This window comes from Pseudomonas sp. PDM22 (assembly GCF_014851965.1).
Taxonomy (GTDB): Bacteria; Pseudomonadota; Gammaproteobacteria; order Pseudomonadales; family Pseudomonadaceae; genus Pseudomonas.
On record NZ_JACVAR010000008.1, the window covers coordinates 166,920 to 277,800 of the forward strand.

General features: G+C 66.4%; 105 protein-coding genes and 2 pseudogenes (2 of these 107 only partly in view). 47 read left to right on the plus strand and 60 right to left on the minus strand.

The window, feature by feature from the left end; genetic code table 11:
• A protein-coding gene (locus IB255_RS25685) for an SDR family NAD(P)-dependent oxidoreductase (protein ID WP_192211028.1) crosses the window boundary here: on the minus strand, window positions 1-762 show its 5' portion. It extends 129 nt beyond the left edge of the window; only the first 762 of its 891 coding nucleotides appear in the window; it begins with the start codon at window positions 760-762; the stop codon falls past the left edge of the window.
• Window positions 759-2,350: pseudogene (locus tag IB255_RS25690) on the minus strand (flavin-containing monooxygenase). Before IB255_RS25690 ends, IB255_RS25685 begins: the two are co-directional and overlap by 4 nt.
• A gap of 76 nt (window positions 2,351-2,426) precedes the next feature.
• Between IB255_RS25690 and IB255_RS25695 the strand changes: the two are divergent.
• Window positions 2,427-3,122: a TetR family transcriptional regulator gene (locus IB255_RS25695; protein WP_151187652.1), complete on the plus strand. Its 696-nt coding sequence runs from the start codon at window positions 2,427-2,429 to the stop codon at window positions 3,120-3,122.
• 30 nt (window positions 3,123-3,152) lie between these two features.
• Window positions 3,153-3,548 (plus strand): GFA family protein, encoded by a 396-nt coding sequence (locus IB255_RS25700; RefSeq protein WP_081518557.1) that lies wholly within the window; start codon window positions 3,153-3,155, stop codon window positions 3,546-3,548.
• Between the two features lie 280 nt (window positions 3,549-3,828).
• Here the strand turns inward: IB255_RS25700 and IB255_RS25705 are convergent, their stop codons facing one another.
• From IB255_RS25705 to ccoN (IB255_RS25785), 17 genes are all read right to left on the minus strand, one after another.
• A complete protein-coding gene (locus IB255_RS25705; RefSeq protein WP_081518556.1) occupies window positions 3,829-4,659 on the minus strand; it encodes a metal-dependent hydrolase in 831 nt (276 codons plus the stop codon).
• A 275-nt stretch (window positions 4,660-4,934) separates the two neighbouring features.
• Window positions 4,935-5,483 carry an adenine phosphoribosyltransferase gene (locus IB255_RS25710; protein ID WP_045209111.1) on the minus strand — a complete coding sequence of 183 codons (549 nt, stop codon included), beginning with the start codon at window positions 5,481-5,483 and terminating at the stop codon, window positions 4,935-4,937.
• 115 nt (window positions 5,484-5,598) lie between these two features.
• A complete protein-coding gene (gene anr, locus IB255_RS25715; RefSeq protein ID WP_024763934.1) occupies window positions 5,599-6,333 on the minus strand; it encodes a transcriptional regulator Anr in 735 nt (244 codons plus the stop codon).
• A 258-nt stretch (window positions 6,334-6,591) separates the two neighbouring features.
• Window positions 6,592-7,974, minus strand: a complete 1,383-nt coding sequence (gene hemN, locus IB255_RS25720; protein WP_081518555.1) for an oxygen-independent coproporphyrinogen III oxidase — start codon at window positions 7,972-7,974, stop codon at window positions 6,592-6,594.
• 72 nt (window positions 7,975-8,046) lie between these two features.
• Window positions 8,047-8,772, minus strand: a complete 726-nt coding sequence (locus IB255_RS25725) for a sulfite exporter TauE/SafE family protein (protein WP_081518554.1) — start codon at window positions 8,770-8,772, stop codon at window positions 8,047-8,049.
• Window positions 8,765-8,986 carry a cbb3-type cytochrome oxidase assembly protein CcoS gene (gene ccoS / locus IB255_RS25730; RefSeq protein WP_081518553.1) on the minus strand — a complete coding sequence of 74 codons (222 nt, stop codon included), beginning with the start codon at window positions 8,984-8,986 and terminating at the stop codon, window positions 8,765-8,767. Before ccoS ends, IB255_RS25725 begins: the two co-directional genes overlap by 8 nt.
• Before the next feature lies 1 nt (window position 8,987).
• Window positions 8,988-11,465: a heavy metal translocating P-type ATPase gene (locus IB255_RS25735; protein WP_192211030.1), complete on the minus strand. Its 2,478-nt coding sequence runs from the start codon at window positions 11,463-11,465 to the stop codon at window positions 8,988-8,990.
• Window positions 11,462-12,007 (minus strand): FixH family protein, encoded by a 546-nt coding sequence (locus tag IB255_RS25740; protein ID WP_081518551.1) that lies wholly within the window; start codon window positions 12,005-12,007, stop codon window positions 11,462-11,464. Before IB255_RS25740 ends, IB255_RS25735 begins: the two co-directional genes overlap by 4 nt.
• Before the next feature lie 129 nt (window positions 12,008-12,136).
• On the minus strand, window positions 12,137-13,552 hold the full coding sequence (gene ccoG / locus IB255_RS25745; RefSeq protein WP_081518550.1) for a cytochrome c oxidase accessory protein CcoG: 1,416 nt from the start codon (window positions 13,550-13,552) through the stop codon (window positions 12,137-12,139).
• Between the two features lie 210 nt (window positions 13,553-13,762).
• Window positions 13,763-14,728 (minus strand): cytochrome-c oxidase, cbb3-type subunit III, encoded by a 966-nt coding sequence (gene ccoP, locus IB255_RS25750; protein WP_081518549.1) that lies wholly within the window; start codon window positions 14,726-14,728, stop codon window positions 13,763-13,765.
• Window positions 14,725-14,916 carry a cbb3-type cytochrome oxidase subunit 3 gene (locus IB255_RS25755; RefSeq protein WP_024763940.1) on the minus strand — a complete coding sequence of 64 codons (192 nt, stop codon included), beginning with the start codon at window positions 14,914-14,916 and terminating at the stop codon, window positions 14,725-14,727. Before IB255_RS25755 ends, ccoP (IB255_RS25750) begins: the two co-directional genes overlap by 4 nt.
• Before the next feature lie 5 nt (window positions 14,917-14,921).
• Window positions 14,922-15,530, minus strand: a complete 609-nt coding sequence (gene ccoO, locus IB255_RS25760; protein WP_017516817.1) for a cytochrome-c oxidase, cbb3-type subunit II — start codon at window positions 15,528-15,530, stop codon at window positions 14,922-14,924.
• Window positions 15,530-16,972 (minus strand): cytochrome-c oxidase, cbb3-type subunit I, encoded by a 1,443-nt coding sequence (ccoN, locus tag IB255_RS25765; RefSeq protein WP_081518548.1) that lies wholly within the window; start codon window positions 16,970-16,972, stop codon window positions 15,530-15,532. The genes ccoO (IB255_RS25760) and ccoN (IB255_RS25765) overlap by 1 nt, the downstream gene beginning before the upstream one ends.
• A gap of 341 nt (window positions 16,973-17,313) precedes the next feature.
• On the minus strand, window positions 17,314-18,237 hold the full coding sequence (ccoP, locus tag IB255_RS25770) for a cytochrome-c oxidase, cbb3-type subunit III (protein ID WP_138214736.1): 924 nt from the start codon (window positions 18,235-18,237) through the stop codon (window positions 17,314-17,316).
• Window positions 18,234-18,425, minus strand: coding sequence for a CcoQ/FixQ family Cbb3-type cytochrome c oxidase assembly chaperone (locus IB255_RS25775; RefSeq protein ID WP_017516305.1), 192 nt, complete (start codon window positions 18,423-18,425; stop codon window positions 18,234-18,236). The genes ccoP (IB255_RS25770) and IB255_RS25775 overlap by 4 nt, the downstream gene beginning before the upstream one ends.
• 4 nt (window positions 18,426-18,429) lie before the next feature.
• Window positions 18,430-19,038 (minus strand): cytochrome-c oxidase, cbb3-type subunit II, encoded by a 609-nt coding sequence (ccoO, locus tag IB255_RS25780; protein WP_017516306.1) that lies wholly within the window; start codon window positions 19,036-19,038, stop codon window positions 18,430-18,432.
• 10 nt (window positions 19,039-19,048) lie between these two features.
• Window positions 19,049-20,473, minus strand: a complete 1,425-nt coding sequence (gene ccoN, locus IB255_RS25785; protein WP_081518546.1) for a cytochrome-c oxidase, cbb3-type subunit I — start codon at window positions 20,471-20,473, stop codon at window positions 19,049-19,051.
• A 121-nt stretch (window positions 20,474-20,594) separates the two neighbouring features.
• Here ccoN (IB255_RS25785) and IB255_RS25790 point away from each other — a divergent pair, with 121 nt between their 5' ends.
• The gene (locus tag IB255_RS25790; RefSeq protein ID WP_225595022.1) at window positions 20,595-21,293 is read left to right on the plus strand and encodes an alpha/beta family hydrolase; all 699 of its coding nucleotides are present in this window, start codon (window positions 20,595-20,597) and stop codon (window positions 21,291-21,293) included.
• A gap of 89 nt (window positions 21,294-21,382) precedes the next feature.
• The gene (gene cprA, locus IB255_RS25795) at window positions 21,383-22,555 is read left to right on the plus strand and encodes a cationic peptide resistance protein CprA (RefSeq protein ID WP_225595023.1); all 1,173 of its coding nucleotides are present in this window, start codon (window positions 21,383-21,385) and stop codon (window positions 22,553-22,555) included.
• An 85-nt stretch (window positions 22,556-22,640) separates the two neighbouring features.
• Here cprA and IB255_RS25800 read toward each other — a convergent pair whose 3' ends face one another.
• Window positions 22,641-24,206, minus strand: a complete 1,566-nt coding sequence (locus IB255_RS25800) for a methyl-accepting chemotaxis protein (protein ID WP_081518545.1) — start codon at window positions 24,204-24,206, stop codon at window positions 22,641-22,643.
• Between the two features lie 195 nt (window positions 24,207-24,401).
• Window positions 24,402-27,134 (minus strand): aconitate hydratase AcnA, encoded by a 2,733-nt coding sequence (gene acnA, locus IB255_RS25805; protein WP_081518544.1) that lies wholly within the window; start codon window positions 27,132-27,134, stop codon window positions 24,402-24,404.
• Between the two features lie 359 nt (window positions 27,135-27,493).
• Between acnA and rlmM the strand changes: the two genes are divergently transcribed.
• Window positions 27,494-28,561: a 23S rRNA (cytidine(2498)-2'-O)-methyltransferase RlmM gene (gene rlmM, locus IB255_RS25810; RefSeq protein ID WP_192211031.1), complete on the plus strand. Its 1,068-nt coding sequence runs from the start codon at window positions 27,494-27,496 to the stop codon at window positions 28,559-28,561.
• Window positions 28,562-28,661: 100 nt separating this feature from the next.
• Complete coding sequence (locus IB255_RS25815; protein WP_081518542.1) at window positions 28,662-29,540, plus strand: MaoC family dehydratase; 879 nt, start codon at window positions 28,662-28,664, stop codon at window positions 29,538-29,540.
• Between the two features lie 56 nt (window positions 29,541-29,596).
• Here IB255_RS25815 and IB255_RS25820 read toward each other — a convergent pair whose 3' ends face one another.
• On the minus strand, window positions 29,597-31,153 hold the full coding sequence (locus IB255_RS25820; protein WP_081518541.1) for an alpha/beta hydrolase: 1,557 nt from the start codon (window positions 31,151-31,153) through the stop codon (window positions 29,597-29,599).
• A 159-nt stretch (window positions 31,154-31,312) separates the two neighbouring features.
• Between IB255_RS25820 and tusA the strand changes: the two genes are divergently transcribed.
• Complete coding sequence (gene tusA, locus IB255_RS25825; protein ID WP_015477744.1) at window positions 31,313-31,552, plus strand: sulfurtransferase TusA; 240 nt, start codon at window positions 31,313-31,315, stop codon at window positions 31,550-31,552.
• Window positions 31,553-31,849: 297 nt separating this feature from the next.
• Here the strand turns inward: tusA and IB255_RS25830 are convergent, their stop codons facing one another.
• The 8 genes from IB255_RS25830 to IB255_RS25865 form a co-directional block, all read right to left on the minus strand.
• Complete coding sequence (locus IB255_RS25830; RefSeq protein WP_081518540.1) at window positions 31,850-32,665, minus strand: ABC transporter permease; 816 nt, start codon at window positions 32,663-32,665, stop codon at window positions 31,850-31,852.
• A gap of 10 nt (window positions 32,666-32,675) precedes the next feature.
• Window positions 32,676-33,512, minus strand: coding sequence for an ABC transporter permease (locus tag IB255_RS25835; protein WP_081518539.1), 837 nt, complete (start codon window positions 33,510-33,512; stop codon window positions 32,676-32,678).
• A gap of 15 nt (window positions 33,513-33,527) precedes the next feature.
• On the minus strand, window positions 33,528-34,643 hold the full coding sequence (locus IB255_RS25840; protein WP_081518538.1) for an ABC transporter substrate-binding protein: 1,116 nt from the start codon (window positions 34,641-34,643) through the stop codon (window positions 33,528-33,530).
• Window positions 34,644-34,699: 56 nt separating this feature from the next.
• Window positions 34,700-35,785: an ABC transporter ATP-binding protein gene (locus tag IB255_RS25845; RefSeq protein ID WP_081518537.1), complete on the minus strand. Its 1,086-nt coding sequence runs from the start codon at window positions 35,783-35,785 to the stop codon at window positions 34,700-34,702.
• A gap of 140 nt (window positions 35,786-35,925) precedes the next feature.
• Window positions 35,926-36,849, minus strand: a complete 924-nt coding sequence (locus IB255_RS25850; protein WP_081518536.1) for a LysR substrate-binding domain-containing protein — start codon at window positions 36,847-36,849, stop codon at window positions 35,926-35,928.
• Between the two features lie 370 nt (window positions 36,850-37,219).
• Window positions 37,220-38,533 carry an NAD(P)/FAD-dependent oxidoreductase gene (locus IB255_RS25855; RefSeq protein WP_081518535.1) on the minus strand — a complete coding sequence of 438 codons (1,314 nt, stop codon included), beginning with the start codon at window positions 38,531-38,533 and terminating at the stop codon, window positions 37,220-37,222.
• Between the two features lie 76 nt (window positions 38,534-38,609).
• A complete protein-coding gene (locus tag IB255_RS25860) occupies window positions 38,610-39,974 on the minus strand; it encodes a glutamine synthetase family protein (protein ID WP_081518534.1) in 1,365 nt (454 codons plus the stop codon).
• Between the two features lie 190 nt (window positions 39,975-40,164).
• On the minus strand, window positions 40,165-40,353 hold the full coding sequence (locus tag IB255_RS25865; RefSeq protein ID WP_081518533.1) for a hypothetical protein: 189 nt from the start codon (window positions 40,351-40,353) through the stop codon (window positions 40,165-40,167).
• 232 nt (window positions 40,354-40,585) lie between these two features.
• On the opposite strand from IB255_RS25865, the gene IB255_RS25870 reads away from it, so the two are divergent.
• On the plus strand, window positions 40,586-40,855 hold the full coding sequence (locus IB255_RS25870; protein WP_081518532.1) for a MoaD/ThiS family protein: 270 nt from the start codon (window positions 40,586-40,588) through the stop codon (window positions 40,853-40,855).
• A 28-nt stretch (window positions 40,856-40,883) separates the two neighbouring features.
• A complete protein-coding gene (locus IB255_RS25875; RefSeq protein ID WP_081518531.1) occupies window positions 40,884-41,987 on the plus strand; it encodes a WD40/YVTN/BNR-like repeat-containing protein in 1,104 nt (367 codons plus the stop codon).
• Here IB255_RS25875 and IB255_RS25880 read toward each other — a convergent pair.
• Together IB255_RS25880 and IB255_RS25885 are read right to left on the minus strand one after the other, a co-directional pair.
• Window positions 41,966-42,109, minus strand: a complete 144-nt coding sequence (locus IB255_RS25880) for a hypothetical protein (RefSeq protein ID WP_167523213.1) — start codon at window positions 42,107-42,109, stop codon at window positions 41,966-41,968. The genes IB255_RS25875 and IB255_RS25880 overlap by 22 nt on opposite strands.
• Window positions 42,110-42,129: 20 nt before the next feature.
• Window positions 42,130-43,623 (minus strand): annotated as a pseudogene (locus IB255_RS25885) (RimK family protein); the annotation flags it as partial.
• Between the two features lie 180 nt (window positions 43,624-43,803).
• Here IB255_RS25885 and IB255_RS25890 point away from each other — a divergent pair.
• The 5 genes from IB255_RS25890 to IB255_RS25910 all read left to right on the plus strand — a co-directional run bounded on the left by IB255_RS25890 (window position 43,804) and on the right by IB255_RS25910 (window position 46,371).
• On the plus strand, window positions 43,804-44,253 hold the full coding sequence (locus IB255_RS25890; RefSeq protein ID WP_081518529.1) for a GNAT family N-acetyltransferase: 450 nt from the start codon (window positions 43,804-43,806) through the stop codon (window positions 44,251-44,253).
• 75 nt (window positions 44,254-44,328) lie between these two features.
• Window positions 44,329-44,658, plus strand: a complete 330-nt coding sequence (locus IB255_RS25895; protein WP_081518528.1) for an ArsR/SmtB family transcription factor — start codon at window positions 44,329-44,331, stop codon at window positions 44,656-44,658.
• A complete protein-coding gene (locus tag IB255_RS25900) occupies window positions 44,655-45,089 on the plus strand; it encodes a YeeE/YedE family protein (protein WP_192211032.1) in 435 nt (144 codons plus the stop codon). Before IB255_RS25895 ends, IB255_RS25900 begins: the two co-directional genes overlap by 4 nt.
• Entirely contained in the window at window positions 45,086-45,511 is a 426-nt protein-coding gene (locus IB255_RS25905; RefSeq protein WP_081518526.1) for a DUF6691 family protein, read from the plus strand. Before IB255_RS25900 ends, IB255_RS25905 begins: the two co-directional genes overlap by 4 nt.
• On the plus strand, window positions 45,508-46,371 hold the full coding sequence (locus IB255_RS25910) for an MBL fold metallo-hydrolase (RefSeq protein WP_192211033.1): 864 nt from the start codon (window positions 45,508-45,510) through the stop codon (window positions 46,369-46,371). Before IB255_RS25905 ends, IB255_RS25910 begins: the two co-directional genes overlap by 4 nt.
• 70 nt (window positions 46,372-46,441) lie before the next feature.
• On the opposite strand, the gene IB255_RS25915 is transcribed toward IB255_RS25910, so the two are convergent.
• The 4 genes from IB255_RS25915 to IB255_RS25930 all read right to left on the minus strand — a co-directional run bounded on the left by IB255_RS25915 (window position 46,442) and on the right by IB255_RS25930 (window position 56,047).
• Window positions 46,442-49,612, minus strand: coding sequence for an autotransporter domain-containing protein (locus IB255_RS25915; RefSeq protein ID WP_225595041.1), 3,171 nt, complete (start codon window positions 49,610-49,612; stop codon window positions 46,442-46,444).
• Window positions 49,613-50,290: 678 nt separating this feature from the next.
• A complete protein-coding gene (gene aceF, locus IB255_RS25920; protein ID WP_081518523.1) occupies window positions 50,291-52,219 on the minus strand; it encodes a dihydrolipoyllysine-residue acetyltransferase in 1,929 nt (642 codons plus the stop codon).
• 11 nt (window positions 52,220-52,230) lie between these two features.
• A complete protein-coding gene (gene aceE, locus IB255_RS25925; RefSeq protein WP_151187635.1) occupies window positions 52,231-54,879 on the minus strand; it encodes a pyruvate dehydrogenase (acetyl-transferring), homodimeric type in 2,649 nt (882 codons plus the stop codon).
• Between the two features lie 196 nt (window positions 54,880-55,075).
• Window positions 55,076-56,047 carry a sensor domain-containing diguanylate cyclase gene (locus IB255_RS25930; protein WP_081518521.1) on the minus strand — a complete coding sequence of 324 codons (972 nt, stop codon included), beginning with the start codon at window positions 56,045-56,047 and terminating at the stop codon, window positions 55,076-55,078.
• A 292-nt stretch (window positions 56,048-56,339) separates the two neighbouring features.
• On the opposite strand from IB255_RS25930, the gene IB255_RS25935 reads away from it, so the two are divergent.
• The gene (locus IB255_RS25935) at window positions 56,340-56,984 is read left to right on the plus strand and encodes a histidine phosphatase family protein (RefSeq protein ID WP_139791582.1); all 645 of its coding nucleotides are present in this window, start codon (window positions 56,340-56,342) and stop codon (window positions 56,982-56,984) included.
• On the opposite strand, the gene IB255_RS25940 is transcribed toward IB255_RS25935, so the two are convergent.
• The 3 genes from IB255_RS25940 to IB255_RS25950 form a co-directional block, all read right to left on the minus strand.
• Window positions 56,971-57,543, minus strand: coding sequence for a hypothetical protein (locus IB255_RS25940; RefSeq protein ID WP_081518520.1), 573 nt, complete (start codon window positions 57,541-57,543; stop codon window positions 56,971-56,973). The two genes, IB255_RS25935 and IB255_RS25940, sit on opposite strands and share 14 nt — an antisense overlap.
• A 73-nt stretch (window positions 57,544-57,616) precedes the next feature.
• Window positions 57,617-57,991, minus strand: a complete 375-nt coding sequence (locus IB255_RS25945; protein ID WP_081518519.1) for an NUDIX hydrolase — start codon at window positions 57,989-57,991, stop codon at window positions 57,617-57,619.
• A gap of 239 nt (window positions 57,992-58,230) precedes the next feature.
• Window positions 58,231-59,136, minus strand: coding sequence for a LysR family transcriptional regulator (locus tag IB255_RS25950; protein ID WP_081518518.1), 906 nt, complete (start codon window positions 59,134-59,136; stop codon window positions 58,231-58,233).
• Window positions 59,137-59,236: 100 nt separating this feature from the next.
• Between IB255_RS25950 and IB255_RS25955 the strand changes: the two genes are divergently transcribed.
• The 3 genes from IB255_RS25955 to ycaC all read left to right on the plus strand — a co-directional run bounded on the left by IB255_RS25955 (window position 59,237) and on the right by ycaC (window position 61,565).
• Window positions 59,237-60,103 carry a pirin family protein gene (locus IB255_RS25955; RefSeq protein ID WP_081518517.1) on the plus strand — a complete coding sequence of 289 codons (867 nt, stop codon included), beginning with the start codon at window positions 59,237-59,239 and terminating at the stop codon, window positions 60,101-60,103.
• Window positions 60,104-60,200: 97 nt separating this feature from the next.
• Window positions 60,201-60,887 (plus strand): hydrolase, encoded by a 687-nt coding sequence (locus IB255_RS25960; RefSeq protein ID WP_081518516.1) that lies wholly within the window; start codon window positions 60,201-60,203, stop codon window positions 60,885-60,887.
• Window positions 60,888-60,938: 51 nt separating this feature from the next.
• Window positions 60,939-61,565, plus strand: coding sequence for an isochorismate family cysteine hydrolase YcaC (gene ycaC, locus IB255_RS25965; RefSeq protein ID WP_081518515.1), 627 nt, complete (start codon window positions 60,939-60,941; stop codon window positions 61,563-61,565).
• Between the two features lie 47 nt (window positions 61,566-61,612).
• On the opposite strand, the gene IB255_RS25970 is transcribed toward ycaC, so the two are convergent.
• Window positions 61,613-61,894, minus strand: a complete 282-nt coding sequence (locus IB255_RS25970; protein ID WP_081518514.1) for a hypothetical protein — start codon at window positions 61,892-61,894, stop codon at window positions 61,613-61,615.
• A 667-nt stretch (window positions 61,895-62,561) separates the two neighbouring features.
• On the opposite strand from IB255_RS25970, the gene IB255_RS25975 reads away from it, so the two are divergent.
• A complete protein-coding gene (locus tag IB255_RS25975) occupies window positions 62,562-63,143 on the plus strand; it encodes a hypothetical protein (RefSeq protein ID WP_081518513.1) in 582 nt (193 codons plus the stop codon).
• A gap of 38 nt (window positions 63,144-63,181) precedes the next feature.
• Here IB255_RS25975 and IB255_RS25980 read toward each other — a convergent pair whose 3' ends face one another.
• Window positions 63,182-64,468, minus strand: a complete 1,287-nt coding sequence (locus IB255_RS25980) for an OprD family porin (protein ID WP_081518512.1) — start codon at window positions 64,466-64,468, stop codon at window positions 63,182-63,184.
• A 194-nt stretch (window positions 64,469-64,662) separates the two neighbouring features.
• Here IB255_RS25980 and IB255_RS25985 point away from each other — a divergent pair, with 194 nt between their 5' ends.
• Window positions 64,663-64,953, plus strand: coding sequence for a DUF6021 family protein (locus IB255_RS25985; protein ID WP_139791581.1), 291 nt, complete (start codon window positions 64,663-64,665; stop codon window positions 64,951-64,953).
• A gap of 155 nt (window positions 64,954-65,108) precedes the next feature.
• Here the strand turns inward: IB255_RS25985 and phnX are convergent, their stop codons facing one another.
• The 7 genes from phnX to phnD form a co-directional block, all read right to left on the minus strand.
• A complete protein-coding gene (gene phnX / locus IB255_RS25990) occupies window positions 65,109-65,936 on the minus strand; it encodes a phosphonoacetaldehyde hydrolase (protein WP_192211034.1) in 828 nt (275 codons plus the stop codon).
• 102 nt (window positions 65,937-66,038) lie between these two features.
• Complete coding sequence (locus tag IB255_RS25995; RefSeq protein ID WP_081518510.1) at window positions 66,039-66,899, minus strand: LysR substrate-binding domain-containing protein; 861 nt, start codon at window positions 66,897-66,899, stop codon at window positions 66,039-66,041.
• A gap of 56 nt (window positions 66,900-66,955) precedes the next feature.
• On the minus strand, window positions 66,956-68,251 hold the full coding sequence (locus IB255_RS26000; RefSeq protein ID WP_081518509.1) for an MFS transporter: 1,296 nt from the start codon (window positions 68,249-68,251) through the stop codon (window positions 66,956-66,958).
• Window positions 68,252-68,361: 110 nt separating this feature from the next.
• Entirely contained in the window at window positions 68,362-69,450 is a 1,089-nt protein-coding gene (gene psrA / locus IB255_RS26005) for an iron-containing alcohol dehydrogenase PsrA (RefSeq protein ID WP_081518709.1), read from the minus strand.
• A 225-nt stretch (window positions 69,451-69,675) separates the two neighbouring features.
• Entirely contained in the window at window positions 69,676-70,494 is an 819-nt protein-coding gene (gene phnE / locus IB255_RS26010; RefSeq protein ID WP_081518508.1) for a phosphonate ABC transporter, permease protein PhnE, read from the minus strand.
• Window positions 70,491-71,291, minus strand: a complete 801-nt coding sequence (phnC, locus tag IB255_RS26015; RefSeq protein ID WP_081518507.1) for a phosphonate ABC transporter ATP-binding protein — start codon at window positions 71,289-71,291, stop codon at window positions 70,491-70,493. Before phnC ends, phnE begins: the two co-directional genes overlap by 4 nt.
• On the minus strand, window positions 71,288-72,160 hold the full coding sequence (phnD, locus tag IB255_RS26020; protein ID WP_081518506.1) for a phosphonate ABC transporter substrate-binding protein: 873 nt from the start codon (window positions 72,158-72,160) through the stop codon (window positions 71,288-71,290). The genes phnC and phnD overlap by 4 nt, the downstream gene beginning before the upstream one ends.
• Window positions 72,161-72,271: 111 nt before the next feature.
• Between phnD and IB255_RS26025 the strand changes: the two genes are divergently transcribed.
• From IB255_RS26025 to IB255_RS26040, 4 genes are all read left to right on the plus strand, one after another.
• The gene (locus IB255_RS26025; protein WP_081518505.1) at window positions 72,272-73,129 is read left to right on the plus strand and encodes a LysR substrate-binding domain-containing protein; all 858 of its coding nucleotides are present in this window, start codon (window positions 72,272-72,274) and stop codon (window positions 73,127-73,129) included.
• An 86-nt stretch (window positions 73,130-73,215) separates the two neighbouring features.
• Entirely contained in the window at window positions 73,216-74,343 is a 1,128-nt protein-coding gene (locus IB255_RS26030; RefSeq protein WP_192211035.1) for an MFS transporter, read from the plus strand.
• A gap of 39 nt (window positions 74,344-74,382) precedes the next feature.
• Window positions 74,383-74,760 (plus strand): c-type cytochrome, encoded by a 378-nt coding sequence (locus IB255_RS26035; RefSeq protein ID WP_192211036.1) that lies wholly within the window; start codon window positions 74,383-74,385, stop codon window positions 74,758-74,760.
• A 119-nt stretch (window positions 74,761-74,879) separates the two neighbouring features.
• Complete coding sequence (locus tag IB255_RS26040; protein WP_192211037.1) at window positions 74,880-75,767, plus strand: sterol desaturase family protein; 888 nt, start codon at window positions 74,880-74,882, stop codon at window positions 75,765-75,767.
• Here the strand turns inward: IB255_RS26040 and IB255_RS26045 are convergent.
• Together IB255_RS26045 and IB255_RS26050 are read right to left on the minus strand one after the other, a co-directional pair.
• The gene (locus IB255_RS26045) at window positions 75,756-76,439 is read right to left on the minus strand and encodes a helix-turn-helix transcriptional regulator (protein WP_151187618.1); all 684 of its coding nucleotides are present in this window, start codon (window positions 76,437-76,439) and stop codon (window positions 75,756-75,758) included. The genes IB255_RS26040 and IB255_RS26045 overlap by 12 nt on opposite strands.
• Window positions 76,436-77,326 (minus strand): LysR family transcriptional regulator, encoded by an 891-nt coding sequence (locus IB255_RS26050; protein WP_192211038.1) that lies wholly within the window; start codon window positions 77,324-77,326, stop codon window positions 76,436-76,438. Before IB255_RS26050 ends, IB255_RS26045 begins: the two co-directional genes overlap by 4 nt.
• 169 nt (window positions 77,327-77,495) lie before the next feature.
• Between IB255_RS26050 and IB255_RS26055 the strand changes: the two genes are divergently transcribed.
• Window positions 77,496-78,485: a zinc-dependent alcohol dehydrogenase family protein gene (locus IB255_RS26055; RefSeq protein ID WP_151187617.1), complete on the plus strand. Its 990-nt coding sequence runs from the start codon at window positions 77,496-77,498 to the stop codon at window positions 78,483-78,485.
• A gap of 66 nt (window positions 78,486-78,551) precedes the next feature.
• Here IB255_RS26055 and IB255_RS26060 read toward each other — a convergent pair whose 3' ends face one another.
• The 5 genes from IB255_RS26060 to IB255_RS26080 form a co-directional block, all read right to left on the minus strand.
• Window positions 78,552-79,481: a LysR family transcriptional regulator gene (locus tag IB255_RS26060; protein ID WP_192211039.1), complete on the minus strand. Its 930-nt coding sequence runs from the start codon at window positions 79,479-79,481 to the stop codon at window positions 78,552-78,554.
• 48 nt (window positions 79,482-79,529) lie between these two features.
• Entirely contained in the window at window positions 79,530-80,504 is a 975-nt protein-coding gene (locus IB255_RS26065; RefSeq protein ID WP_192211040.1) for a quinone oxidoreductase family protein, read from the minus strand.
• 114 nt (window positions 80,505-80,618) lie between these two features.
• Window positions 80,619-80,963, minus strand: coding sequence for a bleomycin resistance family protein (locus IB255_RS26070; RefSeq protein WP_192211041.1), 345 nt, complete (start codon window positions 80,961-80,963; stop codon window positions 80,619-80,621).
• A gap of 45 nt (window positions 80,964-81,008) precedes the next feature.
• Window positions 81,009-81,419, minus strand: coding sequence for a hypothetical protein (locus IB255_RS26075; protein ID WP_192211042.1), 411 nt, complete (start codon window positions 81,417-81,419; stop codon window positions 81,009-81,011).
• A gap of 94 nt (window positions 81,420-81,513) precedes the next feature.
• On the minus strand, window positions 81,514-82,173 hold the full coding sequence (locus IB255_RS26080; protein ID WP_192211043.1) for a hypothetical protein: 660 nt from the start codon (window positions 82,171-82,173) through the stop codon (window positions 81,514-81,516).
• 276 nt (window positions 82,174-82,449) lie between these two features.
• Between IB255_RS26080 and IB255_RS26085 the strand changes: the two genes are divergently transcribed.
• Window positions 82,450-84,378, plus strand: coding sequence for an LTA synthase family protein (locus IB255_RS26085; RefSeq protein ID WP_192211044.1), 1,929 nt, complete (start codon window positions 82,450-82,452; stop codon window positions 84,376-84,378).
• Window positions 84,379-84,466: 88 nt separating this feature from the next.
• Window positions 84,467-85,393 carry a LysR family transcriptional regulator gene (locus IB255_RS26090; protein WP_192211045.1) on the plus strand — a complete coding sequence of 309 codons (927 nt, stop codon included), beginning with the start codon at window positions 84,467-84,469 and terminating at the stop codon, window positions 85,391-85,393.
• Here the strand turns inward: IB255_RS26090 and IB255_RS26095 are convergent.
• Both IB255_RS26095 and IB255_RS26100 read right to left on the minus strand, forming a co-directional pair.
• Entirely contained in the window at window positions 85,384-85,827 is a 444-nt protein-coding gene (locus IB255_RS26095) for a GlcG/HbpS family heme-binding protein (protein ID WP_081518491.1), read from the minus strand. The two genes, IB255_RS26090 and IB255_RS26095, sit on opposite strands and share 10 nt — an antisense overlap.
• A gap of 2 nt (window positions 85,828-85,829) precedes the next feature.
• Window positions 85,830-87,173, minus strand: a complete 1,344-nt coding sequence (locus IB255_RS26100; protein WP_192211046.1) for a metal-dependent hydrolase family protein — start codon at window positions 87,171-87,173, stop codon at window positions 85,830-85,832.
• A 262-nt stretch (window positions 87,174-87,435) separates the two neighbouring features.
• Here IB255_RS26100 and IB255_RS26105 point away from each other — a divergent pair, with 262 nt between their 5' ends.
• Window positions 87,436-87,816 carry a nuclear transport factor 2 family protein gene (locus IB255_RS26105; RefSeq protein WP_081518489.1) on the plus strand — a complete coding sequence of 127 codons (381 nt, stop codon included), beginning with the start codon at window positions 87,436-87,438 and terminating at the stop codon, window positions 87,814-87,816.
• 155 nt (window positions 87,817-87,971) lie between these two features.
• Here the strand turns inward: IB255_RS26105 and IB255_RS26110 are convergent, their stop codons facing one another.
• Window positions 87,972-89,129 carry an alpha/beta hydrolase family protein gene (locus IB255_RS26110; protein ID WP_192211047.1) on the minus strand — a complete coding sequence of 386 codons (1,158 nt, stop codon included), beginning with the start codon at window positions 89,127-89,129 and terminating at the stop codon, window positions 87,972-87,974.
• Between the two features lie 181 nt (window positions 89,130-89,310).
• Window positions 89,311-90,249 (minus strand): LysR family transcriptional regulator, encoded by a 939-nt coding sequence (locus IB255_RS26115; protein ID WP_081518487.1) that lies wholly within the window; start codon window positions 90,247-90,249, stop codon window positions 89,311-89,313.
• 281 nt (window positions 90,250-90,530) lie between these two features.
• Here IB255_RS26115 and IB255_RS26120 point away from each other — a divergent pair, with 281 nt between their 5' ends.
• The 18 genes from IB255_RS26120 to IB255_RS26205 all read left to right on the plus strand — a co-directional run bounded on the left by IB255_RS26120 (window position 90,531) and on the right by IB255_RS26205 (window position 109,687).
• Window positions 90,531-91,472 carry a VOC family protein gene (locus IB255_RS26120; protein ID WP_081518486.1) on the plus strand — a complete coding sequence of 314 codons (942 nt, stop codon included), beginning with the start codon at window positions 90,531-90,533 and terminating at the stop codon, window positions 91,470-91,472.
• A 3-nt stretch (window positions 91,473-91,475) separates the two neighbouring features.
• On the plus strand, window positions 91,476-91,823 hold the full coding sequence (locus IB255_RS26125) for a Rieske (2Fe-2S) protein (RefSeq protein WP_081518485.1): 348 nt from the start codon (window positions 91,476-91,478) through the stop codon (window positions 91,821-91,823).
• Window positions 91,824-91,963: 140 nt separating this feature from the next.
• Window positions 91,964-93,088 (plus strand): FAD-dependent oxidoreductase, encoded by a 1,125-nt coding sequence (locus IB255_RS26130; protein ID WP_192211048.1) that lies wholly within the window; start codon window positions 91,964-91,966, stop codon window positions 93,086-93,088.
• Window positions 93,089-93,187: 99 nt separating this feature from the next.
• Window positions 93,188-94,858, plus strand: a complete 1,671-nt coding sequence (locus tag IB255_RS26135; protein ID WP_081518483.1) for a DUF1302 domain-containing protein — start codon at window positions 93,188-93,190, stop codon at window positions 94,856-94,858.
• Between the two features lie 14 nt (window positions 94,859-94,872).
• Window positions 94,873-96,240, plus strand: coding sequence for a DUF1329 domain-containing protein (locus tag IB255_RS26140; protein ID WP_192211049.1), 1,368 nt, complete (start codon window positions 94,873-94,875; stop codon window positions 96,238-96,240).
• A 171-nt stretch (window positions 96,241-96,411) separates the two neighbouring features.
• Window positions 96,412-97,473 (plus strand): WD40/YVTN/BNR-like repeat-containing protein, encoded by a 1,062-nt coding sequence (locus tag IB255_RS26145; protein WP_192211050.1) that lies wholly within the window; start codon window positions 96,412-96,414, stop codon window positions 97,471-97,473.
• Window positions 97,474-97,476: 3 nt separating this feature from the next.
• A complete protein-coding gene (locus tag IB255_RS26150; RefSeq protein WP_192211051.1) occupies window positions 97,477-99,963 on the plus strand; it encodes an efflux RND transporter permease subunit in 2,487 nt (828 codons plus the stop codon).
• Window positions 99,964-100,082: 119 nt separating this feature from the next.
• Complete coding sequence (locus IB255_RS26155) at window positions 100,083-101,267, plus strand: MFS transporter (RefSeq protein ID WP_192211052.1); 1,185 nt, start codon at window positions 100,083-100,085, stop codon at window positions 101,265-101,267.
• 22 nt (window positions 101,268-101,289) lie between these two features.
• The gene (locus IB255_RS26160; protein WP_225595025.1) at window positions 101,290-102,360 is read left to right on the plus strand and encodes an aromatic ring-hydroxylating dioxygenase subunit alpha; all 1,071 of its coding nucleotides are present in this window, start codon (window positions 101,290-101,292) and stop codon (window positions 102,358-102,360) included.
• Window positions 102,353-103,306, plus strand: coding sequence for a PDR/VanB family oxidoreductase (locus IB255_RS26165; RefSeq protein WP_151187595.1), 954 nt, complete (start codon window positions 102,353-102,355; stop codon window positions 103,304-103,306). The genes IB255_RS26160 and IB255_RS26165 overlap by 8 nt, the downstream gene beginning before the upstream one ends.
• A gap of 10 nt (window positions 103,307-103,316) precedes the next feature.
• On the plus strand, window positions 103,317-104,381 hold the full coding sequence (locus tag IB255_RS26170; RefSeq protein ID WP_192211053.1) for an aromatic ring-hydroxylating dioxygenase subunit alpha: 1,065 nt from the start codon (window positions 103,317-103,319) through the stop codon (window positions 104,379-104,381).
• The gene (locus IB255_RS26175; protein WP_192211054.1) at window positions 104,378-105,151 is read left to right on the plus strand and encodes an SDR family NAD(P)-dependent oxidoreductase; all 774 of its coding nucleotides are present in this window, start codon (window positions 104,378-104,380) and stop codon (window positions 105,149-105,151) included. The genes IB255_RS26170 and IB255_RS26175 overlap by 4 nt, the downstream gene beginning before the upstream one ends.
• An 11-nt stretch (window positions 105,152-105,162) precedes the next feature.
• Complete coding sequence (locus IB255_RS26180) at window positions 105,163-105,735, plus strand: cupin domain-containing protein (RefSeq protein WP_192211055.1); 573 nt, start codon at window positions 105,163-105,165, stop codon at window positions 105,733-105,735.
• Entirely contained in the window at window positions 105,732-106,724 is a 993-nt protein-coding gene (locus IB255_RS26185) for a fumarylacetoacetate hydrolase family protein (RefSeq protein WP_192211056.1), read from the plus strand. Before IB255_RS26180 ends, IB255_RS26185 begins: the two co-directional genes overlap by 4 nt.
• On the plus strand, window positions 106,715-107,698 hold the full coding sequence (locus IB255_RS26190) for an NAD-dependent epimerase/dehydratase family protein (RefSeq protein WP_081518473.1): 984 nt from the start codon (window positions 106,715-106,717) through the stop codon (window positions 107,696-107,698). Before IB255_RS26185 ends, IB255_RS26190 begins: the two co-directional genes overlap by 10 nt.
• Complete coding sequence (locus IB255_RS26195; protein ID WP_081518472.1) at window positions 107,695-108,495, plus strand: cyclase family protein; 801 nt, start codon at window positions 107,695-107,697, stop codon at window positions 108,493-108,495. Before IB255_RS26190 ends, IB255_RS26195 begins: the two co-directional genes overlap by 4 nt.
• Window positions 108,496-108,580: 85 nt before the next feature.
• A complete protein-coding gene (locus IB255_RS26200; RefSeq protein WP_192211057.1) occupies window positions 108,581-108,925 on the plus strand; it encodes a cupin domain-containing protein in 345 nt (114 codons plus the stop codon).
• Between the two features lie 99 nt (window positions 108,926-109,024).
• Window positions 109,025-109,687: a VIT1/CCC1 transporter family protein gene (locus tag IB255_RS26205; RefSeq protein ID WP_192211058.1), complete on the plus strand. Its 663-nt coding sequence runs from the start codon at window positions 109,025-109,027 to the stop codon at window positions 109,685-109,687.
• Window positions 109,688-109,706: 19 nt separating this feature from the next.
• On the opposite strand, the gene IB255_RS26210 is transcribed toward IB255_RS26205, so the two are convergent.
• Window positions 109,707-110,606, minus strand: coding sequence for a LysR family transcriptional regulator (locus IB255_RS26210; protein ID WP_192211059.1), 900 nt, complete (start codon window positions 110,604-110,606; stop codon window positions 109,707-109,709).
• Between the two features lie 139 nt (window positions 110,607-110,745).
• Here IB255_RS26210 and IB255_RS26215 point away from each other — a divergent pair, with 139 nt between their 5' ends.
• A protein-coding gene (locus IB255_RS26215; protein WP_192211060.1) for an NADPH-dependent F420 reductase crosses the window boundary here: on the plus strand, window positions 110,746-110,881 show its 5' end (the start). It continues 518 nt past the right edge of the window; the window shows 136 of its 654 coding nt (coding positions 1-136); the start codon lies at window positions 110,746-110,748; its stop codon lies off the right edge, out of view.

Genomic DNA, 110,881 nt, shown 5'->3' on the forward strand with positions numbered 1-110,881 from the left:
GGCGTGGGCGTCCGAGCCAATCAGGATGCGCCGCGAATCGCGCTCCACGCCGCGGATGATCACCTGCGCCGCTTTCTGCGGGGTGGTGCGCAGCAACTGGTCGTTGAACTGGGTGCGCGCCGCTTCCGCGTTCTGCCCGGTGACCTTGACCATGCTGTCGTTCATGCGCGCGGTCTTGGCGATGTTGGTCTTGATCCCGCCGGGGTGCACGCAACTGGCGGAGACACCGCCGCGCTCCATGTCCAGCTCCTGGCGCAGCGATTCGGTGAAGCCGCGCACGGCGAACTTGGTGGCGTTATAGGCGCTCATGCCCGGCTGGGAGAACAGGCCGAACACGCTGGAGACGTTGACGATGTGGCCGTCACCGGAAGCCTTCAGGTGCGGCAGGAAGGCCTTGGTGCCGTAGACCACGCCCCAGAAGTTGATGTTGGTGATCCACTCGTACTCTTCGTAGTCGCTGGCTTCCACGGTACCGGCATGGGCGACGCCGGCGTTGTTGAACACCAGGTTGACCTTGCCGTGCTCGCGGGCGGCCTTGTCGGCCCAGGCGTGCACCTGCTCGCGGTCGGCGACATTCACCGTGTCGATGGACACCCGCACGCCGGAGGAGGAGAGCAGTTGGCGGGTTTCCTCCAGGCCTGCGGCATTCACGTCCGCCAGGGCCAGGTGGCAACCACGGGAGGCCAGTTCCACGGCCAGGGCGCGGCCGATGCCGGAGCCTGCGCCGGTGATGGCGGCGACCTTGTTCTCGAAGTTCTTCATGCCGGCACCTCCTCGGCGTGGCGTTGCGGTTGGACGACAGGGCTGCTCAGGGGTTTGGCCTTCAGATGATAGGCGCCGGGATCGAACTGGCTGGTCAGGGCGCGGAAGCGCCAGGTGAAGCCCGGCCACAGGGTGCAGTTGCGCCCGCTCACCGGGTGCAGGTACCAGCTCTTGCAGCCGCCGGTGTTCCATACGCTGTGGTTGAGGCCACGCTGCAGCTTCTCGTTCCAGCGCTCCTGCACCTCCTGCTTCACTTCGACGCTCTGCAGCTCGCGGCGATCCATCAGTTTGATGGCGCCCAGCACGTAGGCGATCTGCGACTCGATCATGTAGACCATCGAGTTGTGGCCCAGGCCAGTGTTCGGGCCCATGAGGAAGAACAGGTTGGGGAAGCCGCGGGTCATGGTGCCCTTGTAGGCTTCCGGGCCGTTCTTCCAGGTGTCGAGCAGGTCCACGCCGTCCCGGCCGAACACCACGCCGCGCGGGATCGGGTCGTTAGCGGTGAAGCCGGTGCCGAAGATGATCGCGTCCACCTGACGCTCGCGGCCATCGCTGGTGATGATGCTGCCGGCCTTGATCTCGCGGATGCCGTCGACGATCACCGAGGAGTTGGAGGCCGCCAGCGCCGGGTAGTAGTTGTGCGACATGAGCACGCGCTTGCAGCCGATGGTGTAGTCCGGGGTCAGCTTGCGGCGCAGGTCCGGGTCCTTGACCTGCTGGCGGATGAAGCGCTCGGCCAGTTTGCCCACCAGCTTCATTGCCCAGGGTGCAAAGGTGAAGCCCAGTACACGGCCTTCGAGCATGCTGTAGAGCGCGCCGCGCCAGAGTTTCTGCACGGCGGGGAAATGGCGGAAGCGCGCGCGCTCCTTGTCGCTGATGGCGCGGTCCGGCTTGGGCAGGATCCACGGCGCGGTGCGCTGGTAGAGGTCGAGCTTGGCCACCAGCGGCTGGATTTCCGGGACGAACTGGATCGCCGAAGCGCCGGTGCCGATCACCGCGACGCGCTTGCCCTTGAGGTCGTAGTCATGCTCCCACTGCTGGGAATGGAAGGCCTTGCCCTGGAAGTTCTCCAGGCCCTTGAGCGCGGGGATCGAGGGGATCGACAGTGCGCCCATGCCGGAGACTACCGCCTTGGCGGTGTAGTGGTTGCCGGCGGCGTCGAACAGGTGCCAGAGCTGCTGTTCCTCGTTCCACTCGAAGCGCGCCATCTCGGTGTTGAGCAGCGTCTTGTCTTCCAGGCGGTACTTCGCCCAGCACTTCTCCAGGTACGCGCGGATTTCCGGCTGGCGGGCGAACATGCGCGTCCAGTCCGGGTTCGGCTCGAAGGAGAAGGAGTAGACGTGGGATTGCACGTCGCAGGCGCAGCCCGGGTAGTTGTTGACCCGCCAGGTGCCACCGACGCCGGCATCCTTTTCGAACAGCAGGAAGTCATTCTCGCCTTCCTGCTTCAGGCGTATCGCCATGCCCAGCCCGGAGAACCCGGTGCCGATGATGGCGACCTTGCAGTGTCTGGGGGCAGTCTTTGGTTGGGTACTCACAACCGTACTCATGGCCACGCTCCTGTTATGATTATTGCTGGCGTATACAACTGTCTACGTGATGAAATGTAGACATCTGTATACCGCAGGAACAACCAACCTTAGGTGGGGTCGGGCGCCAGACACATGGAAATCGGACAGGAAGAACGGCCAGCGGAGGCCGCCGGCAAGCGCGCGCTGATCGACGCGGCGCTGCGCCTGGCGGCCAGCCGGCGCAGCCTGAGCAGCCTCGGGCTGCGCGAGCTGGCGCGTGAAGCGGGGCTGAACCCGAATACCTTCTACCGGCACTTCGGTGACGTGGATGATCTGGGCCTGGCGATCATTCGCGACATCGCCACTCAACTGCGCCAGCCATTGCGCGACCTGCGCCGCGAGGCCGCCGAGCGCGCGCAGCCGGGGGAGGGCGCGGCCAGCGTGCCTTTCGGCCTGGACCTGGAGCGTGGCCAGCGGGTGACGCGGGAGACCGTGCGGTTGTTCTTCGACTTCGTGGAAGGCAACCCGCAGGCCTTCATCATTGGTGTGCGCGAGCTGCATGGGCCGTCGCCGGTGCTGCGCGAGGCGTTGGCGCGAGTGATGGACGAGTTCGGTGAGGACATGGCCGAGGACATCCGCCAGTTCCACCTGCTGCCGGACATCGACGAGAACGAGTTGAACCAGCTGTCGCGGCTGATCAGCCGGCAATTGTTCCAGCAGTCGCTGGACTATCTCGAGTGCCCGCCGGAGCAGCGCGGGGAAGTCTGCGCCCTGGCCGAACGACAAATCCTGTTGCTCTTCACCGGTGTCGCGGTGCTGCAGACTTTCGGCATGCTCGCTAGGCTGTAAGTCTTCTTGGTTCATAGCGGGAGCGTCAGCATGTTGCCTTTGCCCCTGTTCGGTGGCTGCGCCTGCGGCGCGGTGCGCTACCGGGTGGATGCCCAGCCGGAAGAGACCGGTTACTGCCACTGCCGCATCTGCCAGAAATCCAATGCTGCGCCGGCAGTGCCCTGGGCGGTGATTCCGCTGACGGGCTTCGCGTATACCGCCGGCGAACTGGGGATGTGGCGCTCAAGCCCGGACGGCGAGCGGCGCTTCTGCGTGAAGTGCGGCACGCCGATGGAATTCCGCGTGCGCGACGGCGAGACCGTGGGGCTCAATACCGTGACCCTGGATGAACCGGAGCTGATCGAGCCGCAATGTCATGTCTGGTGTTCGTCGCAGCTGTCGTGGTTCGACACGGTGGATGATCTGCCGCGGAGGCAGGAGGGTTGAGTGTAGGAGCGCGCGCGATCGCGGGCATGGCACGCTCCTACGAGATAGCTCTGTGCTCGGGCCAGCCCTCACCCTAACCCTCTCCCAGGGGGAGAGGGGACCGTTCGGTGCAGGATGAAACCTTGGCGTCAGTCGGCTCGGACTGCCCCCTCTCCCTGAGGGAGAGGGATGGGGTGAGGGGGAAGCGCAGGCGCGGAGTTCCAGAAAAAGACAGTTGCTCCCACAGAGTGTGAAATGAAAACGCCAGGCAATGCCTGGCGTTTTCGTTCGTGCATGACGATCAGCCGGCGAAATCCAGCGTTTCCTTCCAGCGGGTTTCCAGCGCCTTGGTGTCATGGTCGAAGGGGTGGAAGCCGGGGCGGAAATAGTCCAGCCACGGGCGGATCAGGTTGACGAAGTAGCCGCGGCGCGGGTGCAGCAGCACGCCCAGACCGTGTTTCCAGCTGCGCCAGTTGAACAGCTGGCCGTCGCGGCGCAGCAGGTTGATCTGGAAGCCGGCGATGACGCCGAGGAAGATCCCGGTGGTGAGCAGCATCACCGCGGTACGGGTGAAGTAGCCGCCATAGACCTGCTGGTAGACGTCGTAGGCCACCGCCTTGTGCTCGTTCTCCTCGACGGCGTGCCACATCCACAGCTTGTACATCTTGTCCGACTTCATCTGGCTGCTCAGGTCTTCACGCTTGAGCAACTGCTCGGCCATGGTCGCGGTGAAGTGTTCCAGGGCGCAGGTGATCGCCAGCTGGTGCTTCTTGGTGGTGACCTTGCTGATGGATTCGAGCAGCACCTTGATGCGCAGCTCCAGGGTTTCCAGGTCGATGCCGTGCTCGTCGGCGTACTCGTTGTAGGCCGCGTGCTCCTTGGAGTGCATGGCTTCCTGGCCGATGAAGGCGCTGACGTCCTTCTGCAGTTGCGGGTCCTGGATGCGCTCGCGCACGGCGCGCACGCTGTCGACGAAGAACTTTTCGCCATAGGGGAACAGTGAGGACAGGTTGTTCATGAAGTGGGTCATGAAGGGTTGCCCGTCCCACCAGTATTTCGGCGTTTCGCTGAAGCTGAAATCCATGCGGCGGACCGGGAAATTGGCGCGGATCGGCGTGGTGCTGGCGTTCATGACTAACTCCTTCTTGTTGTGCGGGAGGGCGCGCGCGGCAGGGGCGGCGACCCAGGCAAGCCCTGTCGTTAGTTCGCTATGCCACCTCGTAATGTGTCATTAGCTGATGTCATGTTCGGAGTCTTGTCGGACAATCGAAAGGTCATATGTGGCCGTGGCGGGGTCGAATCAGGCCAAGCGGGTCACGACCAGCCATTGGATGGGGCGTCTGAGCGGTGGGGAGGGCGGAAACGAAAACGGGCGCCGAAGCGCCCGTGTTTACCGACAGCGGTCTGTCACTGCTCGTCGAGGGCGAAGGCAGTCAGGCTGTAGGTGGGGATCTGTGCGTCATTGAGCTTGGTCGAACCGCCCAGCTCCGGCAGATCGATGATCGCGGCGGCCTCGAACACGCTGGCGCCCATCCGGCGTACCAGTTGGGCTGCGGCCAGCAGGGTGCCGCCGGTGGCGATCAGGTCATCGAAGATCAGCACGCTGTCGCCTTCGCACAGGCTGTCGGCGTGGACTTCCAGCAGGGCTTCGCCGTACTCGGTCTCGTAGGCCTGGGCCAGCACGTCAGCCGGCAGCTTGCCACGCTTGCGGAACAGCACCAGGGGCTTGTTCAGCTCGTAGGCGATGATCGAACCGATCAGGAAGCCGCGCGCATCCATGGCGCCGATGTGGGTGAAGTCGGCCTCGACATAACGCTGGATGAAGCTGTCGGCGACGAAGCGCAGGGCTCGCGGCGACTGGAACAGCGGGGTGATGTCGCGGAACATGACGCCGGGCTTGGGAAAGTCGGGAACGGCACGGATCACGGACTTCAGGTCGAGTTGGTTGAGGATCATGCTGGATGTGCACCTGATGCGGTTTTTGCAGAGGCCAAAGTATAACGGGCCCGCCAGTCGGCGAGCCCGTTTTCGATGACCGGAAAGTCAACCAATGGGTCAGCTTTCGTGTCTGTCAGCTTTCCAGCTGGCCGCCGGCCAGTGCGCACAGCTCGATGGAGTCGAGGATGTGCACTTCCTTGCCTTCGGCGGCGATCAGGCCGTTCTGCTGGAAGCGGGTGAACACGCGGGAGACGGTTTCCACCGCCAGGCCCAGGTAGTTGCCGATCTCGTTGCGCGACATGGCCAGGCGGAACTGCTGGGCCGAGAAGCCACGGGCGCGGAAGCGCGCGGAGAGATTCACCAGGAAGGTGGCGATGCGCTCGTCGGCGGTCTTCTTCGACAGCAGCATCATCATCTGCTGGTCGTCGCGGATTTCGCGGCTCATCACGCGCAGCAGCTGGCGGCGCAGTTGCGGCAGTTGCTCGGACAGCTCGTCCAGGCGTTCGAAGGGAATCTCGCAGACCGAAGTGGTTTCCAGGGCCTGGGCCGATACCGGGTAGCTTTCGGTGTCCATGCCGGACAGGCCGACCAGTTCGCTGGGCAGGTGGAAGCCGGTGATCTGCTCCTCGCCGCCGTCGGTGATGCTGAAGGTCTTCAGCGCGCCGGAGCGCACGGCGAAGACGGAGCCGAAGGCATCGCCCTGGCGGAACAGGAACTCGCCCTTTTTCAACGGGCGGCCGCGTTTGACGATTTCATCGAGAGCGTCCATGTCGCTGTGGTTGAGCGACAGGGGCAGGCAGAGGGGAGCCAGGCTGCAATCCTTGCAGTGCGCCTGGGGCAGGGCGCGCACTTTGATGGTTTCGGCCATGAGTGTTCCTTGAATGGGATGGCACACAAAAACCAAGGGTACCGCAGACCGCAAGTCGCGCGCCAGTTGGCGACCTGTCTGAATCGCTGGTTCCAGCGACGGGGATGAGGGTTTCGTAGGGGTTGGAGCGGTCTCGAATCCTTTCGAAAAGTGCCGGTTCAGGGCTGTTCCTACACCCTGGGGTGAAGGACATATCCTGTAGCAAAGGGTGCGACAGTTGGCCCCGTACCGTCGGTCGTGCGGAAGGGAACCCGCGGGTCAGATGACCCGCGAGAAGCGTTGCAGGTTCTGCATCGGCAGGTAGCGGTCGAACAGCATGCACAGCGAGCGCACCAGCAGCCGGCCGGAAGCACTGACATCGATACCGCGTGGGCCGAGGCTGATCAGTCCGTCGCGGGCGAAGCGTTCGAGGTCGTCCCAGATTTCGGCGAAGTAGCCACGGAAATCGATGTTGTAGAGGTCCTCGATGTCCTCGAAGTCCAGCTGGAAATGGCAGATCAGCTGCTGGATCACCGCGCGGCGGATCAGGTCGTCCTTGTTGCAGTGCAGGCCCCGGCGAGTGGCGAGCTGGCCCTGGTCGAGCGTGTTCTGGTAGTCGGCGATGTCATTGCTGTTCTGGCAGTAGAGGTCGCCGATCTGGCTGATCGAGGAAACCCCGAGGCCCACCAGGTCGCAGTGACCGTGGGTGGTGTAGCCCTGGAAGTTGCGCTGCAGAGTGCCGTCTTCCTGGGCCATGGCCAGCTCGTCGTCCGGCAGGGCGAAGTGGTCCATGCCGATGTAGCGGTAGCCGGCGGCTTCCAGTTGCTCGGTGGTGCGTTGCAGCATCTCCAGTTTCTGCCCGGGGGAGGGCAGGTCCTCGGCCTTGATCCGCCGCTGCGGCGGGAAGCGCTCGGGGAGGTGCGCGTAGTTGAATACGGACAATCGGTTGGGCTGCAGGGCGATGACCTGCTCGACGGTGTGGGCGAAGGTGTCCGGGGTCTGCCGGGGCAGGCCGTAGATCAGGTCGATGTTGATCGAGCGGAATTGCAGCGTGCGCGCCGCATCGATGATGGCGCGGGTCTCGTCGAGGCTCTGCAGGCGGTTGATCGCCTGCTGCACTTCCAGGTTGAAGTCCTGCACGCCGATGCTGGCGCGGTTGAAGCCCAGCTCGCGGAGCAGGCCCATGGTCGACCAGTCGGCCTCGCGCGGGTCGATCTCGATGCCGTAGTCGCCGAAGTCGCCCTCGACGAAGTGGAAATGGGTGCGCAGTTGCGCCATCAGCTCGCGCAGCTGGCCGGGGCTCAGGAAGGTCGGGGTACCTCCACCGAAATGCAGCTGCTCGACTTGCTGCTGGCGACCCAGGTGACGGCTGACGATCTCGATTTCATGGATGAGACGGGCGAGGTAGGGGGCGCTGCGGCCACGATCCTTGGTGATGATCTTGTTGCAGGCGCAGTAGTAGCAGATGTTCGCGCAGAACGGGACGTGCACGTAGAGCGAGAGCGGGCGCTGCGCCTTCTGGCTATCGCGCAGCGCGTGCAGCAGGTCGAAGGGTCCGACTCCTTCGTGGAACTGCACGGCTGTGGGATAGGAGGTGTAGCGCGGGCCGGCCAGATCGTATCGGCGTATCAGATCTGCGTCCCAGCGAATATTGTCGAGCATGCCGATGTTCCCCGGTGGCGAGCTTTTCCTGCGCAGTCTAGGGAGAGTCCGACAGAGGCCTGTTGACCTGTATCAAGCGGCTTTATGGTGGGGAGTGGCGGCGCTGGCGTGCATGTCGTGGCCCATGATCCAGGCCTGGTGCGGGCCGGGGAGGGTCCACAGGCCAAAGAGGATCACCAGGATACCGCCGGCCATGCGTACGCTGCGTTTGCGCAACAGGGCGGTGATGCGCTCGGCGGCGAGCCCGGTGGCGAGCAGTACCGGCCAGGTGCCCAGGCCGAAGGCGAGCATCAGCAGGGCGCTGTCCACCGCCGAGCCCTGGCTGGTGGCCCAGAGCAGGGTGCTGTAGACCAGGCCGCAGGGAAGCCAGCCCCAGAGCGCGCCAAGCAGCAGCGCGCGCGGCAGCGTAGCCACCGGCAGCAGACGGCTGGCAAAGGGCTGTATGTGCTTCCACAGGCCGCGGCCCAGGGCTTCGATGCGGGTCAGGCCGCTCCACCAGCCGGCCAGGTACAGGCCCATGGCGATCAGCAGCAGGCCGGCGATCACCCGCAGCGCCGAGGCGAACGGCGTACGCGCGACGGCCCAGCCGGCGAGGCCGAGCAGAAGGCCGGCACAGGCGTAGCTGAGGATGCGGCCGAGGTTGTAGGCCAGCAGCAGGCGCAGGCGGCGCCCACGCTGCTCTGGCGGAATGGCCATGGTCAGCGCACCCATCAGGCCGCCGCACATGCCCAGGCAGTGACCGCCGCCGAGCAGGCCGAGGATCAGCGCAGACGCCAGCAGCGGCGCCAGGTCAGGCATCGCGCTTGTCCTGCTTCTGGCTGGCGTGCGCGTCGTCACCCTCGGCTTCGTCGATGCCGGCCTGGTGCCTGGGATCTTCGTCGTCGAACAGGATGCTGTGGGCCGGCCCGTCCAGGTCGTCGTACTGGCCGCTGTTCACCGCCCAGAAGAAGATCGCGATGCAGATGCCGACGATTACCACCGCGACCGGGATCATGATGTAGAGAGCGGGCATTTCAACTCCGTGGCAGCGCCTGCGCCGCTCGCGGGGCGACGGGCAGGGCAGTGGTCGCTGGCGGGGCGCCGGCGCCCTTGGGCAGCCGTGTCAGGCGCAGGGCGTTGAGCACCACGGTCAGCGAACTGATCGACATGCCCACCGCGGCCCACACGGGCGTGATCCAGCCGAGGGCGGCGAAGGGCAGCATGAGCCCATTGTACAGCCCCGCCCAGATCAGGTTCTCGATGATTACCCGGCGAGTGCGACGGGCCAGGCCGAAGGCCTGTACCACGCTGTCCAGACGATTGGAAAGCAGCACCGCGTCGGCGCTGGTCTTGGCGAGATCCGTGGCCGAGCCCATGGCGACGCTGATGTCGGCGGCGGCCAGTACCGGCACGTCGTTCACGCCGTCGCCCAGCATCAGCACGCGGCGGCCTTCCTGATGCAGCTGGCGCAGCACTTCGAGCTTGTCGTCCGGGCGCAGGCCGCCGCGGCAGTCGTCGATGCCCAATTCGGCGGCAACGCGGCCGACCATGGGCGAACTGTCGCCGGACAGCAGCAGGGTGCGCCAGCCGCGGGCACGACAGGCGTCGAGCAGGTCGGCGGCGTCATCGCGGATGCGGTCGTCCAGCACCAGCCACGCGAGGGCACCGCTTTCATCGCCCAGCAGCAACCACTGGCCGGGTTCCTGCGGGTGTTCGGGCGCGACGCTGCCGCTGAGGGCACAGACGAAGGACGGTTCGCCAATGCGCAGGCGACGCTCGCTGACCACGCCTTCCAGGCCCAGGCCGGGATGGCTCTCGACACTCTCGGCGGGCTGTGGCGCACGGCCGAAGGCGCGGGCGATGGGGTGTTCGGAACGGTTCTCCAGCGCGGCGGCCAGGGCCAGGCAGGCATCGCTGTCCAGCGCGCCCATCGGCCTTACTGCACGCAGCGTCAGGCGGCCTTCGGTAAGGGTGCCGGTCTTGTCGAAGATGACCGTGTCGATGTGGTTCAGGCCCTCCAGCACGTGCCCGCGGGTCACCAGCAGGCCGAGCTTGTGCAGGCTGCCGGTAGCGGCGGTCAGCGCGGTGGGCGTGGCCAGGGACAGCGCGCAGGGGCAGGTCGCCACCAGCATCGCCAGGACCACCCAGAAGGCGCGGGAAGCGTCGTGCTGCCACCAGAACAGGCCGACCACGGCGGCGAGCACCAGCAGGGCGACGAGGAACCATTGCGCGGCCTTGTCGGCCAGTTCGGCCAGGCGTGGCTTGTCCGACTGGGCGCGTTCGAGCAGGCGGACGATGGCGGACAGCCGGCTGTCGCCGCCCAGGGCCTTGACCTGCACGGTCAGCGGGCCTTCGACGTTGAGGGTGCCGCCGGTGACGCTGTCGCCGCTCTGGCGCGCCTGCGGCAGGTATTCGCCGGTGAGCAGGGATTCATCGACGCTGGACTGGCCCGCGAGGATCAGGCCGTCGGCCGGGATCACCGCGCCGGGCTGCACTAGCACGCGGTCGCCGACGTTCAGTTCACTTAGCAGCACGCGGCTGCTCTGGCCACTCTCATCCAGGCGCAGGCAGGACGCGGGCAACAGGTTGACCAGCTGCGCGGTAGCGGCAGCAGTGCGTTCGCGGGCGCGGCGTTCGAGGTAGCGGCCGGCGAGCAGGAACAGGGCGAACATGCCCACGGCGTCGAAGTACAGGTCGCCATGGCCGGTGACAGCGGTCCAGATGCCGGCCAGGTAGGCGCCGCCGATGGCCAGGGACACCGAGACGTCCATGGTCAGGTGGCGGGTGCGCAGGTCGCGCACGGCGCCGCGGAAGAACGGCTGGCAGGAGTAGAAGACGATGGGCGTGGTGAGGAACATCGCCACCCAGCGCAGGATCTCGTGCAGCTCGGGGCTCAGGTCAATGTTGAATTCCGGCCAGGTGGCCATGGTCGCCATCATTGCCTGGAACCACAGGAGGCCGGCGACGCCCAGCTGGCGCAGGGACTTGCGGTTTTCCTGGTGCAACTGCTCGGCGGCGCGGTCCGGTTGGAACGGGTGGGCGGCGTAGCCGATCTTGCGCAGTTCGGCGAGCAGTTTGCTCAGCGGCAGCTCGCTGTCGGACCAGCGCACATGCAGGCGGTGGTTGGACAGGTTGAGGCCGGCCTCGGCGACGGCGGGCAGGCCCTTGAGGTGCTTCTCGATCAGCCAGCCGCAGGCGGCGCAGCTGATGCCTTCCATGATCAGCGTGGTCTCGGCCAGTTCGCCCTGGTGCTGGACGAAGGGCTGCTGCACGTCGGGGCGGTCGAACAGCCTCAGCTCGTCGGCGAGCTGTTCGGGGAGGGCGTCAGGGTTGGGCGCGGCTTCGGTGCGGTGGCGGTAGTAGCCTTCCAGGCCACCGGCCACAATGGTCTCGGCCACGGCCTGGCAGCCGGGGCAGCAGAATTCGCGGGGCTCGCCCAGGACGGGCGCAACGAAGCGGCTGCCGGGGGGGACCGGCAGCGCGCAGTGGTAACAGAGCAGCGCGGCGCTCATGGGCGCTCGGCTTCATCTCCGCTGAGGGGCTCGTCGCCGAGGTCGAAGGAGCCGCCGGGTGCGACTTTCTCTTCCTCGAACAGACGCCAGGTCTTGCCGTTCTCCTCGCCGAGCAGCTCGACGAAGCGACGACCCTTCACGGCGGCATCCAGGCTGGCGGTGTAGCGGCCCGGCTCGGCGGGGCTGGCGCGCAGCTCCAGGTGCTTGTCCTGCGACTCCAGGGTGGGGGAGAGCAGGTTCAGGGTGAGCGTGGCCGGGCGGCTGTTGCCGGTGAGGCGCAGGTCTACTTCGCCGGTCAGTTCGTCGAAGCTGAGCCTGGCGCGCAGCTTGAGTTCCTGGGCCAGGTGCTCGCGGTCGAGGGAGCGGTTGATGCCCTTGCCGGCCTCGTAATAGTTGTCGCTGACCAGGGAGTCCTGGTTGTTCACGGCGATGTTGACCATCGTCAGGCTGAGGGCGATCGAGGTGGCCAGCATGGCGATGATGATCCACGGCCAGAGGTGCTTGTACCAGGGTTCCACGGGCGTTTTCATGGCCGATTGCATGGTCTTTTTTCTCTCGCTGGCAGTGCCGCAGGGGCGCTGCCCGGTGAAGGGGCGGGCGAAATTCTACGTGCTTCGTTCGGTACTGGCACCCCATGCGCAACATGGGGTGCCAATTCGTTCAGCGTTGGTTCAACGAACGCGCGGGCCGATGAAGCGGCTGGTGGATTCCTTGCTGATGGACGGGTCGTCCACCGACTGGATGGTGAAGCTGATCTCGTTGGTGGTGGAGGGCAGCTTCTCCGGATCGATGGACAGTTCCACCGGCATGGTGAAGATGTCCCCGGCGGCAACCGAGATTTCCTTCTTGCCTTCCAGGATCAGGCCATCCATGCCCTTGGCGCTGAGCACGTAGGTGTGGTCTTTCTGGTCCTTGTTCATGACCTTCAGGCTGTACACGTTCTCGATGCGGCCTTCGGCGTTCTCGCGGTAGAGCACGCGGTCCTTGCTGACGTCGAAGCCCACCAGCGGGCGGATGACGACGGCGGTGATCAGCAGGCCGATCATGAGGCACAGGGCGATGGCGTAGCCGATCAGGCGCGGGCGCACCAGATGGGTCTTCTGGCCCGACAGGTTGTGCTCGGTGGTGTAGCTGATCAGGCCGCGCGGGTAGTTCATCTTGTCCATGATGCTGTCGCAGGCGTCGATGCACGCGGCGCAGCCGATGCACTCGATCTGCAGGCCGTCGCGGATGTCGATGCCGGTCGGGCAGACCTGCACGCACATGGTGCAGTCGATGCAGTCGCCCAGGCCCTGGGCCTGGTAGTCGACGGTCTTCTTGCGCGGGCCGCGCTTCTCGCCACGACGCGGGTCGTAGGAGACGATCAGGGTGTCCTTGTCGAACATCACGCTCTGGAAGCGCGCGTAGGGGCACATGTAGATGCACACCTGCTCGCGCAGCCAGCCGGCGTTGCCGTAGGTGGCGAGGGTGAAGAAGCCGACCCAGAAGTAGGCCCAGCCGTCTGCCTGGCCGGTGACCAGATCGCTCAGCAGTTCGCGCATGGGGGCGAAGTAGCCGACGAAGGTCAGGCCGGTCACCAGGCCGATCAGCAGCCAGAGACTGTGCTTGGCGATCTTGCGCAGCAGCTTGTTGCCGCTCATGGGGGCCTTGTCGAGCTTCATGCGCTGGTTGCGGTCACCCTCGGTGACTTTCTCGCACCACATGAAGATCCAGGTCCATACGCTCTGCGGGCAGGTGTAGCCGCACCAGACGCGGCCGGCGAACACGGTGATGAAGAACAGGCCGAACGCGCTGATGATCAGCAGGCCGGAGAGGAGGATGAAGTCCTGCGGCCAGAAGGTCGCGCCAAAGATGTAGAACTTGCGCTCGGGCAAGTCCCAGAGAACCGCCTGGCGACCGTTCCAGGTCAGCCATACGGTACCGAAGTAGAGCAGGAAGAGGAGGGCGCCCCCGGCCATGCGGAGGTTGCGGAAGAACCCGGTAAAGGCTCGGGTGTAGATCTTTTCCCGGGAGGCATAAAGGTCGACGCTTTCACCCTTGCCCTTGGTGGGCGGAGTGACGTCCTGGACCGGAATTTGTTTGCTCATCAGTGCATTCCACGGCAGCGGGAGGGCGCCCTGTCGATACATGCCGAGAGGGTCAGAAATATGCTTGCACGCCTAACAATGATACGGCGTGGTGGGTGTTGCAACCGTGCGACAGTTGGTCGCGCAAGGAATTATGGACCCAGAAATAGAGCGGCGCCGGTGTAGAAACCGGCGCCGCTGGGTGTCGCTATGGGTGTAGGAAAGAGAGGCTTATTCGGCGCTCTTCTCACCTTCGCCATGGGACAGGCTGTACACGTAGGCAGCGAGCAGGTGAACCTGGTCTTTGCCCAGACGCTCCAGCTGAGCCGGCATCTGGCCCTGACGGCCGTAGCGGATGGTCTGCTGCAGCTGAGCGAAGCTCGAGCCGTAGATGAACGCAGCCGGGTGGGTCAGGTTCGGCGCGCCCATGGCGGCGGTGCCTTTGCCTTCAGCGCCGTGGCAAGCCACGCAGTTGGTGGAGAAGATCTTCTGGCCGTTGGCGACCTGCTCGTCAGTCACGCCTTCGGGCAGCTTGCGGCCGTCCAGCTTGGTGGTGACGAAGGCAGCTACGTCATGAACGCCCTGGTCGCCGATGACTTCGCCCCAGGCCGGCATGGCCGCGTGGCGACCGCCTTCGATGGTGGCGATGATGTCCTTCGGCTCGCCGCCCCAGCGCCAGTCGGCGTCGGTGAGGTTCGGGAAGCCGTGGGCACCCTTGGCGTCGGAACCGTGGCAGACGGAGCAGTTGGAAGCGAACAGGCGGTTACCCATTTTCAGGGCCTGCTCGTCCTTGGCCACTTCCTCGATCGGCATGGCGCCGAACTTGGCGTACAGCGGGCCGTACTTCTCATCGGCCTTGGCCATTTCCTTTTCCCACTGGTGCACACCGGTCCAGCCTTGTTCGCCGTTGGCGAATTCGGCCTTGTCCTGGTAGCCCGGCAGCAGGCCCTTCCAGTTGCCCAGGCCCGGGTACAGGACCAGGTAACCGAGGGCGAAGATGAAGGTGGCCACGAACAGCATGAACCACCACTTCGGCAGCGGGTTGTCGTACTCCTCGATGCCATCGAAGGCATGGCCGACGGTTTCATCGGTGGCTTCGTTGCGCTGACCGCGACGGGTGGCGAACAGCAGCCACGCCAGGGCGAAGATGGTGCCCAGGGTAAGTACGGTGACGTACAGACTCCAGAAGGTTGTCATTCTTTGTTGCTCCTAGAAGCTTGCTCTTGCTCGACGTGCTTTTTGGCGACCGGGTCATCCGCGAAGGGCAGCAGGGCGTCTTCGTCGAAGCGCTCCTTGCGTTTGCCGCCATAGGCCCAGAGCAGGACGCCGACGAAGGCGACCATGACTACGACGGTGCCGATACCGCGAATGGTCCCGATATCCATCACTGTCACCGTTTGCTCTTGATGATGGTGCCGAGGCCTTGCAGGTAGGCGACGACAGCGTCCATCTCGGTCTTGCCTTTGACGGCATCACGGGCACCGGCGATGTCTTCGTCGGTGTAAGGCACGCCCAGCGTACGCAGGGCTTCCATTTTCTTCGCCGTGTCCTTGCCGTCGAGCTTGTTCTCCACCAGCCAGGGGTAGGAGGGCATCTTCGATTCCGGCACTACGTTGCGCGGGTTGTACAGGTGAGCGCGGTGCCAGTCGTCCGAGTAGCGGCCGCCGACGCGGGCCAGGTCCGGACCGGTACGCTTGGAACCCCACAGGAACGGGTGATCCCAGACGCTTTCACCGGCGACGGAGTAGTGGCCATAGCGCTCGGTCTCGGCGCGGAACGGACGGACCATCTGCGAGTGGCAGCCAACGCAGCCTTCGCGGATGTAGATGTCACGGCCTTCCAGTTCCAGCGCGGTGCGCGGCTTCATGCCCTCGACCGGCTTGTTGGTCACATCCTGGAAGAACAGCGGGACGATCTGGGTCAGACCGCCGATGCTCACCGCAATGACCATGAAGAAGGCCAGAAGGCCGATGTTCTTCTCGACTACTTCGTGCTTCATCAGTGAGCTCCTACAGCGGGGATCTGGGCAGCGGCATCGGCGTCAGCCAGTTTGAAACCGCGCACAGTACGGAAGGTGTTGTAGGCCATCAGCAGCATGCCGGAGGCGAAGAAGGCGCCGCCCAGAGCACGGACGATGAAGCCCGGGTGGCTGGCCTGCAGGGCTTCCACGAAGGAGTAGGTGAGGGTGCCGTCGGCGTTGATCGCGCGCCACATCAGGCCCTGGGTGATGCCGTTGACCCACATCGAGGCGATGTACAGCACGGTGCCGATGGTAGCCAGCCAGAAGTGGGCGTTGATCAGGCCGATGCTGTGCATCTGCTCGCGACCGAAGACCTTCGGGATCAGGTGGTACAGGGAGCCGATGGAGATCATCGCAACCCAGCCCAGAGCGCCGGCGTGTACGTGGCCGATGGTCCAGTCGGTGTAGTGCGACAGGGAGTTGACGGTCTTGATGGCCATCATCGGGCCTTCGAAGGTGGACATGCCGTAGAAGGCCAGGGAAACCACCAGGAAGCGCAGGATCGGGTCGGTGCGCAGCTTATGCCAGGCGCCCGACAGGGTCATCATGCCGTTGATCATGCCGCCCCAGCTCGGAGCCAGCAGGATCAGGGACATCACCATGCCCAGGGACTGGGCCCAGTCCGGCAGTGCGGTGTAGTGCAGGTGGTGCGGACCGGCCCAGATGTACAGGGTGATCAGCGCCCAGAAGTGCACGATGGACAGGCGATAGGAGTAGATCGGACGCTCGGCCTGCTTCGGAACGAAGTAGTACATCATCCCCAGGAAGCCGGTGGTCAGGAAGAAGCCCACGGCGTTGTGGCCGTACCACCACTGGATCATGGCGTCGGTGGCGCCGGCGTAGACCGAGTAGGACTTGAACCAGGTCACCGGCAGTTCCGCGCTGTTGACGATGTGCAGCATGGCGGTGACGAGGATGAAACCGCCGTAGAACCAGTTGCCCACGTAGATGTGCTTGGTCTGGCGCTTGACGATGGTGCCGAAGAACACCACGGCGTAGGTGACCCAGACGATGGCCAGCAGGATGTCGATCGGCCATTCCAGCTCGGCGTACTCCTTGGAGGAGGTGTAGCCCAGCGGCAGGGTGATGCCGGCCAGCACGATCACCGCTTGCCAACCCCAGAAGGTGAAGGCCGCGAGGCTGTCAGAAATCAGGCGGGTCTGACAGGTGCGCTGTACGACGTAGTAGGAAGTTGCGAAGAGAGCACAGCCGCCGAAGGCGAAGATCACCAGGTTGGTGTGCAGCGGACGCAGGCGCCCGAAACTGGTCCAGGGAAGGTCCAGGTTCAACTGGGGCCAAACCAACTGTGAGGCGATGTAAACACCCACCCCCATTCCAAGTATCCCCCAGACCACCGTCATGATGGCGAACTGGCGGACGACCTTATAGTTATAAGCAGTCGGACTGATTGCTGTGCTCATTCTAAGGTTCCACGGTTTTTGGATTTTATGGACAAAAAAACGGCGGCAAGTATGGAGAAAGCAGGTGGCCATTGCAACGCGCCGGGCCTTGGCACGGTGCCGGTTCGACGCCTGCTCCGAAGCGCTTTGCGCCGCTGTTTGCGCCTGTTTCGAGTCGCCCGTACCAACCTGGGAAGTGGGTCAGGTTAGTCGTATTGCAGGTTTGCGAATGGAATCCAGCTTAGACGTGAACCGGAAGGGTGTGAAGAAAGGAGATAGAGAGGGTGCGACACTTCGTCGCGATATTGCGGGGGTAAGAAACTCGCGCCCGTTTTAGTGGGCGCGAGTTGGGGGCGGGGAGTTTACTTCGCCTGGCCGGAAATGTTGTAGATGTAACCGGCGAGAATGTGCACTTTGTCTTTGCCCAGGTATTGCTCCTGCGCTGGCATCTGGCCCTGGCGGCCGTGGCGGATGGTCTGCTGCAGTTGTGCGTAGCTGGAACCGTAGATGAAGGCGCCCGGGTGGGTCAGGTCAGGCGCACCCATGATCGGGTTGCCCTTGCCTTCCGGACCATGGCAGGCGACACAGGTGGTAGCGAACAGCTTGCCGCCGTTGTCGACGTTGTCCGCAGTCACACCTTCGGGCAGCTTGCGGCCGTCGAGGTTGGCGGTGACGAACGCGGCGACGTCCTGAACGCCTTTCTCGCCCAGTACTTCGCCCCAGGCCGGCATGGCAGCGTGACGGCCACCGAGGATGGTGGTCTCGATGTCCTGGGCGGTACCGCCCCAGCGCCAGTCGCTGTCGGTCAGGTTCGGGAAGCCCTGGGCGCCCTTGGCGTCCGAGCCGTGGCAGATGGAGCAGTAGGTGGCGAAGAGACGCTCGCCCATTTTCATGGCTTGCGGGTCTTTTGCCACTTCTTCCACGGGCATGGCGGCGTATTTGGCGAATATCGGGCCATATTTTTCCTTGGCCAGGGCTTCTTCGCGCTCCCATTGCTTGTCCTGGGTCCAGCCGCCGTCGTAGCCCGGCAGGATGCCTTTCCAGGTGCCCAGGCCCGGGTAGAGGACCAGGTAGCCGGCGGCGAACACGATGGTGCCGACGAACAGCAGGAACCACCACTTGGGCAGCGGGTTGTCGTATTCCTCGATGCCGTCGAAGGCATGGCCCATGGTCTGGTCGGTGGTGTTCGAGGACTGCCCGCTGCGGGTGGCGAATACCAGCCACAGCAGGGCGATCAGCGAGCCGACTGTTAGAACGGTGATGTACAGACTCCAGAAGGTAGTCATGCGTTGTTGCTCCTAGAAGCTTGCTCTTGCTCAGCGTGACGCTTGGCTGCCGGGTCATCCGCGAAGGGCAGTAGCGCGTCTTCGTCGAAGCGCTCCTTGCGTTTGCCGCCGTAAGCCCAGAGCAGTACGCCGACGAAGGCCACCATCACGATGACGGTGCCGAGGCCGCGAATGGTCCCGATATCCATGCTGTCACCGCTTGTTCTTGATGGAGGTGCCGAGGACCTGCAGGTACGCGACCACCGCGTCCATTTCGGTCTTGCCTTTGACGGAATCGCTGGCGCCAGCGATGTCGTCGTCCGTGTAGGGCACGCCCATGACACGCATCACTTCCAGTTTCTTCGCCGTGTCCTTGCCGTCGAGCTTGTTCTCGACCAGCCAGGGGTAGGCGGGCATCTTCGATTCCGGCACCACGTTGCGCGGGTTGTACAGGTGCGCGCGATGCCAGTCGTCCGAGTAGCGCCCGCCGACGCGGGCCAGGTCCGGACCGGTACGCTTGGAGCCCCAGAGGAACGGGTGGTCCCAGACGCTTTCGCCGGCGACGGAGTAGTGGCCGTAGCGCTCGGTCTCGGCGCGGAACGGACGGATCATCTGCGAGTGGCAACCTACGCAGCCCTCGCGGATGTACACGTCACGGCCTTCCAGTTGCAGTGCGGTGTAGGGCTTCATGCCTTCCACCGGGGTGTTGGTGACGTCCTGGAAGAACAGCGGAACGATCTGGGTCAGGCCGCCGATGCTGACGGCGACGGCCATGCACAGGGCCAGCAGGCCGACGTTTTTCTCGAGTACTTCGTGTTTCATGTCGGTCTCCTCAGGCCATCTGCGCCGCGGCTTGCATTTCAGCCGGCTTGGCGGCAGCGACGGTGCGCCAGACGTTGTAGGCCATGACCAGCATGCCCAGCAGGAAGATGGCACCACCGATCATCCGCACGATGAAGCCGGGGTGGCCAGCGGCCAGGGCTTCGACGAAGGAGTAGGTGAGGGTGCCGTCGGAGTTCACTGCGCGCCACATCAGGCCCTGGGTGATGCCGTTGACCCACATCGAGGCGATGTACAGAACGGTGCCAATGGTGGCCAGCCAGAAGTGGGTGTTGATCAGGCCCACGCTGTGCATCTGCTCGCGACCGAAGACCTTCGGGATCATGTGGTAGAGCGAGCCGATGGAGACCATGGCTACCCAGCCCAGAGCGCCGGCGTGTACGTGGCCGATGGTCCAGTCGGTGTAGTGGGAGAGGGCGTTGACGGTCTTGATGGCCATCATCGGGCCTTCGAAGGTGGACATGCCGTAGAAGGCCAGGGAGACCACCAGGAAGCGCAGGATCGGGTCGGTGCGCAGCTTATGCCAGGCGCCCGAGAGGGTCATCATGCCGTTGATCATGCCGCCCCAGCTCGGAGCCAGCAGGATCAGGGACATCACCATGCCCAGGGACTGAGCCCAGTCCGGCAGGGCGGTGTAGTGCAGGTGGTGCGGGCCGGCCCAGATGTAGACGGCGATCAGTGCCCAGAAGTGCACGATGGACAGGCGGTAGGAGTAGACCGGACGCTCGGCCTGCTTGGGAACGAAGTAGTACATCATCCCCAGGAAGCCGGCAGTCAGGAAGAAGCCCACGGCGTTATGCCCGTACCACCACTGGATCATGGCGTCTGTGGCGCCCGAGTAGAGCGAGTAGGACTTGGTCAGGCTGACCGGGATTTCCAGGTTGTTGACCACGTGCAGGATGGCCACGGTCAGGATGAAGCCGCCGAAGAACCAGTTGCCCACATAGATGTGCTTGGTCTTGCGCTTCATCAGCGTGCCGAAGAAGACGATGGCGTAGGAAACCCACACAATGGTGATCAGGATGTCGATCGGCCACTCCAGCTCGGCGTACTCCTTGGAGGAGGTCATGCCCAGCGGCAGGGTGATGGCGGCACACAGGATCACCAGCTGCCAACCCCAGAAGGTGAAGGCCGCGAGGGTGTCGGAAATCAGGCGGGTCTGGCAGGTACGCTGCACCGAATAGTAGCTGGTGGCGAACAGTGCGCAGCCGCCGAAGGCGAAGATCACCGCGTTGGTATGCAGCGGACGCAGGCGGCCGAAGCTCGTCCACGGTAAGCCGAGGTTAAGGTCCGGCCACACCAGTTGCGCGGCGATCAGGACACCGACGGCCATGCCGACGATCCCCCACACCACTGTCATAATGGCGAACTGGCGGACCACCTTATAGTTATAAGCGGTCTGATTGGTTGTGCTCATTTATGGGCTTCCATCCACGGTTATGGGCTATGCCCATCCCGGCAAGGTTTTTTACGGCTTACGGCGTATGCCGCCCCTCCCCCTTGGGATAGGTACTAATTCGGAATTAGCGGAGTGAAGGATGGATAAAGGCACTTCCCGGAATATTGATTCGGATCAATTGGCACCTGAGACCCCTGTCGCGGGCGCCTGCGGTCCTTTGTCGCTGCTGCGGAACCCGGCACGGCGCGAACTGTCAGCGACGCTGGTTCTGGCGCACGGAGCGGGTGCGCCGATGGACAGTCCGTTCATGGACGACATTGCCGCGCGCCTGGCCGAAAGGGGTATCTCCGTGGTGCGCTTCGAGTTCCCCTATATGGCTATGCGCCGGGAGGATGGAAAGCGCCGTCCGCCAAACCCCCAGAAGCAGTTGCTCGATTGCTGGCGGCAGGTTTACGCGCAGGTCCGCGCCGAGGTGCAGGGCAAGCTGGCCATTGGCGGCAAGTCCATGGGCGGGCGGATGGCCAGCCTGCTGGCGGACGAGCTTGGCGCTGATGCGCTGGTCTGTCTCGGCTACCCGTTCTACGCCGCCGGCAAGCCGGAGAAGCCTCGGGTTGCCCATCTCGCCGAACTGCAGACGCCGACCCTGATCGTGCAGGGCGAACGTGATGCGCTGGGCGATCGGGCCACGGTCGAGGGCTACTCGCTGTCGCCGGCAATCCAGCTGCAGTGGCTGGCGGCTGCCGACCACGACCTCAAACCGCTCAAGGCTTCCGGGTTGACCCACGAGCAGCATCTGGAAAGCACCGCCGCGAGGATCGAAGCTTTTCTATTGCGCTAATCGGTCCTTAATGCAGGCGTTCCTATCCTCGCCGGCGTCGGCTCTCCGCAGTCGACGCCCCGCTTCCAGAGGACAGGCCGAACGCTGCCATGAACCCCGATTACGCCGAACGCATTGCCACCCAACCCTTCCGATACGCCCCCGGCGCCGCGCACAGCCTGCTGCTGACTGGCGCTACCGGCTTTCTTGGCGGCGCCGTCGCCGCTCACCTGATCGCCGACGGTCACAGCCTGGCGTTGCTGTTCCTCGTCCGGGCAGAAACCCCGGAGCAGGGCCTGGAGCGGCTGCGCGACAACCTGCGCCTGCACTGCGTGCCGGAGACTGCGCTGGAGGGCCTTCAAGAGAACCAGATTCTCTGCGGCGACCTGCTGGACACCGCTTGGATGCAGGGCGAGCGCGCCCGCCTCATGCGTGTGGAGCAGGTGATCAACTGCGCGGCGGTGGCCTCGTTCTCGAAGAACCCGAGCATCTGGCCGGTAAACGTCGAGGGCACCTTTGCGTTTGCCCGCCTGCTCAGCCAGTCGCGCAACCTCAAGCGCTTCCTCCATGTAGGGACCGCCATGTGCTGCGGCCCGCAGCGCGAGTCGCCAGTGTGCGAGTCGTGGGATTTCCCCGACAGCGAAGAGCAACTGGTGGACTACACCGCCTCCAAGGCCGAGATCGAGCGGCGCATGCGCGAGGAACTGCCGTCGTTGCCGCTGGTGGTGGCGCGCCCGTCCATCGTGGTTGGGCACCGCGAACTGGGTTGTCGTGCGTCGGGGAGCATTTTCTGGGTGTTCCGCATGGGCTTCGCCCTGGAGAGCTTCACCTGCGGCCTGGACGAGCAGATTGATGTGATCCCGGTGGACTACTGCGCCGAAGCGCTAGTAGCCCTGGCGCTGAAGCCAACACTGAGCCACAGCCTCTACCACATCTCTGCCGGCCACGGTTCGGCGTGCACCTTCGGCGAGATCGATCGCGCCTATGCCGACGCTCGTGGCGAGGAGCCTGTGGGCGCGCGTTATCGCAAGGTCAGCAGCGAGAACCTGCGCGAGTTGGCCGGCAGCTTCGAGAGCCGCATCGGCAAGGCCAACCCACGCCTGGTGCTGCGGGCGTTACGCCTGTACAGCGGCTTCGCGGACCTCAACTACCTGTTCGACAACCAGCGTCTGCTGGATGAGGGCATCGCCGCGCCGCCGCGCTTTACCGACTACCTCGACGTGTGCGTGCACTCCTCGCGGGATGTCAGCATCCCGGCTCAGATGCAGTGGGACTTCAAGTAGCTAAATAGGCATCCGCTGCAGGAGCGCGCCATGCCCGCGATCGCGCGCATGGCGCGCTCCTGCAAGTCGTCCAGCAGGCCCGTACTCAGCGGTTGAACCGCTCCACCAGCGAGTACTGGCGGTGCGCAGTCTGCGTCAGCTCCTCGCTGAGCAGCGCGGTGCGCTGGGCCTCGCCGGAGGTCTGGTCGGCCAGGTTGGCGATGGTGCTGATGTTGCGGTTGATCTCTTCCGCCACGGCGCTCTGTTCCTCGGCAGCGGCGGCGATCTGGGTGGCCATCTCGGTGATGTTGGCCACCGCGTCGCTGATCCCCACCAGCGCGTTGTCCGCCTGCAGCACGCGCTCCACGCCTTCATCGGCCTGGCGGCGGCCGGAGTCCATGGCGCGCACCGCCTCGGTGGCGGTGTTCTGCAGGTTGGCGATGAGCTGGTGAATCTGCCCGGTGGACTCGGCAGTGCGCTGGGCCAGGGAGCGGACTTCATCGGCGACCACGGCGAAACCGCGGCCCATCTCGCCGGCGCGGGCAGCTTCGATGGCGGCGTTGAGCGCCAGCAGGTTGGTCTGGTCGGCGATGCCCTTGATCACGTCCACCACGCCACCGATCTGCTCGCTGTCGCGGGCCAGTTGGCTGACTGCTTCACCGGTTTCGCCCACGGAGCTGGAAAGACGCTGCATGGCCTCGCGCGTCTCGGCGGCGATCTGCCGGCCTTCGGTGGTCAGGTTGTTGGCCTGGCGAGTGGCGTCGGCGGTGCGCTGCACGTTGTCGGCCACTTCCTGGGTGGTGGCGGCCATCTGGTTGACGGCGGTGGCAACCTGCTCGGTTTCCTGGCGCTGGCGGTCCAGCCCGGCGGAGCTGTGGTGGGCCAGGGAGTCGGCTTCACGGGCCTGCTCGGTGAGCGTTTCGGCGGTGTCCTGCAAACGGGTCAGGCAGGTCTTCAGCCGCGCTTCCTGGCTGAGGATCGACATTTCCAGGCGTGCCTGGGCACCACGGCTGTCGGTGTACATCTGCGCGATCAGCGGGTCGGATGTAGTCTGCTCGGCCAGGCGCAGCAGGCGTTTGAGCCCGCGTTGCTGCCAGCCCAGGCCTGCCAGGCCCAGCGGGATCGAGAGCAGTGCGGCGAGCAGGAAGCCCCAGTGGGAGTTCAGCCAGACGCCGATGAGGAAGCCGATCTGGCCGATCAGGATGAACGGCAGCCAGTCCAGCAGCACCGGCAACCAGCGGTCGCGGGCGGGGATGGCCGACTTGCCGGCATTGATCCGCGCGTACAGCGCTTCGGCGCGGCGTACCTGTTCGGCGGTGGGCTTCACTCGCACCGATTCGTAGCCGACGATCTCGTTGTGCTCGTACATCGGCGTGACGTAGGCGCTGACCCAGTAATGGTCGCCGTTCTTGCAGCGGTTCTTGACGATGCCCATCCAGGGGCGGCCTTTCTTCAGGGTCGTCCACATGTGTGCGAACACCGCCGGCGGCACGTCCGGATGGCGCACCAGGTTGTGCGCGGCACCCACCAGCTCCTCGCGGGAGAAGCCGCTGATGGCGCTGAAGGCATCGTTGACGTAGCTGATGACACCGCGGGCGTTGGTCGTGGAGATCAGCCGCTGTTCGGCGGGGAAGGTGCGTTCACGCTGGGTGATCGGCTGGTTGTTGCGCATCAGGCTGGGATCTCGGAGAAAGGCGAATTGGCACGTCTGTCCAGCTTATCGGCCGCTGGATCGAAAATTTGATGGCGATCACAGAAAAATGTCAGAAGAGTGACGCCGAGAGAATGACGATAGCGTATCGCCATCGGTCACGGAAATGAAACGAAAGAAGGAGGGCGGCGGCCCGTTGCAGGCCGCCGCACCGCTTTAGATCAGGCTGCGCAGCACGTAGTGGAGGATGCCGCCGGCCTTGAAGTACTCGACTTCGTTCTGGGTATCGATGCGGCAGAGCACCTCGAAACTGTCCTGGCTGCCGTCCTCGCGCTTCACCGTGACCTTGAGGTTCATGTGCGGCTTCAGCTCACCCGACAGGCCGCTGATGCTCAGCACTTCCTTGCCGGTCAGCTTCAGCGCCTTGCGGTCCTGGCCGTCCTGGAACTGCAGCGGCAGCACGCCCATGCCCACCAGGTTGGAGCGGTGGATACGTTCGAAGCTTTCGGCGATCACGGCTTTCACGCCCAGCAGGTTGGTGCCCTTGGCCGCCCAGTCGCGGGACGAACCGGTGCCGTATTCCTTGCCGGCGACGATCACCAGCGGCGTGCCGTCCTGCTGGTAACGCATGGCGGCGTCGTAGATCGCCAGCTTGTCGCCGGTGGGAACGTAGAGCGTGTTGCCGCCTTCCTCGCCGCCGAGCATCTCGTTCTTGATGCGGATGTTGGCGAAGGTGCCGCGCATCATCACCTCATGGTTCCCACGGCGCGAGCCGTAGGAGTTGAAGTCGGCATAGGCCACGCCGTGCTCGCTGAGGTAGCGGCCGGCGGGGCTGTCCTTCTTGATGTTGCCGGCGGGGGAGATGTGGTCAGTGGTCACCGAGTCGCCCAGTACCGCGAGGATGTTGGCGCCCTGGATATCCGCGACTTTCGGTGGCGCCTCGGCGATGTGCTCGAAGAACGGCGGATGCTGGATGTAGGTGGAATCGTCCTGCCAGGTGTAGGTCTGGGCGTCCGGCACCTGGATCGCACGCCATTTCTCATCGCCCTGAAAGACTTCGGCGTACTCCTTGTGGAACATCGCCGTGTCGACCTTCTGTACGGCGTCGGCAATTTCCTGCTGGGTCGGCCAGATGTCCTTCAGATAGACCGGTTGGCCATCCTTGCCGGTGCCCAGGGGGTCTTTCGTCAGGTCGGTGCGTACGCTGCCGGCCAGTGCATAGGCGACCACCAGCGGCGGCGAGGCCAGCCAGTTGGTCTTCACCAGCGGGTGAACGCGGCCTTCGAAGTTGCGGTTGCCGGAGAGCACCGAGGCGACGGTCAGGTCCGCCTGCTGCACGGCCTTCTCGATGGGGTCGAGCAGCGGGCCGGAGTTGCCGATGCAGGTGGTGCAGCCGTAGCCGACCAGATCGAAGCCCAGCTCGTCGAGATAACGGGTCAGGCCGGCGGCGTGGAAGTACTCGGTGACCACCTTGGAGCCGGGAGCCAGCGAGCTCTTCACCCAGGGCTTGCGCTGCAGGCCTTTCTCCAGCGCCTTCTTCGCCAGCAGGCCGGCGGCCATCATCACGCTGGGGTTGGAAGTGTTGGTGCAGGAGGTGATGGCGGCAATCACCACGGCGCCGTTCTTCAGCCGATAGGTGTGGCCGTCGTGCTGGTAGTCAGCCTCGCCGGTCTGGGCTGCCGCGCCCACGGCGGCGCCACCACCACCCTCGCTGAGCAGGCGGCCTTCCTCGGTGGAGGCGGGTTTGATCTGCAGGCCGAGGAAATCATCGAAGGCCTGGCTGACATGGCCGAGGGCAACGCGGTCCTGCGGGCGCTTGGGCCCGGCGAGGCTGGCCTCGACGTCGCCCATGTCCAGTTGCAGGGAGTCGGTGAATACCGGTTCGTGGCCTGTCTCGCGCCACAGGCCCTGGGCCTTGCTGTAGGCCTCCACCAGTTTGACCGCGTCGTCCGGGCGGCCGGACAGGCGCAGGTAGCCCAGGGTGATCTCGTCCACCGGGAAGAAGCCGCAGGTGGCGCCGTACTCCGGGGCCATGTTGGCGATGGTGGCGCGGTCGGCCAGCGGCAGGTCGGCGAGGCCGTCGCCATAGAACTCGACGAATTTTCCGACGACACCTTTCTTGCGCAGCATCTGGGTGACGGTCAGCACCAGGTCGGTGGCGGTGATGCCTTCCTTCAGCTTGCCGGTCAGCTTGAAGCCGATCACCTCGGGAATCAGCATCGACACCGGCTGGCCGAGCATGGCCGCCTCCGCCTCGATGCCGCCCACGCCCCAGCCGAGTACGCCGAGACCGTTGATCATGGTGGTGTGCGAGTCGGTGCCGACCAGGGTGTCGGGGAAGGCGTAGGTACGGCCGTCCTCGTCCTTGGTCCAGACGGTGCGCCCCAGGTACTCCAGGTTGACCTGGTGGCAGATGCCGGTGCCCGGCGGCACCACGCGGAAGTTGTCGAAGGCGTTCTGCCCCCAGCGCAGGAAGGCGTAGCGCTCGCCGTTGCGCTCCATCTCGATCTCGACGTTCTGGGCGAAGGCGGACTGGCTGGCGAACTTGTCCACCATCACCGAGTGGTCGATGACCAGGTCGACGGGGGACAGCGGGTTGATCTTCTGCGGGTCGCCGCCGGCCTTGGCCATGGCGTCGCGCATGGCGGCGAGGTCGACCACCGCCGGTACGCCGGTGAAGTCCTGCATCAGCACGCGGGCGGGGCGGTACTGGATCTCTCGCTCGGAGCTGCGGGTCTTCAGCCAGCCGGCCAGGGCTTTGAGGTCGTCGCCGGTGACGGTGTTGTCGTCCTCCCAGCGCAACAGGTTTTCCAGCAGGACTTTCAGGGACATGGGCAGCTTGCCCAGGTCTCCCAGACTCTTCGCCGCTTCAGGCAGGCTGTAGTAGTGATAGGTCTTGCCGGCGACCTCAAGGGTGCGCAGGCTGTTCAGGCTATCCACTGCGGGCATGACATTCTCCTCAGGCTTGGATTCTGCTCGTGATCGGCGGCGCGGCCGAATCAACGGCGCACTGGCGATACTTGGCGAAGGAGGGCGCTAACGTCCTGATCCATCGCAGCCTGCTCCTTTTGAGCAGGCTGCGATGGATGGCAATCTTCGCCAGGCAGGGCAATCATCGGGCAGTCTTCTGGCGGGCTGGGCCAGACCACTCAAGCTAGACCGCCCGAAGGGGTATTGCCATCTGTTCTGGACCCCAGGTTCCTGAGTGGGGTTCAGAACAAGTGGCTCAGGTCGTGGGATATTTCCGGCGAATCTGCATGAAACCTTCGTGGCCAGCCTCTATAGTGCGCGGCCAAGGAGACACCCCGATGAATACCCTCTTACTGCATTGCCGTCCGGGCTTCGAGAACGAGGTCTGTGCCGAGCTGTCCGAGCACGCCGCGCGCCTGGACATCCCCGGCTACGCCCGAGCCAAGCCGGCCTCCGCCTACGCCGAGTTCATCTGCATGGACGCCGATGGCGCTGACCGCCTGATGCGCCAGCTGCGTTTCCCTGAGCTGATCTTCCCGCGTCAGTGGGCGCGTGGTAACGGCTTCACTGCGCTGCCGGAAACCGACCGTATCGGCGCGATCCTCGAAGCCCTCGCCGGCTTTGCGCAATGCGGCAGCCTCTGGCTGGAGGTGTTCGACACCAACGATGGCAAGGAACTTTCGACTTTCTGCCGCAAGTTCGAGAAGCCCCTGCGCGCCGCCCTGGTGAAAGCCGGCAAGCTGGTGGAAGACCCCAGCCTGCCGCGCCTGCTGCTGACCTTCCGTTCCGGCCGCGAGGCCTTCATCGGCATTGCCGAGGCGCGCAACTGCGCCATGTGGCCCATGGGCATCCCGCGGCTGAAGTTCCCCCGCGAGGCGCCCAGCCGTTCGACGCTGAAACTGGAAGAGGCCTGGCACCATTTCATTCCCCGCGCCGACTGGGACCGCCGCCTGGCGCCGGACATGCTTGCCGTGGACCTGGGCGCATCGCCCGGCGGCTGGACCTGGCAGTTGGTGAATCGGGAGATGCGCGTCGTCGCCGTGGACAACGGGCCGATGGCGGAGAATCTGATGTATTCCGGGCTGGTCGAGCACCAGCGCGTTGACGGTTATGCCTTCCGTCCGCGCCAGCGCATGGACTGGATGGTCTGCGACATCGTCGAGAAGCCCGCGCGAACCGGCGCGATGATAGAAACCTGGATCGGCGAGGGGCTGTGCCGCGAGGCCATCGTCAACCTCAAGTTGCCGATGAAGCAGCGCTACGCCGAGGTGCGGCGCATCCTCGACCGCCTGGGGGAGTCCTTCCGCGAGCGCGGGCTCAAGGTGCAGATCGGCTGCAAGCAGCTCTACCACGACCGTGAGGAAGTGACCTGCCACCTGCGCCGCATTGAGAAGGGCGAGCGCTAGCGACGCGCAACTGCCCGGTCACGCCACCCGACCTTCGGTGACTTGCCGCGCCGCCCGGCATTGCCCATGCTGTGCGGCGCGAGATCTTCCGGAGACCTTCGTGAAGCGAAAGTTGCCCTCCCTCCTGGGCAGTTACAGCCGCATGCTGCTGCCACGCCGTGGCCTCGGCCAGGGCGAGCGCGTGCCCTACCTGGCGATGGATAGTCGCACCCTGAAATTCGACCTGCGCCACCTGCGCGCGTACCGCCAGCATTTCGGCCTCGACCCGACGCTGGGCGTGCCGCTGCTCTATCCGCAGGTCATCAGCCTGCCGCTGCACCTGCGCCTGCTCAGCCGCTCGCGCATGCCGCTGTCGGTGGTCGGGCTGATCCACCTGCGCAGCCATATCCAGCGCTACCGTCTGCTCGACGAGAACGAGCCGCTGCAGTTCGACTGCCGCATCCTCACCAGCCGCCGCAGCGAACTGGGCCTGGAGGTGGACGTGGTCACCGAGGCCTGGCACCACGACATGCTCTACTGGCAGTCGATCACCACCTACCTGCGCCGGGGCGACTTCCTCGATGGCGGGAGCGAGCCTGATCCGCTGCCCGAGCGCGCCCAGTGGCACACCCTGGAAGCACCGGTGCATTCCGGCGTGCAGTGGCGCGTGCCGAAGATCGTCGGCTGGCGCTACGCCGGGCTCAGCGGCGACTTCAACCCGCTGCACCTGTCGCGGCTGATGGCCTCGCACTACGGCTTCGGCAAGCCCTTCGCCCACGGCATGTGGGGCCTGGCGCGCAGCCTCACTGGCCGCCGCCTGGCCGAGAACGTGCGCCTGGACGCGCACTTCAAGGCGCCTTTGCCGCTGGGTAGCCAGGTGAAACAGGTATACCGCCGCTTGGGCAAGAAGGAGCAGTGGGCGCTGCTGCCTGCCGAGGGTGATGGCCAGCCGATGTTGCTGGCACAGCTGGACGAGGCACCGGACGGGCCTTTGCGCTGAGGGTCCGCCCCTTTGTAGGAGCGGGCCATGCCCGCGATCGCGTCCATGGGACGCTCCTACAGGGAGCCCGCGACTCGTGGTTGCAGCGGGATGAGGTTGGGCAGTTGTACTTCGCCCTGCAGCTCTACCGGCGCAATCCGCCAGGAACTGTTGAACAGGTACTGGTCGCTGAACCCGCTCACCAGCAATCCGATTTCATCCCCCGGCGCGAGGCTGGCGCTGACGGCGTTCAGCCGCGTGCTGCCCTGGTTTGCCAGCGGTTTCACCTGTTCGTCTAGGCGTCGGGTGCTGCCATCGGCGCTGCGAATCGCCAGGGCGGCGAACAACTGCGCGTCGGGGCGCTCCGTCAGCGGCTGGTTCAGGCGTACTTCGGCGCTGCCGAGCAGGGCGCTGTGTTCGCTGACGCGCTGCAAGGGGATGAACCTTGAAGGCTGCAGCAGACCGCTCACTGCCGGGCGAATGGCGGTGCCCGGCAATGTCACGGTGGGGCCGGGAGCCGGCAGATCATCCAGCGCCACGCCCTGGTCAAGATCGAGGCTGATGCACAGGTCCGGCACGCCGTCGGCGGCGCCGGGGCGCTTGCGCAGCTTTTCCTCGTACCAGGCGACGATGCCGGTGTAGAGGTTGATCGCCCGCGAGCCGCAGTGGATCACCGGCTCGTTGTTGAACGGTGGCAGTCCGCTCCAGGCCTGCAACGGCGGCGGCAGGATGTGCCCGCCCTGCATGCCCAGCAGGCGCACGTCCGCCGGGCCCTGTTTCAGGCACTGGCGGATCTGCAGGCCCTGGTCCAGCGGGAACAGCGTATCGCGCAGGCCCTGGATCAACAGGGCGTCAGCGTGGGGCAGGCGACCGGCCGCGCAATAGCTGGCAAGGCTGTTGGCATGCAGTTCCGCCTGCACCGGTGCAGCCATGCGCCCACCGGTGGTATGCAGGTAATCGGCCTGGACGAACTTGCCCAGGTCGTAGCCGGTGGCCAGCCCCAGGCTCACCAGCACGCCGCCCCAGCCGATCTTCAGCTGGCCATCCGGTGCCAGGGCATCGGCCAGGTCGTACCAGGTGGCGATGGGGACGATGGCATCGATGCGCGAGTCTTCTGCGGAGGCCAGCAGTTGCACGGCGCCGCCGTAGCTTTCGCCGAGCATGCCGACGCGCGGATCGTTCGGGCCGTCCATTGTCAGCCGCGCCAGGTGCGTGGCAGCCCAGTCGATCACCGCGCTGGCGTCCTGCACCTCGAACTGCGGGTTCATCATCTCGATGCGCCCGTCGCTGCCGCCCCAGCCGCGCTGGTCGTAGCTGACCACCCAGAAACCGGCCTTCCAGGCGCGCAGCGCGGCGCGGCCGGACATCATGTTCTTGCCGTAGTAACCATCCGGACCGGTCACCCGCCAACCGCCCCAGCCGTGGGTGTGGACGATCAGCGGGGCGTTTTCGCCGGCCTTGAGCGCCGGTTGGAACACGGTGGCGGAGAGCCTGGTGCCGTCGCGGGCGGTGATGACGGCCTCGAACCAGGTGGCCGGCAGGTCTTTGCCTTCGCTGGCGTTGAAGTCGGGGACCTGGTCGCGGGCGGCGCAGCCGGCGAGCAGCGCAAGGCACAGGCAGAGGAGGGCGCGCATCGTCATTCCTGTCGATATGGGAGCTGGGCGAATGCGCCAGCATGCCCGGCGCCCGCAGCGCCCACCCCCAACCAAGGTTCGGTGACCCGGACGGACGCGGGGTGACCGCACGGTGCGCTTTGCGCGACAATGCGCCATTGGTTTTTCTGGAGTTACGCGATGTCCCAGCCTGTCGATGCGATTCTCGACGCCACCGGCCTGAACTGCCCCGAGCCGGTCATGATGCTGCACAACAAGGTGCGCGACCTGCCGGCCGGCGGCCTGCTCAAGGTGATCGCCACCGACCCTTCCACCCGCCGCGACATCCCCAAGTTCTGCGTCTTCCTCGGCCATGAGCTGGTGGAACAGCAGGAAGAGGCGGGGACCTACCTGTACTGGATTCGCAAGAAGGCGGAGTGATCATTCCGCCGATGTCGGACGGCGCGTAGGAGGGGACTCTGTCCGCGATGTCCTGGCGCCGCTCCGTTCATGCCGGGAGTGGCCGGTGCGCGATCGCGGACGGAGTCCGCTCCTACCGAACGGGATACTCCTCTGCGGTGCAACCCCCTCACCCTAACCCTCTCCCGGAGGGAGAGGGGACCGGTCGGTGCAGGTGCAAACCATGGCGTCAGCCGGCACGTTCTGCTCCCTCTCCCTTTGGGAGAGGGCTGGGGTGAGGGCTGTCGGCCGCACCGAAATACCAGAAAGTCTTTCGAGTCAGCTCCCCGCCGGCCGCGCCGCGAGCTTCTGGGCCACCATCCGCCCGATCAGCGCGACGAAGGTCAGGGCGATCAGTACCACCGAAATGGCCGCCACGGCCGGGTCGATGTTGTCGCGCAGGCCGGACCAGATCTGCCGCGGCAGGGTGTTCACCTCGGTGCTGGTGACGAACAGGGTCACCGCGATCTCCTCCCAGCTCAGCGCGAAGCACAGTAGTGCGGTGCTCGCCACGCCCAGCTTGAGGTTCGGCAGCACCACCATGAAGGTGGTCTGGCCCAGGCTCGCGCCGAGGTTGCGCGCGGCCAGTTCGATGCGCCGGTCCAGTTGGCTCAGCGCCACCAGCATGGTCACCACACCGTAGGGCACCACCATCACGATGTGCGCGATGGTGAGGCCGAACAGGGTGTCGTAGCCCAGGCCGGGAGCGAACTGGCTGACCTTGGTTTCCATGAAGTACAGGACCATCGCCGAGATCATCGGCGGGATCGCCATGGGCAGCAGCACCAGGCCGATCAGCAGGGTCGCCAGGCGCGAGCGCAGGTACCAGATGCCGAGGCTGAAGCTCACCGCCAGCGCGGTCGCGATGATGCAGGTGGCGGTGGCGACCATCAGGCTCTGGCCGATCGCCGAGAGCCATTCCGGGCTGTCCAGCAACGCCTGGTAATGGCGCAGCGACCAGTTGCCGTTGGGCATCGACAGGAAGCGCTTGCTGGTGAAGGACACCGGGATCACCGCCAGCAGCGGGAAGACCATGAAGATCATCGCCATGGTCGCCAGCAGGCGGCTCGGGGCTTTGGTTTCGTGTGCGTTCATCGTTGAGTCCTCAGCCGACCAGCTTGTCGACGCGGGTCATGCGCAGCAGCGCCCAGATCATCCCGCTGACCAGCGCCAGCAGCACCACCGATAGCGCGGCACCCAGGCCCCAGTTGCTGGTCTGGAACATCTGCAGGTAGACGTACTCGGCCACCATCACGGTCTGTCCGCCGCCGAGGATCGCCGGGGTGATGAAGAAGCCCAGGCAGAACACGAAGACGATGATGAAGGCGCCGAGGATGCCGGGAATGGTCTGCGGCACGAAGATGCTCCAGAAGGTGCGCATCTGCCCGGCGCCCAGGCCGCGCGCGGCCAGCAGCACGCGCGGGTCCAGGCGGCGCATGGTCGACACCAGCGGGAACAGCGCGAAGGGCACCATGAAGTGCACCATGCCGATCACCACGCCCATCTCGTTGCGGGTGAGCTGCAACGGCTCGCTGGTGATGCCCAGGTACTGCAACCAGTCGTTGAGCAGGCCGTTGCTGCGCAGGGCGATCAGCCAGCCGAAGGCGCGCACCAGCACCGACAGCCAGAACGGGATGAACACGCAGATTTCCACCACGCGCTGCCAGAACGGCGGGCTGTAGACCCAGCAGTAGGCCATCAGGTAGGCGATCAGCAGGGAGATCACGCTGACCGTGGTGCACAGGCGGAAGGTCCGCCAGAGCACGTCGTGGATCGCCGGGTCCGTCATGATCCGCTGGTACTGCTCGATCCCCGGCTCCGGCAGGGTCACGCTCCAGCCGAGCACGCCGAGGAAGGGCAGTACGTAGAACACGATCAGAACCACCGGCAGCGGCAGCAGCAGGGCGCCCAGCTTGAGCCGCGAGGGGGCGTTATCGGCCATGTCCTGCGCTCCGCGTCACTTGGAAATGTGGGTCAGGTACTGCTCCAGGGTCGCCGCGTAGTGGTCGGTGTACCACTCGTGGCTGAGCATCACCTGCTTGGGCAGGTTGGACGGATCGGTGCAGTTCAGGTGCTTGCGGTCGTCCGGGATCAGCGCGGCGGCGGCGGGGTTGGCCGGGCCGTTGCCGAACATCTTGAACAGCTCGACCTGGGACTGCGGGTCCTGGGCGTAGGCGATGAACTTCATGGCCGCCTCGGTGCCGGCCGGATTGCCCTTGAGCACGCCCCAGTTGCTGCAGCCCAGCAGGGCGTTGTCGAAGGTCCACTTGATGCGGCCTTCGCTGTCCTCGGTGATCACCTGGGCGCGGGTGTTCCAGATGGCGCCCATGGACACTTCGCCCTCGATCAGCAGCTGCTGGGTCTCCGCGCCCGAGCCCCAGAAGGCCAGCACGTGGGGCTTGAGCTCCTCGATCTTCTTCATGGCGCGAGCCACGTCCAGCGGGTAGAGCTTGTCCGGCGCCACGCCGTCGGCCAGCAGCGCGGCCTCGAGCATGCCGTTCATCCACTTGTAGAGGGTGCGCTTGCCGGGGAAGGTCTTCACGTCCCAGAAGTCGGCCCAGGTCTTGGGCACCTTGTCGCCGAAGCGCTCGCTGTCGTAGGCGATCACGTAGCTGAGCATGTAGTCGGCGATGCCGTATTCGTAGGCGAAGCCGGGCAGCACCTTGTCCTTCGAGACGACGTTGTAGTCGATGGCCTGCACCAGCCCTTCCTTGCCCAGGTTCTGCAGGATCGAGCTTTCCGCGTCGACCACGTCCCAGCTCACCCGGCCGCTGGACAGCTGGGTGCGGATGGCGCCTTCGGTGGGGCCGCTGCCGTCGATCTTCACCGGAATCCCGGTGGCCTTGGAGAAGCCCTCGGTCCAAGCCTTGCCGAACGCCTTGATGGCGTCGCCGCCCCAGTTCACCACCACCAGCGGCTTGTCGCCGGCGGCGAAGCTCACGCCGCTGCGCAAGGCCAGCGGCAGGGCCGCCATCAGGCCCATGCCCTTGAGGAAGGTGCGGCGGTCGATCTGCCCGCGGCGGGTCTTTTCGATGAGGACTTCGATGCAATCTTGCTGGTGAGGATTGAACATGGGTGCAGCTCCCGATCAGGTGGGATGGCGAATAGGGGACGAACGCGTTCGGCGACTCAGGCGATCAGCAGGCTTTTCTCGATGGGCCAGCTCAGCCAGACCTTGGCGCCCTGTTCCAGGCGCGAGGCCTGGTGGTCGGCATGCACGGCCAGGCTCATCGGTTGCTTGCCCTCGCTGCCGGCACCCAGGCACAGCTCGGTGCTGGCGCCCTGGTAGGTCTTGGCGGTGAGCACCGCCTGCACCACGTTGTGGCCGTTCACCTGCGGCGGCACGCTATGCAGCTGCATGTGTTCCGGACGCACGGCCAGCAGCGGTGCTTCGGCCTGCACGGCCGGCGAGTAGCCGGCGCGCAGCTCGGCCTCGCCGAAGCGTCCGCAGGCCAGCTCGCCGGCGCGCCCCACCTGGCTCAGCGGGAACAGGTTCATCTTGCCGAGGAACTCGGCGACGAAGCGGTTGCTGGGCTGGTTGTAGATGGTCTGCGGGTCGTCGACCTGGGCCAGTTGGCCGCGGTTGAAGATGGCGATGCGGGTGGACAGGGCGAGGGCTTCGTTCTGGTCGTGGGTGACGAAGACGAAGGTGGTGCCGACCTGGCGGTGGATGCGCTGCAGTTCGGCCTGCAGCTGCTCGCGCAGGTTCTTGTCCAGTGCCGAAAGGGGTTCGTCGAGCAGCAGCATGTCTGGCTCGAACACCAGCGCCCGGGCGATGGCCACGCGTTGCTGCTGGCCGCCGGAGAGCTCGCCGGGGCGCTTGCCCAGGTGCTCGCCGAGGCCGACCACGTCGAGCATGTGGCGTACGCGGCGGTTGCGCTCCTCGGCCTTCACGCCACGGATCTTCAGCGGGAAGGCGACGTTGTCCTCGATGCTCATGTGCGGGAACAGGGCGTAGCCCTGGAACACCATGCCGAAGTTGCGCTTTTCGGCGGGGCGCCGGGTGATGTCGGCGCCGCCCTCTTCGAGCTTGCCGCGAGACGGGTCCTGGAAGCCGGCGAGGATCATCAGGAAGGTGGTCTTGCCGGAGCCCGAAGGCCCGAGGAGGGTGAGGAACTCGCCCTGCTGGATGTCGATGGACACGTTGTCCAGCGCGTTGAAACTGCCGTAGCTCTTGCCGATGCCGATGGCACGTAGTTGGGGCTGTCGCTCCACTGCACTTACCTCGATTTCTTGTTCTTGTTCGAGCGGCCGCCGGGTGAGGATCGGGGTAAAAATAAGCGGCCTTTTTTTAATGCAGTATTGTTAAATCTCTCTCCGCATCAATCGCGTTTTTTTGCCCTCATTGTTCGAAATCATTCACCTATCACGGCGCTCCGGCCGCTGTGGCGGAACTGCTCGGACATCCGCAGCTCGGCCTTCATCCAGGCCTTGAAGGCCCGCACGTCGGGGCGTTCGGACTTGGCAGGATCGGTGACGAAGTAGTAGCGGTTGGGCGGTTCGATGGCGACGTTGAACAACCGCACCAGCTGCCCCTTGGCCATGGCGTCGCCGCTGACCAGCGCATCGCCCATGGCCACGCCTTGCCCGGCGATGGCCGCCGACTGCACCAGGTGCGCATCGGAGAAGACGATGCCGTTGCGCACGTTGAGGTTCTTCACCCCGGCGGCGGCGGTCCACAGCAGCCAGTCGGAGTGATCGACCATGTGCAGGAAGGGCAGGCTGGCGAGGTCTTCCGGCGAGTCGAGGCCGCCGACGGAGTTGATCAGCGACGGGCTGCACACGGGAAAGGTGTCCAGGGTGGCGATCAGGTCGACGTGCAGGTCGGTCCAGTCGCCCACGCCGTAGGCGATGAACAGGTCGACGTCGCGGTCGCTGACGTCGTCGGGTACCCGCGGCGAGACCAGGTTGAGCTCCACCTGCGGGTGTGCGCGCTGGAACTTGCCGATCTGGTGGCACAGCCAGTAGGTGGCGAATCCGGGCGTGCAGCTCACGCACAGGCGGCCGGAGACTTCCTCGGCATTGGCGAAGCGCCGCGCCTCGTTAAGGATCGCCAGGGCGCGCTGGGTCTCGCGGGCGAAGCATTCGCCGTGGTAGGTCAGCGCGATGCCGCGGCCAACCCGCTCGGTGAGCGGGATGCCCAGGCAGTCTTCCAGGCTGTGCAGCTGGTGGCTGACGGCGCTGCGGGTCAGGCTCAGTTCGCTGGCCGCACCGGACAGGCTGCCCAGGCGGGCAACGGCGTCCAGCACGCGCAGGGCGGTCATCGAGGGGAAACGCATGGCTCACTCCAATTTCGAAGTGGAGCCTTTATCCCTGAGCGGGGCGGTGGTGTCGAGTGGCTGCGGGTACGGGCGGAGAGGGTGGGTGTTTCAGGGCGTTTCGCTTGGCGCCTGCAGCGGGCGCCCTGCTGCGACGGATGCTCACTTGTAGGAGCGGGCCATGCCCGCGACCAGATTGGCCCCCGCACCTGCTGCACGGCGAAGCACGAACGTAGGATGGCGTGGAGCTTGCGATACCCATCGATGACCGGGCACCGGCAGCATGGGTATCGCAAGCTCCACCCATCCTGCTTAGGCGTTTGCCGGCGAAGACACTGGAATGCGGTTCGCGAGCAAGCTCGCTCCTACAGGTTGACCTTGAGGCCTGGTGTCAGCGCAGCTTCTCCATCATCTGGTAGTACCACATGCCCGCGGCCAGCATCGGGTTGCCGAACACGTCGCCCATGGGCACGCGGATGTGCTTGCACTGGGCGAAGGTGTCGAATTTCTCCAGGTCGCCGGTCATCGCCGTGGCCATGATCTCGCCCATGATGTGGGTGGTCGCCACGCCATGGCCGGAGTAGCCCTGGCAGTACCAGACGTTCTCCGACAGCTTGCCCAGCTGCGGGATGCGGTTCATCACGATGCCCATGGCGCAGCTCCACTGGAACTCGATGTCCACGCCCTTGAGTGCCGGGAAGGTGCGCTCGATGCACGGGCGCAGCTCGCCGGCGATGTCGCGCGAGTCGCGGCCGGAGTAGTTGGCTCCGCCGCCGAACAGCAGGCGGCCGTCGCCGGTCATGCGGTAGTAGTCGAGCACGAAGCGGCAGTCGTAGACCGCCAGGTCCTGCGGGTTGATGCGCTTGGCCAGCTCGCCCAGCGGCTTGGTGGTGACGATGCCGCCCATGGCCGGGAAGATCATGCCCTTGAGCTGCTTGCGCTCCAGCTTGTGGTAGACGTCGCCGGCCAGCATCACCTGGGCTGCGTTGATCCGCCCGCCGGAGGTGACCACTGCCGGACGCGGGCCGTGGATGATATCCAGCACTTCGGAGTGCTCGAAGATCAGTGTGCCCAGGCTGGCGGCGGCCTTGGCTTCGCCGATGCACAGGTTGAGCGGGTGCAGGTGCATGTTGCGGGTGTTCTTGATGGCACCGCAGTACAGGTCGCTTTCCAGATGCGCGCGCACGCCGGCACCGTCCAGCAGGCTGATCTCGTCGCCCATGCCGCGACGCTTGGCGTCGTCGAAGGTGGCCTTCAGTTCGTCCATGTGCGACTGCTTCATCGCCGCGTGCAGGTGGCCGAACTTCAGGTCGCACTGGATGCCGTACTTCTCCACGCGGCTCTTGATGATCTCGTGGCCGCGCCAGCGCAGGTGCCAGATGAAGTCGTCGACGTCGTCGCCCAGCCATTGGCGCATCTGCTTCTCCATGGCGGAGTCGCCCGAGAGGCTGCCGGTGACCTGCCCGCCGTTGCGCCCGCTGGCGCCCCAGCCGACCTTGTTGGTCTCGACGATGGCGACCTTGTAGCCGCGCTCGGCCAGCTCCACGGCGGTGGCGACGCCGGTGAAGCCGCCGCCGATGATGGCGATGTCGACGTTCACCTCGCCCTGCAGCGTGGGGTAGCTGGTCTCTTCGTTGAGGCTCGCGGAGTAGTAGGACTTGGCGCGCTCGGGGGCGGGAGTGGCGAGGTTCAGTGCAGCGTTCATTTCGGTGTTCCTGTTGTTGTTCGGTTGCCCCTGCCCGATGACGGCAAGGGTTTGGCTGAGGTGCGCGGGAGCGCCCTCACGCCTGCGTCAGATACCAGCGCCAGTCCTGCTCGCCGACCTCGCCCATGAACTGGCGGTACTCGGCCTGCTTGACCTTCAGGTAGACGCCGAGGAATTCGTGGCCCAGCGCATCGCGCGCCCAGCTGGAGCGCTCCAGCGCGCGCAGCGAGGTCAGCCAGTCGGTGGGCAGCAGTTCCTTGGCCTGGGCGTAGCCGTTGCCTTCCACCGGTGCGCCCGGGTCGATCTCCTCGCGGATGCCGCGATGGATGCCGGCGAGGATGGCCGCGGCGGCCAGGTAGGGGTTGGCGTCGGCGCCGCAGATGCGGTGCTCCACATGGCGGGTATTGGCCGGGCCGCCGGGTACGCGCAGGCTCACGGTGCGGTTGTCACAGCCCCAGGTCGGCGCCAGCGGTGCGTAGCTGTTGGCCTGGAAGCGGCGGTAGGAATTGGCGTTGGGGCAGAACAGCAGCAGCGAGTCGAGCAGGCTTTTCAGCATGCCGCCCACGGACTGGCGCAGCAGCGGAGTGCCCGCCGGATCTTCACTGGCGAACAGGTTGTTGCCCTCGGCGTCGGCCAGCGACACGTGCATGTGCATGCCGGTGCCGGCCAGGTCGTCGAACGGCTTGGCCATGAAACACGCCTGCATGCCGTGCTTGTGCGCCACGCCCTTCACCAGGCGCTTGTAGCGCACGGCCTGGTCCATGGCGACCAGCGCATCGCCGTGCTCCAGGGTGATTTCCACCTGGCCCGGTGCGTACTCGGAGATGGCCGTGCGCGCCGGAATGCCCTGGGCCTTGCACGCGGCATAAAGGTCGGCGAGGAAGGGTTCGATCTGCTCCAGCTCGCGCAGGCCGTAGACCTGAGTGGCACGCGGGCGGCCACCGTCGGCGTCCAGCGCTGGTTGCGGGCGGCCATGGGCGTCGCGCTTGGCGTCCAGCAGGTAGAACTCCAGCTCGCAGGCCATCACCGGGTGGTAGCCGGCGGCCTTGAGGCCGTCGATCACGTGGATCAGTACATGGCGCGGGTCGGCAATGTCCGCCGGCTTGCCTTGTTCGGGGTGCATGCTGACCTGTACCGCCGCCGTGGGAATCTGCCGCCAGGGCAGGCGCACCAGGCTGCCGGCCAGCGGGTAGGCGCGGCAGTCGATATCGCCGACGTCCCAGACCAGCCCGGAATCCTCCACATCCTCGCCGTGCACGGTGAGGCCGAGGATGGTGCTGGGCAGCGGACGGCCGGACTGGTACACGGCGAGCAGCTCCTCGCGGTGCAGCAGCTTGCCGCGCGGCACGCCGTTGGCGTCGAGGATGAACAGCTCGACCATCTCGATATCGGGATTCTGGGCCAGGAAATACTGGGCTTCTTGCACGGAGGCGAAATTCATGGGGCTCTCGTTAGCATCCACGCGGATGCGCTGACGACCTGCAGGCCAGGGCCGCGCCGAGCGGCACGGGATTGAAGGCAGGCAAGCGATGCAACGGGCTACGTCTTGTTCGATGAAAAGCGATGGCCTTGATGAGCCCTGCTCTTCGATGAATGTAGCTCCGTCGGGCGAAGTCGGGCGGGGTGCCCGGTCAGCGAGAGGTGTGGTCGGGCGGGCGCGCGTGGCGGCAATGCCAGAGCGCCCAGAAGGCCAGTTCCAGAGGCAGGGTCAGCGGTTGCAGCTCGAGCCAGCGGGCATGTTTGCGCGGCAGGCGGACGACGCTGCCGGCCTTGCGGGCGGCGACGGGTTCCAGCGGTGCGGGCGAAACGAGCAGGTGCATGTCGAAGGATTTGGCTGACGATTTCCGCAGACTCGCACGGCGTATGGGTTTGTTAAATGTGATTTTCACGACGTTTGGTTTTGCCAAATCGAAACTGAATGCTCTCTCCTGATCACCACGAAGGCCGTTCCAGAGCCTTTGCGTGGCTCTTCGCGCACCTCGTCGAAGCGCCCGGAGCGCCCGCCGCGTCTGCCCTAGACTGGGGCAATCAGCGTCCGCCACGGGCTCGTCCATGTGCCGCATCGTTTTCGCCCCATCGATCCAGCGTCACGTTCCCATCGAAGAGCGCGAGTTGCCGGCGGTGAACCTCGCTGGTGCGCTGGAAGCGGTATTTGTCGAAGCACCGAAATTGCGCGGCTACCTGCTCGACGACCAGGGCGGGTTGCGCCGGCACCTGACGATCTTCATCGACGGCCTGCGCCTGCGTGACCGCGCCCGCCTCAGCGATGCGCTGGCAGCGGACAGCGAGGTCTACGTGGTCCAGGCCCTGAGCGGCGGTTGAGGGCAAGGCGGCATATCAGGAGGGCAAGATGGATGATCGATTGCTGGTGGCGACCCGCAAGGGGCTGTTCACCTTCCAGCGTGGCGCGGACGGCTGGCAGGAAACCCGTCGGGATTTCATTGGCGAGCCGCTGAGCACGGTGCTCGCCGACCCGCGCGATGAAACCCTCTACGCCGCCCTCAACCTCGGCCACTTCGGCTGCAAGCTCTGGCGTCAGCGGGCGGGCGAGGACTGGCAGGAGATCGCCGTGCCGACCTATCCGCCGCAACCCGATCCGCTGCCCGCGCCCCAGGAGGGGGAAGCCCCGCCCGCACCCTGGGTCCTGCAGCAGATCTGGTGCCTGGAGATTGGCGGCGCCGCCGAGCCCGGCGTGCTCTGGGCCGGGACCATACCCGGCGGCCTGTTCCGCAGCAGCGACGGTGGTGATAGCTGGGAGCTCAATCGCTCGCTCTGGGACCGCCCCGAACGCTCGCACTGGATGGGCGGCGGCTACGACTGGCCGGGCATCCACTCGGTCAGCGTCGACCCGCGCGACAGCCAGCACCTGACCATTGCCGTGTCCTGCGGTGGCGTCTGGCAGAGCGACGATGGCGGTGCCAATTGGCGCCTCACCACCAGCGGCATGTACGCCGACTACATGCCGCCGGAGCTGCGCGAGGAGGGCGCCATCCAGGACCCGCACCGCCTGGTGCACTGTCCCGCGCAGCCGCAGCGCCTGTGGGTGCAGCACCACAACGGCATCTTCACCTCCACCGATGGCGGCGCGCGCTGGAGCGACGTGCAGGTCAAGCCGTCGAGCTTCGGCTTTGCCGTCGCCGTCCACCCGACCCGGCCGGACACCGCCTGGTTCGTCCCCGCGGTGAAGGACGTCTGCCGGATTCCGGTGGATGCCCGTTTCGTCGTGACCCGTACCCGTGATGGCGGCGCCAGCTTCGAAGTGCTCGACAGCGGCCTGCCGCAGGGCGCGGCCTTCGACCTGGTGTACCGTCACGGCCTGGCGGTGGACGACGATGGCGTGTGCCTGGCGATGGGGTCCACCACCGGCGGACTGTGGCTGTCGGAGAACGGCGGCGATCACTGGCAATGCCTGTCGATGAACCTGCCGCCGATCTACTGCGTGCGCTTCGGCTGAGCCTTGCGCCTGGCCTGCTCGCGCACCTCGCGCGGCTTCATGCGGCGATCGAAATAGTTGATCGCGGTGCCGAACACGACGATGGCGATCAGGATGGTCAGGCCGATGTGCGTGGCTTCCATGGGGTTCTCCTTGAGGGGGATCACAGCGCCTGGCCGCGCCGCTTGAGTTCCAGGCGGCGGATGAATTCCTCCAGCACCTGGCGGTAGAGGTCGTCCTTGAGACAGGCGTCTTCGATGCCGGCGTCGAGGTTGGGGTTGTCGTTCACCTCGATCACCACCACCTCGCCGTTCGCCTCCTTGAGGTCCACGCCGTACAGGCCGTCGCCGATCAGGCTGGCGGTCTTCAGCGCCAGTTCCACCACGGCCGGCGGTGCGCTTTCCACCGGCAGGGTGTGGCATTCGCCGATCACCTCGCCGCTGGCCTTGTGCTCGACGATCTGCCAGTGCCCGCGGGACATGAAGTACTGGCAGGCGAACACCGGCTTGCGATTGAGAATGCCGATGCGCCAGTCGTACTCGGTGTAGAGGTACTCCTGGGCGAGCAGCAGCACCGAGTGCTCGAAGAGTTCGGCGCTGACGCTGCGCAGTTGCTGGGCGTCCTCGACCTTGTAGACGCCACGGGAGAAGCAGCCGTCGGGAATCTTCAGCACCAGCGGGAAGCCCAGCCGTGCACCGACGCGCTCCAGTTCCTGGGGGTTGTCCTTGTAGAGGATTTCCGTGTCCGGCATGCCCAGGCCCTGGCCGCGCAGCAGGTCGGTCAGGTAGACCTTGTTGGTGCAGCGCAGGATCGAAGCCGGGTCGTCCATCACGATCAGTCCCTCGCGTTCAGCCTTCTTGGCGAAGCGGTAGGTATGGTCGTCGACGCGAGTCGTCTCGCGGATCAGCAGCGCGTCGTACTCGGCCAGGCGCGCGTAGTCCTTCTTCTCGATCAGTTCGACGTCGATGCCCAGCTGCCGGCCGACGCGGACGAAGTTCTGCAGCGCAGCGGCATTGGACGGCGGCAGGTTTTCCGCCGGGTTGTGCAGGATGGCCAGGTCATAGCGCGCCAGGCGCCGCGAGTTGGGCTGGCGCCAGACGCGGCGGCTGAAGCGGTCGAGGGCGTCGGCGAACTGGTCTTCCTGATTCTCCCGCAGCTTGTGCAGGGCGCCGGGGCGAACGCCGGCGATATGCCAGGCATCGGTGCGGCGGAAGTCCACCAGCAGGATCGGGCAGGGGAAGGCCTCGAACAGCTGGCGGGCGATGGGCTGCAGCGGCTCCAGGTCGGTGCGGCCGAAGTACAGGCGCAGGGTGAAGCCGTCGGTGCTGGCGCAGGGATGCTGGTCGAGGGCTTTCTCCAGGGTTTTTTCCAGGCCGTCCAGGGCCAGCCCGTAGAGGGATTTCTTCGCCAGTTCGCTGATCGTGCGTACCGATGGGATCACCTTGTGCCCGCGCGCCTCGGCGAGCAGGGAACAATAATAACCGTGGCCCAGGTATTTATAGTTGCGACACAGATTTATCACCTGGAAGCGTTTCCCCGCTTCGAACTGGCGGGAGTCTTCCAGGTATTCCTGTGCGCTCAGCATGTCTTCGCTGGGAATATACGAAGCCCAATCTTCCTTGCGCTCGACGATGATCAGGACTTGGCTGGAGCGGGCTGAAGGCGGCTCCGCAGAGGCTTCGGTGACAGTCTGGAGGGAGCTTGCATTCAACTTTTCATGGAAGTTAGTGTGTAGCGAAGACATTGTTCACGGACCTGTCTGGAAGTTGCCGTGTGTCTATTAAGCAACAACTTCCCGAAATGTCCCGGTTCATGACGAAAGTTTTACGGAGAACCCATGCCGCTGTTATATCGCCTTGCCACCCGTGCCGATTTAGCGGGTCTTGTGGCGCTGGAGGAGGGCACTTTTCACCAGGACCGTCTGAGTGCGCGCAGCTTTCGCCAGATGATCGCCGCACCGAGTGCCGAGCTGATCGTGGCGCAGGAGGGCAACGAGTTGCTCGGTTACGCCTTGCTGCTGTTTCGCCGGGGCACGAAGGTGGCGCGCCTGTATTCGCTGGCGACCTCGCAGCAGGCTCGCGGCAGGGGACTGGGCAGCGGATTGCTGGAACAGGCGGAGCGTAGTGCCGCGCGGCACGGTTGCAGGGCGTTGCGGCTCGAGGTGCGCGTCGATAACTGCGTCGCCATTGGCCTCTATGAGCGGCGTGGCTATCGCCGCTTCGGCCGGATCGCCAATTTCTACGAAGACGGCGCCGATGCCTGGCGGTACGAGAAACCGCTGATCTGATGAAGGGGGAGGGGCTGGTCAGGGCGCGGAAAACAATCTATAAAAATATAGATTGTATATTGGTAGATCGTCCCCATGACCGCCACCACGCTCGAACCCGCCGACGCCCTGCGCCTGCACCAATCCGCTGAATCCGCCTGCCAGCTGCTCAAGGCGCTGGCCAACACCGACCGCCTGATGCTGCTCTGCCAGTTGGCCCAGGGCGAGCTGAACGTCGGCGAGCTGGAAGCCTGTACCGGCATCACCCAGCCTACCCTGTCGCAGCAACTGGCCGTGCTGCGCCGCGAGGAGCTGGTGGAGACCCGCCGCGATGGCAAGCAGGTCTACTACCGCATTGCCAGCCAGCAGGCACTGGCGGTGATCGAGACCTTGTACCGGCTGTTCTGCGCGGAGCAGGCGAGATGATCGACTGGGCTCATTTCACGCCGTGGAGCGCCCTGGCCGGTGGCGCACTGATCGGTCTTTCGGCCGGGCTGTATGCCGCGCTCGATGGCCGTGTCGCCGGCATCAGCGGCCTGCTCGGCGGGTTGTTCAAGAGCGCCGGCTGGAAGGGCGAAGGGCTGTTCTTCCTGCTCGGAATACTGGCTGCGCCGCTGTTGTGGCTGGCGCTGCGCCCGCTGCCGGAGATTCGCTTCGAGGCCGGCTGGATGACGCTGGTGGTGGCGGGCCTGCTGGTCGGTGTCGGCAGCCGGTTTGGCTCCGGCTGCACCAGTGGGCATGGCGTCTGCGGTTTGTCGCGGCTCTCCGGTCGCTCGCTGGTGGCGACGCTGTGCTTCATGGGCACCGGCTTTGCCACCGTGTTTGTCGTGCGTCATATGCTGGGGAGTGGAGCATGAGCCGCATCGTCGCTTTGCTGGCCGGCCTGCTGTTCGGTTTCGGCCTGCTGCTGGCCGGCATGGCCAACCCGGCCAAGGTGCTGGGGTTCCTCGATCTCGCCGGGGCGTGGGACCCGTCGCTGGCGCTGGTGATGTTCGCCGCCATCGCGGTTGGTCTACCGTTTTTCACTTGGGCGCGGCGGCAGCATCGTTCGCTGCTGGGCGGCCTGATGCAACTGCCGCAGCGCCGTGAACTGGATGGCCGACTGATCGGCGGCAGCCTGCTGTTCGGCGTTGGCTGGGGCATTGCCGGCATTTGTCCGGGGCCGGCTCTGGTGACCTTCGCTGCCGGCTACTGGCAGGGAGCGCTGTTCTGCATCGCCATGCTGGTGGGGATGGCGGGCTACGAATGGAAAATCGAGACCAGGAGGAGACCCACATGAGCGCTACCATCCAGCACTTCTTCGATCCCGCCACATCCACCTACAGCTATGTGGTGGCGGATCACAGCACTGGGCGCTGCGCCATCATCGACCCGGTGCTGGACTACGATGCCGCCGCCGGCCGCGTTGGCAACGCCGGCGCCCGCCAGATACTCGAGTACGTTCGCGAGCAGGCGCTGACGGTGGAGTGGCTGCTGGAAACCCATCTGCATGCTGATCACCTGTCCGCCGCCGCCTGGCTCAAGGGCGAACTGGGCGGCCGGCTAGCCATCGGATCGAGCATCGCCCAGGTTCAGCGCACCTTCGCCGGCCTGTTCAACCTGGATGAAGATTTCCCCTGCGACGGCAGCCAGTTCGACCATCTGTTCGAAGATGGCGAGCGCTTCAGCATCGGCGAACTGCAGGCCCAGGCACTGCACACGCCCGGCCATACGCCGGCCTGCATGACCTACCTGGTCGGTGATGCGGCGTTCGTGGGTGACACCCTGTTCATGCCCGACTACGGCACAGCCCGGTGCGACTTTCCCGGCGGCGATGCACGGCAGTTGTACCGCTCGATCCAGCGACTGTTCGCCTTGCCGGACCAGACGCGGCTGTTCCTGTGCCACGACTACCTGACTGCCAATCGCGATCATCATGAGTTCGAAACCAGCGTGGTGCGGCAACGCCAGGAAAACGTGCACGTGCATGAGGGGGTGAGCGAAGACGCCTTCGTCAGCATGCGCCAGCAGCGCGATGCAGGGCTGCATGCGCCGGCGCTGATCTGGCCGTCGATCCAGGTGAACATGCGTGCGGGCGAGCTGCCGGAGGCGGAAGCCAACGGCGTGCGGTACCTGCGAATTCCGCTGGACCGCCTGTGAAAAAAGCCGCCCCGAAGGGCGGCAAGCACCGAGGAAGATGGTTCCCCGCGCAGGGCGCGGGGAGGGTGGGTCAGAAACGCCAGTCCAGCGACAGGTTGCCCGACACCGAGTTGTAGCCGGTGCGGAACAGATCACTGGCAACCCCGGCGCCGATGTCGACGTTCTCGCTGAGCGAGTAGCGGACGTTGCCGCGCACGCCCATGGAGTCGCGGTCCATGACGGTGTTCTTGCTGCGGAACGAGGAGCCCTGGTAGGTGGCGAAGGTCGCGTCCTGGATCAGGTCGGTGTTCAGCAGTTCGTGGTTCCAGGTGACCTGGCCCTCGGCCTTGATGGCGCGGCCGCCTTCGAGCGGGAAGTTCATCGCGCTGTTCAGGCCGATGCTGGAGCGCAGCGAATCGAACTGCTGCGATTCCAACTTCAGGGCCGAGCCATCGGCGCCTTTCTCGTGGGTGCCGTCGCGCCACAGGCTGGTGTAGGTCAGGGTGGCGATCGGACCCAGGCTGACGTTCTCGTTCAGCTGGAAGCGATAGCCGCCCCCGCCGACCAGCGACGCGCTGGTGCCGGTCCAGTCGGCCTTGTTGCGCGCGGAGTAGTCGTCGAAGTCGATCTTGCGCTTGAGTTCACCGCTCTCGTAGCCGACGCGGGCGCTGCCGAGCAGGTAGCTGCCTGCCATCGGGTCTGCGGCGTAACGGGCGTGAACACCCAGCTCCAGCGCCGAGGTGTCGCCACTGCCACGCTGCGGGTCTTTCAGGCTGACGTTCTGCTTGTTGGCAGCACCGTGCAGGCCGACGATCAGCGCGCCGTCGCTGGAGGCGGCGGTTTCCGCACCGAAGATCACGCCGTAGCTGTCGGTGGTGTAGCCCACGGTATCGTGATCGCTGTTCTGCCGGGAATTGCCGCCGAAGGGCTGGATGAAGGTCTGCCACTCATCGTCACGCAGCCTGCCCGGTTCGCGGGCGCTGATGGCGTCGGCCACTTGCTGCTCGCGCTGCAGAGAACTGGCCATCATGGCGCTGTAGGCGGACGGGGAGAGCTGCTCCAGCGCCCTGGCGATGGTGCTGCCGTCGGGGTTGGAGAAGTCCAGGGTGGTGTAGAGCTTCCGGGTGTCGCTGTCGGCGTTGGCGGGGACGTCCCGGCTCAGGGCCTCGCCGACGGCGCGGCCGTTCTGGCTGGTGGCGTACTGGCTGTAGGCGTCGCTGGCGCGCTCGAAGCGCAGCAGGTAGGCGCCGTTGCTCTGCGGGGTCGCCAGCAGGGACAGGGTGGGCGATGGGGACAGGCTTTCCACCTGGTCGAAGGCGCCGCTGGTGGAGGTGGCGGTCAGCAACTGGCGGGAGCTCATCGACCATTGCGGCGAGTACCAGCCGCGCTGCGGCGCGACGCTCAGGCGACCAGCGAGGCTGGCGTTGCCGTTGACCTTCAGGGTGTCGTGCTGGCCCTTGTCGTTGACCTCCGCCAGCAATTGACCGGTGTCGGTCTGCTGGTAATCGCCGTCCACCGTCAGGGTGCCGAAGGAGTTGCCCGGCGCCACGGTGCCACGGTTGGTGAAGGCACCGTTGTCATTGATCGTGTAGGTGCTGTTGCCGGAGAGGGTTGCGCCTTCGCTCACGTTGACGGCGTAGAGCTCCTGCTCGCCGCCGAGGGAGGTCTGGCCGCCGCGCAGGTTCAGCACCAGGTTGTTGCTGCCCTGGATGTCACCGTTGTAGGTCATGCGGAAGTTCGGGTCGGCCTGGTCCAGGGCATGGCCCTGGCCGTCGTTCAGCAGACCGAAGTTCAGTTCTGTGTAGCGCCACTCGACGTTGTTCCAGGTGTTGTAATTCGAGTAAATGCCGCCCTCCAGCTGGGCGCCGGCGAGAATGTTGATCCGGTTGACCAGCGCCGAGTCCTCGATGAGGATCGCGGCGCTCCTGCCCGCCAGGCGGCCGCTGATGTCGACGTTGTTGACCAGCGCGCCCATGAGCTCGGGCAACGGATTGGGGAGCACCCTGCTGTCCTTGAACTGGAAGTAGGAGCCGCGATATTCCGAACCTTTCCCGAGGCTGCCCACCAGGTTCTGGCCGAAGCTGAACTTGGCGGCGACACCGCCTTCCCCCAGGGCCTCGATATCGCCGCGCTGGACGAACTCATGATTCTTGCCATAGGCGAACAGGACGCCCACCCCGTTCTGGCCGTCAGCATGGATGCGCGTGCCCGGCTCGACCACCAGCGTGTTGCCTTCGCCGTCGACGCGAACACCCGCTGCACCGGCGCCGCGGGTCAGAAGATCGGCCTGCTGGAAGATCTGGTTGTAGCTGCCGTAAACGTGCAGGCCCAGGCCGAGCAAGGTCTGGCTGTAACTGCCCACCAGATAGCGGGTGCCGGAAGGGTCGCGCTGGAAGTAACCATTCTGGTTGTAGATCGTCTGGTTATCGCCGTAGACCGAATAACCGAACAGGTCGCGACGGTCGATCTGGTAGCCCAGGTCCTGCAACGCCGCCAGTTCCGCCTCCATGAAGGTGGTGTAGTTGCGGTAATTCTGGTGGCTCATCAGGCTGTTCTTCAGCTCGATGTGGCTCATGTAGTCGTCATCGACGCTGCCATCGGCGGAGCGTGCGCGGACCGGAAGGCCCGGCATGGCACCGGCCAGGACGTCGGAGACGTTCTTCCCGGTGAAGTAGCCCTGGTCCTTGCGGAGATCGAAGCCGTCCGGATCGTAGTCGTTGTCGCAGCCCGTGCAGAGCACGACCTGGTTCGGGCGGGCCGGGTTGCCATTGTCATCGCGCAGGTGGCTTTCCCAGAGGCTGAGCTGCTTGTCGAAGTAGGGGGTGTCGGAGTTTTCACCGTCCTTGTCGCTGACTGAGGTCATTACGCCTAGAGCGTGAGCCAGTTCGTGAGACGCGGTGGCAGCCAGATCGAAAGCCCCGGTGCGCGGCAATTGAGATGGCTGGTAAGACTGGGTATCGAACTTCAACTTGCCTATCAGGAAGAAGCCGTCGGCCCCGTACTGATCGGGACTGCGGCTTTTACCGGTCAGCGCGGCCTGTAACTGGGTGATGCTGGGGGATTGATCCTCGCTGTTGGGATAACTGGTGCCCGCTGCGTTATCTTCATTGAAGGTGCCAACGTTGATGGTGGCGGGGAGTTGCCCGGCGTTCGGCTTGATTACCGTTGCCCAGTATTTCACTCCCGCTTCGATCTTCGCCTTCTGGTCCGAATTCAGGTTCCAGATCGAGGAGCGGTTGTCCTTTTTCTCCGGGTCGAACATGAACACGCCATCTCCCACATCGTAGAAGTTGATCTTGAATATGGGCGCGCCTTGGGGTGTTTGAATGTCCCTGGTTTCCAGGGCGAGAACAGATGAGCCGGGCAATAAGGCTGCCAGGGATATGGCCAGGGAAATTCTATTTCTCGCAAATGCCTTCTTCATTTTTATCTCCGCTGTTTTTAGAAATACCCCTGTCGAAAAAGTCGTGGCGACTTTTTCGACTGATCAATTGCCCCTTCAAAAGTACCCGCGTCTTTCGAGAGTTGCGGAATAGAGCGGGTGCTCGAATGTGGGAGGTTGATGGGAGTTTCGAAATCACACAGTGGAGTGGCAACTGGAGAGATTGGGTAAGTTCCGTGGGTATTTTCTGATGATGTGTGCTTATGGAACTATTGGTGGGGCTGAGAATTTGAAGCGTGGGAAGTTTCTTTGATTTCTATTGAAAGGTTACTTGTGGAGGAGATAATTCGATGCGGGTGTTTTTACGGGTGAATGGGGGTTGTTGCAGGGAGGCAGAAATATGCGCCCTGATGGCTCGGGCTGAATAGCCAATCGGTTGTTTCACCCAGTAGGCGGGCTGCACACAATAAGGAGTGGTCAGCCAATCCTGGGCGGGAGACCCGGCACAAGAGCGTGCCGGGTCGATCTGAGGGCCGGTGTGATACCCACCGGATGCGCTTACAGCAACAAGCTTCGAATATCCCCCAGCACTTCCCCCAGTCGCCGGGTGAATCGCGCTGCCGCAGCCCCGTTGATTACCCGGTGGTCGTAGGACAGCGACAGCGGCAGCATCAGCCGGGGCTGGAAGACGTTGCCGTCCCACACCGGCTGGATGGCTGCCTTGCTCACACCGAGGATCGCCACTTCCGGCGCGTTGACGATGGGGGTGAAGCCGGTACCGCCGATGTGCCCGAGGCTGGAGATGGTGAAGCAGGCGCCCTGCATGGCGTCGGCGGATAGCTTCTTCGTCCGCGCTTTCTCCGCCAGCTCGGCGGCCTCCAGCGCAAGCTGCAGCAGCCCCTTCCGGTCGACGTCGCGGATAACCGGCACCAGCAGGCCGTCCGGCGTGTCCACGGCAAAGCCGATGTGCACGTACTTCTTGCGGATCAACGCCTTGCCACTGGGGGCGAGCGAGCTGTTGAAGTCCGGCAGCTCGCGCAGCAGGTGGGCGCAGGCCTTGAGCAGGATCGGCAGGATGGTCAACTTGGTACCGGCCTTTTCCGCCGCCGCCTTCTGCGCGATGCGGAAGGCCTCCGCCTCGGTGATGTCGGCGGACTCGAACTGCGTCACGTGGGGCACGTTCAGCCAGCTGCGGTGCAGGTTGCTGGCGCCGACCTGCATCAGGCGGGTCATCGCCACTTCCTCGGTTTCGCCGAACTTGCTGAAGTCGATCTCCGGGATCGGCGGGATGCCTGCGCCACCGGTTGCTCCTGCAGCCGCACCGGACTTGCTGCGTTGCAGCTGCTCTTTCACGAACGCCTGCACGTCTTCCTTGAGGATGCGGCCCTTGGGCCCGCTGCCGGTGACTTGCGCCAGCTCGACACCGAACTCGCGGGCGACCATGCGCACGGCGGGGCCCGCATGCACCTTGGTGCCGTCGCGGCTGGGCGCGCCCACCGGGGCGACGTCCGGCGCCTTGGGCGGCTCGGCTTTCGCCGCTGGCGCAGCGGCTGGTTTTTCTGCGGCGGCTGCGGGAGCCGCCGCTGCGCCCGCCACTTCCAGGTCGAGTATCTCGTCGCCTTCCTTGAGGGTGTCGCCGATCTTCACCTTGATCGCCTTCACCACGCCCGCTTTCGGCGCCGGAATCTCCATGCTGGCCTTGTCGGATTCCAGCGTCAGCAGGCTCTGGTCGGCCTCGATGCGGTCACCCACCTTGACCATCAGTTCGATGACGTTGCCCTGGCCGTTGCCGATATCGGGCACGCGGATGCTCTCCACGCCGCCACTGGTAGTCGGAGCGGGCGTTGGCTTTTCTTCCTTCGCCGGAGCCGGAGCAGAGGCGGGCGCCGCCGCGGCCGGCGTGCTGGTCGTAGCAGCGCCGCCCTCGGTTTCCAGTTCGAGGATGTCGTCGCCTTCCTTGAGGGTGTCGCCGATCTTCACCTTGATCGCCTTCACCACGCCCGCTTTCGGCGCGGGAATCTCCATGCTGGCCTTGTCGGACTCCAGCGTCAGCAGGCTCTGGTCGGCCTCGATGCGGTCACCGACCTTGACCATCAGTTCGATGATCTCGCCCTGGCCATTGCCGATGTCCGGCACCTTGATGGTTTCCACGCCGCCGCCGGAAGGCGCAGGTTGAGGCGCCGGCGCGGCGGCGGGCTGGGGGGCCTCGGCGGCAGGTTGGGCCGGTTCCTCGGCCTTGGCTTCGGCGGCGCCGCCTTCGGCTTCCAGTTCGAGGATTTCATCGCCTTCCTTGAGGGTGTCGCCGACCTTCACCTTGATCGCCTTCACCACGCCCGCTTTCGGCGCGGGAATCTCCATGCTGGCCTTGTCGGACTCCAGCGTCAGCAGGCTCTGGTCGGCTTCGATGCGGTCGCCGACCTTGACCAGCAGTTCGATGACTTCACCCTGGCCGTTGCCGATGTCGGGTACGCGAATGGTCTCGCTCATCGTGCCTCTCCTCAGCAGTCCAGCGGGTTGGTTTTTTCCGGGTCGAGGCCGAACTTCGCGATGGCCTCGGCCACCACTTTCGGCTCGATGTCGCCGCGATCGGCCAGGGCCTCCAGCGCGGCGAGCACCACCCAGTGGCGGTCGACCTCGAAGAAGTGGCGCAGCTTGGCGCGGGTGTCGCTGCGGCCGAAGCCGTCGGTGCCCAGCACTTTGTATTCCTTGGTCGGCACCCACTGGCGAATCTGGTCGGCGTAGACCTTCATGTAGTCGGTGGACGCCACCACCGGCCCGCGCCGTCCGCCCAGGCACTGCTCGACATAGCTGGGCCGTGGCTTCTGTCCTGGATGCAGGCGGTTCCAGCGCTCCACCGCGAGGCCGTCGCGGCGCAGCTCGTTGAAGCTGGGCACCGACCAGACGTCCGCACCGATGCCGAAGTCGTCACGGAGGATTTTCGCCGCCGCTTCCACCTCGCGCAGGATGGTGCCCGAGCCGAGCAGCTGCACATGGTGCGCGGCGGCACGCTTGTCCTCGTCGAGCAGGTACATGCCCTTGATGATGCCTTCCTCGGCGCCCTTGGGCAGCGGTGGGTGAGGGTAGTTCTCGTTCATCACGGTGATGTAGTAGAAGACCTCCTGCTGCTCCTCCATCATCTGCCGCACGCCTTCCTGGATGATCACCGCCAGCTCGTAGGAGTAGGTCGGGTCGTAGGTGCGGCAGTTGGGGATGACCGAAGCCAGCACGTGGCTGTGGCCGTCCTCGTGCTGCAGGCCTTCGCCGTTGAGCGTGGTGCGCCCGGCGGTGCCGCCCAGCAGGAAGCCGCGCGTCAGGCTGTCACCGGCCGCCCAGGCCAGGTCGCCGATGCGCTGGAAGCCGAACATCGAATAGAAGATGTAGAACGGCAGCATCGGCTGGCGGTAGTTGCTGTAGGCCGTACCGGCGGCGATGAAGGACGACATGGCACCGGCCTCGGTAATGCCTTCTTCGAGGATCTGGCCCTTCTTGTCCTCGCGATAGAACATCAGCTGTTCCTTGTCGACCGGCTCGTAGAGCTGGCCCACCGAGGAGTAGATACCGAGCTGGCGGAACATGCCTTCCATGCCGAAGGTGCGTGCCTCGTCGGGAATGATCGGCACGATGCGCTGGCCCAGTTCCTTGTCCTTCACCAGCTGCGAGATGATCCGCACGAAGGCCATGGTGGTGGAAATCTCGCGGTCGCCCGAGCCATCGAGCAGCGCCTTGAGCGTCTCCAGCGGCGGTGCCGGGATGCGCTGGCTGTTGCCGTGGCGGTGGGGCATGAAGCCGCCCAGGGAAGCGCGACGCTCCTTCAGGTAGCGCGCCTCGGCGCTGCCTTCGTCGGGGCGGTAGAAGGGCAGCTTGGCCAGGTCCGCGTCCTTGATCGGGATGTCGAAGCGGTCGCGGAAGGCGCGCAGGCTGTCCACGTCGATCTCGTGGATGTTGTGGGCGATGTTCTTCGCCTCGCCGGTGCCGGTGCCGTAGCCCTTGATGGTCTTGGCCAGCACCACGCTGGGTTGGCCCTTGTGGTTCACCGCGGCGTGGTAGGCGGCGTAGACCTTGTAGGGATCGTGGCCGCCGCGGTTGAGCTTCCAGATTTCCTCGTCGGAGAGGTCCTTGACCATCTCCAGCAGCTCCGGCCGCGCGCCGAAGAAGTGCTCGCGGACGAAGGCCCCGTCCTTGGCCTTGTAGTTCTGGTAGTCGCCGTCCACCGCCTCGTCCATGCGCGCCTGCATCAGGCCGGCGGTGTCCTTGGCGAACAGCGGGTCCCAGAAACGGCCCCAGATCACCTTGATCACGTTCCAGTTGGCGCCACGGAACACGCCTTCCAGTTCCTGGATGATCTTGCCGTTGCCGCGCACCGGGCCGTCCAGGCGCTGCAGGTTGCAGTTCACCACGAAGATCAGGTTGTCGAGCTTCTCGCGCCCGGCCAGGGAGATCGCGCCCAGGGATTCCGGTTCGTCGGTCTCGCCATCACCCAGGAAGCACCAGACCTTCTGCTTGCCGGCGGGAATGAAGCCACGACTCTCCAGGTACTTCATGAAGCGCGCCTGGTAGATCGCCTGGATCGGCCCCAGGCCCATGGACACCGTCGGGAACTGCCAGAACTTCGGCATCAGGCGCGGGTGCGGATAGGAGGAAATGCCCTTGCCGTCGACCTCCTGGCGGAAGTTCTCCAGTTGCTCGTCGGTAAGCAGGCCCTCGATGTAGGCGCGGGCGTAGAAGCCCGGCGAGGCGTGGCCCTGGAAGTAGATCAGGTCGCCGGCGTGTTCCTCGGTGGGGCCGTTGAAGAAGTAGTTGAAGCCGATGTCGTAGAGGGTCGCCGAGGAAGCGAAGGTGGAAATGTGTCCGCCCAGCGACGGGTCCTTGTGGTTGGCGCGCATCACCATGGCCAGCGCGTTCCAGCGCACCAGCGAGCGGATGCGCCGCTCCATGAACAGGTCGCCCGGCATGCGGGCTTCGTGGCCTACCGGGATGGTGTTGCGGTAAGGCGTGGTGATGGCGTAGGGCAGTTGCGTGCCGGTTCGGCTGGCCAGCTCGCCTAGGCGAGTCATCAGGTAGTGGGCGCGCTCTTCGCCTTCTTTTTCCAGTACGGATTCCAGCGCGTCCAGCCATTCCTGGGTTTCGACGGGGTCGATATCGTGCATGGTCAGGGGTCCTGGTTACGGGGTCGGCTCTACGCAATGCCGGCTCCGGGCCAGGTGATCCATCGATTTGGCGCAGTGGGCGGCAACCCTCGTGAGGCCGCCGCGCTGCCGCCGGCACGCGCGTGTGGCTATAGAGCTTAGACAGCTCTGGCGCCAGTGCCCGTCCGGTTGGTCGAGTCAGGACGTCGCAGCGGGGTTAGCGAAGCGAGTCACGCCGCAGATCGTCGCCCCGACTCCAGTGCGCGGCCACCAGCCGGTCGCGCCCGGCCTGCTTGGCCTGGTAGAGCAGGCGATCCACCGCCGCAACAAAGTCCAGCGGACGGTCGCTGGAGGCCGGCACGGCGGTACCGACGCCCAGGCTGATGGTCAGCAGGTCGGAGACGGCAGACTTCTCGTGGGCAATGCGCTGCTCGCGCAGCACGCTGCGGCAACGTTCGGCGATCTGCCGCGCGGCCTCGCTGTCGGTCTCCGGCAGCACCAGCACGAACTCCTCGCCACCGAAGCGTGCGATGAAGTCCCTGGGCCGATGCAGCGCGCCGGCCAGCGCCTTGCCGACGCTGCGCAGGCAGTCGTCGCCCTGGATGTGCCCGTAGTGATCGTTGAACTGCTTGAAGTAGTCGATATCCAGCAGCACCAGCGAGATTGGCTGGCCGCTGCGCTGGGCGCTGCCCCATTCGGTGTCCAGCACCGAGTCGAACATGCGCCGGTTGGCCACGCCGGTCAGGCCGTCCTTGTACGAATACTCCTCCAGCTGGCGCTGCAGCATGATCAGCTGCTCTTCGGCGCGCTTGCGCTCGCTGATGTCGAACATGAAGCCGACCAGCGAATCCACCTCGCCATTGTCGTCGCGCACCACGTGCACCACGTCGCGGATCCACACGTAGTCACCGGAGGAGGTGAGGGCGCGGTAGTCCGCCTCATGGTCGGTGCCCTCGCGGGACTGCGACACGCAGAAGTTCACCACGCGCTCGCGATCCTCCGGGTGCATGCGCTCGGCCCAGTCGTTGGCGCTGACCCAACTGGCCTGGCTCCAGCCCAGAAGGTCTTCGATCTGTGGGCCGATGTAGGCGAAGGTCATGGATCGCCAGTCGATTTTCCACGGGATGGCACGGGTGGATTCGAGGAGGGTCTGGTAGACGGGATTTTCCGGGGAGGCGTCGTACGGCATGGCGGCGGCTCTCTGATGGCACTGTGCCTTGTTCTACCACAGTGCGATGACCGAAAGCCGGCTGATTGCGTCAGCCGGCAGTATGAAAGCGGCGGGGCGACGGACGGTCGTTTCTGACAGGGACGGATTCTTCAGCAATTCATAACGGGTTCTTCACGAATCCGGCGATAGGGTTTGCTTGCCCGCCATCTGACAACCCCGCAGTGCGATGGTCATCCCAGGGATGGGTCGGGCCTCCCTCCTTCGAAGAGGGAACGGACGCGGACCCTTTTCCAGCTGCACGGCCTGAACCATGCCCATCCCGAAGTTCTTCAGATCACTGTCCCGCGGTTGGTTGTCCTTGCTGGCGATCCTCCCGGTGATCGCCCTGCTCAGCGGCTTCCTGCCCCTGGACTTCTCGCGGCCGACTCCGCTGGTAGGCGATGCCCAGCGCCAGGCGGAATTGCGCGAGCACTGGCAGAACGGCGACCTGATCGTGCTGGTGCGTCACGCCGAACGGTGTGACCGTTCCAGTGCGCCCTGCCTGGGAAATGTCGATGGCATCACCGTGCGTGGCGGCCAGAGTGCCCATGCCATCGGCCAGGACTTCGCCACCCTCGGCCTGGCCAATGCCGACATCCTCAGCAGTGAACAGCTGCGGGCGGTGCAGACCGCCACCTCGATGTTCGGCCGCACGCCGCAGGAGCAGCCCTGGCTGTACAAATGCGAAGGCTCGATGCTGGACCAGGCGCTGCAGCACAAGGTGGCGCACCGCAACCTGATCCTGGTGACCCACAGCGAATGCATCGAAGACCTGGAACACTCGGTGAGCGTCGACGACCCGGCAACCCCGGACTACGCCTCGACGCTCTTCGTGCTCAGTGAAACCGACAAGAGCCCGCGCCTGCTCGGCTACCTCGACGCCGACCAGTGGCCGCTGAACGTCAGCGGGCGCTGATCTGGCTGGGCGTGGCGCCCAGCCGGTAACGTTGCAACTCCTCCGGGGTCAGCACACGCATGCGCTGCGGATCGATGCTCTGCATGGTGTCGGCCAATTCCAGCGGAATGTCCATGTCGCGGAAATAGGTGCGGGCGTTATAGCTGCCCGCCGCCTGGGACGAATCGCCGGCGGGGTAGTAAGGGCGATGCAGCCCCACATAGCCGCGCACCGTGCGGTGCTTGCCGGCGGCCAGCAGGTAGACGCAGGAGCCCTGGCAGACGCTGTTGGTCGGCACCAGGGTCTCGAAGCCGGACTCGCGCAGCAGGCGGCCCATCTTGATCGATTCGGCGGCGCTGCCCCCGATGCTGTCCAGCAGGGCCACCTTGCGGGCGAACTTGCCCGGGTTGGCCATCAGCCCCTTGAACAGGCGCTCGTAGTCGCCCGGAGCGATTTCCTCGCTGATCCGTACCGCCAGCACTTCGCCCACCTTGGAATGCTGCACGGGCTTCACCTCGACCTGGGCGACGGCAAGGCCGGAGGACAGCGCAAGGGTGCAAAGCAGGGCAGCGCGAAGCATGGGGGTAAATCCTGTACGGGCGTCTTATAGGAAGGCGCTGAAGATACCCTGATACGCGGCGTCCGTCAGCCTGTCAGCTGGCCTTCAGGCAGGTGCGCAGCAGGCGGCGTGCCGACTTGTTGACCCGGCGGCGCTCCAGTTCTTCGGGCGCGAACCAGCGGCAGTCGGCGATCTCGTTCAGGGGCGTGGGCTGCTGCGCCGGGTCGACCGGCGTCTCGAACACGTAGTGCAGCGTCTGGTACAGCTCCAGCGGCGCGACGTAGTTCAGCTGTTCGATGGCCAGCCCGGTTTCCTCGATCAGCTCGCGGGTGGCGGCCTGGCCGGGGCGTTCGTCGGCCTCGATGCGGCCGCCGGGGAGGTTCCATTTCGACTTGGATTTGCGCACGAAGAGAATCTTGTCGTCGAGGCGGCAGATAACCGTTGCACGCTCTTTCAGGTTCTTAGCCATACCGGCTGCTCCTCGACATTCTTCCAACAGTATTCAGGGTAGACATTAATCAGAGATTCCCAACCAGATGAACTGGTTACGGCGTTTATGTCGACAAATGGTAAGGATTGGTCGCTGGAAAGGTATGTCAGGGCTTTCTGAAGAAATGCTCGTCCTATTCCCGATTCGTATTTCCTTCAGAGTCGACCCGTGTTCTGGGTTGAAGTGCGAACTTTCTGTCCGGCCTGGAAGACGCCTACTTAGGACATGTCGCTCTTCTCGAACTCCTCGCCCAGAAAATCGAGCAAGGTTCGTACCGACGGCAGCAAGCCACGCCGCGAAGGGAACACCGCATGGACCACGCCGGTGCGTGGCGCCCAGTCGGGCAGCAGGTTCACCAGCTTGCCGTCATTCAGGTCATCGCAGACCACCACGGCGGGCATGTGCACCGCGCCGGCGCCCGCCAGCGCGGCCTGACGCAGGGCGACCAGATCGTCCGTGACCATTCGCGGCTGGTAGCGCACCTGCGCGCTGGCGCCCTTGGGGCCGTCCAGCAGCCACTGGTATTCGCGCTGCACCACGCCCCAATGCAGCGTCGGCAGGGCGGCCACGTCGGCGGGCGTCGGCCTGGCCGGCAGGCGCTCGCGCAAGGCCGGGGCACCCACCACACGCTGGCGGCTTTCGCCCAGCACCTTCATCACCAGGTCGCTGCTTTCCAGTGGCGGGAAGCGCACCCGCAGGGCGATGTCGATGCCTTCCTGGATCAGGTCCACCTGGCGGTTGGTGCTCTGCACATGCAGCTCCACCAGCGGGTACTGCACCATGAAGCGCGCCAGCATCGGGCCGACCCAGAAGTTCAGCAGCGCCGTGGGGCAGCTCAGGTTCACCACCCCGCGCGGTTCGGAACGGTGCTGCTCGACGGCCTCGGTGGCCGCCGCCGCTTCCACCAGCATCGCCACACAGTGCCGGTAGAACACCTGGCCTATCTCGGTCACCGAGAAGTGCCGCGTCGAACGCTGGATCAGCCTCACGCCCAGACGCTCCTCCAGCGCGGCGATGCGCCGGCTGAGCTTCGACTTGGGCTCGTCCAGGGCACGGCCGGCCGGGGTGAAACCGCCGTGCTCGACCACCTGGGCGAAGTAATAGAGGTCGTTGAGATCGTCCATTCCAGTGTTCCTCTTGTGGAACACTGATACTAATTTTTGCCGTCTACCGAGGCAATTGTTCCATCCGTATCGTGACCTCCATGCACTACAGGAGGCACCCATGAAACAGATTCTTGGCATCTACAGCGCCGCCCGGCCGCACTGGGTCGGTGACGGTTTTCCGGTTCGCACGCTGTTTTCCTACGACAGCCTTGGCGAGCACCTCAGCCCCTTCCTGCTGCTCGACCATGCCGGTCCCCACGCTTTCGGCCCCAGCACGGTGCGCCGTGGCGTCGGCCAGCACCCGCACCGGGGCTTCGAGACCGTGACCCTGGTCTATGACGGCGAACTGGAGCACCGCGACTCCAGCGGTGGTGGCGGCCGCATCGGCCCTGGCGACGTGCAGTGGATGACTGCCGGCGACGGCATCCTCCACGAGGAATACCACTCGCCGGACTTCGCCCGCAGCGGCGGCAACCTGCACATGGCCCAGCTCTGGGTGAACCTGCCGGCCTGCCACAAGCGCACCGCACCGGCCTACCAGACGCTGCTGGCCGGTGACATCCCGCGCATCGAACTGGCCGACGGCGCCGGCAGCCTGCGGGTGATTGCCGGTGACTACGCTGGCCACGCCGGTCCGGCCCACACCTTCAGCCCGCTGGATGTCTGGGACCTGCGCCTGCAGCCCGGCCGCCCGTTGGAACTGGCCGTCAAGGCGGGGCGCAACACCGCCCTGGTGGTGCTGCGCGGCAACGTCCGGCTGGGCGGCGGAGAAACGCTGCGCGAAGGCCAGTTGGCGCTGTTCGACCGGCGCGGCGACAGCCTGCAGCTGGAAGCCGAGAGCGATGCCTTGGTGCTGCTGCTCAGTGGCGAGCCGCTGGACGAGCCCATCGTCGGTTACGGCCCCTTCGTGATGAACAGCGAAAGCGAAATCCAGCAGGCCATTGCGGACGTCCAGAACGGACGTTTCGGACAGATGACCCGCTGATGTCATACCCCCGACTCAGGCCTCGCCTAGTCTGGATGAACGCCCGCGCAGGAGGCGCGGGTTTCTTGGGCCGGACGCCCCTTGTGGAGACCACGACATGAGCCACTTCAACCAGATTGCCAACTTCAACGGCCAGCGCCCGGTTATCGATCCCGACGACACCGCCATGCTGCTAATCGACCACCAGAGCGGGCTGTTCCAGACGGTCAAGGACATGCCCATGACCGAACTGCGCAATAACGCCATCACCCTGGCGAGGATCGCCACCCTGGCGAAAATCCCGGTGATCACCACCGCGTCGGTGCCGCAGGGGCCCAACGGCCCGCTGATACCCGAGATCCACGAGGCCGCGCCGCATGCGCAGTACGTGGCGCGTAAGGGCGAGATCAACGCCTGGGACAACCCCGAATTCGTCGCCGCCGTCGAGGCCACCGGCAAGAAGACCCTGGTCATCGCCGGCACCATCACCAGCGTATGCATGGCCTTCCCGGCGATTGCCGCGGTCAACGCCGGCTACCGGGTCTTCGCCGTGATCGATGCCTCCGGCACCTACTCCAAGGCCGCGCAGGAAATCACCCTGGCGCGTGTCGTCCAGGCTGGCGTGGTGCCCATGGATACCGCCGCCGTCGCCTCGGAAATCCAGCGCACCTGGAACCGCCCCGACGCCGCGCAGTGGGCCGAGGCCTACAGCCTGATCTTCCCGCACTACCGCCTGCTGATCGAAAGCTACACCAAGGCCCAGCAGGTGGTGACCGAACACGAAGTGCTGGACTCCCAGCGCTGAACCGACCCTTGCCCGGCTCCGGCCGGGCTTTCACTGCAACGAGGAAACGCCATGAGCAAGCCCTACGTCCGTCTCGACAAGACCCAGGCCGCCGTACTGCTGGTCGATCACCAGGCCGGTCTGCTCTCGCTGGTGCGCGACATCGAACCGGACAAGTTCAAGAACAACGTCCTGGCCCTGGCCGACCTGGCCAAGTACTTCAAGCTGCCGACCATCCTCACCACCAGTTTCGAGAACGGCCCCAACGGCCCGCTGGTTCCCGAGCTGAAGGACCTGTTCCCCGACGCGCCCTACATCGCCCGTCCCGGCAACATCAACGCCTGGGACAACGAGGACTTCGTCAAGGCGGTGAAGGCCACCGGCAAGAAGCAGTTGATCATTGCCGGCGTGGTCACCGAGGTCTGTGTGGCCTTCCCGGCGCTGTCGGCGCTGGAAGAGGGCTTCGAGGTCTTCGTCGTCGCCGATGCCTCCGGCACCTTCAACGAAGTTACCCGCGATGCTGCCTGGCGCCGGATGGAAGCGGCCGGCGCGCAGATGATGACCTGGTTCGGCGTGGCCTGTGAGCTGCACCGCGACTGGCGCAACGACATCGAAGGGTTGGCCGCGCTGTTCTCCAACCACATCCCGGACTACCGCAACCTGATCACCAGCTACAGCACGCTCACCGCCAAGAAGTGAGGCAGCGCCGTCGGGTCGGCGCAGCGAGGCCGACCCGACGGCGGAGCTTATCGATCCAGCGGCCCCGCCTTGTAGCCGGGGCGCTCCAGGGCCAGTTCGTAGAGTTGGCGGGCCTCGCTGACCAGTGGCGCCAAGGCGGAGGCGAGGCGGGCGGTGGCGCGGATGAGGCCGCTGTCGCTGTCGTCTTCCATCAGTTGCAGCAGGTCTTCGACCGCCGTGATGCGGCGCAGGGCGGCTTCGCGCAGGTGTTCGACCGGGGCCAGGGCGTTGATGAAGAGGACTTCTTCGCCGAATTGGCCGGTCAAGGGGACTGGGAGGAATTCACGCATGGGGCACCTCCGGAGAGAGCGTCGACTTGCGTGGTGAGAGAAGGCGGGGCGCGGGGGTAAAAAAGGGATAGTTCATGTTTGGTTATTCCATGGGTGGATGGAAGTCACCAATCGACCTTCCTACGGGAAGAGAGGCGACCGTGCGGAGGTAGGAATGCCGGACCCAAGGAACCGGTAGGCCCGAAGGCCTCCCCGCACGGCCACCATAAAGCACGATTTCACAGGTCAATCTTCACCTGCAATTCGTGACTGCGGAGCACCGTGCCTTGGGTTGGTATTGCCAGGTTCCTACGCCCGTCCGCGATGAACTGCGGCGAACCAGAGGCTAGGGACGGCGCTCGTAGGCCCGCAAGGCTAATGGCTCGTGGGACTTTTCGGTTGCTGGCGGCGATCCCGAGCCAGGACATTGCCGACAGAATGAAACGGGTCTCATCCGTTCCCCCAGCATGTAGGACCATTCGCCTTGCAGGAGTGGCACCCTGGTGTTCGCCCTTGGAAGACGCATAGCGCCGCAATGGATTTCGCGGAGCTGGCTTCGGGCTAAAGGATGTGCACCACAATTCTGCAATCTCGCCGGCTGTCCCTCCCGCTTCCAGGCTCCGCCCGCAGCTGCGGGGCTTAGCATCCGTGCGGTCTACCGCCACACGTTGCGAGAGGGGGCCTGCGGATGCCCGGTACCGAGTTCCAATGGCTGGCTGTCGTCTTCGGCATGTTGACGGGGCTTGGTGTCACCCGGCTGCTGTCTGGTGTTGTGGCGACGCTGCGTTCACGGGCGACCTCGAAGATCGATTGGTTGCCGCTGATCTGGAGCGCCTCGCTCTTCCTGATGCTGCTCGAATATTGGTGGAGCACCTACTCCCTGAAGTCCCTGATCAATGTCTGGACATACAACGAGTTTCTGCGACTGCTGGTATCGCCGCTGCTGCTGTTCTTCAGTGCGGCGCTCATTCTGCCGGTTCACGAGCTGAAGGCCGGCGAGACTCACCAGGAGGTATTCGAATCCCACGGGCACTGGGCCCTCCTCGGGTTCAGCGCCTATTACGCCGAATACTTCTGGGAAGCGGCGAGGTACTGGGACAACCAATGGTTCAGCGGTTGGGGCGTCTTCATGGTGGTGATCATCCTGTTGCCGATCATCGCCTTCTTCAGCTCTCGCCGAGTCCATCTGGTCATCGCCACGGCCATTCTCGTCATTCAGGTACTGGGAATCTCAGTGGATTTTGGCGAGCTTCAGGACGTCCGTTTCTAAGGCGAAAGGCGGCCGCGACCGCCCCGCTGACCTGCAGATCAGAGCATCGAGAAGTTGTAGCTGGCGATCAGCCGCACCTCGTCCACATCGCGCGCCGACTGTTCGTAGTTGGTGCGGTAGGTGGCGTTGCGCAGGCGCAGGCTGAGGTCCTTGAAGGTGCCGGTCTGGATCACGTACTTGAACTCCACGTCGCGCTCCCATTCCTTGCCCTCGTCGCCGTTGGCCAGGGCGATGTGGTCGCCGTTGACGTAGCGGGTCATGAAGCTCAGGCCGGGCACACCGACGCTGCGCAGGTCGAAGTCGTAGCGCAGTTGCCAGGAGCGCTCCTGGGCGTTGGCGAAGTCGTTCACCTGCACGTAGTTGGCGAGGTAGGGGTTGCTGCCGTCGAGGTAGGGCATGGAACTGTCGCCGCTCATGCGCTGCCAGCCGGCGCTGAGGATGTGGCCGCCCTGGGCATAGGCCAGCAGCAGGCTCAGTGCGCGGTTGTCGATCTCCCCGGCGCGGGCCGAGCCGTCGTCATCGCTGTCGAACCAGCGCAGGTCGGCCGTGACCTTCCCGGCGCCCACCGCCTGCTTGCCGACGATGCCGACGTAGCGCTGGCGGTAGACGTTCTCCAGCCCGCCCTGGGCGTACTGCAGCAGGAGCTGGTCGTTGACCTGGTAGTCGGCCTGGTAGGAGTCGAAGCGGTTGCCGGTGGTATCGCAGGCGTAGCGCTTGTTCTTGCAGTTCAGGCGCACGTCCTGGGCATCGGTGGAGTCGCGCGCGGTGTAGCGCTCCAGGCGTGTGGCGGTGAGCTTGAGGTGGGCGATTTCCTCGCTGGTCAGCTGCGCGCCGTGGAACATGTTGGGCAGCAGGCGGCCGTCGTTGTACTTGAGCAGCGGCATGTCCGGCAGCATCGCGCCGTACTTGAACTGGGTGTGGGAGACGCGCAGCTTGCCGGTGACGCCGGCCTTGGCGTACTGGTCTTCGGAGTGACGCGGGTCGTGGCCGCTGGAGGGCAGCAGGCCGCTGTTGCTGTCGGCGGGGCTGGAGTCGAGTTTCACGCCGAGCATGGCCAGGGCGTCGACACCGAAGCCGACGGTGCCTTCGGTGTAGCCCGATTGCAGATTGAGAATGAAGCCCTGCGCGGTTTCCTCACGCTTGGAGGCACCCTGCGGGTTGGACGAGCTGCCGTCGCGGAAGTCGCGGTTGAAGTAGAAGGTGCGCGACTCCAGGCGCGCGCTGCTGTCCTCCAGGAAGTCGGCGCTGGCCGGGGCGGCGATGCCACCGAGCAGGGCGAGGGCGCTCAGGCGGGCGAGCGGGCTGGAGGAGAGGGGCGAGGGCATGCGGTGACTCCGGGGGCGCTAAAAAAGCGCGCGAAGGTGTCACAGATGGGCGGTCGGGTCTTTGCGACCATGGTCTAGATCGGGGGTTTTCGCCTGGGCGAATCCACCGGCGGTACCGTCGGACAATCGGCTGAAACCTTCGGCGCCGCCCCGCGTCCACCGTCATGCCATTACCCGAACCGCTGGAGGTGAACATGAAAGGCCACGGTGAAATCACAGAGCGCCCGGGCGTTGCCCCTGAACGCTGGCCGGACAGGTCCGGCCCCGGCGACAAGCGTGGGCTGCCCGGCTACCCGCAGCGCCAGGTGCCCCTGGGTGGTTCGCGGCATATTGATCCGGAACTGGGTTTCGACCCGGATTCGCCGGACCTCGCCGACCCGCAGATCGACCCGCCGCATCCGCCCCACGCCCCCCACGACGGCCCGGACCCACAGCGCCAGCGACGCGTGCCGGGGGACAAATATCCGCCGTATTCGGGGCACTAGAGCAACGGCAACGGCCCCTCACCCCAACGCCGTAGCTCCCTTGAAAGCACTTGTGGGATGGGTGGACCGCAGCGATACCCATGCTGATGGCGCGTGGGTGCGATGGGTATCGCTGCGCTCCACGCCATCCTACGCCGAGTTCAGCTGGTGAGTGCTCAGCAGGCCTGCGGCATCTCACCCCGCGCCAGGCGCGCATTGATGTCGGCGATCACCGCCGGCAGTTCGGCGATGGTGTCAATCAGGTAGTGCGGGCGCGAGCCTTCGAACATCTGGCCGATGCGGCGGCGTTCCTGCTCCAGTTTCTCCGCCGGCAGCGCCTTGTACTGCTCATAGGTCAGACCCAGGGCGTTGCCCGAGTAGGTCAGCGCCACGGTCCACATGCCGGCACTGCGGCCTTCGAGGATGCCCGGCCAGGTGTCGTCGACCTTCACGCAGGCCGCCACGTCGTTGATGCCCAGGGCAATCACGTTGGCCAGTGCCTGGGCTGGGTGCGGACGGCCGTTGGGCACTTCATCGGTAGCGACCACATGGTCGGCGACGTAGCCGTTGGTCTTCGCCAGGGCGACGACCTTCTCCATCACCACCGCCGGATAGCCGGAGCAGGAGCCGATCTTCAGCCCTTGCTTGCGCAGTGCGGCGATGGCATCCAGCGCGCCCGGAATCAGCGCCGAGTGCTCGGCGATCTTCTCGATCTGCAGCGGCATGAAGCGCTCGTAGATGGCGGTGACGTCGTCATCGGTGGGCAGGTGGCCGAAGGCGGCGCGGTAGCGTTCGCCGATGGCGGGGATGTCGCACAGGGTGCGGATGTGGTCCCACTTGCCCATGCCCATCGGGCCACGGGCTTCTTCCAGGCTGACCTGGACGCCGAACTCGGCGAAGGCTTCGACGAAGATCTGCGTCGGCGCGAAGGAGCCGAAGTCGACCACGGTGCCGGCCCAGTCGAGGATGGCGGCCTGCAGTTGCTTGGGTTGCTGGTAGTGCATGGTGATGCTCCTGTGAGGGGGTTACTTGTGAAATCGAAGGTGAGCGCAGCCCGCCCGGCGTGGTGGCAGGCTCGCGGTTTCAGGGTTGGTCCGGGTTGAAGGTCAGGCCGTGGAGTCGAACAGCTCGGCGATGATCGGCCGCTTGCGGCGGATGCCCAGGCAGCACAGGTAGTAGCTGATGTGGAACGGGTCCTCGGCGAAGGCGATGGAGCGCGTGCCTGGCCGGTCGGCGTACTCCACCGCCGAGACGAAGCCCACGCCGATGCCGTGTACCACCGCATGCACGATGGCCTCGCGGCTGTTCAGCTGCATCGCGCAGTCCAGTTCCACGCCGTGCTGGCGACAGCCTTCCTCCACCAGCTGGCGGGTACGCGAGGCCGGCTCGCGCAGTACCACACGCTCCTTGGCGATCTCCTGCACGCTGACCGATTCCTGCCGTGCCCAGGGGTGGTCGTCGCGTACCACCGCGAGGATCGGGCAGGTGCGGTACAACTGGGTGCTCAGGCGCTGGTCGAACTCGGAGAGGGCGAGGATCGCCACGTCGATGTCGAAGTTGTACAGCCGCTCCAGGGTGCCGGCCTCGCTGGTGAAGGAAGTCTCCAGTTCGATGTCCGGGTAACGCTGCATCAGCGAGTAGGTCAGGCTCATGGCGATCGGCGGCGACACCGCGCCGAGGCGCAGCATGCCCTGCTTGCGCTGCTGGAAGCTCTGCAGCAGTTGCAGGGCTTCGTCCTCCTGGCCGAACAGGCCCTGGGTGATCGCGTAGAGTTGCTGCCCGGCCGGGCTCAGCTCGATGAAGCGGCCGCGGCGGTGGAACAGCTCCACGCAAAAGCGCTTCTCCAGCCCGCTGACCTGCTCGCTGATGGTCGGCTGGCCGACGCTCAGCAGCGCCGCGGCCTGGGTGAAGCTGCCGGTGCGGGCCACGGCATGAAAGGAGCGCAACCACTTGTGGTACTGGTACATGGCTTCTCTTTTTGTGGGGAGCGTCTGGCATCGGGGCTTGCCACATGGCCGTGCCCTCAGCGCCGGACGAACAGGGCGACCACCGCACTGCACACGCAGGCCGTGGTGACCACGATGAAGATCAGTGAAGTATTGCCGGTCGTGTCCAGCATGCGACCGATCAGGGGTTCGGCCAGACCCGCAAAGAGGTAGGAGGAGAAGTTCATGATCCCGGTGGCGGTGCCGGCGCGGCGCGCGCCGACCAGGTCCGGGCAGAGCGCCCAGAAGCTCGACGCCGGGCCGTAGACGAAGAAGCCGCAGAGGAACAGCGCGAGCAGGCCGACGCCGCTGTGTGCCGGCAGGCTCCACATCCACAGGCTGGTGAGGGCGCCCAGCACCATGTAGAGCATGATCGCGCGGTAGCGCTTGCTGCCGAACAGGCGGTCGGACACCCAGCCGTTGCTCAGCGCACCCACGGCCATGCCGACGGGCAGGGCGATGGTGATCCATTTAGGGTCGATGAAGCTCTGGCCCTTCTGCCAGTCGGCGCCGAGGAAGTGCACCGGCACCCAGACGATCAGCCCGTAGCGCGCGGCGTTCTGGAAGCCCAGCGACAGCGCTGCCACCAGCAGGCGCGGGTTCTTCAGCACGGCGAGGTAGCGTTGCGTCGAGGTCTCTTCCTCGCCGTGGGCGGCTTCGCTGGCGCGGTCCTCGGCGTTGGCCACGCCGGTGTCGGCCAGCGGCTCGAAGCCCATGTCCTGCGGGCGCTCGCGGGCCACCAGGTAGAACACGATGCCGCCAGCGAGCATCAGCAGCACCGGCAGGCGGAAGATCCAGCGCCACTCCAGGTGCATCACGTCGATCACTATCACCGAGGTGACGTAGGACAGCACCGACGCGCAGCCGGCGGCGAACACATAGAAGCCGTAGACCTTGCCGCGCTCGGCGGCGCTCCACCAGTTCGACAGCAGGCGGCTGCCCGGCGCCCAGCCCAAGGCCTGGAAGTAGCCGTTGATGCCCCAAGGCAGCACCAGGCTGACGAAGCCGCCGGCGAAGCTGGTGACCCAGTTGGCCCCGCAGGACAGCGCTGCGCCGAGGCTCATGATGCGCCGGCCGCCGAACTTGTCGGCGAGATTGCCGTTGATGGCCTGGCCGATGGCGTACATCCACAGCATGGCGCTGGAGGCCCAGCCGAGGGTTTCCTTGCTCAGCCCGAACTCGGCCTGGATGCCGGGGATGGCGAAGCCGAAGGTCTGGCGGCCGGTGTAGAAGAACAGGTAGCAGAACATCGCGGCCAGCAGCATGCGCCACTGGGCGAGGCGAAACGGGGTGACGGCGGAGACTGGCCCAGACAGGGTTTGTGCACGGTTCATGGTGTTTTCCTTCTTGTTCGCTCGCGCCGGCTGGAAGCTCGGCGTGTCGGCACTCTTATTCGGTGCAGCAGGAAAAGGCGGCCGCCAGGGCCGCCCGGTGAGGAGCGGCGTCAGGCGGCCTGGGAGCCGATGAAGTTGCGGCCGCGGGCACCCTGCATGGCGAAGTCGATCATCGCTTCGGCTTCCGCGGCAGTCACGCCGTAGTCGCCGAACTCGGTCTTGACCCCGAGGCGGTGGAGGAATTCACGCAGGCGCTTCTGCGCGCCGGCAAGGTCGTGGCCGAAGACCCGTTGCAGGGTGCGGTCGCGGTCGGCATCGCGGCCCCAGGCCAGGCCCAGCACCAGCGGCAGGGTGAAGGAGCAGGCGATGCCGTGGGGCAGGCCGTGGCGCAGGGTCATCTCGTAGGAGATGGAGTGGGCCAGCGCGGTCTTGGTGTTGGAGAAGGCCATGCCGGCCTTCAGCGCGGCCAGGGCCATGCGCGAGCGCAGTTCGCGGTTGGAAAGGTCCTGCTGCAGGCGCGGCAGGCAGTCGAGGATGTCCTCGATGGCGGAGAGGGCGAAGGTGTCGGAGATGGGGTTGGCGTTGTGGTTCCAGATCGATTCCAGCGCGTGGGATAGCGCGTCCAGCCCGGTGGAAACCGTCACCCCGGCGGGCACGCTGAGCATCAGGTCCGGGTCGATCAGCGCGACCTTGGGCCAGGTGCAGTCCAGGTGCAGGGAATACTTCTTCTGCTGCTGCGCGTCCCAGATGGTCGCCCAGGGCGTGACTTCGCTGCCGGTGCCGGCGGTGGTCGGCGCGGCGATCAGTGTCTTGCTGCGCGCCGGAGTGAAGGGCTTGCCGGCGGCCAGCAGATCGAGCAGTTCGTCGAAGTGCCCGGATGCGGTGCCGACGATCAGCGCCTTGGCGGTGTCGATGGCGCTGCCGCCGCCGAGGGCGAAGACGGTGCTGCAGTCCGCTGCCTCACGCCAGAAACGCTCGTGCACATCGCGCAGCCAAGCCACGTCGGGGTTGGGCTGCACATCGTCGATGACGTAGGCGAGGCGCTCGCCGAGCAGGTTGCGAACACGGTCGATCAGCCCCAGTTGCGCGGCTTCGGGGAAGGTCACCAGGGCGACCTTGCCTTCGCACAACTCGGCGATGTGGTCCAGGCTGCCGCCGCCGAAAACGGTGGCGACCGGATTATGGAATCGGGCAGGCATGGGCAGTTCCTTGTTGTTGTTTGAACGTGCGGCCATGCTCGGGGCCTCGTCGGTTTCGTTCCAATCGATTGATCGCAGGTGGGCATCGGCCAGACCGATAACGGCAGGTGCGGGCATTTGTGCAAACTCCGGGCGTGCGCCTGCCCGGCGCGCGCCCTCCAGGCTGAAATAGCAGGCGCACGCGGCAGGGGGTTGGGGCGGAAGGGAGAGGCAGGGGCCGGGCGGTCAGTGCCGCCCGTTACCCTGGATGGCGTGGCGCAGGCGGTTGGACAGCAGGTCGGCAAGCACCACCATGACGGTGATGACGACGATGCAGGTGGCGGTCTCCTGGTACTTGAACAGCTTAAGGCTGCTGACCAGTTCGAAGCCCAGGCCGCCAGCACCGACCATGCCGAGCACGGTGGCCGAGCGCAGGTTGACCTCGAAGCGGTAGAGCACCACCGCGATCCACGCGGTGATCACCTGCGGCAGCACGCCGAACACGATCACCTGCAACGGCCGCGCACCGGTGGCCTGCAGCGCCTCGATGGGGCCCTGGTCGATCTCCTCGATGCTCTCGGCGAAGAACTTGCCGAGCATGCCCACGCCGTGCAGTGCCAGGGCCAGCACGCCGGGGAAGGGCCCCAGGCCCACGGCGGAGACGAACACCAGGGCGAGGATCAGTTCGTTGATGCTGCGGATGACGTTGAGCAGCTGGCGCGTGGCGAGGTACAGCCAGCGGTTGCCGTGCAGGTTGCGTGCGGCGAGAAAACCCAGCGGTACGGCGAGCACGATGCCCAGCAGGGTGCCCCAGAGGGCGATCTGCAGGGTCTCCAGCGCCGGGCCCCAGAGGCTCGGCAGGATGCTCAGGTCCGGCGGCAGCGAGCGGCTGAGGAAGTCGCCGATCTGCGGCAGGCCGCTGGCCAGTTCGCTCCAGCTCAGCTGTGCGCCCTCGGCGCTCCAGTGCAGCAGGTAGAGCACCGCCAGCACGGCGGCGCCGGTGGTCAGCCAGCCGCGCTTGGTGTGCGGCGTCTCGACCATCCACTGGTGGCTGCGCAGGTTCATGCTCCGGCTCCTGTTTCGCTGGCGTAGACCGCGCGGGCGGCCTCCTGGTAAGCGGTTGCCTCGCTGCTCGGGCGTTGCTGGTAGATGCGCCGCAGGGCCGCGTCGTCCAGTTGTTCGCGGCTGCCGTCGAACACCAGACGGCCGTTGGCGAGGCCGACGATGCGGTCGCCGAACTCCCGCGCCAGGTCCACCTGGTGCAGGTTGCACACCACGGTGATGCCCAGCTTGCGGGTGACCTCGCGCAGGTAGTGCATGACCAGCTGTGCGGTCTTCGGGTCAAGGCTCGCCACCGGTTCGTCGGCGAGGATCACCTGCGGCCGCTGGGCCAGCGCACGGGCGATGCCCACGCGCTGCATCTGCCCGCCAGAGAGGGAATCGGTGCGCGCTTCCGCCTTGTGTTCCAGCTCCACCCGGCGCAGGCATTCGCGGGCCAGGGCGACGTCGTCGCGGCTGAACAGCTGCAGCACCGAGGCGAGGGTGCCGACGCAGCCCAGGCGCCCGGTGAGCACATTCTTCAACACCGACAGGCGCGGCACCACGTTGTGGTGCTGGAAGATCATCGCCACCCGCCGACGTAGTTCGCGCTGGTCGCGCGCCTGCATGGCGTCGACGCCGGCCACCTGCAATTCGCCGCCGTCGGCCTGGGCCAGGCGGTTCATGCAGCGCAGCAGGGTGGACTTGCCGGCGCCGGACTGACCGAGGATCACCACGAACTCGCCGGCCTCGATGCGCAGGTCGATCCCGCGCAGCACCGGGTTGTCGCCGTAGCCCTTGGTCAGCTGGGCGACACGGATCATTTCAGGCTCCGCAGGTCGAGGTCGAGCACCTTGGCGGTGTCGCGCACGACGTTGTAGGCGGCGTCGTTGGTGGGCTGGAAGCCATTGAGCTGGCCCTGGTCGCCCCACGGCACGTCCTTGATCGAGGCGAACGCGGCGACCAGTTTCTGTTGCAGTTCCGGGTCGAGGTTCTTGCGCCAGACCATGGGCGATTCGGGGATGTCGTCGGACTTCCAGACGACCTGGATGTCGTCCTGCTTGACCTGCCCCGAGCTGATGGCGCCGGCGAGGATGCGGTCGGCCACGGCGGCGGCGTCCACCTTGCGGTTCGCCACGGCGAGGATGCTGGCGTCGTGGGAACCGGAGAAGATCACCCGCGAGAACAGCGCCTTCGGGTCATGGCCGGACTGCTCCAGGCCGGCCTTGGGGAACAGGTGGCCGGAGGCGGAACTGGGGTCGACGAAGGCGAAGGTATGGCCCTTGAGGTCGTCCAGGCTGCGGATGCCGCTGTCCTGACGGGCGATGATGAGGCTGTGGTAGGCGCTGGTGCCGGTCTTCTTGGTCACCGCCACGGCGAAGGCGTCGGCACCGGCGACCTGATGCGCCAGCACGTAGGAGAACGGGCCGAGGTAGGCGACGTCGAGCTTGCCGGCGCGCAGCGCTTCGATCACGCCGTTGTAGTCGGTGGCCACGAAGGGCTTCACCGGCATCCCCAGGCGTTCCTGCAACTGGTCGAGCACCAGCTGGCTGCTCTTGATCATGGCCTGGGAGTCCTCGGAGGGAATCAGGCCGACGGTGAGGGCGTCCTGCGCCTGGGCGGTCGGCAGCAGGGCGGAGGCGAAGGCGAGCGGCAGCACGGCGAAGCGGAACAGTCTGGTCAGCGAAGTCATGGCGTTACCCGGAGGTTGTGTTCGGTAGCGCCAAAGCTAGGGCTGTCATGTGACAGTCACGCCATCAAATCAATATGGGTTAAAGCACTAATCCATTGATAGGAGCTATGGATGTCCACCGCCCGCCTGCGCACCTTCCTCGCCGTGGCCCGCCACGCCAGCTTCAGCGCCGGGGCCAGGGCCATCGGCCTCAGCCAGCCGACCGCGACCACGCAGATCCAGGGCCTGGAGCGCGAGTTCAACGTGGAGCTGTTCCACCGCCGTGGCCGGCGCATCGAGCTGACCGCCGTGGGCCGCGCGCTGCTGCCCATCGCCCAGCAGATGTCGATGCTCGAATCGGAAGCGACCAACCTGCTGCGCGATTCCGGCCAGCTCAATCGGGGGCAACTGAAGGTCGGCGCGGTGGGGCCGTTCCATGTGATCGAGATGGTCGACCTGTACCGCCGCGACTACCCGCAGATCGACGTGTCGATCCGCATCGGCAACTCCGCGTCGGTGCTTGCCGACCTGGAAAACTACGTCACCGACGTCGGCGTGCTGGCCGGGCTGCATGACGATCCGGCGTTCGTCGCGCAGCTGTACGCGCGGCACCCGGTGATCCTCTTCGCCCATGTCGATCATCCGTTCGCGCGTAACGCCGAAGTCCGCCTGCAAGCCTTGCAGGGCCAGCCGCTGCTGCGCCGCGAACAGGGCTCGACCACCCGCGTGGCGCTGGAGCGCGAGCTGGACAGGGCCGACGTCACGCCGCGCATCGCCATGGAGATCGGCAGCCGCGAAGCCCTGCGCGAGGCGGCGATCCGTGGCATCGGCATTGGCGTGGTGTCCGAGGCGGAGTACATCGCCGACCCGCGGCTGAAGGCCATCCGCATCACTGGTGACCCGGTGTGTACCGAGACCTACCTGTACTACCTGGCCGAGCGCCGCAGCAGCCAGGTGATCGCCTCCTTCCTGCGCTCGCTCGCGCAATAGCACAGCGGCCGGCGCCGGCGTAAGGCTTGTCCTGCGGGGCGGGGCGCGGGTTATCCTGCGGCCCCCGTCGTTGTCACGAGGCTGTCATGTCGTCCGCTTCCGCGCCTGCCCTGCAGCGAGCCGACCGAGATTCGCGCAACTCCGCCCAGGTGCTCAGCCTGTGCCTGCCCAGCGACGTGCTGCTGTACCTGCTGCTGCCGATGTACGCCGCCGATTTCGGTGTGACCCTGGTGGAAGCGGGCATCCTGCTGGCGGCCAACCGGCTGGTGCGCATCGTCGGCTACGGCTGGGTGGTGCGCTTCTACGGCCGCCACGGCGACCGCGCCGCGTGCAGCCTCGCGGCCTTCGCGGCGGCGGCCTGCGCGCTGGGCAACGCGACCCTGTCCGGCTTCGCCGCGCTGCTGGTCCTTAGGCTGGTCTGGGGCCTGTGCTTCGCCACGTTCAACCTCAGTACCCAGACCCTCGCCACCGCTGAAGCACAGGGCGCTGCACGCCGCGCCGGGCGCTCGCGGGCGACCCTCTCCATCGGGCCGATGCTGTTCCTCCCGCTGGGCGCGGTGATGGCCCAGTCGCTGGGCCCGCGCAGTATCTTCTTCGTCCTCTGCGTCAGCGCCCTGTGCGGCCTCTGGCGCGCCCGCGCGCTGCCCGACAAGGCCCACGACATCCCCGCCAACAGCGGCCGCCGCCTGCGCCTGCCGGACAGCATCGCCACCTGGTCCTTCATCGAAGGCGTGACCCTCGACGGCCTGTTCATCTTCGGCCTGTCGCTCTACGCGCAGACTCACCTGGGCGGCACCGGCGTGCTGGTGGCCGGTGTGCTGATGGCGGTGCGGTATCTCAGCGAGATGCTCTTCAGCCCCTTCGGCGGGCGCCTGGCCGATCGCTTCGGCGCACTGCGCATGCTGGTCGTGTTGTCGCTGGCCACCTCGCTGGCGCTGCTGATGTTCGGCAGCTACTGGCTGTTCGTCGGTGCCTTCTTCGTGCTGGTGCTGCGGGCGTTGCAGCTGCCGCTGGTGGTCACGCTGGTGGCGCAGCGCAACCCGCAGAGCCGTATCCAGGCGCTGGCGGGAAACGCGGTGTGGCGCGATATCGGCGCGGGGCTCGGGCCGATCCTGGCCGGTGTTCTGCTGCCGCAGGTGCCGGCGCTCTGGGCCTATGCCGGCGCGGCTGCGATACTGGCTCTCAGCGCGCTGGGCTGTGCCTGGCGACGCTGACTGAATCAGGATGAATTGGCACGGCAAGGAAGCAGGAAAGTGAAAGCATTGTTCATCGCTCTGACCGGGATTCTCTCGCTCGCGCAGATAGCGCCAGCCCTGGCGGATAACCTCAACGGCAAGAACCTCTTCACCCAGCGCTGTGCGGTTTGCCACGGCGCGGACATCAAGGCGACCGGGCCGCTGGCCCGCAAGAGCAACCCGCCCACGCCCGATCTCACGACGCCCGCTTTCAGGAAGCGCCTGAGTGACTATCCGGGCGTCATCGTGTCTTCGGTGGTGTTGCGCCCCAACGGCAGCCTGATCCCCCGGACCCTGCGCGAGAACGGCGTGAAGCTGCCGCCGCACGCCTGGAGCATCGATGACCTGCGCGATCTGAACCAGTACATGGTCGGGGTGATTTCCAAGAGTCGCTGAGGCTGCCCGTGGGGTACGGAAATCCGCGCGCGATGGCGGCGCCGAATGCGCGGATTGTTCAAGCGTGGTTTGTGGCTCGACGGGAACACTGGTGGCTCCCACCGTACTGGAGCTGCCTCATGCGATACCTCTATGCCCCCGCATTCTTCTTCGGCTTCATCGGCCTGGCCCTGTACCTGGTCGGTGAAGGCGTCGCGCTGCTGTGCCTGCCGGCGCTGTTGCCGCTGGCGATCCTGCTGGCCTTCCTCGCCGAGCGCTTCTGGCCCTATCGCGCAGGCTGGAATGAGAGCCACGGCGACGGCGCCCGCGACCTCATCCACGCGCTGGTCAATGAAACGCTGAATGCGCTGGGCATTGCGGCGATTCCGTTGATGGCCCTGTGGCTGCCGCATTTCGGCCAGTGGCCAACGGATTGGCCACTGGCGCTGCAATTGCTGGCGGCGCTGCTGATCGCCGATCTGGGCATCACCCTGGTGCACTACGCCAGCCACCGTTCGTCGTTGTTGTGGCGTCTGCATGCGGTACACCACAGCGTCACGCGCATGTATGGCTTCAACGGGCTGATGAAGCATCCGCTGCACCAGATGCTCGAAGCCCTCGGCGGCACGCTGCCGCTGCTGTTGCTGGGTGTTCCCGTGGAGGTCGCGGCGCTGCTGGCGTTCGCCATTGCTATCCAGCTGTTGCTGCAGCACAGCAATGTGGACATGCGCATCGGTGCTCTGCGCCACCTGTTCGCCTGGGCGCCGCTGCATCGCCTGCACCACTTGAAATACGGCACGGCGGGGGACGTGAATTTCGCGCTGTTCTTCAGCTTCTGGGATCGCCTGCTGGGCACTGCGTTGCACCTGCCTGACTACGCGCTGGCGGAGGATGACCTGGGGATCGGCGACCGCCCTGACTACCCGGTGGCTTACTTCGATCAGCTGGCTGAGCCGTTTCGTCGCATCGATACAACGCACTCCCCGGTACCGTTGCCGACGGAATTGCGTCGCCTGCTAGTCGAGTAGGCGCAGCTTCAGCTGGCGCAGCGTCAGGTCGGCGCGGATGCCGAACTGGCTGCGCACGCTGCGGGAGAAGTGCGCGGAATCGGCAAAGCCCGCCGTGATGGCAGCAGTGGTCAGGCTGTCGCCGGCCATGGCCAGCCGCAGTGCCTGGCGCAGCCGTTGCCAGAGCACCAGCCGGCGCACCGACAGGCCCAGCGTGCCGCTGAACAGCCGTTCCAGCTGGCTCAGCGAGAGTGAGGCTGCCTCGGCCAGCGCCTGGGCGGGCAGGGCGCCTTCGTCCAGCGCGCGGATGCGTTGCAGGGCTTTCTCCAGGCGTGGGTCGAGCTGTCGGCGCGGCAGTTCGCGCAGGCCTGATGCAAGTCCTTGAAGGTCCGGCCCGACCTGCCGGCAAAGCCGCTCCAGCTCGGCCAGCTCGAACGCCAGCGGCTCGGCGAACAGGGTGACGGCGCGCTGGTCGCTGTCGAGGATCGCGTGGCGCTGGTTGGAGGCGATCACCAGCAGCGCAGCCTGCTGCGGCTGCTCGTCGATCAGCGCGTTCACTTCACCTTCGCAGGCCATCAGCAACTGGTGCGCGTAGTGGGCGTGGGGACGCGCATGGCCGGTGGTGCCGGCCACGAGGCAGAAGTCCGCGCCCAGCCAGAGCTCGCCCTGCCAGGCCTGCTCACGAGCGCTCATGCGCTACGACCGAAAGCGGCGATGGCGAAGTCGAGGAAGCTGCGCAGCTTGGGTGTGAGGCGCCGGTCCGGGGCGTAGAGGATGTGCATCGGCGAGGTCGGCACGCTGTATTGCGGCAGCAGCTGCACCAGCGTGCCGCTGCGCAACGCGTCACCGACCAGCTCCTGGGGTTGCAGCACCACGCCCAGCCCGGCCACCGCCGCTGCCAGCAGCGGGTCACCCTGATTGATCGTCAAACGGCTTGTAATCGGCACCTCGATGCGCCCGTCCGGCCCATCGAAGGTCCAGCTGGAGCGGCCATCGGAAACGGCGAAGCCCAGGCATTCGTGCTGGCTCAGGTCCTCGGGCGCGAGGATCGCCGGGCGCCGCGCGAGGTACGCTGGTGCGGCGCACAGCACGAGCCGGTAGGGCGCCAGCGGCACGGCCTTGAGGCGGCTGTCGGCCAGCTCGCCGATGCGGAAGACCACGTCGTAGCCGTCGTTGACCAGGTCCACCAGGTCGTTGGAGAGCGTCAGGTCCACCGCCACTTGCGGGTAGCGCACCATGTACTCCAGCAGGCGTGGCGACAGGACGCGCATGCCGAAGGTCACTGGCGCGTTGATTCGCAGCCGCCCGCTGGGCGTGCCACGGGTGACGGCGGCGAGGCTTTCCGCCGCCTCCATGTCCGCCAGGATCAGTTTGGCACGCTGGTAGAAGGCCCGGCCGAAGTCGGTGAGGCTCTGCCGCCGCGTGGTTCGGTTGAGCAGGGACAGGCCCAGGTGCTGCTCGAGCATCTTCACCTGCTTGCCCACCAGTTGCGACGACATCTGCAGTTCTTCGGCCACCGCGCTGAAGGAGCCCAGCTCCACTGCCCTGACGAAGGTGGCCATCTGTTCGAGACGGTCCATTGCAAACCCTGTGTTTCAAGTGTCTGGCCATCCTAGGCCTTTATCCGAGCCCGGCCAACGCCTAGATTTTCCCCCTGTCGCGAACGGTCGAGCACTGCTGCCGTGACTTTCTACACTCCCATTCCGGCCTGCGCTTTCACGCTGGCCCCAGCTCTGAAGAGAGGTTTCCATGGCCCGCATTGTCAGAATCCACCAATACGGTGACGCCAGCGTCCTGAAGCTGGAGGCGGTGGACGTGCCCGCCCCGGCAGCGGACGAGGTGCAGATCGCGGTCAAGGCCATCGGCCTGAACCGCGCCGAAGTGATGTTCCGCAACCACGCCTACCTGCAGGAAGCCGAGTTCCCCAGCCGCCTGGGCTACGAGGCGGCCGGTGTGGTGAGTGCGTTGGGCAGCTCCGTGAAGGCGGTCGCGGTGGGCGATGCAGTGAGCCTGATCCCGCCGCTGGATATCGCCCGCTGGGGCACCTACGGAGAAGTGGCCAACGTGCCGGCGCACCTGGTGGTGAAGCATCCGCAGAACCTCAGTTTCGAACAGGCTGCAGCGTCCTGGATGCAGTACGTCACTGCCTGGGGCGCGCTGGTGGAGCAGGCGAAGCTGTCCCGGGGCGAGTTCGTGCTGGTCACGGCGGCATCCAGCAGCGTCGGTCTCGCAGCGTTCCAGATCGCCCGCATGGTCGGCGCCACCTCGATTGCCGTGACCCGCACCCAGGCCAAGAAGCAGGCATTGCTGGAAGCTGGCGCCAGTCATGTGATCGTCAGTGACGACGAGGACATCGTCGAGCAGGTGATGGCGCTGACCGGAGGGCAGGGCGCGCGCGTGGTGTTCGACCCGATCGGCGGCCCCGGCTTCGAGGTGCTCACCCAGGCCATGGCGCGGGGCGGCATCCTCCTCGAGTACGGCGCGCTGAGCCCGGAACCGACGCCTTTCCCGCTGTTCACCGTGCTGGGCAAGAGCCTGACGCTGAAGGGCTACCTCTACGCCGAGATCGTTGCCGACCCGGCGGCGCTGGAGCGCGCCAAGGCCTTCATCGTCAAGGGACTGGAGTCCGGCGCGCTGAGCCCGGTGATCGCGCGGACCTTCCCGCTGGAGCAGATCCAGGACGCCCATCGCTTCCTCGAAGCCAACCAGCAGGTGGGCAAGATCGTCGTCACGGTCTGAGGTCGGTCGAGAGAAACAGGGCGCCCGGTATTGCGATGCCGGGCGCCCTTTTTTGTGCCCGGTCGATCAGAGCGGTGGCCGCTCCCACGGCGCACCGTTGGCGAACTGTGCCTCGATCCATGCCTTGAACACTTCACTGGTGGCTGAGCTGTAGCGCGCCGAAGGGCGCACGAAATAGATACCGGCAGAGGCGTCCAGTTGCCAGCCCGGCAGCACCCGCACCAGGCGGCCGGCGTCGAGGTCGTGCTTCATCAGCCATTCACCGCCGGCGAGGATGCCCACGCCCAGGCGCGCTGCCGAGAGCAGGGCCTCGTTGTCGTTGCTGTGCAGGTTGCCGCTGACGCGAACGGTCTGCTGCCGGTTGCCGTTGGCCAGCTTCCAGTCCGGCCAGGTGTGCAGGCCGGTGAAACCCAGGCAATTGTGGGTGGCCAGCTCAGCCGGCGCTCGCGGGGTGCCGTGGCGCCCCAGGTAGTCGGGGGCGGCGCAGAGGATGCGCCGCAGGTCGCAGAGCCGGCGGGCCAGCAGGCGGCTGTCGGCCAGTTCGCCGATGCGGATGGCGGCGTCGAAGCCTTCGGCGACGAGGTCGACGAAGCGCTCCGAGTACTCCACTTCCAGCGTCACCTGCGGGTGAGCGAGGACGAAACGCGAGAGGATCGGGCTCAGCCAGAGCCGGCCCATGGCGGCCGGCACGGCGAGTTTCAGGCGGCCCTGAACCTGCGCCGCGCTGCGGGTGGCCTGGTCCTGGGCCTCGGCGATCAGGCTGGCGGCCTGGCGCAGGCGCTCCACCAGGCGCTGGCCTTCGTCGGTGAAGCGCAGCTGGCGGGTGGTGCGTTCCACCAGCCGCACACCCAGGCGTTGCTCCAGCGCACCGAGGCGTTTGGACAGCACCGATGGGTGGCGTTGCAGGGCGCGGCCGGCGGCGGCGAAGGAGCCGTGCTCGGCCAGCGCCAGGAGTGTGGCGAGTTCGTCGGCCTGGCGACTATCGAACAGATCCATAGGGCTCCTGATTCGGCGAATCCACCAGGGCGGCTCTCGCGGTGGTGGTCATGGCGTGAGTACGAGGGCCCCTTCGGAGCGGCCTTCGTGCAGGTCGGCGTGGGCCCGGGCGACTTCCGCCAGCGGGTAACGACGCCACACGCGAGGCTGGATGATACCGTCCGCGACGGCCTGCAGGACGTCCTTTGCACGCTGCTGGTATTCCTCGGCAGAGGCGGTGTGCGCGGCGAGCGAGGGGCGGGTGAGGAACAGCGAGCCCTTGGCGTTCAGCGTGGCGACTTCCACGGCCGGCGGCGCGCCGGAGGCCATGCCGAAGCTCACCAGCAGGCCGCGCGGGCGCAGGCAGTCCAGCGAGGCTTCGAAAGTGGCGCGGCCAATGGGGTCGTAGACCACGTCGACCTTGTGCCCGTCGGTGATCTCGCGGACCTGATCGGCGAGCGTCGCGGCATCGAACACCAGCACTTCATTGCAGCCGGCGGCGCGGGCGCGTTCGACGCTCTGCGGCTTCGACACCACACCGATGACGAAGGCGCCCAGGTGCCTGGCCCAGGGCACCATCAGTTGCCCCAGCGCGCCGGCGGCGCCATAGATCAGGACGCGGGAGCCGGGGCCGACCGGCCAGGTGGACTTGAGCAGGTATTGCGCGGTGATGCCCTTGAACAGCACGGCGGCAGCGTCCTCGAAGCTGACGCAGTCCGGCAGCTTCACCAGGCGCTCCGCCGGGTACAGGCGGGCGCTGGCATAGGCGCCGAGCGGCCCGGTGGCGTAGGCGACGCGGTCGCCGACCTGCACGTTGGTCACACCTGCGCCGAGGGCGGCCACGGTACCGGCGCCTTCCAGGCCGAGCGAGGAGGGCAGCGGCACCTTCACCGCGCCGGAGCGCTGGCTCAGGTCCAGTGGATTGACGCCGATGGCGGCCTGTTCCAGCCACACTTCGCCGGGGCCGGGTTGTTGCACCGGGGACTGTTCGAAGCGGAGGACTTCCGGGCCGCCGAAGGCTTGTAGTGATACGCGGGTGGGCATGGTGTTCCCCTGACTGGTGATGGTACCCGCCAGTCTAGGGATGTGCCCGTAATGCACCAGACAGGGCTGATGCAGGACATAGCTGCACGCTGTGCAGTAATCCGCCGGGCCTGCTCAGGCTTTGGCGTGCTGGGCGAAGGCCAGGTGGTAGCCGTTGCAGTCGCGCACGCCGAATTCCTGCGAGCCGTAGGGCATGTCCTGCAGCGGCCAGGCGATCTGCGCCCGGTCCTTCACGGCGGCGAAGTAGCGTGCGACGTCGGCGAGTCGCAGGTAGATCGTGCCCGAGCAACCTGCCTCGCGGCCCCACAGGTCCTGGACGGTGAACAGCAGTCGGCAGTCCTCCAGTTGCACGGTGAGCGTGCCCTCGGCGGAGTCGGTCACGTTGAAGCCGACCGTGTCGCGGTAATGCTCGCGGGTAAGCTCGAGGTCGCGGCAGCGCAGCAACAGGGTCAGCGGCATGGGAGCTCCGGCGGTGGGCGCGAAGCCGCGATCATGGCACAGGGGTCAGCGCAGAATCACCCGCAGCAGCGAAACCAGCGCCGCGCCGAACAAGGGCGAAATCCAGATGCCGAAGGTCTGCAGGACGAACTGCCGGGCGTACGTCAGCAGTTCCATGTTCGGAGAGGGGACACCGAGGCTGTGCCGGCAGTAACCCAGGACGGCGACGATGAAGCAGGTGCCTGCCAGCACGCCAAGCGCTCGCCACATCAGCCCTCGTTCACTGGCATAGGACAGCAGGGCGCCACAGAACGCGCCGCTGAGCGCCACCAGAATCTCGAAGGTGAATTCGGGTTCGGCAAACCATCGGTTACCGTTCAGCCCGATGATATTGCCGATCTGCCAGCCGGCGAGGCTGCCCACCAGCAGCGCCAGGGCGAGCCACGGGAAATAGCGCATTACCGTGTTGTTCTGCATCGGGGAGGCCCCCTGAAAATCTTCGATGATGGCAAAAGAGCAGTATAGCGGGCGCCCCGGCGTGCGCCGGTTCAGCGACGGATGGTGAAAGCGCTTACTTGCGCAGGATGTAGACCCGCACGCCGTCCACGCCGGGGACGACGTTGTAATGGCGTATCTGCGAGAAACCCAGGCGCTGGAACTCGCGCTCCAGGGAGCGGGCGCTGGCGAAGTCCGGGCCGCCGGGATGCGGATCCGAGCCGCAGGGGCAGGCCTGGTCCGTCGCGAGGGCAGGGCTGGAGTGGTCGACGCGGGCGAACAGGATCACGCTGTCGCGGGTCACGGGAATCCACTGGTTCAGCAGCCGGATGTTCTGCCGGTTGCAGGCGCTGTGCGGGATTTCCGGGAGCAACAGGCAATCGACCGAACCCTTGCGCAGTTCGGCGTTTTCCTGCGGGGCGGGCAGGTCCCTGATCCGCCGCTTCATCGCCTCGGGCAGTCGCCGGTGGGCGTCGGCCAGCGTGTCGCCGGACAGGCAGGTCGCCACGATGACGCGGTTGCTGTGCTCCAGCAGCACCGGCCAGGCGGCGCCAGGCAATTGCGAGACCTCCAGCACCAGGATCGGCTCCTCGGCCATGCGCAGGGCCAGGCGCAGCAGGCGCTTGAGGCGCCACTGACGGACGCGTTGGCAGACACCTGTGCCGAATGCGCCGTCGGCAACGACGCCGTTCTCACTAGGAGTGATGGAGGAAAACACGCGTTGGGGTTCGTTCATGGAGGCGGACTCGTCAGTTGCCTCCATTGTCGAATCGCGCGATCAAGGTCTCGTCAAGGACATGTGAAAAAGACGTGGTCGTCGGGGAATTTCGAACCCTGTAGCGCCGTCGCTGAACGTGACCGGTTTCAGGTCGCCGGTAATTCACGAAACCGGCAGCTCCATTTGACGAATTCTTTTCCTTTCGACTTGTAGAGTCCCGCCCCGACTGCCGCTTTCGGCCACTTCCTGCGCTGCCTTTCGTCCAATGCGACGGACTTTTACAAGGGACACCCCATGCAACTTTTCCGCTCGGCCCCGACGCGCTTCCTGGCGCTGGTCGCCTTGCTCTGGCTGATCGTCTTCTTCCTGACCCGCCTGGTCCTCCTGGCGAGCCACTTGCCCGAGGTGGGCGCCGGCCATGTCGGGGTCTTCGTCATCGGCCTGCTCTATGACCTGAGCTTCCTGGTCTATGCCCTGTTGCCGATGGGCGTGGTCCTGTTGCTGATGCCCGCGCGGGTCTGGCGCAGCGCTACCTGGCGCTGGTTGCTGACGGCCACGCTGTTCGTCAGCGTCTACGTGATGCTTTTCACCGCGGTGGCCGAATGGCTGTTCTGGGACGAGTTCGGCGTGCGCTTCAACTTCATCGCGGTCGACTACCTGGTGTACTCGGACGAGGTGCTCAACAACATCCTCGAGTCCTACCCGATCGGCCTGCTGCTGAGCATCCTCGCGGCCATTTCGCTGGTCGTGACGCTTGCGCTGTTCAAGGTCGTCGGCCGCCTGCGTGACGTCGAGGTGGCGTCCCTGCCACGCCGTCTACTGGGTTGCGTTGGCCTGGTGCTGCTGGCGCTGGTGGCCGGCCTGCTGGTGGACCAGGATTCCCCGCGCGGCCAGGGTGGCAATACCTACGCCCGCGAACTCGCGAGCAACGGGCCGTATCAGTTCTTCGCCGCCTTCCGTAACAACGAGCTGGACTACCCGCAGTTCTACGCCACCCTGCCGGCGCAGCAGGTGACCCAGGAGATACGCGCCGAACTGGCCGAGCCCAACGCCCGCTTCACCGGCAATGATCCGATGGATATCCGCCGCACTATCGCCAGCGCAGGCACGCCCAAACGCTACAACATCGTCCTGGTGACCATCGAGAGCCTGAGCGCCAAGTACCTGGGCAGCAACGGCGACGGTCGCAACCTCACCCCCAACCTCGACGAACTGCGCCGCAACAGCCTCTACTTCAACAACTTCTACGCCACTGGGACCCGCACCGACCGCGGCCTGGAGGCCATTACCCTGTCGATCCCGCCAACGCCGGGCCGTTCCATCGTCAAGCGCGTCGGCCGCGAGAGCGGCTTCGCCAGCCTCGGGCAGCAACTGAAGAACGTCGGCTACGACGCCGTGTTCCTCTACGGCGGCCGTGGCTATTTCGACAACATGAACGCCTTCTTCGGCGGCAACGGCTACCGCATCGTCGACCAGTCCAGCGTCCAGGAGTCGGACATCCACTTCAAGAACGCCTGGGGCATGAGCGACGAAGACCTCTACGCCCAGGCCATCAAGCTGGCGGACGAGGACCACACGCGCCAGCAGCCGTTCCTGCTGCAGCTGATGACCACCTCCAACCACCGCCCGTACACCTACCCGGACGGCCGCATCGACATTCCTTCCGGCGAGGGCCGCGAGGGTGCGGTGAAGTACACCGACTACGCCATCGGCCAGTTCCTCAAGGCGGCGAAGGGCAAGCCCTGGTTCGACAACACCCTGTTCGTGTTCGTCGCCGACCACACCGCAGGCAGCGCCGGCAAGGAAGACCTGCCGGTGGCGAACTACCAGATCCCGCTGTTCATCTATGCGCCCAAGCTGCTACCGGTTGGCGAGCGCAGCGAACTGGCGAGCCAGCTGGACCTGGCGCCGAGCCTGCTGTCGATCCTCAACCTGAGCTACACCTCGACCTTCTACGGGCGCGACCTGATGGTGCCGAACGCCCTGCCGCCGCGCGTGGTGATCGGCAACTACCAGCACCTGGGCCTGTTCGACGGCCAGGACCTGGCGATCCTCAGCCCGCGCGGCGAACTGCGCCGGCACAACCAGGCGCTGGGCGCGAGCACGGAAGTGCCGGCGAAGACCGACGACCCGCTGGTGGATCGGGCGATCAGCTACTACCAGTCGGCGAGCTACGGCTTCACCCACCACCTGCTGGACTGGAGGCCGGCGGCGGGGCAGTAAGCCCCGAGCTTGCAGGTATCGCGCCATGCGATACCTGCCAGCGCGAAATACGCCACATGCCGGCGCGGCGCTTGGGTATAAGTCGCCCATGCGCTACCGACGTCTGGACCTCAACCTGCTGGTCGCCCTGGATGTGCTGCTCGAAGAGGGCAGCGTCAGCCGGGCGGCGCAGCGTCTCAACCTCGGCCAGTCGGCGACCAGCGCCGCGCTGGGCCGCCTGCGCGAGCATTTCCAGGACCCGCTGCTGGTGCCCCTGGGCCGGGGCCTGGAGCTGACCGCGCTGGCGCGCCAGCTGGCGCCGAAGGTGCGCGAGGTGCTGAGCCTGGCCGGGGAGGTGGTGGAGACTTCCGCCGCTTTCGACCCTGCCCGCTGTGATCGGCGGTTCACCCTGGTGGCTTCGGACTATGTGGCGGCCACCCTGCTGCCGGCGGTCAGCCGTGAACTGGCGCGTCAGGCTCCCAATGCCTCGCTGGTGCTGCGTGACCTGCCGCTGCCGCGCGAAGGTGATGTGGTGGCCGAGGCGCTGGAGTACCGGCGCAGCGACCTGGTGATAGTCCCGCAGCGGCGGATCAACCCGCGTTACCCCCACGAGGCGCTGCTCAGCGATGAGCTGTGCTGCATCGTCTGCTCTCATTCGGCGCACGATGAGCTGCTGAGCCTTGGCGGTTATTGCGCGGCCGAGCACGTGGTGCGCGAGTTCACCGATGGCCAGAACCTGTCGCTGGATACCCAGCACCTGCGCGAGATCGGTATCGAGCGGCGGGTCGCGGTGGCGGTGCAGAGCTTTGCCCTGATGGCCGAATTCGTCGTCGGCACGCCGCGAATCGCCACGCTGTTCCGCCGCCAGGCCGAGTCGCTGGCGCGGCGTTATCCGCTGCGCGTGTTGCCGGCGCCCATCGAGTTCCCGGCGGCGGCGCAGGTGCTGCAATGGCACCCGCAGCAGGCTTTCGACCCCGCGCTGGCCTGGCTCCGCCAGGTGCTGGCGGAGCAGGCCGCGCTGCTCGATCAGGATTGAGTAGCGCCCGTCTCGCCGTGCAGCCCGAGTTCCGCAATGGCCAGCAGGGCGCAGCGCTCGTCGTTGTCCGAGGTATCGCCGCTGACGCCGATGGCGCCTAGCAGCCGGCCTTCGTCATCGCGCAGGAGAATGCCGCCGGCCACCGGGATCACCTCGCCGCCAGTGAGGCTGTTGATCGCATCGAAGAACGCCGGCATGGCCTGGGCGCGGCGCGCCAGTTCGCGGCCGCCGAAGCCCATGCCCAGGCAGCCGCGCGCCTTGCCGGTGGCGATCTGCGGGCGGAGGAAGCTGGCCTGCTCGTCGCGCAGCACGGCCAGCGGGTGACCGGCCGCATCCAGCACGGCGGCGGCCAGCGGACGCACGCCCTCGGCGCGGGCGTGACGCAGGGTGACAGCGGCCAGGCGCGTGGCCAGTTCGAAGTCGAGATGGGTCATGTTCACTGGCTCCATTTGCCCAGTTGGGCGACGCGGTCGCGGGTATAGAGGTCGGTCCACTTCAGCGAGTTGAAGTCCGAAACCTGCTTGGGGTTGTAGGGGGTGCGTTGCAGGCGTACCGGCTCGCCGGCCTTGTACACGGCCTGCAGGCGGTTGCGGTCCTGAAGGATGCGGATGTCTTCCAGTGGCGAGCCGTCGAGGATCAGCAGGTCGGCCTGCTTGCCCGGCTCCAGGGTGCCGAGGGTTTCGCCGCGGGGCATCAGGCGCGAGCCGACGTTTGTAGCGGCGTAGAGCGCTTCGGCGGGGGTGAAGTCCAGCCGGCGCACCAGCAGTTCCAGTTCGCGGGCGTGCCATTCGCCATAGGGCGTCACGGCGAACCCGCTGTCGCTGCCACAGGCGAAGGGAATGCCGGCGGCCTTGGCGCGCTTGAGTACCGGGGTGCCCAGTTCCAGCGTCCGTGCGCAGTAGCCGGCGTAGCCGGTGGCGATGGCCGGGTCGTGGGGCTGGCAGAAGTCCACGGTGTTCTGCGGGAAGGTCATGGTCGGCGCGAGCACGCTGCCGGCTTCGAGCAGCGCCTCGATGCAGGCGTCGTCCATGTAGAAGGCATGGAAGACCAGGTCGACGCCGGCCCTGGCCGCGTACATCACCGCTTCGCGACCGTAGGCGTGGGTCGCCACGCGGCAGCCCAGGCGATGGGCTTCCTCGACCATCTCGCGGGTTTCGTCGGCGGTGAAGGCGGCGATGATCTCGCCATTGGGCCGGCGGTGCGTGCCGTCCATGGCAATCTTGATCAGGTCGACGCCGTCCTTGGCCTGCTTGCGGATTTCCGCGATGGCCTCGGTGCGGCTGGTGACCAGCGCGGCGGTGAAGTATTCCGGTGCGCCGACGCGGCTGGGGAACCAGTCGTTGAGGCTCTGCCGGTTGGTGATCACGCGGCTGCTGGCGGCGATGCGCGGGCCCTCGAAGAGCCCGGCGTTGACCGTGTTGCGCACGGCGATGCTGAGCTGGCCGCTGTCGCCGGGACAGACCATGGAAGTGACGCCGGCGGCGAGTACGTGCTGGGCGAAGAACAGCCCGCGCAGGGCGCGGAATTCGTCGCTGGTCCAGATATCGATGTCTTCCTCGCTCTGGGCGTTGCCGAAGGCCAGGTGGGTGTGCACGTCGATCAGCCCCGGCATGACGAAGTCGCCGTGGACCTCGCGATCGCCCGGAGCCGGGCGCGGCGCCTCGGCCGTCGGCCCGACGTGGCGGATCACGCCGTTCTCGATGATCAGTGTCTGTCGCTGGCGCGTTTCCAGGCCGGTGCCATCGAACAGGGTGGAGCAGTGCAGGTGCAGGGCGCCCATGGTCGGACTCTCCTCGTCTTGTTGTTTGCCGGCAGGCTAGGGTGGGCGTGCCGGCCGGCACCATCAGATGCTGTCGATGGGCACCCATCGATGCGGTCGATACCTGGCGCAGGCTGCGTGGTTCTTGGGCTTCAGAGGAGGAAACGGTGCTGTCGGGCGGGTATCGGGAGTGGCGATGCCTGGCATGGCGATCGGCGATTTTTCCTCGGGCGCCGGCGGGGGCGAGGATGCGCCCGCCCATCAACCACCAAGGGAAAATCCCATGAAGGCTATTCGTGATCTGTTGCTGAACCTGGAAGCCGAACGCCAGCGCGCCCTGGTCGAGGAGGACCACACGCGGCTGGACGAACTGTTCGCCGATGAGTTGCTGTACGTGCACACCACCGGGTTGGTGCAGGACAAGGGGCAGTACCTGGACTACGCCCGCCATGCTGTGCGCTACCTGGCGGTGGAGCGTGGCGAGCTGGCGGTTCGTCTGTTCGGCGATGGCCTGGCGCTGATGAGCGGCCCGCAGTGCAACCTGCTGCAGAAGCGTGGCGGCGGCGAGCCGGTGCGTGCCGAGGGTTTTGCCACGCAGCTCTGGGTGAAGGGCGAGGAGGGCTGGCGTATCGCGTCGTTCCATGGCACCCGCGCGCCGGCCTGACCCGGCATTCCCTGTAGGAGCGGGCCATGCCCGCGATCGCGCCCATGGGCGCTCCTGCAGGGCAGCGAGCAGCAAGAAAACGGCGCCGATGGGCGCCGTGGAGGGCGGGGCCGACACCCCGCGGGAGCAGCGCCGGGTGACCGGCGCAAGGGAGGTCAGGCGGTGTGGCCGCCGAGGGTTTCGGCGATCCAGTCGGCGATGTAGTGGCCAGCATTGATGCTGTTGTCGAAGCTCGAATGCTGCACGCCGCCTTCGCGCTCGGTGAAGATCTTCAGCTCGCGTTTCGGGCTGTTCACCAGCTGTTCGTAAGTGCGATGCGCCCACTTCAGCGGAATCTGCGAGTCCTTCTCGCCGTGGGTGACCAGGAAGGGCACGCGGATGCGCTCGAGCACGCCATCCAGGTGCACGTTCTCGGCAATCGCCATGAACTCGTCCATATCCTTCGCGCCCCAGACCCACTGCACGTGCGCCCAGTAGTGCGGCACCGGGAAGTTGCCTTCCTTCTCCAGGCGACGCTTCTGCACGTCGCGCCAGTCGTGGTTGGCGCCCCAGACCACGCCGCAGGCGAAGCGCGGCTCGAAGGCCACCGCGCGCGGGCAGTAGTAGCCGCCCAGGGAGACGCCCTCCAGGCCGATGCGTTTGGGGTCGACTTCGGGGTGGACCTCCAGCCAGTCCACCACGCGGCTCGCCCAGTGTTCGCTGTCGTAGCGCGCGGTCAGGCCGTGCAGGCGCAGCGCCTCGCCGGTGCCGGGCTGGTCGATGATCAGCGAGGACACGCCGCGCTTGGCCAGCCAGGCCGGCAGGCCGACGCGGTATTTCATTTCCTTGGTCGAATCCAGACCGTTGACCTGCACCAGCAGTGGCGCCGGGCCGTCGACGCCCTCGGCGCGCACCAGCAGGCCGGAGAGGTGCTTGCCCTCATAGGGGATTTCCACCCGCTCGCAGTTTTCCTTCGACAGGTCGATGCCGCGCGCGAAGGTCTCCAGGAAACGCTGGTACAGCGCCTCGCGGCCGGCAGCACCGTGGGCTTGCAGGCGTTCGCAGGTGAGGTAGTAGGTGGCGGCGCGGTTGTATTTCTCCCCGGCGGAGAGGCGGCGGCCGGCGGCCTCGTCTTCTTCGGCGAGGGCGCAGAGCTTGTCGGCCATCTTCGCCCAGGTCTCGCGGAAGGCCTGGGTGCCGGCGGCGTCGGGCTGCTTGGCGGCCTCCTGCAGCGGAGCGCACATTTCCTCGATCTCGCCCAGGCGGGCGCCCATCTCGATGGCCAGGTCCACCGAGAGATTCCAGACGTAATTGGTGGGGAAGTAACGGAACATTCTTCTTGTCCTTCTGCGGTCGTTGAGTCCGGCGCCCGGAAACAGCGGCAGGCACGCAGGGCGCGGTTCGAAGGCAAGGTACGCAGGCGGGGTGGCGCGGGGCCAATCGCGAGTGGGGATGCGAGGTATCGCGAAACGCGATGCCCCGGCGCCGTTGCGGCGGCCGGGGCGATAACTGGCGTCAGGCGCTGGCGCGCAGGGCGTCCGGTTGCTGGTCGACGCTCTGGATGAAGTCGCGGATGCGTTCGCGCAACCAGCGGTGCATGGGGTCGCCCTCCATGCTGCGGTGCCAGAGCATGAATTCGCGCATCACCGGGATCTTCACCGGTGGCGGCAGGATGCGCAGCGGCAGGTAGCGCGCGTACAGCTCGGCCAGGCGACGGTGCATGGTCGCCACGCGCTGGGTACCCACCAGCAGTTGCGGCAGGGTGTTGAAGTCGTTGGTGATCACTTCCAGGCGGCGATTGAAGCCGTACTGGCTCATGAACCAGTCCTCGATGCTCAGGTGCCGGTTGCGCCCGAAGCCCACCGAGATGTGACCCATCTGCATGTACTGCTCCAGCGTCAGGGCGTCGCCGACCTCGGGGTTGTCGCGCCAGACCACGCAGACGTGATCCTCCTCGAACAGCAGCTGCGCCGGATGGCCGTCGATGACGTAGCGCTCGGGCGCGATCATCAGGTCGAGTTCGCCGCGCATCAGCATCTCGGCGGTGTTGTCGCCGGGGCTGAGCATCTCGAAGGTGATGTGCGGCGCCTCCTGGTGGATCTTCTGGATGACCTGGGCGAACAGCACGCTGATCAGGTAGTCCGAGGTCACCAGGCGGAAGTGGCGCTTGCTGCTGGCGGGGTCGAACACCGGCTTGGAGGTGATCGAGGAGCGGATGGTCAGCAGCACTTCGCGCACCGGCACGGCCAGCTCCAGGGCATAGGGCGTGGGCTGCATCTTGCGCCCGACCTGCACCAGCAGTTCGTCCTCGAAGAAGGTGCGCAGGCGCCCCAGCACGCCGCTGGTGGCCGACTGGGTCATGTGCAGGCGTTCGGCGGCACGGGTGATGTTCTGCTCTTCGAGCAGTACATCCAGCGCCACCAGGAGGTTCAGGTCCAGGTGGTGAAAACGCATGGCGATGGCTCACGGTTCTTGTAGTTATTTTCGCGATACCTTCGGGCCGCATTGCCGATACGTCAATAGCACTCTGCCTTCCCTGCGCGGCTAACGCCCTGCGTCATGGGCCGCGCTGCAGGTATCGCGATTGCCGATGCCTCGCATCCCCACACGCGATTGGTCAGGTTGCCGGGCCAGCCATCAACCTGCGCTCCAGTCGAGCGGCCGACGAGCCGCGGCGACCCACCAGCGGCGACCCCCTGCCCGGCGCCGAACATAATTTCAATGGAGTGGTAGCCATGAACATTCTTGGACTCGACGCGCTGGTATTCGGCGTCGACGATATCCAGGCCTGTGCCGATTGCCTGCGTGACTACGGCCTCACGGCCGCCCAACTGGATGCCGACGGCGGCCGTTTCGAGGCGCTGGACGGCACCGCGATCATCATCCGCCGGGGTGACGATCCGAGCCTGCCGCCGGCGCTCGGGCCAACCCCGTCGCTGCGTGAAACCCTCTACGGCGTGGCGTCCACCGCGGACCTGGAAGCCATCGCCGACGAACTGGGGCGTGACCGCGAGGTGCGCCGCGACGAGAACGGCGCGCTGCACAGCGTCGACGACCTGGGCTTCGCCATCGCCTTCCAGGTTTCCTGGCGCCGCACCTTCGAAGCGCCGGCCGACCTGACCAACGCCCCCGGCAGCGCGCCGCAGCGCCCGCTCAACCAGCTGGGCATCACCCCGGACATGCCGGCGCAGCCGCGCACCCTGTCCCACGTTGTCTACTTCGTGCCCGACGCGGCCAAGGGCGAAGCCTTCTACCGCGACCGCCTGGGCTTCGTCACCACCGACAGCTTCGTCGGCGTCGGCCCCTTCATGCGCACCGCCGGCATGGACGACCACCACTGCCTGTTCATGATCCAGACCCCGCCGCACATGCAGGGCTGTGAACACTTCACCTTCCATATGGGCAGCGGTACCGAAGTGCTGCTGGCCGGCACGCGCTTCCAGCAGAAGGGCTGGACCAGCTTCTGGGGCCCCGGCCGCCACCTGCTGGGCTCCAACTGGTTCTGGTACTTCAACAGCCCGCTGGGTTGCCACATCGAGTACGACGCCGACATGGACAAGCACGACGACGCCTGGGCCGCACGCCAGGCGCCGATGTCGGCGGACAACTCGCAGCTGTTCCTCTTCACCTCGCGGGAGAAATGGGCGCCCGGCGGCCCGCCGCCCAAGCAGGGCTGAGCCGTGGATTGCGTGGCGCTGTGCCGGCTCGACGAGCTGGGCGAGGGGCAGTCGCGCGGCTTCGACCCGCAGGGCAGGGGAGCGGACAGCCTGTTCGCTCTCCGCCACCAGGGTCGGGTGCGTGTGTACCGCAACCTCTGCCCGCACCTGTCGGTGCCGCTGGAGTACCGCAAGGACCGCTTCCTCAGCGCCGATGGCCAGTGGGTCATCTGCTACGCCCACGGCGCGCGCTTCCGCCCGGAGGACGGCGCCTGCGTGCACGGCCCCTGTCGCGGGGACGTGCTGCCGGCGCTGCAACACCGCGAGGCCGACGGCTGGCTGCTATTGCCGCTGGCGCAACTGGACGCCTGAGGTATCGCGCCGCGCGATAGGTCGCATCCGCGGACTCGATTAGTCAAATCCCGGCCCCGCCGGGAAGCTGTGCCACGGGCACGCAGAACGGCCGCCGCGCAGAACGTGGCGGACAACAAGAACAAGACGTGAGAGATGCCATGAATACTGTGAGCAATGTACTGATCGTGGGCGGCGGGATTGGCGGGCTGTGCGCCGCCATCGCCCTGCGCCGCAAGGGAGTCGCGGTCGATCTGGTCGAGCTGAAGACCGAGTGGACGGTCTACGGCGTCGGCATCATCCAGCAGAGCAACGTGGTGCGCGAGATGCACCGCCTTGGCCTGCTCGACGCCTACCTGGATGCGGCCTACGCCTTCGAGGACGTGGCTATCTACACCACGCAGGGCGAGCAGCTGGCGCGCATTCCCGGCCAGCGCCTGGCCGGCCCGCAGTACCCGGCCAACGTCGGCATCTCCCGTCGTGCGCTGCACAAGGTACTGAGCGAGACCGCCATCGAACTGGGCACCCAGGTGCGCCTGGGCACTTCGGTGGAAAGCCTCGAACAGGACGCCAGTGGCGTCGATGTGCTGTTCAGCGACGGCAGCCAGGGCCGCTACGCGCTGGTGGTGGGCGCCGATGGCCTGTTCTCCAGGGTGCGCGGCCTGCTCTTCGGCGATAAGTACCAGCCGCGCTTCACCGGCCAGTCGGTCTGGCGCCACAACTTCCCCCGCGCCGCCGGCATCGATCACCTGGCGAACTACCAGGGCCCGTCGGGCAACGCCGGCCTGGTGCCGCTGGCCGACGACCTGATGTACCTCTTCACCACCTCCCACGAGCCGGGCAACCCCTGGATGGACCCGGCCAGCCTGGCCGACGGCCTGCGCCAGCGCCTGGCCGGCTTCGGCGGGCTGATCGGCGAGCTGCGCGAGCAGATCGGCGACAGCAGCGAGGTCGTCTACAAGCCGCTGGAAGCGGTGTTCGTCGATGAACCCTGGTACCGCGGCCGCGTGCTGCTGATCGGCGACGCCGCCCACGCCACCACGCCGCACCTGGGCCAGGGCGCCGGCATGGCCATCGAGGATGCCGTGGTGCTGGCCGAGGAGCTGACCGCCGGCGGCGAGCTGGAAGACCAGCTGCAGCGCTTCATGGGCCGCCGCTTCGAGCGCTGCAGGTTCATCAGCGAGATGTCCCTGCTGGCCGGCGAGAAGGAAATCCAGCGCGACCCGTCCTTCGACCGCATCGGCCTGGTCAAGCAGATGCTGGAGGTCACCTCCCGCCCCATCTGATCTCTCCGCCCGGCGCGCCCTGCCTTGATGGCGCGCCATGGCCCGGGTCACCCACAACCGCCAACACCGACGCACAAGAACAAGAAAGAGGAAACCCCGATGTTGACTCGCACGCGTGCAACCGCGCGGCCGCTGCCGCCGCTCAAGCCCATCACCCTGGCGCTCCTGGCGCTGGCCGCCAGCCACGCCCAGGCCTTCGAATTCGATACCGGCAACCCCGACCTGCGGGCGCGCTGGGACAACACCCTGAAGTACAGCGCCGCCTGGCGCACCCAGGATGCCAGCAGCAAGCTCACCGAAGGCCAGACCGCGCTGAACCTGGACGACGGCGACCGCAACTTCGACAAGGGCCTGATCTCCAACCGCCTGGATCTGCTCTCCGAGCTGGACATCACCTACGGCGATGTCGGTGCGCGGATCAGCGGCGCGGCCTGGTACGACGACGTCTACAACCGCGGCACCGACAACAACGATCCGAGCCGCGCCAACAGCTACTCGGTGGACTACGACGAGTTCACCGACGACACCCGCACCCTCCACGGGCGCAAGGGCGAACTGCTGGATGCCTTCGTCTTCGGCAAGACCGAGATCGGCGAGATGCCGGTGTCCGGGCGCCTGGGCCGCTACGCCATGCAGTGGGGCGAGAGCCTGTTCTACGGCATGAACGGCATCGCCGGCGGCATGGCGCCGATCGACGTGGTCAAGGGCCTGTCGGTGCCCAATACCCAGTTCAAGGAACTGATCCGCCCGGTGCAGCAGGTCTCCGGCCAGCTGCAGCTGACCCCGGATGTGTCGCTGGGCGCCTACTACCAGTTCGAGTGGGAAGCCAACCGCCTGCCCGCCGCCGGCAGCTACTTCTCCAACGACGACTTCTTCGGCGACGGCGGCGAGCGCATGTTCATCGGCGCGCCGGTGATGCCCGGCGGCCAGCCGCTGGCCTTCTACCGTGGCAACGACAAGGAGGCCAAGGACTCGGGGCAGGGCGGCGTGCAGTTGCGCTGGCGCACCGAGACGGTGGACTGGGGCGTCTACGCCATCCGCTTCCACGACAAGAGCCCGCAGCTCAACGTGCGCCCGGACTTCGCCAGCCTCAACCCGGTGACCGGCAAGGCCGGCGAGTTCTACTGGGTCTACCCCGAAGGCATCGAGGCACTGGGTGCGAGCTTCTCCACCACCCTGGGCAACTTCAACGTGGCCGGCGAGCTGTCCACCCGCTGGAACCAGCCGCTGGCCTCCACCAGCCAGCATGCGCTGGCGGTGGGCGAGGCGATCGACAACGACGACGACCCGGTCTACGCCACCGGCCGTACCTTGCACGCCAACTTCTCCTGGCTGGCGAGCCTGGAGCCGAACTTCGTCGCTGCCGAGTCGAGCTTCCTCGGCGAGATCGCCTGGAACCGGGTGATGAGCGTGAGCCAGAACGCCGATGCGGTCGACCCCAACGCCGACCGCGACGCCACCAGCCTGCGCCTGGTGTTCGAACCGATGTACCGGCAGATCTACCCCGGCCTCGACCTCTCGGTGCCCATCGGCGCGAGCTACACCAACGGCGCCTCCGAGGCGCTGGGCACCGGCTTCGGCACCGACCACGGCGGCGACCTGAACATCGGCCTGAAGGGCAACTACCTCAACACCTGGAGCCTGGGCCTGACCTACACGCACTACTACGGCCCGGAGAACACCTTCCTCGACGCCGACAACCACTACACCTTCGAACAGTCGCTGAAAGACCGCGACTTCATCGCCTTCACCGTCAGCCGCACCTTCTGACCGAGGACTGCCCGATGAAACACAACAAGAAAGTCGTTTCCCTGCTCACCGCTTTGAGTGCCTCCCTGCTGTTTGCCCATGGCGCCTTTGGCGCAGTGTCCGCCGAGGAGGCGGGCAAGCTGAAAACCACCCTGACCCCGCTGGGCGGCGAGCGCGCCGGCAACGCCGACGGCAGCATCCCGGCCTGGACCGGCGGCTACACCCAGGTCGACCCGGCCTACAAGGACGGCGGCAAGCGCAGCGATCCCTTCGCCAGCGAGAAGCCGCAGCTGACCATCACCGCGCAGAACATGGCGCAGTACGCCGACAAGCTGACCCCCGGCATCCAGGCGATGCTGAAGAAGTACCCGGACAGCTACCGCCTGGAGGTCTACCCGACCCACCGCAGCGCCGCCGCGCCGCAGTCGGTGTACGACGCCACCTTCGCCAACGCCACCAGCGGCAAGCTGGTGGAGGGCCCGGCCGGGCCGATGCCCGAAGGCGCCGCCGGAGGGATTCCGTTCCCGATCCCGGGCAGCGGCGTGGAGGCCATCTGGAACCACCTGCTGCGCTGGCGCGGGGCTTCCTGGCACTCGAACTTCAACCAGTACCTGACCACCGCCGACGGCAAGCACGTGCTGACCAACGACTCTCGCGGTGATTTCCAGATGCCCTGGTACCTGCCCGGCGGCAGCGGCGAGAAGGGCGTGTTCTGGTCCATCCGCATGATCAACGACGGCCCGCCGCTGCGCGCCGGCGAGGCCATCACCGGCCTTGAGAACCTCAACGCCGACAAGGCTGCCGTGTGGACCTACCTGCCCGGCCAGCGCCGCGTGCGCCGCCTGCCCAACGCCTGCTGCGATACACCGACGCCGGCCACCGCCGGGGTCATGAGCTTCGACGAGCTGTACGTGTTCAACGGCCGCGTCGACCGCTTCGACTGGAAGCTGGTGGGCAAGAAGGAGATGTACATCCCCTACAACGCCAACAAGGTCTTCACCGCCGCCAGTGCCGAATCGATGCTCGACGCGCACCACCTGAAGTCCGACGCCATCCGCTGGGAACTGCACCGCGTCTGGGTGGTGGAAGCGACGCTCAAGGACGGCCAGCGCCATGTGATGCCGAAGAGCACCTACTACCTGGACGAGGACACCTGGGCCGCCGTGCTCGGCGAGCGCTACGACGCCCGCAACCAGCTGGCCAAGGTGGTCTGGACCTCGCCGGTGGTGATGCCCGACCTCCCCGGCGTGGTGACCCTCACCAACGGCTTCTACGACCTGCTCTCCGGGGCCTGGTTCGCCGGCGACCTGTTCGCCGGCAAGAGCGAGCAGTACCGCATCGTGCCGCCCTACAAGGACTCGGTGTTCACCGCCGACGCCATGGCGGGTGAGGGCGTGCGCTGATCGTCCGCGGGCAGGCCCGATGTCTCGGGCTTCGCCCAGCTGCGGGAACCCTGTAGGAGCGGGCCATGCCCGCGATTCGCGAGCATGGGCTAGGCGCCCCCGCCCGTCCTACAGGGAGCTCCGTAGCGAAACCGTTGTACCGATTACAAGAAAAAAGAAAGGTTGCGTGCGATGAAGAAGAGTCTCTCCGCCTGGCTGCTGGCAGCCTGTTGCGCGGTGCCCGCGGCGTTTGCCGGTGGCAGCGTGGATGTCCTGGCGCAGCCCGCCGTGCATGGCCCGCAGGCCCTGCGCGCGGTGCTGCAGGATGTGGCCCGCGCTGGCGAGCGTCTGGTGGCAGTGGGGGAGCGTGGCGTGGTGCTGCTCTCCGACGACAATGGCACTACCTGGCGCCAGGCCACGGCAGTGCCGGTGAGCGCCGGCCTGACTGCCGTACAGTTCATCGATGCGCAGAGTGGCTGGGCCATCGGCCACGCCGGCGTGGTGCTGCACAGCGAGGACGGCGGCGAGCACTGGACCCTGCAACTCGATGGCAAGCGTGGCGCGGCCCTGGAGCAGCAGGCCGCCGAGGCTTCCGGTGACGCTGCGCGCGTCGCCGCTGCACAAAGGTTGGTGGCCGACGGCGCCGACAAACCGCTGCTGGCGCTGAGCTTCGCCGATACCCGCCACGGCCTGGTGGTCGGCGCATACGGCGTGGCCCTGAGCACTGCCGATGGCGGTCGCAGCTGGCAGTCCGATATGGGCCGGCTGCCGAACCAGCGCGGTCTTCACCTGTACGCCCTGGCCCGCGCCGGCAGTGACCTGTACGTCGCCGGCGAGCAAGGCCTGTTGCTGCGTTCGCGCGATGACGGCGCCCACTTCGATGCCCTGCAAAGCCCCTACGACGGCAGCTACTTCGCCGCCGCCGTGCTGCCCGGTGGGCGCCTGCTGGTGGGCGGCCTGCGCGGCACCCTGCTGGCTTCCGACGATGCCGGCGAAAGCTTCCAGCCGCTGGCCAATCCGATCCCCGCATCGCTCAACGGCATCCGCGTGGCGGGCGGGCAACTGCTGCTCGCCAACCAGGCTGGGATGCTGCTGCGCAGCGGCCTGGACGCTTTCGCCGTGCAGCCGCTGCCGGTCACCGACGGCCTGCCGCTGACTGCCGCGATCACCGCCGCCGATGGCGCCATCGTCGCTGTCGGCATGGCCGGTGCACGCCGCCTGGCACCTTCTTCCCAACCCCTTCGCGCGGACTGAGCCATGCACGCCACGACTTCCCCTGCGCCGTCCAGCGGCCGCCTCGACGACTTCGACAGTGCTTCCGGCTCGCTGCTGGAACGCGCGCTGTTCAACCACCGCGCACTGGTCCTGCTGCTGTGCCTGGCGGCGACCCTGCTGCTGGGCTGGCAGGCCACCCGCCTGACGCTCAACGCCAGCTTCGAGAAGATGATTCCGCGCGAGCACCCCTTCATCCACAACTACCTGGAGCACCGCCAGGAGCTGGCCGGGCTGGGTAACGCCGTGCGCATCGCCGTGGCCAATCCGCGCGGTAGCATTTACGACAAGGACTACCTGCACAGCCTGCAGCAGCTCAACGATGCGGTGTACCTGCTGCCCGGCGTCGACCGTGCGGCGATGAAGTCGCTGTGGACACCCTCGACCCGCTGGACCGGTGTGACCGAGGACGGCCTCGAAGGCGGCCCGGTGATCCCCGATGGCTACGATGGTGGCGTCGCCAAACTCGAAGAACTCAAGCGCAACGTCGAGCGCTCCAACGAGATCGGCCAACTGGTGGCCTTCGACCAGCGTTCGAGCATCGTCTACGTGCCGCTGTTGGAGAAGACTCCGGACGGCCAGTCGCTGGACTACACGGCCTTCGCCCACGAGCTGGAAAGCCTGCGCGCGCGCTTCCAGGGGCAGGGCGTGGACATCCACATCACCGGTTTCGCCAAGGTGGTGGGCGACCTGATCGACGGGCTGAAGCAGATCCTGCTGTTCTTCGCCGCCGCCATCGCCATCACCGCCGCGGTGCTCTACTGGTACACCCGCTGCGTGCGCAGCACCGCGCTGGTGGTGATCTGCTCGCTGGTAGCGGTGGTCTGGCAGCTCGGCCTGCTGCCGCTGCTGGGCTACGAGCTGGACCCGTACTCGGTGCTGGTGCCGTTCCTGGTGTTCGCCATCGGCATGAGCCACGGCGCGCAGAAGATGAACGGCATCATGCAGGACATCGGCCGTGGCATGCATCGCCTGGTGGCGGCGCGCTTCACCTTCCGCCGGCTGTTCCTCGCCGGGCTCACCGCGCTGCTGTGCGACGCCGTGGGTTTCGCCGTGCTGATGATCATCCGTATCCAGGTGATCCAGGACCTGGCGGTGATCGCCAGCCTGGGCGTGGCGGTGCTGATCTTCACCAACCTGATCCTGCTGCCGGTGCTGCTCTCCTACGTGGGCGTCAGTGCCCGCGCGGCGCGCCGCAGCCTGCGCGCCGAGGAGGCCGAGGCGAGCGGGGCGGACAAGCACGCCATGTGGCGCTTCCTCGACCTGTTCACCCGTCGCCGCTGGGCCGCCGCGTGTATCGCCGTGGCCGCGCTGATGGCCGCTGGCGGCTATGCCGTGAGCCTGCACCTGAAGGTCGGCGACCTCGACGCCGGCGCTCCCGAGCTGCGCCCGGACTCGCGCTACAACCGTGACAACGCCTTCGTCACCCGGCACTACGGCGCCAGCAGCGATGTCTTCGCGGTGATGGTGCAGACCCCGGCCGGCGCCTGCTCGGCCTACGACACCCTCAAGCGCGTGGATGACCTCGACTGGCAACTGCGCGGCCTGCCGGGCGTGGACTCGACCAACTCGCTGGCGCTGCTCAACCGCCGGGTGCTGGTCGGCCTCTCCGAGGGCAGCCCGAAGTGGTACGAACTGGTGAACAACCAGGCGACCCTGAACATGGTCACGGCCAACGCCCCGCGCGGGCTGTACAACGACGACTGCAGCCTGCTGACGCTCTACGCCTACCTCACCGACCACAAGGCCGACACCCTGGCGCGGGTGGTCGATAGCGTGCAGGCCTTTGCCCACGACAACGACAGTGAGCAGGCGAAGTTCCTCCTCGCTGCCGGCAGCGCCGGCATCGAAGCAGCCACCAACCAGGTGGTGAAACAGGCCAACCGCGACATGCTCTGGTGGGTCTACGGCGCGGTGATCCTGCTCTGCCTGGTGACCTTCCGCTCCTGGCGCGCGGTGCTCTGCGCAGTGCTGCCGCTGGTGCTCACCTCGATCCTCTGCGAGGCACTGATGGTGGCGCTGGGCATCGGCGTGAAGGTCGCGACCCTGCCGGTGATCGCCCTCGGCGTGGGCATCGGCGTGGACTACGCGCTCTACGTCATGAGCATCGTGCTGGCGCAGCTGCGCCAGGGCGCCAGCCTGTCCGAGGCGTATTACCGCGCGCTGCTGTTCACCGGCAAGGTGGTGATGCTCACCGGCGTGACCCTGGCCATCGGCGTCGGCACCTGGATCTTCTCGCCCATCAAGTTCCAGGCCGACATGGGCGTGCTGCTGGCCTTCATGTTCGTCTGGAACATGGTCGGCGCGCTGATCCTGCTGCCGGCGCTGGCGTATTTCCTCCTGCCGCAGCGCCAGGCACGGGTGGAGGCGCAAGCCACCGTGGCGGCGCACCACCTGCAGGAAGTCCACCACGACCGCGACTGCTGCCAGCAGCACGCCGCCACGCCCCTGGCTTGCAGCCAGGCGCGCTGAGTCCGCACAACGAAAACAAGAGGACGACCCCATGCCCTGCCTGAAGACCCTGTGGCGCGAGCTGCGCGCCGGCCTGATCCAGTACGGCGCCACCCATTGCCTGCTGGTGGAGGTGCCTCATGAGCGCTGATCGCCGTGCTGGCAGCGCCCAGGCCCTGTTGCTGCTGTTCGGCAGCTGCCTGCCGGTGCTTGGCGCGGTGCTCATCGCGCCGGTGCTGCCACGCATGCAGGCGCACTTCGCCGAGGCTCCCGGCGCCGCTGTGCTGGTGCCGGTGGCGCTGACCTTGCCGGCGCTGGTGATCGCCTTCCTCGCGCCGCTGGCCGGGGTGCTGGCCGACCGCGTGGGACGGCGCTCGCTGCTGCTCGCCAGCATGCTGCTGTACAGCCTCTGCGGCGTGCTGCCGCTGTGGCTGGATTCGCTTGGCCTGATCGTCGCCAGCCGCGCCGGCATCGGCCTGGCGGAAGCGGGGATCATGACCTGCTGCACCACGCTGATGGGCGACTACTTCGACGGCCAGCGCCGCGAGCGCCTGTTCGCCCTGCAGATGGTTGCCACCTCGCTGTCCGCCGCGCTGTTCATGGGCCTGGGCGGCGCGCTGGGGGAGAGCAGCTGGCGCACCCCGTTCGTGCTCTATGCCGTGGGCGTGCTGTGCCTGCCGCTGATGGCCGCCTTGCTCTGGGAGCCGCAGGCACGCCGCGTCGAGCATGCGCCGGCCAGCGCCTCGCGCTTCCCCTGGGCGGCGCTGGCGCCGCTGTACCTGCTCACCGGGCTGGCCGGCATCAGCCTGTTCATCGTGCCGGTGCAGGCGGGCTACCTGCTGCAACTGCTGCACGTCGACGGCCCGCAGCAGATCGGCCTGACCATGGGCGCCAACCAGCTCGGCGTGCTGGCCGGTGCGCTGACCTTCCGCCTGCTCGCCGGGTTACCGGCGCGTCGCCTGCTGGCGCTGGGCTTCGCCACGGCGGGCCTGGGAGGCGGGCTGATGGCGCTGTCATCCAGCCATGCGCCCGTGGTCCTCGCCGTGCTGTTGAACGGGCTGGGCGTGGGCCTGCTGCTGCCGACGCTGATCACCCAGGTGATGCAGCAGGTCGGCTTCGACCAGCGCGGCCGCGCCACCGGTGGCTTCACCGCATCGATCTTCGCCGGCGAATTCGTCAGCCCGTTGCTGGTGCTGGCGCTCACCGGCGGCATCGCCACCCAGCTGCCGCATGCGCTGCTGCTGGTGGCGCTGGCCCAGCTCGCACTGGCTCCGCTGTGCCTGGTGCTGCTGGGGCGACAGATCAAGTCTCAGGCGCTGGCCTGATCACGACAACAAGAACGAGGACATGACCGTGAGCTACTTGCGCAACACCTGGTACGCCGCTGCCTGGGACACCGAGGTCGAAGCCGGGCAACTGTTCCCGCGCACCCTGCTGGACGAACCCGTGCTGCTCTACCGCGACAGCCAGGGCATCGCCCGGGCCATCGGCAACCGCTGCCCGCATCGCTTCGCACCGCTGCACATGGGCTGCCTGAAGGCCGACGAGGTGCAGTGCGCCTACCACGGCCTGCGTTTCGACAGCAGCGGGGCCTGCACCCACAACCCCCACGGCGATGGCGTCATCCCGCGGGCGGCGAAGGTCAGGGCCTATCCCCTGGTGGAGCGCCACAGCCTGCTGTGGATCTGGATGGGCGAGCCGGCGCTGGCCGACCCGCAGCGCATCCCCGACTTCAGCTGCATGGACGCCGGGCAATGGTTCGTCGGCAAGGGCTACCTGCATGCCAAGGCCAACTACGTGCTGGAAACCGACAACATCATGGACCTCAGCCACGTCGAGTTCCTGCACCCCGCGACCCTCGGCGGCGAAGGCGTGAAGAGCGCGATCACCAGCGTCGAGCAGGAGGGCGACAGCGTCTGGTCGAACCGCCAGACCGTGGCCGAGATCATGCCGGACTTCCTCTACCAGGCGATGAACATCCCCCAAGGCACCCCGGTGGACCGCTGGATCGATGTGCGCTGGGACGCCCCCGCCAACATGCTGCTGTACGCCGGCGCGGTGCCCACCGGGCGGCCGCGCAGCGAAGGGGTGAACAACCCGATCCCGCACCTGTTCACGCCGGAAACCGGCAAGACCACCCACTACTGGTTTGCCATGTGCTTCCCCAAAGCCATGGGCCCGATGGGCGAGCAACTGGCCCGCGAACAGGTCGAGGCGATTCGCCGGCCATTCGCCACCGAGGACCTGCCGATGCTCGAAGCGCAGCAGGAGATGATGGGCGACGCCGAGTTCTGGTCGCTCAAGCCGGTGCTGCTGGTCGGCGATGCCGGTGCGATCCGTGCCCGACGCGTGCTCGACCGGCTGATCGCCGAAGAGCGCACGGCTGCCGAAGTGGCGAAGGAGGCCGGCCATGCTTGAGGTCCTCGTCAGCCGCCGCCAGCACGAGGCGCAGGACATCCTCGGCTTCGAGCTGCGCTCGCTGGATGGCGCCAGCCTGCCGCCGTTCAGCGCCGGTTCGCATATCGACGTACACCTGCCCAACGGGCTGGTGCGCCAGTACTCGCTGTGCAACGACCCACGCGAGCACGACCGCTACCAGATCGGCGTGCTCCTCGACCCAGCTTCGCGCGGTGGTTCGCGCTGCCTGCACGAGGCGGTGGAAGAGGGCACGCGGCTGCGCATCAGCGAGCCGCGCAACCTCTTCCCGCTGGCCCACGCAGCCGGCCGCAGCCTGCTGTTCGCCGGCGGCATCGGCATCACGCCGATCCTCTGCATGGCCGAACGACTCGCGCAGAGCGGCGCCGCTTTCGAGCTGCACTACTGCTGTCGCTCGGCCGACCGCGCGGCCTTCCTCGAGCGCCTGAGCCGGTCGAGCTTCGCCGACCAGGTACAACTGCATTTTGACGACGGCCCCGCCGAACAGCGCCTGGATGCCGCGAGCCTGCTGGCAGCGCCGGCGACCGACACGCACCTCTACGTCTGCGGGCCCGGCGGCTTCATGGCCCATGTGCTGGACAGTGCGCGCCAGGCCGGCTGGGACGAGTCGCACCTGCACCGCGAGTACTTCGCGGCGGCGCCCGAGCCCGAGGCCGCCAGCGGCAGCTTCGAGGTGCAACTGGCGAGCAGTGGGCAGTGCTTCCTGATTCCTCCTGAGCGCAGCGTCGCCGACGTGCTGCTGGAGGTCGGCGTGGACATCCCGCTGTCCTGCGAACAGGGCATCTGCGGCACCTGCGTGACCCGCGTGCTGGCCGGCGAGCCGGAGCACCGCGACCTGTTCATGACCGCTGCCGAACACGCCCGTAACGACCAGTTCACGCCCTGCTGCTCGCGCTCGAAGAGCCCGCGCCTGGTACTCGATCTCTGAGGAGCCACTGATGATTCCCAGCCCCATCGCCACCTTCGACCCCGCTGCGCCCACCGGCCAGCCCGATTTCCCGCAGGACCGCTGGTACGTCGCCGGCTTCGCCTGGGAGCTCGGCGACAAGCCACTGGCGCGCACGCTGCTCGGGCAGCCGCTGGTGCTGTTCCGCACCGCTGAAGGCAGCGTCGCCGCACTGGAAGACCGTTGCTGCCACCGCGCCTTGCCGCTGTCACTCGGCACCCTCGAGCAGGACGGTCTGCGCTGCGGTTACCACGGCCTGCTGTTCGGTGCCGACGGCCGCTGCCTGGAGATTCCCGGCCAGGCCAAGGTGCCCGGCAAGGCGCTGGTGAAGGCCTTCGTCCTGCGCGAGCGTGACCAGATCCTCTGGCTCTGGCATGGCAGCGCCGCCCCCGACCGGGAGCCACCGGCCTACCCGCACCACGACAGCGGCCAGTACCGCTTCGGCGGTGACGTCTACCACTATGCGGCGCCGTGGCAGCTCATCCACGACAACCTGCTCGACCTCAGCCACCTGGGCTACGTGCACCTGCGCACCATCGGCGGCAATGCGCGCATCCACATGAACGCGCAGATGCAGGTCAGCGGCGATGAGCAGTCGGTACGGGTGGTGCGCCACATGCTCGACTCCGAGCCGCCGCCCACCTACCGCGACGCCTATCCGTTCAAGGGGCGCATCGACCGCTGGCAGGAGATCGAATTCCAGCCCTCGCACCTGTGTATCTGGACCGGCGCGGTGGACGCCGGCAGCGAGCCCATCGATACGCCCGAGCGGGGTGGCTTCCACCTGCGCGGCTTCCATGGCGTGACCCCGGAGACGAAAGAGACCTGTCACTACTTCTGGACCCAGGCGACCAATCCCCAGGCCGACCCGGAAGAGAACCTGAGCCGGGTGCTGGAGCAGACCCGCCTGACCTTCGACGAGGACAAGCAGGTGATCGAGGCGCAGTACGCCAACCTGCTCCGCTTCGGCGAGCGGCCGATGGTCGACATCCATGTCGATGCCGGCGCCAACCGCGCCCGGCGAATCATTGCCAGCCTGCTGGCGGCCCAGGCATGAGCGCGCTGTTTTCCCTGGCCGGCAAGGCTGCGCTGATCACCGGCGCCACCCGTGGCATCGGCCTGGCCATCGCCCGCGAATACGGCCGTGCCGGCGCTCGTCTGGTGATCAGCAGTGAGAGTGCCGAGGACTGTGCGCGAGCGTTGCAGTCGCTGGCTGAGGAGGGCATCGACGTGATCGCCGTCCCCGCCGACCTGCGTGACGCTCACGCCGTGCAGGCCCTGGCGCAGCAGGCTCTGGAACATCTCGGTCGGCTCGATGCGCTGGTCTGCAATGCCGGCGTCGCGCCGCACCTGGGGCCGCTCGGCACGGCCAGCGATGCCGACTGGGAGCTGACCTTCAGCGTCAACCTGCGCAGCGCACTGTGGCTGACCAGCGCCTTGCTCCCGGCCATGGCCGAAGGTGGCGGCGGCAGCGTGGTGCTGATGGCCAGCATCGCCGGCGTGCGCGGCAACAAGAGCCTGGGCCTGTATGGGTTGTCCAAGGCCGGGCTGGCGCAGCTGGCGCGCAACCTGGCGGTGGAGTGGGGGCCGGCGAACGTCCGCGTCAACGCCATCAGCCCTGGCGTGATCCAAACCGAATTCGCCCGTCCGCTCACCGACAATCCCGACGTCCTGCAGCGCCGCCTGGCGCTCACGCCGCTGCGCCGGGTCGGCCGGCCCGAGGAAGTGGCGGCCCTGGCATTGCTGCTGGCCGCTCCCGGTGGCGCCTTCATTAGCGGACAGAATCTCATCGTCGACGGTGGCACGACCATCGGTGACGGCAATTGAAAGGAGACAGCATGCAACAGCTTCCCACCTTCAAACGCGTGGTCACCGGCCACGACGGTCACGGCCAGGCGGTGGTCGCCAGCTGCGGCCCGACGCCGAACAACTTCCCGCTCAAGGCGGTGCCCGGCACGCTGTTCTACGAGGTCTGGAACAGCCTCGGCAGCCCTGCGGCGCTGGACAACGGCGACGACCCCACCGCGCAGCCGCTGCAGCTCAGCCCCGGCCCGCTGGGCAGCGTCATCCGCGTGGTGGATATCCCGCCGGACAGCGTGCAGAACCAGGTCAGCGCCGAAGACGCCGCCGCGGTCTTCGCCGAAATCGGCGAATCCCATGCCGGCACCGGCAAGGCCGACTCGAAGCACAAGCTGATGCACCGCACCCAGACCCTGGACTACGGCATCGTCACCGAGGGTGAGGTCTGGCTGGTGCTGGATGACGGCGAGGTGCACCTCAAGCGCGGTGACATCGTGGTGCAGCGCGGCACCAATCACGCGTGGAGCAACCGCACCGAAGCATTGGCGCGGATGGTCTTCATTCTTCTCGATGGTCGTTACGCGGCCGAGTTGAAGGAGCTGCTGCCATGAAGTTTGCCACCCTCGATGACGGCAGCCGCGATGGCCGCCTGCTGGTAGTCTCCCGCGACCTGACGCGGGCGGTGGACGCCAGCGGCATCGCCGCCACCCTGCAGGCCGCGCTGGACAACTGGGAGCTGCTGGAATCCGACCTGCAGCGGCTGTACCAGCGGCTCAACGCCAATGCCGTCGCCGGCGCCTTCGATCTCGACCCGGCGCAACTCGCCGCGCCGCTGCCACGCGCCTGGCAATGGCTGGACGGCTCCTGCTTCCTCAGCCACGGCGAGCTGATGCAGAAGGCCTTCAACCTGGAGCCCATCGAAGGCGTCGAGCGCATTCCGCTGATCTACCAGGGTGCTGGCGACGACTTCCTCGGTCCCCGCGCGGATATCCCGCTGCCCAGCGAAGCCCACGGCATCGACTTCGAAGGCGAGTTCGCCGTGCTGCTCGACGCGGTGCCCATGGGCTGCCCGGCGGAGCAGGCACTCAACCATGTGCGCCTGGTGCTGCAGCTCAACGACGTCAGCCTTCGCGCGCTGGCGCCTCGCGAGATGAAGACCGGCTTCGGCTTCCTCCAGGCCAAGCCGGCATCCAGCTTCGCCCCGGTGGCGGTGACCCCGGACGAGCTGGGCCATGCCTGGCGCGACGGTCGCGTGCACCTGCCGTTGAAGGTGGAATGGAACGGCGAATGGTTCGGCCATCCCCATGGCGGCGCCATGCACTTCGGCTTCCATGAGCTGATCGCCCATGCCGCCCTGACGCGGCGCCTGAGCGCCGGCACGCTGATCGGCTCGGGCACCGTGTCCAACGCCGATCGCTCGGTGGGCTCGGCCTGCATCGCCGAGCGCCGCGCCATCGAGACCATCGCCCACGGCGCACCGCGCACGGCCTTCATGCACTTCGGCGACCGCGTGCGCATGGAAGCTCGCGGCAGCGAAGGCGAGGTGCTCTTCGGCGCCATCGACCAGTGCGTGGTGCAAGGGGGCTGGCCATGCGCGTGATGGTCAGCGGGGCCAATGGCTTCGTCGGCCGCCTGCTGGTGCGTCGCCTGCTGGAAGTGGGCGAGCTGCGCGGGAGGCGGATCGGAGCCTTGCTGTTGCTGGACCAGAAACTCGACGGCCTGCCTGACGATTCGCGCCTGCGCCGGCATTACGGCAGCGTCACCGATCCGGCCTTGCTGCGCCGTGTGCTGGCCGATGGTGTCGACGTGGTGTTCCACCTGGTGAGCGTGCCCGGCGGTGCCGCCGAAGCGCAGTACGAACTGGGTTACCAGGTCAATCTGCAGGCCAGCCTGGAGCTGCTGCACCAGCTGCGCAATCCCGCGCGGCCGCCGGTGCTGGTGTATGCCAGCAGCGTGGCGGTCTACGGCGGCGAGCTGCCGGCGCGGATGGACGAGGCACAGCCGGCGGCGCCGCAGCTGTCCTACGCGGCGCACAAGCGCATGGTGGAGATTGCCCTGCAGGATCTGTCCCGGCGCGGCGAAGTGGACGGGCGCGCCCTGCGCCTGCCCGGCATAGTCGCCCGGCCGCGCGAGCCCAACGGGCTGCGCTCGGCCTTCATGAGCGACCTGCTGCACGCCTGTGCGGCGGGGGACAGCTACACCTGCCCGGTGTCGCCGCAGGCCAGCGCCTGGTGGATGTCGGCCCGCTGCTGCGTGGACAACCTGCTGCACGCCGCCGAACTCAGGGAGCCCGGCAGCCAGCGGGTGTGGCAACTGCCAGTGCTGCAGCTGTCCATCGCCCAGGTGCTTGCCGGGCTTGCAGCCTGTTTTGGCGAGGCCAACTGCGAGCGCATCGCCTTCGAACCCGATCCGCAACTGGAGGCGCTGTTCGGCGCCTATCCGCCACTGCGCACGCCGCAGGCCCGTGAGCTGGGCTTCTGCCACGACGGCACGGTGGCCGGCCTGCTGCGCAACGCCCTCGACCTCCCGCCGCGTCGCAGCCGCGCCGCCGCCCGCAAAGGAATCTCCGCATGAGCCTGAACCAACGCCGTCTGCTGGACCTGTCCGTGACCCTGGACAACAACCCCTATACCGACCCGCCGCCCCTGCTGCCGAAGATCGACTACATGGACCACCAGCAGGGCTGGCCGGAAATGGCCGCGATGTTCCCCGGCCTGCGCAAGGAAGACCTGCCCGGCGACGAGTCTTGGGCGGCCGAGCGCCTGCAGATCACCACCCACAGTGGCACCCACATGGACGCGCCGTGGCACTACGCTTCCACCACCGACGGTGGCAAACCGGCCTTCGGCATCGACGAGCTGCCGCTGGAGTGGTGCCTGCAGCCGGGGGTGAAGCTGGACTTCCGTCACTTCCCGGACGGCCATGTGGTGACTGCCGCCGAGGTCGAGGCCGAACTGGCGCGCATCGGCCATGCGCTGCAGCCGCTGGACATCGTGCTGGTGAACACCCGCGCCGGCAGCCTGTTCGGCCAGCCGGGCTACCTCGAAGCCGGCGTCGGCATGGGCCGCGAGGCAACGCTTTACCTGCTGGAGCGCGGCGTGCGGGTGGTGGGCACCGATGCCTGGAGCTGGGATGCGCCCTTCAAGTACACCCGCGAACGCTTCGCCGCCTCGGGTGACGCGTCGATCATCTGGGAGGGCCACAAGGCCGGGCGCGACATCGGCTACGGGCAGATGGAGAAGCTCGCCAACCTCGAGCAACTGCCTGACCACGGCTTCCTGGTCAGCTGCTTCCCCTACAAGATCCGCCACGCCTCCGCCGGTTTCGTGCGCGCCGTGGCGATCCTGGAGCCCCTGCCAGCCGTGGGCTGAACGACCCTTTGTCGCCTCGCTTAGAGCGGCGCCATGCAACGTCTTTACTGGCACAGAGAACCTGTCGTTCAGCGAGGCGCGCGCGATGAACAGCCAAGAGGTGGCCCCCGAGACCCGGGGCGTGACGGTGGAGCTGTTGTCCTCGGTCGACCTCGGCCCGGAGATCGAGGGCATGGCCGGCCGGCAATTGCGGATGCGCCGGGTGACCATCGCGCCCGGCGGCGTCTTCGGGCCGTTGCATGACCACGTGGACCGCCCCGGCACGGTGTTCATCCTGCAGGGCACCATCACCGACCATCGCGACGGAATCGCCACCGACTACGGACCGGGCGTCGGCTGGCCCGAGGACCACAACACCACGCACTGGCTGGAGAACCGCGGCAGCGTCACCGCCGTGGAGATTTCGGTCGACATCGTCCGGCTGGGTTAGTCCTGGCCGGACGCGTTGCTTCGATCACCACTTGCAAGCGCTCAGTCAATGGCATGAACGAGGGACGACGAGCCGTGCTCGACGATCAGGAGGGCAGCGATGGACAAAGCCGAGAAGGGCACCTGGCAGCGGGTGCTGGAACCGATCGACCGCATCACCGAAGTGATTTTCGGTCTGCTGATGGCCATGACCTTCATCGGCTCGCTGAGCGTGGCGACCTCGGGGCGGGAGGAGGTGCGCACCATGCTGATCGCCGCGCTGGGCTGCAACCTCGCCTGGGGCCTGGCCGATGCCGTGATCTTCCTGATGCGAACCTGGACCGAGCGCACTCGCAGCCGCACGCTGCTGGAGCGCCTGCAGGGCGGCACCGAACCGCGCGCCGGGCAGAGCCTCATCGCCGCCGAACTGCCACCGCGCATCGCCACGGCGGCGGGTGCGGAAGGGCTGGAAGTGCTGCGCCTGCGGATGCTGGGCAATGCCGGCACGCCCATCGAGGCGCGGATCGGCTGGGCAGACATCAAGGGCGCGCTGGCAACCTTCCTGCTGGTGGTGCTGGCGACCTTCCCGCTGGTCATCCCCTTCCTGCTGATCGACCAGACCGGCCCGGCCATCCGCGCTTCCAATGCGGTGGCGCTGGTGATGCTGTTCATCTCCGGCTGGATGCTCGCCCGCTATTCCGGCGGTTCGCCCTGGGCGGGCGGGATTGCATTGGCGGTAGTGGGTACGGCGCTGCTGTTCGCCATCATTGCGCTGGGTGGCTGAGGCCTGGTCGGCTGTTCGTTCAGGCCGGCCTGGCTCCCAGTTCGGCGACTACCTGGTCGACGAAACGGCGCAGCTTCGGCGGCATGCGGCGGTCGCTGGCGTAGAGCAGATGGACCTGCCGCGCCGGTGCCTGAAGGTCGGGGAACAGCTGCACCAGGCGGCCCTGCCGGAGGTCCTCGGCGAGCATCATCTCGGCGCCGAGGATGATGCCCAGGCCATCGCACGCGGCGGCGCGCTGCGCGCGGGCGTCGTTGACCTGAAGGCGGCTGCTCTGGGCCAGCAGTTGCAGGCTTTCACCCCCCAGCATCTGCCACCCCCCGGATACCGATGCAGGCCAGGCGGTAAGCCCCAGGCAGTGGTGCCCTTCGAGATCGTCGGGCGTCTGCGGAGTGCCATGCTCGGCGAGGTAGGCTGGCGCCGCGCAGGCGATCAGCCGATAGGCCGCCAATGGCCGCGCGACCAGGCTGGAGTCGTCCAGCGGTCCTATGCGGATCACCGCTTCGAAGCTCTCGTCGATCAGGTCTACCAGGCGGTCACTGAGCGACAACTCGATCTTCACGTCCGGGTGCTGGCGCAGGTAGCGGCCCAGCAGCGGCATCAGGCAGTAGGTGCCGTAGGTGACCGGAGCGCTGATCCGCAATCGTCCCCGGGGGGCCGCGAGATGATCCAGGGCCAGGGCATCCGCCGCCTCTGCTTCGGCCAGTACGCGTTTGCAGCTTTCATAGTAGTGCTGGCCGATCTCGGTCAGGCTCTGCCGGCGGGTGGTGCGGTTGAGCAGCTTGACGCCCAGGCGCTCCTCCAGCGCGCTGACATGCTTGCCGGCCATCTGCGAGGACATGCCCAGCGCCGCCCCGGCGGAGGAGAACGAGCCGCTGTCGGCGGCCCTGACGAACACCGCCATGCTTTGCAGTCGATCCATGATTCGCTACCTGTGGTTTCGACACTTCCAAATGAAGGCCGATATTTCAGCTGTCTGATTTCAAATAGCATCCTGACTTCCGGTCTGGCTGGCAAGCGCGGGCCGGTTCCCACTGCACTGCAAGCAAAGGAGTCAGGCGATGCGTATCGGAATCATCGGGGCGGGGTTCATTGGCCGCGCCATGGCGGCACTTGCCGGGAAGAACGGTTGCGAGGTCATGCTCAGCAATTCACGCGGGCCGCACACGCTGGCCAGCACCGCGGCTTCCCTGGGCT

Excerpts from the sequence above, each read along its gene's own strand:
- IB255_RS25695 (WP_151187652.1), top strand. The coding sequence starts at position 2,427 with ATGGAAATCGGACAGGAAGAACGGCCAGCGGAGGCCGCCGGCAAGCGC.
- IB255_RS25700 (WP_081518557.1), top strand. The coding sequence starts at position 3,153 with ATGTTGCCTTTGCCCCTGTTCGGTGGCTGCGCCTGCGGCGCGGTGCGC.
- IB255_RS25705 (WP_081518556.1), bottom strand. The coding sequence starts at position 4,659 with ATGAACGCCAGCACCACGCCGATCCGCGCCAATTTCCCGGTCCGCCGC.
- IB255_RS25710 (WP_045209111.1), bottom strand. The coding sequence starts at position 5,483 with ATGATCCTCAACCAACTCGACCTGAAGTCCGTGATCCGTGCCGTTCCC.
- anr (WP_024763934.1), bottom strand. The coding sequence starts at position 6,333 with ATGGCCGAAACCATCAAAGTGCGCGCCCTGCCCCAGGCGCACTGCAAG.
- hemN (WP_081518555.1), bottom strand. The coding sequence starts at position 7,974 with ATGCTCGACAATATTCGCTGGGACGCAGATCTGATACGCCGATACGAT.
- IB255_RS25725 (WP_081518554.1), bottom strand. The coding sequence starts at position 8,772 with ATGCCTGACCTGGCGCCGCTGCTGGCGTCTGCGCTGATCCTCGGCCTG.
- ccoS (WP_081518553.1), bottom strand. The coding sequence starts at position 8,986 with ATGCCCGCTCTCTACATCATGATCCCGGTCGCGGTGGTAATCGTCGGC.
- IB255_RS25735 (WP_192211030.1), bottom strand. The coding sequence starts at position 11,465 with ATGAGCGCCGCGCTGCTCTGTTACCACTGCGCGCTGCCGGTCCCCCCC.
- IB255_RS25740 (WP_081518551.1), bottom strand. The coding sequence starts at position 12,007 with ATGCAATCGGCCATGAAAACGCCCGTGGAACCCTGGTACAAGCACCTC.
- ccoG (WP_081518550.1), bottom strand. The coding sequence starts at position 13,552 with ATGAGCAAACAAATTCCGGTCCAGGACGTCACTCCGCCCACCAAGGGC.
- ccoP (WP_081518549.1), bottom strand. The coding sequence starts at position 14,728 with ATGACAACCTTCTGGAGTCTGTACGTCACCGTACTTACCCTGGGCACC.
- IB255_RS25755 (WP_024763940.1), bottom strand. The coding sequence starts at position 14,916 with ATGGATATCGGGACCATTCGCGGTATCGGCACCGTCGTAGTCATGGTC.
- ccoO (WP_017516817.1), bottom strand. The coding sequence starts at position 15,530 with ATGAAGCACGAAGTAGTCGAGAAGAACATCGGCCTTCTGGCCTTCTTC.
- ccoN (WP_081518548.1), bottom strand. The coding sequence starts at position 16,972 with ATGAGCACAGCAATCAGTCCGACTGCTTATAACTATAAGGTCGTCCGC.
- ccoP (WP_138214736.1), bottom strand. The coding sequence starts at position 18,237 with ATGACTACCTTCTGGAGTCTGTACATCACCGTTCTAACAGTCGGCTCG.
- IB255_RS25775 (WP_017516305.1), bottom strand. The coding sequence starts at position 18,425 with ATGGATATCGGGACCATTCGCGGCCTCGGCACCGTCATCGTGATGGTG.
- ccoO (WP_017516306.1), bottom strand. The coding sequence starts at position 19,038 with ATGAAACACGAAGTACTCGAGAAAAACGTCGGCCTGCTGGCCCTGTGC.
- ccoN (WP_081518546.1), bottom strand. The coding sequence starts at position 20,473 with ATGAGCACAACCAATCAGACCGCTTATAACTATAAGGTGGTCCGCCAG.
- IB255_RS25790 (WP_225595022.1), top strand. The coding sequence starts at position 20,595 with ATGGATAAAGGCACTTCCCGGAATATTGATTCGGATCAATTGGCACCT.
- cprA (WP_225595023.1), top strand. The coding sequence starts at position 21,383 with ATGAACCCCGATTACGCCGAACGCATTGCCACCCAACCCTTCCGATAC.
- IB255_RS25800 (WP_081518545.1), bottom strand. The coding sequence starts at position 24,206 with ATGCGCAACAACCAGCCGATCACCCAGCGTGAACGCACCTTCCCCGCC.
- acnA (WP_081518544.1), bottom strand. The coding sequence starts at position 27,134 with ATGCCCGCAGTGGATAGCCTGAACAGCCTGCGCACCCTTGAGGTCGCC.
- rlmM (WP_192211031.1), top strand. The coding sequence starts at position 27,494 with ATGAATACCCTCTTACTGCATTGCCGTCCGGGCTTCGAGAACGAGGTC.
- IB255_RS25820 (WP_081518541.1), bottom strand. The coding sequence starts at position 31,153 with ATGCGCGCCCTCCTCTGCCTGTGCCTTGCGCTGCTCGCCGGCTGCGCC.
- tusA (WP_015477744.1), top strand. The coding sequence starts at position 31,313 with ATGTCCCAGCCTGTCGATGCGATTCTCGACGCCACCGGCCTGAACTGC.
- IB255_RS25830 (WP_081518540.1), bottom strand. The coding sequence starts at position 32,665 with ATGAACGCACACGAAACCAAAGCCCCGAGCCGCCTGCTGGCGACCATG.
- IB255_RS25835 (WP_081518539.1), bottom strand. The coding sequence starts at position 33,512 with ATGGCCGATAACGCCCCCTCGCGGCTCAAGCTGGGCGCCCTGCTGCTG.
- IB255_RS25840 (WP_081518538.1), bottom strand. The coding sequence starts at position 34,643 with ATGTTCAATCCTCACCAGCAAGATTGCATCGAAGTCCTCATCGAAAAG.
- IB255_RS25850 (WP_081518536.1), bottom strand. The coding sequence starts at position 36,849 with ATGCGTTTCCCCTCGATGACCGCCCTGCGCGTGCTGGACGCCGTTGCC.
- IB255_RS25855 (WP_081518535.1), bottom strand. The coding sequence starts at position 38,533 with ATGAACGCTGCACTGAACCTCGCCACTCCCGCCCCCGAGCGCGCCAAG.
- IB255_RS25860 (WP_081518534.1), bottom strand. The coding sequence starts at position 39,974 with ATGAATTTCGCCTCCGTGCAAGAAGCCCAGTATTTCCTGGCCCAGAAT.
- IB255_RS25865 (WP_081518533.1), bottom strand. The coding sequence starts at position 40,353 with ATGCACCTGCTCGTTTCGCCCGCACCGCTGGAACCCGTCGCCGCCCGC.
- IB255_RS25870 (WP_081518532.1), top strand. The coding sequence starts at position 40,586 with ATGTGCCGCATCGTTTTCGCCCCATCGATCCAGCGTCACGTTCCCATC.
- IB255_RS25875 (WP_081518531.1), top strand. The coding sequence starts at position 40,884 with ATGGATGATCGATTGCTGGTGGCGACCCGCAAGGGGCTGTTCACCTTC.
- IB255_RS25880 (WP_167523213.1), bottom strand. The coding sequence starts at position 42,109 with ATGGAAGCCACGCACATCGGCCTGACCATCCTGATCGCCATCGTCGTG.
- IB255_RS25890 (WP_081518529.1), top strand. The coding sequence starts at position 43,804 with ATGCCGCTGTTATATCGCCTTGCCACCCGTGCCGATTTAGCGGGTCTT.
- IB255_RS25895 (WP_081518528.1), top strand. The coding sequence starts at position 44,329 with ATGACCGCCACCACGCTCGAACCCGCCGACGCCCTGCGCCTGCACCAA.
- IB255_RS25900 (WP_192211032.1), top strand. The coding sequence starts at position 44,655 with ATGATCGACTGGGCTCATTTCACGCCGTGGAGCGCCCTGGCCGGTGGC.
- IB255_RS25905 (WP_081518526.1), top strand. The coding sequence starts at position 45,086 with ATGAGCCGCATCGTCGCTTTGCTGGCCGGCCTGCTGTTCGGTTTCGGC.
- IB255_RS25910 (WP_192211033.1), top strand. The coding sequence starts at position 45,508 with ATGAGCGCTACCATCCAGCACTTCTTCGATCCCGCCACATCCACCTAC.
- IB255_RS25915 (WP_225595041.1), bottom strand. The coding sequence starts at position 49,612 with ATGTTCGACCCGGAGAAAAAGGACAACCGCTCCTCGATCTGGAACCTG.
- aceF (WP_081518523.1), bottom strand. The coding sequence starts at position 52,219 with ATGAGCGAGACCATTCGCGTACCCGACATCGGCAACGGCCAGGGTGAA.
- aceE (WP_151187635.1), bottom strand. The coding sequence starts at position 54,879 with ATGCACGATATCGACCCCGTCGAAACCCAGGAATGGCTGGACGCGCTG.
- IB255_RS25930 (WP_081518521.1), bottom strand. The coding sequence starts at position 56,047 with ATGCCGTACGACGCCTCCCCGGAAAATCCCGTCTACCAGACCCTCCTC.
- IB255_RS25935 (WP_139791582.1), top strand. The coding sequence starts at position 56,340 with ATGCCCATCCCGAAGTTCTTCAGATCACTGTCCCGCGGTTGGTTGTCC.
- IB255_RS25940 (WP_081518520.1), bottom strand. The coding sequence starts at position 57,543 with ATGCTTCGCGCTGCCCTGCTTTGCACCCTTGCGCTGTCCTCCGGCCTT.
- IB255_RS25945 (WP_081518519.1), bottom strand. The coding sequence starts at position 57,991 with ATGGCTAAGAACCTGAAAGAGCGTGCAACGGTTATCTGCCGCCTCGAC.
- IB255_RS25950 (WP_081518518.1), bottom strand. The coding sequence starts at position 59,136 with ATGGACGATCTCAACGACCTCTATTACTTCGCCCAGGTGGTCGAGCAC.
- IB255_RS25955 (WP_081518517.1), top strand. The coding sequence starts at position 59,237 with ATGAAACAGATTCTTGGCATCTACAGCGCCGCCCGGCCGCACTGGGTC.
- IB255_RS25960 (WP_081518516.1), top strand. The coding sequence starts at position 60,201 with ATGAGCCACTTCAACCAGATTGCCAACTTCAACGGCCAGCGCCCGGTT.
- ycaC (WP_081518515.1), top strand. The coding sequence starts at position 60,939 with ATGAGCAAGCCCTACGTCCGTCTCGACAAGACCCAGGCCGCCGTACTG.
- IB255_RS25970 (WP_081518514.1), bottom strand. The coding sequence starts at position 61,894 with ATGCGTGAATTCCTCCCAGTCCCCTTGACCGGCCAATTCGGCGAAGAA.
- IB255_RS25975 (WP_081518513.1), top strand. The coding sequence starts at position 62,562 with ATGCCCGGTACCGAGTTCCAATGGCTGGCTGTCGTCTTCGGCATGTTG.
- IB255_RS25980 (WP_081518512.1), bottom strand. The coding sequence starts at position 64,468 with ATGCCCTCGCCCCTCTCCTCCAGCCCGCTCGCCCGCCTGAGCGCCCTC.
- IB255_RS25985 (WP_139791581.1), top strand. The coding sequence starts at position 64,663 with ATGAAAGGCCACGGTGAAATCACAGAGCGCCCGGGCGTTGCCCCTGAA.
- phnX (WP_192211034.1), bottom strand. The coding sequence starts at position 65,936 with ATGCACTACCAGCAACCCAAGCAACTGCAGGCCGCCATCCTCGACTGG.
- IB255_RS25995 (WP_081518510.1), bottom strand. The coding sequence starts at position 66,899 with ATGTACCAGTACCACAAGTGGTTGCGCTCCTTTCATGCCGTGGCCCGC.
- IB255_RS26000 (WP_081518509.1), bottom strand. The coding sequence starts at position 68,251 with ATGAACCGTGCACAAACCCTGTCTGGGCCAGTCTCCGCCGTCACCCCG.
- psrA (WP_081518709.1), bottom strand. The coding sequence starts at position 69,450 with ATGCCTGCCCGATTCCATAATCCGGTCGCCACCGTTTTCGGCGGCGGC.
- phnE (WP_081518508.1), bottom strand. The coding sequence starts at position 70,494 with ATGAACCTGCGCAGCCACCAGTGGATGGTCGAGACGCCGCACACCAAG.
- phnC (WP_081518507.1), bottom strand. The coding sequence starts at position 71,291 with ATGATCCGTGTCGCCCAGCTGACCAAGGGCTACGGCGACAACCCGGTG.
- phnD (WP_081518506.1), bottom strand. The coding sequence starts at position 72,160 with ATGACTTCGCTGACCAGACTGTTCCGCTTCGCCGTGCTGCCGCTCGCC.
- IB255_RS26025 (WP_081518505.1), top strand. The coding sequence starts at position 72,272 with ATGTCCACCGCCCGCCTGCGCACCTTCCTCGCCGTGGCCCGCCACGCC.
- IB255_RS26030 (WP_192211035.1), top strand. The coding sequence starts at position 73,216 with ATGTCGTCCGCTTCCGCGCCTGCCCTGCAGCGAGCCGACCGAGATTCG.
- IB255_RS26040 (WP_192211037.1), top strand. The coding sequence starts at position 74,880 with ATGCGATACCTCTATGCCCCCGCATTCTTCTTCGGCTTCATCGGCCTG.
- IB255_RS26045 (WP_151187618.1), bottom strand. The coding sequence starts at position 76,439 with ATGAGCGCTCGTGAGCAGGCCTGGCAGGGCGAGCTCTGGCTGGGCGCG.
- IB255_RS26050 (WP_192211038.1), bottom strand. The coding sequence starts at position 77,326 with ATGGACCGTCTCGAACAGATGGCCACCTTCGTCAGGGCAGTGGAGCTG.
- IB255_RS26055 (WP_151187617.1), top strand. The coding sequence starts at position 77,496 with ATGGCCCGCATTGTCAGAATCCACCAATACGGTGACGCCAGCGTCCTG.
- IB255_RS26060 (WP_192211039.1), bottom strand. The coding sequence starts at position 79,481 with ATGGATCTGTTCGATAGTCGCCAGGCCGACGAACTCGCCACACTCCTG.
- IB255_RS26065 (WP_192211040.1), bottom strand. The coding sequence starts at position 80,504 with ATGCCCACCCGCGTATCACTACAAGCCTTCGGCGGCCCGGAAGTCCTC.
- IB255_RS26070 (WP_192211041.1), bottom strand. The coding sequence starts at position 80,963 with ATGCCGCTGACCCTGTTGCTGCGCTGCCGCGACCTCGAGCTTACCCGC.
- IB255_RS26075 (WP_192211042.1), bottom strand. The coding sequence starts at position 81,419 with ATGCAGAACAACACGGTAATGCGCTATTTCCCGTGGCTCGCCCTGGCG.
- IB255_RS26080 (WP_192211043.1), bottom strand. The coding sequence starts at position 82,173 with ATGAACGAACCCCAACGCGTGTTTTCCTCCATCACTCCTAGTGAGAAC.
- IB255_RS26085 (WP_192211044.1), top strand. The coding sequence starts at position 82,450 with ATGCAACTTTTCCGCTCGGCCCCGACGCGCTTCCTGGCGCTGGTCGCC.
- IB255_RS26090 (WP_192211045.1), top strand. The coding sequence starts at position 84,467 with ATGCGCTACCGACGTCTGGACCTCAACCTGCTGGTCGCCCTGGATGTG.
- IB255_RS26095 (WP_081518491.1), bottom strand. The coding sequence starts at position 85,827 with ATGACCCATCTCGACTTCGAACTGGCCACGCGCCTGGCCGCTGTCACC.
- IB255_RS26100 (WP_192211046.1), bottom strand. The coding sequence starts at position 87,173 with ATGGGCGCCCTGCACCTGCACTGCTCCACCCTGTTCGATGGCACCGGC.
- IB255_RS26105 (WP_081518489.1), top strand. The coding sequence starts at position 87,436 with ATGAAGGCTATTCGTGATCTGTTGCTGAACCTGGAAGCCGAACGCCAG.
- IB255_RS26110 (WP_192211047.1), bottom strand. The coding sequence starts at position 89,129 with ATGTTCCGTTACTTCCCCACCAATTACGTCTGGAATCTCTCGGTGGAC.
- IB255_RS26115 (WP_081518487.1), bottom strand. The coding sequence starts at position 90,249 with ATGCGTTTTCACCACCTGGACCTGAACCTCCTGGTGGCGCTGGATGTA.
- IB255_RS26120 (WP_081518486.1), top strand. The coding sequence starts at position 90,531 with ATGAACATTCTTGGACTCGACGCGCTGGTATTCGGCGTCGACGATATC.
- IB255_RS26130 (WP_192211048.1), top strand. The coding sequence starts at position 91,964 with ATGAATACTGTGAGCAATGTACTGATCGTGGGCGGCGGGATTGGCGGG.
- IB255_RS26135 (WP_081518483.1), top strand. The coding sequence starts at position 93,188 with ATGTTGACTCGCACGCGTGCAACCGCGCGGCCGCTGCCGCCGCTCAAG.
- IB255_RS26140 (WP_192211049.1), top strand. The coding sequence starts at position 94,873 with ATGAAACACAACAAGAAAGTCGTTTCCCTGCTCACCGCTTTGAGTGCC.
- IB255_RS26145 (WP_192211050.1), top strand. The coding sequence starts at position 96,412 with ATGAAGAAGAGTCTCTCCGCCTGGCTGCTGGCAGCCTGTTGCGCGGTG.
- IB255_RS26150 (WP_192211051.1), top strand. The coding sequence starts at position 97,477 with ATGCACGCCACGACTTCCCCTGCGCCGTCCAGCGGCCGCCTCGACGAC.
- IB255_RS26155 (WP_192211052.1), top strand. The coding sequence starts at position 100,083 with ATGAGCGCTGATCGCCGTGCTGGCAGCGCCCAGGCCCTGTTGCTGCTG.
- IB255_RS26160 (WP_225595025.1), top strand. The coding sequence starts at position 101,290 with ATGACCGTGAGCTACTTGCGCAACACCTGGTACGCCGCTGCCTGGGAC.
- IB255_RS26165 (WP_151187595.1), top strand. The coding sequence starts at position 102,353 with ATGCTTGAGGTCCTCGTCAGCCGCCGCCAGCACGAGGCGCAGGACATC.
- IB255_RS26170 (WP_192211053.1), top strand. The coding sequence starts at position 103,317 with ATGATTCCCAGCCCCATCGCCACCTTCGACCCCGCTGCGCCCACCGGC.
- IB255_RS26175 (WP_192211054.1), top strand. The coding sequence starts at position 104,378 with ATGAGCGCGCTGTTTTCCCTGGCCGGCAAGGCTGCGCTGATCACCGGC.
- IB255_RS26180 (WP_192211055.1), top strand. The coding sequence starts at position 105,163 with ATGCAACAGCTTCCCACCTTCAAACGCGTGGTCACCGGCCACGACGGT.
- IB255_RS26185 (WP_192211056.1), top strand. The coding sequence starts at position 105,732 with ATGAAGTTTGCCACCCTCGATGACGGCAGCCGCGATGGCCGCCTGCTG.
- IB255_RS26190 (WP_081518473.1), top strand. The coding sequence starts at position 106,715 with ATGCGCGTGATGGTCAGCGGGGCCAATGGCTTCGTCGGCCGCCTGCTG.
- IB255_RS26195 (WP_081518472.1), top strand. The coding sequence starts at position 107,695 with ATGAGCCTGAACCAACGCCGTCTGCTGGACCTGTCCGTGACCCTGGAC.
- IB255_RS26200 (WP_192211057.1), top strand. The coding sequence starts at position 108,581 with ATGAACAGCCAAGAGGTGGCCCCCGAGACCCGGGGCGTGACGGTGGAG.
- IB255_RS26205 (WP_192211058.1), top strand. The coding sequence starts at position 109,025 with ATGGACAAAGCCGAGAAGGGCACCTGGCAGCGGGTGCTGGAACCGATC.
- IB255_RS26210 (WP_192211059.1), bottom strand. The coding sequence starts at position 110,606 with ATGGATCGACTGCAAAGCATGGCGGTGTTCGTCAGGGCCGCCGACAGC.